The following is a 110,777-nucleotide window of genomic DNA, read 5'->3' as shown; positions in this document are numbered from 1 at the left end:
CGCGCACACGGCGAGAACGGCCTGCTTGACCAATCCTCCCGCCCCGCCACAAGCCCGGCCTGCACCCCCCGAGGACATCGCTGACCTGGTGGAGGCATTGCGGCGGCAGATCAAGCATGGGCCCGCGCGGCTCGCCGTCGACCTTCAGCGGCTGCACGGCGTCACGGTCGCGCCGGCGACTGTCCACCGCATCCTGGTGAGGAGAGGACTCAATCGGCTCCGTAACCTCGACCCGCCGACCGGCGAGCTGCTGCGCGAGGTCGTCCGCTACGAGCACGACCGGGTCGGCGACCTGGCCCACGTCGGCATCAAGAAGCTCGGACGCGTCCCGACCGGCGGCGGCTGTCGGATGCTCAGGCAATCGGGGTGTTCAGCCCGTCGATCCAGAACCGGCCCTGATAGGCGTGTGGGCGACCGCCCCGGGTCTCGTCGTAGCGGCCGTCGGCGGTGAGCTCCTGGTGCAGGAAGTCCTTCCGGTCGATCCAGACGCCGACCCGTGGGCTTTCGGTCAGGTCCGGTGCGGCCGGGATACCCGCCTCGGGGGCGGTGGTCCGGCCGGGGGCGGCGGTGCCCGCCCACAGGACGGGCCGGCCGGCCGCGACCAGTGCGCGGACCTGCTCCGGCCGGGACATGAGGGTGGCTACCGCGCTCGGCACATCGGCAGCGAGTTCGTCGGGCACCACCAGAAAGTCGGTGGTGTTACCCGGGGTCAGCGTCGCGACGTACTCCGAGCGGCGGCCGCGTCCGCCGACCAGCGCGACGGTGTCCACGACGGCGGGGACGACGGTCATGCCCGTGCAGTCGACGACGATGGCGTTGTCGTCCTCCGCAGCGGTGACGATGGCGGGGCCGACCCCCACGATCAGGGAACCGACGAACAGGATGTCGGCACTCACGGTCCCGATCAGCGGGAGCGCCGGTGCTGCTACGAGGAGATGCTCGGCAGTTGCAGCAGCTGCGTGACCATCAGGTTCGTCGCGCGGCGGAATCGGAACCAGGCCGCCGTATCCCCAGGTGCGCGGGCCCCCATGGTCGGCCCCGCTGGCCCGCAACGGGCACCAAGGGCGGCTCGGACAGGCTGCCGGTGCGGAGAATGACGAGTCGGAGCCCCCATCCAGTGGTGGTGATGTCGCAGCCACCAGCGGGAGGGATGTGGTCACGACCTCGCACGTTCCGGGTGGCCGCATCCGGGAGACTCGCCTATTTCGGCACCCTGATTTCGCTGCGCCGTTCCGCTCGCGACGGTGGGTGCGCCGCCCCCAGGAAGCCCGCACCTGGGGAGACGGCGGCCTGGTTGCCACCGGCCGCTGCGCCAACCATGGAGCCATGACCAGCAACGACACGCCCCGCGACCCTCACCCGTACGTCGGGATGTGGGTGACCGCGGACGGATTCATCCGCCAGGAACTGCTGCCGAACGGCCGCTACGACGAGGCCCGCGGAAACCGTCAGAGCGCCTATACCGGCCGCTACACCGTCACCGGCAACCACATCGACTACGTCGACGACACCGGCTTCACCGCCACCGGCGACATTCGCGATGGCGTTCTCTTCCACGAGCACCTGGTGCTCTACCGCGAGGGCGACGAGCGCGCCCGGCAGGGAGGCATCCTGCCGCGCGGCTGATAGGTCACGCGGAATTCGGGTCTGTCTAGACAACGGTGTATCTCGATCTTGAATGGTTCTATCGGGTGGTCGGGGTCAGGCGGCCCTCGAAGGTGATGGCGAAGGCGTTCAGGGCGGCTTTCCAGCGGGTGATCCAGCACCTGTGGCCCTTGCCCGTCGGGTCCAAGCTCATAATCGCCATGTAGACGCACTTGAGCGCGGCCTGCTCGTTCGGAAAGTGGCCGCGCGCCTTGACCGCCCGCCGGATGCGGGCGTTGACCGACTCGATGGCGTTGGTCGAGCAGATCACCCGGCGGATCTCGGTGTCGAAGTGGAGGAAGGGCACTGTAGCGGCGGCGCCCCGTCGCGGAGTCCCCACGTAAGGGAGTCGTCATGCGGTTGTTTTCGCCGGCGATCAGGTCGGGACGTGGAGCGCATGATCGTCAGTTTTCGTGTCGAGTTGGATGTGCTCGATGTCTTCGTCCAGGAAGGTGGTCAGGTCCTGGGCTTCGGCGTGGACGGCTTCTTGTTCCAGGGCGGTGAGGGGCCGGAGGGGGCTGATGTCGAGTTGATGGTTGCGCACGGTCCAGGTGGCGGTGACGCGTCCGTCGACGAGGACGGTGCGGTGGCCTGCGACGGACAGACCGAGGTGGGGGGCGTCGATGATGCGGCTGCGGTCGTGGTAGCCGAGGATGGCGTTGTCGAAGGCCGGGAGGAACCGGACGGGGGCGGGGGTGTCGGGGTGGGGGCGGGGTGCGTCGGGCAGATCGAGCAGTTCGCGGCCGCGTTCGTCACGGAAGACGACGAGTTCTTCCCGGGCGGCTTTGACAGCGGCGGGAAGGCCGGCGAGGCCGCACCAGGCGCGTAGGTCCACGCTGGCGGCGGGCCCGTAGGCGGCGAGGTAGCGGCGCAGCAGCTGCTGCCCGACGGGATCGCCGTCCCCGTCGGGCAGGGGGTCGATGTCCCGTCGCAGCCAGGTGGTCAACGGCAGGTTGCGTACACCGGCGCGCTGTTGCCACAGGCCGCGGGGCGGGAGTTGGGCCATGGGGATGAGGGCTGCGACGAGCAGCTCGCCTAGGACCCGGCGTGGTGGGCCGGGCCAGCGTTCTTCGACGGCTTGTACGAGCTCCCTCATGGTGCGGGGCTGTTGGTCGGCCATGACCGTGCGGCCCGCGGCGGCGACCTCGTCCAAGTCGATGCCGGCCAGTTCGCGTCGGTAGGTGCCCAGCACGCGCTGGCGCAGCATGGTGTCGTGGCGGGCTCGCCAGGCGAGCGCGTCGTCGGAGGTGACGAGGTGGACGGTGCGGCGCATCAGGTGGGTGCGCACCACGGTGCGATTGGTCAGCGCATCGTCCAGTTGTTGGGGCTTGAAGTCGGATAGACGTGACCACAGCCCGATGAACGGTTCCTGGGGCTCTTGCGCCTGCAGGCCGCACAGGTGGGCCACCGCCTCGGGCACGGATGTGTCGCTGCGCGTGAGCAGGTGCTGGCGGGCGAGGGTGGTGCGGTTGAGGGCGCGGCTGTCGAGGACGGTCATGGAGTTCTCAGGCTGCGGCTCGCTCGTGGGGCGGGCGTCGGCGCAGGTCGGTGAGGGCGACGGAGAGGGGATTGTAGGAGACGTCCAGAGGGCTGATGTCGGTGCCAGGCGGGACGACGGTGTCGATCTTGTCAAGGATGTCGTCGCCCAAGGAAAGGGTGGAGCCGGCGAGCAGGTCGTTGAGCTGGTCCATGGTGCGCGGGCCGATGATGGCGGCAGTGACGTCGGGGTGGCTGATGGCGAAAGCCATGGCCAGGTGCGTGAGAGGGTGGCCGGCTTCCTCGGCGATGGTCAGCAGTTGCTCGACGGCATCAAGCTTGCGCTCGTCGGTGAGGTGCTTCGGGACCCACCGCATGCGCGGGTTGTCGGGCTGCTGTGGAGTGTTCTTGCGGTAGCGGCCGGTGAGCAGTCCCATGGCCAGCGGGCTCCACACCAAGACGCCCAGGCCGTATCGGCGGCAGGTGGGCAGCACCTCGCGCTCGATGCCACGGTTGAGCATGGAGTAGGTGGGCTGCTCGGCGCGCAGGCGGTGCAGGCCGCGCTGCTGGGACACCCACTGGGCTTCGACGATCTCCGAGGCCGGCAGGTTGGAGGAGCCGATCGCGCGGACCTTCCCGGCATGTACAAGGTCTGTGAGCGCGGAGAGGGTCTCCTCGATGTCGGTGTGCGGGTCGGGGTGGTGGATCTGGTAGAGGTCGATGTAGTCGGTCTGCAGCCGCTTCAGCGAGCCCTCGACCGCCTGGATGATCCAGCGCCGGGAGCTGCCGCTGCGGTTGGGGCCGTCACCCATCGGCCCGTTGAACTTGGTGGCCAGCACGACCTCATCGCGGCGTCCTTTGAGTGCCTTTCCGACGATCTCCTCGGTCTCGCTGTAACCGTAAACGTCGGCAGTGTCGACGACATTGATGCCCGCATCCAGCGCACGGTGGATCATGTCCACGCAGTCGCCGTGGTCCGGATTGCCCATCTTGCCGAACACCATGGTGCCCAGGCAGTAGGCGCTGACTTCGATGCCGGTCTGTCCCAGCTTCCGCATCCGCATGGTGACCCACTTCTTTTCGCTGTTGTACGTGTTCGGTGCCTGCGCTGTCCGGGCCCCGTGTGGCTGCGGCGGCCCGGACGACACAGGCATGTCAGGCCGGTTGGTTTCAGCCGTTGTAGGGGGCGGTGACGTCCAGGACCCAGGTGACGCCGAAGCGGTCGGTGAGCATGCCGTACAGCGGCGCCCACTGCGCAGGCTCCAGCGGACGCACGATGGTCGAGCCCTCGGCGAGCTTGCCCCACAGGGCGCTGATGTCCTCGGCGTCGTCACCGCGTACGGAGACGAAGAACGGGTTTTCGCCCTGGTTCCAGGGCAGGTGCGAGGGCACGTCGTAGGCCATGACGTGGAAGCCGTTGTCGCCCGCCACCTCGCCCCACATCACCCAGTCCGCCTCACTCTCGTTCTGCACGGCGCCCGCGTCCTTGTAGGTGACCGCGACAGTACGTCCGCCGAAGACGGACTGGTAGAAGTCCAGCGCCTCACGTGCGGTGCCCCGGAAGTTCAGGTGAGTGGTGGTCGTAACAGACATGACGTGCTCCTTGCTTCGCGTGACGAATACGCCGCCGACCGGCCAAGCCCAAGTGGCGGTCGCCGTGACCAGGAGCGATGCCTCCCGAACGGCTCGTATGCCACCATGCCGGAGGTAAAGGACAGGTTGTGTCCTGTACTGCGAGAATTGGATGTCATGCAGAAAACGTCCTCCAGGCTGCTCGCGCTGCTCTCGCTGCTGGAAACGCAGCGTGCCTGGTCCGGCGAGGATCTCGCCGAGCGTCTGGGCATCACCTCGCGCACCGTGCGCCGTGACATCGACCGCCTGCGCGAACTCGGCTACCTGATCAGGACCGTCAAAGGACCAGCCGGCGGCTACCGTCTGGAGCCCGGCGCTCACATGCCACCCATGTTGTTCGACGACGACCAGTCCGTCGCCCTGCAGACTGCAGCCACCGGCACCACCGTCGCCGAAGACGCCACTCGCGCCCTGGCCACCCTGCGCCAGGTCATGCCGTCCCGCCTACGACACCGCATCGACCTGCTGCGCATCACCGCCGTCCAACCGCCCGCGGCCCGCGACACCTGTCAGGTCGACACTCAGGCCCTGGTGGACCTGAGCCGCGCCATCCACGCCCGCGAGGAACTGCGCTTCGACTACACCCCAGGCCCGAGCACCTCAGCCGGCAACGTCCGCCGCGTACAACCCCACCACCTGGTCACCTGGCGTAATCGCTGGTACCTCGTGGCCTGGGACGTCGACCGCGAGGACTGGCGCACCTTCCGCGTCGACCGCATCCGGCCCTGCACACCCACCGGCCCCCGCTTCACCCCGCGCGAACTCCCCGGCGGCGCGACACGGGCAACACCCGTAACGGCAGCCGGTCCAAGAGGTACTGACCGACGTCGGGCCGGTGGAGATCAGCGTGCCGCGGGATCGGGACGGCAGTTTCGAACCGAAGATCGTGCGCAAGCGGCAGCGGCGCCTGTCCCTTTCCAGGGCGGTGGCGGGCGTCGATCATGCGGCTTTCGTCATGTGGACCAGGTCCACCCCAGGCTTCAGCGTTTCGTGGCGCTCCTCGATGTAGCCCAGGCGTTGGTATAGGCGGATGTTGGCCGTGCTCAGGTGGCCGGTGAACAGCGTGAACCGCTCGACTCCGACCGGTGCCCGCCGCTCCAGCGCGCCGAGCAGCCGAGTGCCGATCCCTTGGCCCTGCGCGTCGGGCGCGACGGTGATCCGGCCGATGCGCCAGACGCGTCCTCGCGCCGGGCGCGGGCGGCGCCGATGATCCGGCCGTCGCGTACGGCCTTGACGGCGACCGAGTCGGCCAGCTCGGCTCGCAGCTCATCGTGGCTCTGGACCAGGGCTGGCAGGGAGAAGTTGCCGTAGAGCCGACCCTCGGTCACGTACGCGGCCCGCTGCAGGGTCAGGATCTCCCCGGAGTCCGCCGGCTCGACGGGGAGGATCGATATCTCCCGCATGAGGCGAAAGCGTAGTCGTAGCGGCCTTCACTCAGAGCATGATGAGACCATGATCATTCGAGGGGAGACGCCGGACGAGAGTCGCCGCAGTGGTTCGCGAGATCGATCTCAGTACGCTGAGGCCAGCGTCCCGTCCGGCGCTGATAGTGCGGGTGGTCCGGCCGACCGCCGCACAGCAGCGAGGGCCCGGCGCCATCTCCGTCAGGTGCCGGGCCCTCGCGTAGAGGGTCGAAGTCCTCGTCCGACCCAGGCGGCCAGACCGGATAACGAGGTGGGTGGTCGACAGCTCCAGCACATTTGAGGTGCTTGATCCTCCAGAGGCTCGCGCCAAGCTCACTCGCGCCGCGGCGCGGGCGGTGACGGAGGTCTGTCGGGAGGAGTGACAGAGCTCTATCGGGAGGATTCGAGCTGTACGGCGATCCTGATCAGGCTGGCCAGGGCTGGTGAGCGGCTATGCGTGGGCCAGGCGATGTGTGTGACGACGGGGGGCGCGTCGGTCAGAGGGATGGCGGCGTGCTCGGACCACAGCCAGGCGCGCGCGGATTCCGGCAGGACCGCGACGGTGCGGCCCAGGGCGACCAGTTGGGCCAACTGCGTCTGGTCGTGGATCTCGGGGCCTGGGCCGGGCGGGTAGATGCCGTGTCTGGGCCAGCGTGCTGGTGGGAGGTCGGGGAGGTCGCTGATGTCGGCCATGGACAAGGTTTCGCGCGCGGCGAGGGGGTGTCCGGCGGGCAGGACGGCGAGCTGACCCTCAGCCATGAGTTCCTCGCTGTCGAACCCGGCGAGGGAGTTGAACGGCACATGCATGAGCGCGACGTCGGCGCTGCCGTCGCGCAACCGTGCTTCCTGGTCGCACATGCTGCACTGCAGGACCTCGACCTCGGCGGCGTCGGGCTGGGCCGCGTAGGCGTCGAGGAGCGTCTGGAGCAGTTCGTGAACTGCGGCGGTCTTCACCGCCAGCACCAGACGGTTGCGCGCGCCGCCCGGGTTGTCGGCTCCGCCGGCGCGGCGGGTGCGGCGGGCGGCGGCGGTGGCCGCGTCGAGTGTCGCGCGGCCCTCGGACAGCAGCACCTGCCCGGCATCGGTCAGCGCGACGCCACGGCGGTTGCGTTCCAGGAGGCAGACGCCGAGGCGCCGTTCGAGCTGCTGGATCGCGCGCGATAGCGGCGGCTGGGCCATGCCGAGGCGTTCGGCGGCCCGGCCGAAGTGCAGCTCCTCGGCGACGGCCACGAAGTATCTCAGCTCGCGAGTCTCCAAGGTGTCCACGGCCACAGCGTACGCCAGCGATACCCACCGGGTATGACAGCGAACTCGATCAGTGTTGGCCGGCGCGCCCACCTGGGAGCGAGCCTGGACGGCATGAACGAAACGAAGATCGCTCTTGTCACTGGCGCGAACCAGGGAATCGGATACGCGATCGCCACCGGGCTCGGAGCCCTCGGATACCGCGTGGCCGTCGGAGCGCGGGACGCGGGTCGGCGCGAGACCGCCGTCGAGAAGCTGCGCGTCGCCGGGGTCGACGCGTTTGGCGTGCCGCTGGACGTGACCGGCGACCGGAGCGTCGCCGGCGCCGCGGAGCTGATCGAGCGGGAGGCCGGTCGGCTGGACGTGCTGGTCAATAACGCGGGCATCTCCGGACAGATGGGTCCGGGCTGGGTGCAGGACCCGACCACGCTCGACCTCGACCTGGTCCGCACGGTCGTGGAGACGAACGTCATCGGCGTGATCCGGGTGACGAACGCGATGCTCCCGCTGCTGCGGCGCTCGTCCTCGCCGCGCATCGTCAACATCTCCAGCAGCGTCGGCTCCGTGACCAGGCAGGCCGACCCGGACATCGAGATCGGTCCGGTCATGGCGGCCTACGCGCCGTCGAAGTCGTTTCTCAACGCCGTGACCGTCCAGTACGCCCGGCAGCTCGCCGATACGAACATCCTGATCAACGCCACCTGCCCGGGCCTGGTCGCGACCGCCTTCACCGGCTTCCACGGCCCCCGCACCCCCGAGCAGGGCGCGGCCACTGCGATTCGGCTCGCCACGCTGCCCAACGGCGGCCCGTCCGGCGCGTTCTACGAGGACGAAGGCGTCGTCCCCTGGTAAGGGATGATCCCTGACCGCAGGTCGGGGCGGACAGGTCGGCATCGATGTCGAGGGAGAAGCAGCAACACAGTCACCTGAACAGCGTCCAACGATGCTGACCCCCAGAACCGAACAGGGCGGCTCCCAATCCGGGACCGCCCTTCGCTATGCAGTGCACAGGACTTCGGAAATCAGTGCGATCATGAGCTTGGACCCGACGGGCAAGGGCCGCAAGCGCTGGATCACCCGCTGGAAAGCCGCCCTGAACGCCTTCGCCATCACCTTCGAGGGCCGTCTGACACCGACCACCCGATAACTAATCAAGATCGAGATACACCGTTATCTAGACAGACCCGGAACGGGATGCCGACGGCGCGAGTTGCAGTACGCCAGCCCGCAAAAACAGCTCAAGCCGCGTGTGCGCATTCGAACGTCCGGCGACGTCCGTGTGGCGACTACCGCTTCAGGCCATGGAACAACAGCTCGGCCATGACATGGCCATGGCTCGATGCTATAAGGGTCCGCGATCCGCGCACCGACGATCTGTGCAGCAAAGTCGCGACCGCGGCCGCATTCAGCGCGGCGGCGATCGCCCTTGCTATCGATCACCCCGCCACGTCGATGTCAGCGAGATCATCGTCCGTTCCACCGCCGGCCAGGCCCGAGCCGTTCGCCGTCCCCACTCCGAGCGATGGGCGGTGTCATCAGCTCGCGCAGGTAGCGGGGGGCGATTCTCCTTGGTGGTCGTGGGCCCATTTCGTATGCGCGTCAAATAGGAAGTCAGGTGTCGCTGAGAGCCCGGCCGGATTCTTCCTGCACCACCTGTGCGGATTCCCCTCGGTCGGCGCGGGATCGGAGTTCGGCGAAGGCAGCCGCGGTGGCACTCGCCGGCTCGGCCTGGTAGACGACCAGCTGCTGGTGCGGGGCATCGTTGACGGTGAAGGCCGAGAATTGGATCTTCAGAGCGCCGACCTCGGGGTGTGCGAGGTTCTTCGCCTGCTGGGTCTTGCCCTTCACCTCGTGCCTTGCCCACAGTTCGGCGAATTCGGGGCTCTTCGCGCACAGCGTGTCGACGACTTCGGTGATCCGCGGGAAATCGAGGTCGTATCCGTAGGCCGCGCGCAGTTCGGCCACGCACGAGTTCGCGGCTCCCTACAACGGCAAGCTGTGCTGCATGAGCCCAGCCTCGTCGGACCGGGGCCTGCACTGGACTCGCCTCAACGGCACCGCCTGGGATCCGCTCACCGTGGTCCCCGACATGCGACAGCGGGCCGGGCGGGAAGGTGGGCTGTGTCGTGGCAGGGTGCCACGGTTGGCCGCCTCGCACCCGCTGTGCACCAGGGCCCAGAGCACGTCATCGATCCAGTCGACGCCGAAGTCGGAGGCGAACACGCCCTCCGACTGCCCGCGCCTGATCAGATCGGTCATCGATCTGGGAGGTCGACCCAGGGGCGTCGGCGTCGGGCGACGTGTTGTCGAGCGCCTGGCAGCCGCCGTCTGCGCCTCCGGTGAACTCTTCCTGGATGCGGAAGTTGCGTCGTGCCGGCCGGAGGTCGATCGGCCGGCACGACGTTCAGCCGACGATGGTGTCCCAGGCTTGCTGGCGTACCTCGAGGTGTGGGGAATCACGCAGGTCGCGGATGATCTCCCGCCATGGGGGCGCCCAGTCGGTGTGTGCGCCGCCCCACTGGGTGAGCGTGATCGCGAACAAGGCGCCAGCCAGGTCGCCGCCGGCCGTCAGCCGCCGGATCGCGGGCAGTGTGGCGGCGGGCGGCATCTGCGGACGGCTCCGATAGCTGTCGTACAGCTCGGCGGCTACCCGCTTGGCAGTCTGAGCCGCCAGGATCGGCCGGTTCCCCAGAAGGCCGGCCAGCGTACACAAGGCATCACCCAATTCCGCGTCCGATGTGGGGAGCAGGGCTATCGCCAGCCGCACCGCCTCGGTCAGCAGGAGCGGCCGGGTAGCGAGCAGGTCCATCGCGTCCTGGGCGAGCCGCCGCTGCCATGGCCGCTCCTCGTCCAGCATCGTGGCCAGGCTTTGAGCGATGGCGGTCACGCGCGTTCGCGCCGGCGCCCGCAGGTCCTCGCCGGGTACGGCGGCGGCCAGCCGGGCGAGCACGTCGAGCATCCGGGACTGGATCGCCCCCGTCCGCAGCAGCGCGAGGAACACCTCCATGATCTGCCCGTCAACCCCCGGGTCGGCCACGGCCTCAAGGATCTCCTCGAAGCCGCCGCGGTACCAGTGCGCCCACAAACTGAACGCTTTCGACCCGCGGAAACGTACCCCGGGCAGGTCGGCGGACATGAGCAGCCGCCGTACGAGGTCCGCGTAGCCGGGGCGGGCGGCGGGAGCGTACTCCATCGGGTGGGCCTGGAAGAGCGTGCGCAGGATCACCTCGTCGGCGTACCTGCCGGGGGTCTCCATCAGGGCGGCCAGGGTGCGCGGGTCCTCGGGCATGCCGCGCAGCACCGCGGCCACGGTCGCGCGTACGTCCCGATGCAGGCCGGGGTCCGCCCATGCCCGCAGCAACACCTCCACCGCGCCCGGCGGGCGGTCGCGGCCGAGCCGGCGGGCGGCCAGCTTGCGCAGAGTGATCTTGCTTTCGGGGGCGGTCAGCGCCTGCTCAAGGAACGGGCCCAGCCGCGACGGGGCGCCGGACCGGCAGGCGCGCGCCAGGGCGATCACCGCGACACGGGAGGCCGGGCCGCCGGCGTGCCGCAGGAGCAGGGGCATCGCGTCGGCGCCCGCCATGGCCATGACGGCGGCCTCGGCCAGCACCGTGTTCTCGTGGTCCGCCCAGGTGGCGAGGAGGTCGAGCCTGCCGCCGACCCGTCCGAACGCCTGGACCGCCGTCGCCCGGACGGAGACGGGCAACCGCTCGTCGCCAACGGTGGCGGCGAGCTTGGCGCGTACGCGATCGCGCTGGTCAGGGGTCCATCGGCGGGCCTCACCCTCGACGACTGGCGGCACCCACGAGGGGTCGGCGAACCGGCCGCCACGGTCGTGCTCGAGCAGCGGCAGGAGGAGATCAGTACGGCGCCGCGCCACCGCACACCACACGGCGGGCAGCGTCACGGCGGACGGATCCTCCAGAACGAGCCCGACGATCCGCTCCATCCGCCCGTCACCCGCTCGCACCGGCCGCTCGGCCGCGCCGGGTTCCGGCGGTGGGGTCCTTCGGTGGCGGCCGGGTCGGTGGGACAGCCATAGGTCGGCGGCCTCGCGGGCGAGTGGCTCCGGTGCCTGGCGGATGGCGGCGCGCAGGTCGTCCTGCAGTTCGGCCAGCGCCCAGCCGCGTCGGCCGAGCGTGTGGGCGAGGGCCACGGCCACGGCGAAGTCCCCCCGCTCGCGCGCCGCCCGCAGGTGCGGCCGCAGCAGCGCGAGCAGGTCGTGCTCCTGCCCCATGCGCAGCACCCGGTCCAGCTGATGCTGATCCGTGGGCGTGCCGGGAAAGCCACGATCACGACGGCGGCGGGCGGGGGCGGGCCGACGTGTGTCAGGGTGGGGCACGAGCGCTGGGAGCCCCGCCGCGCCGTGCCGGGCCACCAGCGATGCGTATACGCCCATCCCCCACGAGACCAGCGCGGGCGCGAGGGCCGGGTCGTGGTGCCGCAGCACCCGGCCGGCCAGGCTGCGCAGCGCCTCCCGGGTGTCAGGGGAGGAGTCCGGCGCCTCGGCCGCGGCGGTGGCGATGCGGCCCAGCGTGGCGGCGAAGGAGTCGTCGAGCAGCGCGGGCGGCACCTCCAGCAGCGCGGTCAGCAGGTCCCGGCGGAGCGGGTCCCGTTCGTTCACGGTGCGCAGGGCCAGCTCGGCCAGGAGGTCATGGAGCAACGCCCGGTTCCGCGTGCGCGCCGTGCACCGTACCAGCAGCGTCCTGGCCAGTCCGCGGCGCCGTGGATCCCCTCCGACAGCCGCCTCGCGCAGCGGGCCGACCGCCTCCTCGTACGGCAGATGGCTGGTGAGCTCCAGCGGGATGTCCGGATTGTCCAGGTGGGAGCGGGCCGAGTGCCACACCGAGGCGTGCCAGTCGAGTATGCGCCTGGCCTCGGCCGCCGCCGGCTCGGGAGGCAGGCATCCGAGCAGCCGCATCGCCCATAGCCGGCCGGCTCTGCCCTGCGCCTGCGCGGCCGCCTCGAAGATCGTGGCCCGGCGGGCGGGCGGCAGCCGGCGCAGCACCGTGTCGAAGCGATGATCGACCGAGGCGAGCCGCAGCAGTTCGGCGTCCGACGCCGAGCTCAAGTGGCGGAGCAGCGCCTTCGGCGGTTCTTCCCAGAGAGGGGAGGCTTCGGCGATGAACAGCCTCCTGGCGCGTACGGCGTCCGCCCTGAACAGCGCGTTGGCGACCGCGCCGGGAAGCTGGGCGAGAACGTCACGCAGGTCGTACCGTTCCAGCAGTGCCAGCATCCGGTCCGGTTCGGAGAGCGCGGCAAGCTCCACGCCCGCGCCCCGGCGGCGCCACCAGGTCCACGGGCGCACGCCGGTGGCCAGTTCCTGCTCGGCCACCGCCATGATCGCGCCCGCATGCCGCTTGGCCATCGTCGTCCAGGACGTCACCGCGTGGGCCAGCTCCGGCAACCATCGCGGGACCGCCGCGGATCCGCAGGCCGGCAGCAGCGCGGCCGCCTCGCGGTCGCCCCATCGGGCGCGCACGTCGGGCAACAGCGCCTCTGCCAGCGCGTGCCGGCGGCCGTGCACCAGCGTGCGGTACAGCGCGCGCCGCAGGTCGGCGGGCGCGTCGTCGAGCGCGGCCCGCACCGCCGGATCCGGTACGGGCAGCGTGCGGACGGCACGCAGGGCCGAGCGCCGCAACCTCATGTCGGGTCCGGCGAGAACCTTCTCGATGAAGCCGAGGTCGCGGGCCGCCATGGCGAGATGCAGTGCCGTGTGCCGGGCGTACTCGTCCCGCGCCGACAGCTCGTCCAGGAGAACACGCAGATGGGGGGTGCCGGCCAGGCGGCGGGCGTGCAGCGCCAGCGCCCGCGCGCGCCGTGAGTGGGGAAGAGGTGCGAGACGCGCCAGCAGCGCGGTCGCGGGGAGATCGATCTCGAGGGCCGGCTCTTCGACCGGCTCCATGGGCCTCAACGGCCTGGGCGGAGAACGCCCTTTCCACTAGTCATGCCGACGATGGTGACCCAAGATCCCCATGCCGCGCAACTCCGCCCGAGCCTCCTGCCCGCCCGGCGGCGCGCATGAGTACCGCCTCGCGAAAGTCGCGCTGTTGCGCGGCCAGGGCGCCACTCCCCCGCGGCTACTGCCGCGACTCCCTGCTGTCCTGTGAACCGGGCGGCCCATGACCACGTCGTCCAGGACATGAAGCGAATCGTCGCGCTCCTGCTCCTCGTCGCCGGCTGCGGAACACCCCTGGCGGACGCCGCCGAGCCCACCTATACCTGCCATGACCGGCCGATTCCGCTGGACGTGATGAGCACCGGCCGCCCGGCGTCCCAGCTCGGCCCCGACGGGCGGGCCGCGCTCAAGGGGCACGAGGTCCGCCCGGTCAAAGACCTGGACAAGTGGCGCATCGTCGAGGAGACCGGTGAGCGCGTGGCCCTCATCAAGGAGTTCGACGAGCCGGAGGAGCGCGGGAGGGCGACGGTCACCCATGACTTCCTGGTGGTCGAGCGCTTCGGCCCGCCGGCCGCGGACGGCCGACCGAGCTGGCACATGCGCAGCTCGGGCGGCTGCAACCTGCAACGGGACTTGGGCGACCTGGGTGTCGCCGAGGTCGCCCTCGACCCGGCGAAGCCGGGCATCGGCAACAGCCTCCACCTGCTGGTGACCGAACAGGCCTGCGCCAGCGGGCAGTCGGCCGACGGGCGTATCCGGGTGGTCGGCCTGGAGGAGACGGACCGGGACGTACGCCTGGTCATCGGCGTCGAACGCGCCCCGGGCGACCTCCACAACTGCCTGGGCAACCCCGCCACGCCGTACACGGTCGAACTGAGCCGGCCGCTCGGCGACCGCGTCCCGCGCGACGCCGGCCTGCACCCCATGCGCGAGATCGTGAAACCCTAGGGCGGCGCGCCACGTTCGAAGACCGCGATGTCCCGCTTGTAGGTCACCGCCAGGCGCCCGCTCCTGTCGAGGGCGACTGCACGCCGCCGTCGAGCGGATGCACCCCGGCGACACCCCGGTCACCTACAAGCCCGACCGCGTCGCCCGCTCGGTCAAGGAACTGCTGGTCTTCCTCGATGAGGAGCCGGCCCCGCACGGCGTCAACCTGAAAATCCTGTCCGGCATCTGCGCCGGGCTGCACCGAACCAGCGGCAGTCCATCGTCGACCGGATGCTGTTCATACTCGCCGGTCTGGCCGCCGAGATGGAACGCGACCCGATCAGCGAGCGTGGGCCGCTCGACGCTGTACAGGGCGCTGGAGAACGACGAACCACCCACCGCCCGCCGGACGGTACCTACAGAGCTCGAAACCATTGGTCGAGGGCTGCGAAGTCTTCGTCGGCGAGTCCTCGGTATGACTCCACGCGGTGGAGGAAGGCTCGGCCGCCATGGTGCGCGGAGACCCACTCCTTGTCGGCGTCGGTGATCTCGTCGTCGACCCAGGCGAATGGGCGTCCGGCCGCCCAGTTCACCAGGGTCCGGGTCTTCCAGTGGAGTCCGAACCATTGGTCCTGGCGTTCGTCCTCGTCGGATGACTCCGGCCAGTTCACGACTGGCAATTGTGGCAGCCCGATCCGTGGTGCTATGTCGACATTCGCTTCATCTTCCCAGGTTGTGGCCCAGACGAGTTCGCACGGCAGTGCCGCCAGCCGACGCCCCACCTCGGACATGAGCCGCGCCAGGTGCGAGTCCGACGTGGTACCCCGCGCTTCGCGCTGCGGGTTCTCACCAAACGGTAGAAGCGGCCCGTCGACATCGAGGAAGAGCAGCGGGTGTTCGGTGTGGCCGGTCATGTTGCGTGATCTTGTCACGTTCGACGAGTAGGCCGCGTTCGAAGCGGGCTCCGGCACGCACCAGAGCGATCAGATGGGGCGCGTTGACCGAGCGCCGGCGCTGTTGGGCGGATTCGATGAGCTTGAACGTCATCGACCTTCAGGTGCACGCCGTCGGCCCGGACGGATACAGCAGCGGAAGCACCTCGAAGATCGTCGGGGTTTTGCGGGCCCACGGCGGCAAGATCGCCGATGAGAACCGCTTGCGTTCCCCGGTCTCGGCGTCTACCCGCTGGTCATTCACTGGCGGCGCCTTGACCTGCATCGGCCCGGCTGAGGTAGTCGTCGTCCGCTCGCCGTGGAACCCGTTGCGCACGACCAGACGACGGCCGTCGGCGTCGCGAGCGGCGGTCGGCGGGTGAGGTTCCTGAGCTTTCTCACTCGGCCGGGCCATGTCTCGGTGCTGCACGGACGTGCGCGCGTTCGCCTTGTTTGCCGATGAGACTCAGGAACTCGACGGGACCGGCGCTGGTGGCCCCGAACCAGTGCGGGGTGCGCGTGTCGAACTCCGCGGCCTCCCCCGGCTTGAGGGTGAGGTCGTGTTCTCCGAGCACAAGGCGGAGTGTTCCGTTGAGGACATAGGCCCAGTCGTAGCCCTCGTGGGTGCGCAGATCAGGTTCGGCGTCGTCGCTTCCGCTCGGGAGGACGAACTTGTATGCCTGGATTCCTCCGGGTCTACGGGTCAGCGGCAGGATGACCGAGCCGTCGCTGCATGGGATGGGACGCAGATTGATGCGGGGGTCGCCGGTCGGCGGCGCATCGACGAGCTCGTCGAGTGTGACCCCGTAGGCGCGAGCAAGCGGAAGCAGCTGCTCCAGCGTGGGACGTCGCAGGCCTGCCTCGAGCCTGGACAAGGTGCTGGTAGAGATGCCGGTCTCCGCCGCGAGGTCGGCGAGCGTGACGTCTCGTTGCAGCCGAAGGCGTTTCAACCTCGGTCCGACGGCGTCAAGAGTGTGATCAATGGCTTCATCCACCACTCCATTTTGCCATTCGGCAACAAGGTTTGCGCATCCGCCATCTCTGTCAGCACCATGAAGAACGCCGAGGGGGCGCACGCCGGCGGACCTGTCGGCATGTGGCCGCGACGAGGTCATCGCTAACGAGTGGGGACGACCTATGACGTACGAATTCGACAAGGACTTCTGGGAACGACACTGGCAACAGGGACGAGCTGGGGGCTCTGGATCCATGGGCGGCAACCCGCCCAATCCTTACCTCGCTCGTGAGACCAGTGGCCTGACCCCGGGCACGGCGCTGGATGCCGGGTGCGGCGGCGGTGCCGAGGCGATCTGGCTTGCCTCCCACGGCTGGCACGTCACCGCAGCCGACATCTCGCCCGAGGCCCTTGCTCGCGCCGCCGAGCGCGCCGCGACGAGCGGCGCCCCCGAGCGCTTGCGGTGGGTCGAGGCGGATCTGAGCGTCTGGAGCCCGGGCGCGCAGTTCGACCTGGTCATGACCCACTACGCCCACCCGGCGATGCCCCAGCTGGAGTTCTACGACCGCATCGCCGGATGGGTGGCCCCCGGCGGCACGCTGCTCATCGTGGGGCACCTGCACACCCCAGGCTCTACCGGCCACGGGCACCACCCTCCCGCCGAAGCGTCGGCCACCTCCGCGGCCATCACCACGCGCATGGACGACACGGAGTGGGAGATCGTCACCGCCGAAGAGCACCTCCGCACGCTCACCGGTCACGGGGGCCGAGCGATCCCCCTCCGCGACGTCGTCGTGCGCGCCACCCGACGCCGGTGATCACGCCATCCGACAGCGCCAGGGCCCGCCGCTCCGGCGCCGATCCCCCTTGTCTTCTTGAGAGGAATCCCATGAGTACGAACTCAGGAGCTTCGACCATCCAAGACCCACGACAACGACGAATGATCTTGGTCGGGGTCTGCGTCGCGCTCATGGCGGTCATCGCTTCGGTGTCCGGACTGAACGTCGCCCAGCCAGAGCTCACCGTCGCGTTCGACGCCTCGCAAACCGAGGTCTTGTGGTTCATCAACATCTACACCATCAGCCTGGCCGCGTTGCTCCTGCCGCTCGGCGCGATGGGCGACCGGTGGGGCCGCAGGCCGATGCTGCTCGCAGGCCTGCTCGTCTTCGGAACAGCGAGTGCGGCGGCCGGCCTCGCCACCTCGTCCGAGATCATGCTCGCCGCGCGTTTCCTGAGCGGCGTGGGCGCGGCGATGATCATGCCGGTCACCCTCGCCGTCATCACCTCGACCTTTCCGGACGAGGAGCGTTCCAAGGCGATCGGCGTGTGGACCGGTGTCGCCGGCGGTGGAGGCATCTTGGGGATGTACCTGTCGGCTGTCCTGGTCGACCTGGCGAGCTGGCGGTGGCTGTTCGTCCTGCCGGTCGCGCTTGTCGTCGTCGCCATCGTCGTGGCGCTGCGATCCATCCCGAACTCGCGAGAGGCGCCAGGGCACGGGTTCGACGCCGTCGGTTCGCTGTCGTCCGTGGTCGCGGTGGTCGGGCTCGTCTTCTTCCTCCACGAGGGCCCCGAACGAGGCTGGACCGCGTCCGCGACGCTCCTGAGTCTCCTCGTCGGCGTCATCGCCGCTGCTGGTTTCGTGGCATGGGAACTGCGCCGACAGGCTCCGCTCCTCGACGTCCGGCTGTTCCGCGAGCGAGGCCTTTCGAGCGGTTCCGTGTCGCTCGTGACGGTCTTCGGCGTGCAGGCAGGGATCTTCGTGGTCCTCTTCCCGTACTTTCAGGCGGTGCTCGGCTGGTCCGGCCTTCGCTCCACCCTGGCGCTCATGCCGATGGCGCTGCTGATGATGTTCGCCTCCGGCCTCGCCCCGCGGGTGGCCGCGCGCATCGGCAGTCGCTCGACGATGGCCTCAGGAATCTTCCTGGGTGGCGCGGGGCTGGTCCTCATGGCCACCTTCGTCTCCGTCGACGGCGGCTACCTATCCATTCTGCCCGGCATGCTCGCCATGGGACTCGGCATGGGTTTGACGATGACGCCCTCCACCGAGGCCATCACCACCGCCTTGCCGCGTGAGCGTCAAGGCGTCGCCTCCGCGCTCAACGACGTCACCCGGGAGTTCGGCACCGCGCTCGGTGTCGCGCTGCTCGGAGCGGTCCTGACCGCCGGCTACCGCAGCGCCATAGACTCCCGGCTCGACGGAGTGCCGGACGACGCCGCCCGCACCGCCCGCGAGGGTGTCGCCAACGCCCTCGCCACCGCCGACCGGGTCGGCCCCCAGGCACAGGCGCTGACCCGAGCCGCCCAAGAGTCCTTCGTCGACGGCTGGCAGCAGGCCATGTGGGCAGGCGCGGTAGTCATGGCGATCCTGTTCGTCTACGTGCTCGCACGAGGTCCACAACAACGGCCCGCGGGCCGTAGCGCGACGTGGATTCCGGCGATCACGACCCGCACTGGACCTCCTGAACGATCACTGCGCACACGGCATCTGGACGACGAGCTCGGTGGGGCCGCCCGGCGGGCTGTCGAGGCGGACCCTGCCGTCCAGGGCGGCGACCCGCCGGCAGATCCCGGCGATCCCGGTGCCGCGCGCCTCGTCGGCGCCGCCCCTTCCGTCGTCGGTGACCTCGATGGACAGCACGTCGTCAGCGCGCTCGATCCGGAGGGCCACCCGCGTGGCAGCGGCATGCTTGGTCACGTTCGTCAGCGCCTCGGCGATCACGTAGTAGGCCACCGCCTCCACGGTCGCCGGAAGCGCGCCCAGATCGGCGAGCTCGATGTGGACCGGCACGCTCGACCGCGCGGCCAGCGCCGTCAACGCCCCGTCGAGCCCGCGGTCGGCGAGAATCGGCGGGTAGATCGTCTGGAGCACCGCGCGGAGCTCGACCATCGCCTCCTCCGCCGTCTCGTGCGCCTGCGTGAGCAGCGCCGCGACCGTGTCCGGATCGTCGGCGAGCGACTCCTTGGCCATGCCCAACTGCATGGCGATGGCCACCAGGCGCGCCTGCGTCCCGTCGTGCAGATCGCGTTCGATCCGCTGGAGTTCCGCGCCATGGGCGTCGACCACGCCGACCCGGCTCCTGGTCAGCACGTCGACCCGCTCGGTGAGCCGCTCGCGGGCCGACGGCGCGAGCACCGCCAGGCACAGCCGCGCGTGGAGTCGCGCCAGCGTCGGGAGCACCCACCAGGCCGCCGCACCGAGGACGGCGATCTGAACAGAGCCCCCGACCAGCGCGGTCTCCCAATCGCCCACATGGACATCGAAGAACGGAAACAGGGTGGGACGCGTGTCGGCGGGAAACATCCACCACAATGGCAACGCCACCGCGGCGACCAGGAGGTTGCCCAGGCACATCAGGGCGGCCAGCCCGAGCGGGAACCCGACGGCGACGTGCGCGAGCGCCCAGACGAGATCCCTCCGTCCGCCCGGCCTCCCGTCGACCGCAACGCCGAGCAGCCTGCCGGCCCGCTGACGGTGCCAGTCCGCCCAGCGCCGAGCCGCCCGCGGCGCGAGCAGCACCGGCAACGCGAGCGCTGTGACCACGGCGGTGGCCAGCGTGCCCAGTAGGTAGAGCGAGCCGGAGAACGCACGGTCACGCATGCGCACCTCCTCACGACGCCGTACGGAGATCATTATCCTTCACCTGTCCCCGCCGGACACTACAGCGGGCTGTACCAACGCGTGTGCGGCCAGCTGTATCGTGCCGGATGTTCGGCCGAAATAGCGTCCCCGACCATGAAACCGACATATGCGCGGACCCGCAGACGCCTGGTCCCGGCCCTCGCCCTGATCGCCCTGTCCTTCGCCCTCGCGCCCCCGGCCAGGGCCGACGGCGGCCCGCCCCCACCGCTCGACTGGAAGCCCTGCGCCCAGGGCCCCGACGACGCCCTCGGCAGGGAGCTCGACCGGGCAGGCGCACGGTGCGCGGAACTCACCGTCCCGCTCGACCACTCCAGGCCCGGCGGCCGCACCATCAAACTCGCGCTGTCCCGCCTCCCCGCCACCGACCGCGCCCATCGCATCGGCACCATGGTCCTCAACCACGGCGGCCCCGGCGAGAGCACGCTGGGCATGCCCCTGCAGACGCGCGCGGCCATGAAGGACGTCGCCGCCCGTTACGACCTCGTCGGCCTGGACCCGCGCTTCGTCGGGCGCAGCACGCCGCTCGACTGCGGCTGGCCCATCGGACTGTGGCTCCGCTCGGCCGGTCCGACCCGCGCCCGGTTCGATCACCAGGTGGCGGTGCAGCACGACCTGGCCGAGCGCTGCGCCCGGCGCCACGCCGACGTGCTCCCGTACGCCAACACGCGCGACACGGCCCGCGACATCGACCTCGTGCGCCGCGTCCTCGGAGAGCGCCGGATCTCCTTCCTCGGCTACTCCTACGGCAGCTACCTGGGCGCGGTCTACACCCAGATGTTCCCCGGCCGCACCGACCGCGTGGTCCTGGACAGCGCGGGCGACCCGAACAAGTGGGGCCCCAGGGCGGCACAGGGCACCGAAGATGAGGCGGAACGCGCGCTGCGCGGCTGGGCGGCCTGGGTCGCCGAACGTCACGGCACCTATGGCCTCGGCGCCACCCGCGCCCGCGTGCTCGCCACCGTGAACGCGATCGTCGCCGCCGCGCAGGACCGCCCGCTGCGCGTCGGACCGTACGAGGTGGACGACCAGGCGGTCCCGTACATCCTCTCCGTCGGCTCCGGCGACGACCGCCCTGCGGCCCGCGCGGCATTCACCTCCACCGTTCGGACCCTGAACGAGGCCGCGCACGGTCGCCCGGCCGACCCCGGCCCCGAACTCGACGGATTCCTCGCGTTCGTCCTGACCAGCGCGGGCTCCCCGCTCGCCAGCCCGGCCGCCGCGATCATCTGCGGCGACCGCGCCGCGCCGCGCGACCCCGACGTCTACTGGAACGACGTCCAGCGCAGCCGTACGCGCCACCCCCTCTTCGGCCCCCTCAAGAACAACGTCTGGCCCTGCGCCTTCTGGCCGAACCAGCCGCGCGAGCGTCCCACGCACGTCGCCAACCCCACCCCCGCACTGATCGTGTCCGCCACCGGCGACACCGCCACCACCTACGAGGGCAGCAAGGCCATGCACCGGGCGCTGACCGGCTCCCGCCTGCTCACCCTGCGCGGCACCACCGCCCACGGGATCTACGGCGAATACGGCAACGCCTGCGTGGACGCCAAGGTCAACGCCTACCTGGCCACCGGCACCCTCCCCGCCGCCGATCCGAACTGTCATCCCTGACCTGCCTCCCGAGGCCGCGATACCCCCGTCGCGGCGGCCGGCCCGGCGCCGAGGCGCGCTGCCAGGCGTGCGGACGTACGGCGGGCGAAGTCGCCGAGCAGCGGACGGGATGCGACCGGGCCGCCGTGGTCGATGATCTGGCGATGGTGTGGCGGTGAATGCCTGGCGCCCGCCGCTCAACTGCGCAGTTGCGCATTGAGCCGCGCGGCCTGTCGCGTGAGGTGGTCGCGTTCGGGGAGGCTGGGCGCTGATCGGGCGGCTTCGGCGTAGAGCCGTGCCGCGGTCACTGGGTCACCGTCACGCTCGTGCAGGTACGCCGCGGCTGCGGTGTGGCGGGGCAGGGCTGGGTCGAGTTCCGCCAGGGCGGCCAGTCCGGCCCGTGGGCCGTCGGCCTCGCCGACCGCGACGGCCCGGTTGAGGCAAGCCACCGGGCTGTCGGTGAGGCGTACCAGTTCGTCGTACCACTCGACGATCTGCACCCAGTCGGTCTCCTCGGCCGTGCGGGCGTCGGCGTGCAGCGCGGCGATGGCGGCCTGGGCCTGGAACTCCCCCAAGCGGTCGCGGGCGAGGGCCGCCTGGAGCACGTCGACGCCCTCGGTGATCAGGCGGGTGTCCCACAGGCCGCGGTCCTGCTCGGCAAGGGGCACGAGCCTGCCGTCGGGGCCGGTCCGTGCCGGGCGCCGGGCGTGGTGCAGCAGCATGAGCGCGAGCAGGCCCGCGACCTCCTCGTGGTTGGTCCTGGCCGCCAGTTGGCGAGTGAGCCGGATCGCCTCGGCGGCGAGGTCGACGTCGCCGGAGTAGCCCTCGTTGAAGACCAGGTAGAGCACGCGCAGCACCGTGGCGACGTCCCCGGGCTGGTTGAACCGGACGTCCGAGACGGTCCGCTTGGCCCTGCTGATCCGCTGGGCCATGGTCGCCTCCGGCACGAGGTAGGCCCGCGCGATCTGACGCGTGGTCAGGCCGCCGACCGCGCGCAGCGTGAGCGCGACGGCCGAGGCCGGTGTCAGGGACGGGTGCGCGCACAGGAAGTACAGCCGGAGCGTGTCGTCCACCGCCTCGCAAGGGCCGGGCACGGGCTCGGTCTCGACGCGTACCTCGCGGTGCCGTCGGGAGGTATCGGCACGGGCGGCGTCGAGGAACTTACGCCAGGCCACGGTGACCAGCCAGCCCTTGGGGTCCCGCGGCGGGTCGTCCGGCCACACGCGCACGGCCTCGACCAGGGCGTCCTGCACGGCGTCCTCGGCCGCCGCGAAGTCGGCTCCGCGGCGGACGAGGACACCGATCACCGCGGGCACCAGCTCCCGCAGCAGCGACTCGTTCACTCGGTCACCGTGGGCGGCTCGGCCAGGAAGGGGCGCACCTCGAGCCACTCGTGGATCGGCTTCCCACCCGCACCCGGAGCCGCGGACAGTTCGCCGGCCAGCTCGAGCGCCCGCTCGTAGGTCTCGACGTCGATCACCATCCAGCCGGCGATCAGGTCCTTGGTCTCCGCGAACGGGCCGTCGGTGACCGGCGGCCGCCCCTCGCCGTCGTAGCGGACGAACGTGCCCTCCGGGGAGAGCGCCTGAGCGTCGACGAACTCGCCGGTGCCCTCGAGCCGAGCGGCGAAGTCACGCATGTACTGCACGTGGGCCGAGACCTCCTCCGGCGTCCACTGCTCCATCGGCACGTCGTTGACCGCTGCCGGCGCGCCACGGTAGTGCTTGAGCAGCAGGTACTTGGCCATCGTGTTTCTCCTTAGTGTGGTACAGGCCCATTGTGGCCGTGTTCACTCCGGGGACGGAGCCGCGCGCGGATTCTCGACATCCCTTCACGGCTTTTCCCGGCGGACTTCACAGACTCCGCGTACCGCGGTGGGGTTGAGGCGTGGGCGATCCACCCCATGCGAGCGGCCTCGCGCCGCTCAGCCGCCGTTGCTCGGGCGTCATCTCGTAGGTGCCGGTCGCCTGGAGATACTCGTCCGGGATGCCATCGACGAAGTCCAGCTCGGCCCGACCCCTGATGAGCAAGATCTTGGGCGGGTGCACCTCGGTGTCGATCGTCAGGGCGACCATCGGGTTCTCGCTCAAGGACTGAAGCTTCGGAGCGTTCTTCGACGTGCACATGACGATCTCCGAGCCGTTCCAGGCAAAGATGATCGGGACATTGCGAGGTGTGCCGTCCTTGGCGACGTAGGCCAAGCGGGTCACGTCGCGAGCCGACAGCTCCTGACTGATCGGTCGGTGCAGTACCTCGGAGATCTCCCTCGGTCGCACGGTTACTCCTCCCGTTGTCGTTCTCGGTCCATCCAGCGGATCGTTCTGGTTGGTCGCAGGTCGGCCGCGACGGGCCGTCAGCCGAGCTCCTCGGCCAGTGCGACGACGATGCCCTCGGGGCCGCGGATGTAGCAGAGCCGGTAGACGTCCTTGTACTGCACCACCTCGCCGACGAGTTCGGCGCCGTGGGTGCGCAGGCGGGCGATGACGTCGTCGATGTCGTCGACCGCGAACATGATGCGGCGAATGCCCAGCGTGTTCGCCGCGGCGTCCACCGGCACGCCGCTGATCGCCTTCGGCATGTGGTACTTCGCCAGCTCGATCCGCCCGTGGCCGTCCGGGCACCGCATCATCGCCACGTCGACTCGTTGGTCGTCGAGCCCGACGAGACGTGCCGCCCAACGCCCCTCGATGAGCGCCCTGCCCTCCAGCTCCATGCCGAGTTCCACGAAGAACGCGATTACAGCCTCGAGGTCGTCGACGACGATGCCGACGTTGTCCATCCGCCTAATCGTCATGGTGGTTCTCCTTCGTCGCGCGGCCCGTCGTGGCCACTGGTGTGCCTGGGACGGAGCCAACGCCACATTCTCGACACCCGGAAAGGTGCCGATTTCCAGGAACCTGCTTCTGGCCGTCGCGGCCCTGGGACGCTCACACCGCCGAACGAGTACCCGCACGCGCGCACGCCACTGCTCAGCCAGCCGGACAACCGCTGCCCGCAGCGCGCACGCCACGTCATCGGGCACGAATCCGAGCCACGGCGGCGTACAGGGCTGGACCATCCGGTTGGTCCGCGGAGCGCCGCCCACAACGTGGATCGACGAACGCCACGTCAGCCGCGTCGGCGTGAAGTACCGGATCAACTCATCTGCGCTGACCTCCCGGAACGAGCGCAGCTGCTCCAACTGTTCCTCGGAGAACATCTCCTCTGACAGCGCGTCACCCCACGTGCCGTGCCGGACGAAACCGGAACAAACGTAGCGGGAATGATCACCAACCCGCCGCAGACGGTCAAACGCCTACGTTTCCGCAGGTCAGAGGCTATTTCGTTGGCCGCCAGGCCGCCACGATCCGATCGGAGGCCACGCCGAAGATCTCCTCGCCCAGTCCGAGCGAGCGGACGGTGTTCAACGTGCCGATCTCGACCAGCGGCGTGTCCAACCCGAGCGGTCCTGCCTCGATCTCACAACACTTCAAGATCAAACTGAAGGCCGGATGCGAAGCCCCAGCTCCACCGTGATCGCTCCACGCCCATGTACGTGAAAGAGACTGATCACGTACATGACGCGCGATTGTCGACGACGGATCATGGGCTCAGGCACTCGGGCCTCCGCGCTCTCTCAGCCGGTGTGAAGGATCCGGAAGCGATCGGGTTCCGCCGGATCTCGATCAACGACTTGAACTGGCGGCCAAGCCCATTGCCAAACGCTGATGCCTGGCGTGCGGGAGAACTGGATCTTTCCGCGGGTGCCTTCGACCGCGACGCGCGGCCAGGATTCGGCGGTGCGCGCCCGGTCCGCGCCGTGCGAACGCAGCACATCGGCGAGGACGGTGACCGTGTCGTAGCCCTCGAAGGCGACGAAGGAGGGCGCTTCGGCCAGCCGCTCGCGCAGAGCCGTCTCGACTCGTGCACCGAGTGGGCTGAAGCGCTCGGGCAGGTAGCGCAAGAACGGGATCGCGGCGCTGTCGTCGCCCAGCAACGTCACCCATTCGGCGAACTCCGGTTGCCCGGCCGGAGCACCAATCAGGATCTCGGCGAGGCGCCGGTCGCCGCGGACAGACTTGACGATCGACACTGCCGGCTCCGGGTGGCCGACCAGAAGAAGGAGGGCTGTCGCGCGGTTGTCGACGAGTTCGTCGCACACGGCCGCGGGGGTGAGCGCGCGCATGTCGAGTTCGATGACGCTGCCGCCGCGTGGAGCGAGGTAGTCCCGCAGAATGCTGGCCCCAGACGCCCAGTAGACACTCGGCTGGGCTGCTACGGCGATTCGCCTGTGGCCCGCGCTGAGGAGGAAGTCTGCGTAGATCTGCCAGCCGTGGGACTGCGCCGGGGCGAGGCGCGCGACCCATTCCGTCGGCTGTTCGGTGAGCGCGTCGAGAACCGCTGACGAGCAGAGGAACGGCAGGCCGAGGGCGTCGGCCCTGGCGGCAGCGGCGCGAGCCACGACGCTGTGATACTCCCCCACCAAGGCAGCCACGCCCAGGCGAGCCAATTCGTCCACGGCCGCCGCGGCCCTCTGCGGATCAGCCGCGGTGTCTCGGACCACCAGCTCGAGTGGTCTTCCGACGATCCCGCCGGCGTCGTTGACATCCCGAACGGCAAGCTCGAGCCCGGCAAGCACGTGCCGGCCCGCCTCGACCCAGCCAGGCCGAGTCAGCGGAACGAGAGCGCCGATCTGGACCGGCGAACCGTCAGTCCGCTCCGCTTCCGGTGGCAATGGTGGCGTATTCATGCGTCAGCGTCTCCCGAGTGACGATTCGGTAGTGAATCTCAGTGGCGCCGAGAGTAGCCGAGCCGAGAATGGCCGGCTTCGCCGCCCCGTCCCGTGGCCGTCAGCCGATCCTCGCGCCGCCGATCGAGGCTGAAGGGCTTCGGGCAGCGCTGCCGTAACAGGCTGGGCACGACGTCCCAGCGGCGATCAGCTCCTCGGAGGTGAGCGGGTGCCTCGGGCGGCGGATGCGGATGGGCTTGGCCGGAGCGGCAGGCCTTGGTCCGCGGCGGCGTGCTCAGCTTCGGCGAGTGCCCTGTAGAGCGAGGCGACTCTTCCCCGTCTTGATGACCAGCTTCTTCGCGATCTCCTCTCAGAAGTGTCCAGCAGAACAGAGGGCTTTTGCGAACGGCGACCCGTGGAAACGTGATCACCCCCGGGCTCTCGCAGACCTCTCACACTGCGAACCACACGAGCTACATCCGGGTCCGTGCGTACGCTTGCAGTGCGTCGCGGACGAACGTCGCCCCTGCGGCGTCGTCGTACATGCCGGCGAAGCGGGGGTCGTCGACGTACATGTCCCCCAGGCCTTTCACCATCTCGATCGAGCGCTCCCGGTCGCCCTCGGCCGTGGGGGTACCCGGGATCCGGCTCAGCCACTGGACGTGCCGGGCAGCCAGTGACTGAGCGTGTTCCGATGTCGGAGAAACCCCGGCCTTCACTGCGGCGACCCATGCGGCGACGAGGTCTTCGGTGGCCTGCTTCCAGGCGCGCTGCTGGTCAAGGGTCTTGCCGTGCCACCAGTCGTTGCTCGCTTGGAACGCGCGCTCGCCCCAGCGTGAGATCACCTCGTCCTTGTAGTGGTCGTTGAAGCCCGCCAACATGACGTCCATCCGCGGTTCCGCCCCCGCCTGCAGGGCCTCGAGCGTGTGACGCACAGACCGGATCTGCCGTTCGACGCGGTCCCGTTCCTCTTCCAGTGCGGCGATGTGGGCACGGAGCCCGTCGCACGTGTCCACCTCGTCGGCCAGGACCTCGGCGATGGCCGGCAAGCCCATGCCGAGCTGGCGCATGAGCAGGATCCGCTGTAGCCGAGCGACCGCGGTGGGGTTGTAGTAGCGGTACCCGTTCGCGCCCACCCGGGACGGGGCCAGGAGCCCGACGCGGTCGTAGTGACGCAGGGTGCGGCTGGTGATGCCGGCCCTCGTCGCGAGCTCCTGGATCGTCCACTCCATCGTTCCAGTGTTACCCGTGGCGGAGCGTGGTCGCGATGATCTCCGAGCTTTCGGCGTGCAGGGCCTGCGCCGCCGTCTGCCCGGTCGCCGCCAGGTAGGTGTCGACCAGCCGATTGCCCGCGGCATAGCCGGCGCCCATCGGCAGTCCCACCGGGGTGAGGCCGAAGCGCTCGGCGCTGGGATCGCCGTGCACCCAGGCAGTGAAGTTCTGCATGCCTGTCACGTCGAGCCCGGTGAGTACCTTGCCGAAGATCTCGTCGTCGTGCAGGTGCGGCACGCCGATGCGGGTGGGGCCGAGCTCGTCGCCGTAGAGCTGTCGGGCGAAGGCGTCGGCCAGGCCCTCGGAGACGATGTGGTCGCCGACCGTGACGGTCATCGGGTCCCACACAACCCCGCCTGGGCCGAACCGCAGGTTGTGGTTGAGTTCGTGCACGGCGGTGGCCTCCAGCCGCTCCACGTTCTCGGGGAAGGGCCAGAGCGTGATCACGATGTGGCCCGAGATGCCGCCGAACCCGGTCACTCCTTGGCAGGGGCCCATGAAGTGCTCGTCACCCGGATCGCCGAGCACGAACAGCACGGTGATGTCCGGGGCCTCCAGCCGCGGCGTCGCCTCCAGCAGTACGGTGAGAGCCTCGTCGAGGGCGCGTTGCATCCGCTCCCAGGCCCCGGCGGCCGCCAGGGTTTCGAGCGCGTCGAGGCAACGCTCCTCGTCGCGGTCGATGGGGAAGCCTGACGCTCCGAGGTGCATGGCCACCAGGTCGACCTCGCCGGGGTGGTAGCGGTACATGCCCCTGATGGGCTCCAGCATCGAACGCAGCAGGTCAACGCGGTCCGCGACCGGGGCCAGCAGGATCCGCCTCATGGCGGAGTAGGTGTCAAGAACAGTGATCGACATGGGCCCGATGCTAGAAGTTGACGCAGCGTCAAGGTCAAACCCGCGGCGCTCTCCGTCGAGGTACTGCCGGCATGCCGACACCCGGTCCCGTCATGACCCGCCCAGCCGTGCATCGGCCGCGCCTGCTCGGGAGAGCCCGCTGCCTGCCCCCCGGTGGGCCGGCGATGGAATCCAGGACGCCGTACGGCGCATCGTGGTCGAGGACGCACGCGATCACCAGGTCGGGGGCCTCGACCGTCTCCCGCGGTGACGCGGCCCGCGCGGCCCCGCCCGCCCGCCTTCGACCCGGGCGGCCGAGCAGGTGACCGGTATCGGCCGCTCCGTCTCCAGGCTCTCCTGATCGGCATTCCTCACGGAGGCTTCGTCTCACGCTCACCTCCAGTACGTCCGGCCGCCTCGATGATCGCCGATTATCAAGACCCATGAGGAGATCGCGTGTGGGCACGGTTGCCACGATTGTCAGTGCCGCCGTCGTGGCGTTGCCGGGGGCGGCGCATGCGGGTGGGGTCAAGCACACCTTCGACCTGCAGGCCCACCGGGGTGGGCTGGGCCTGGTGGTGGAGGCCACGCTGCCCGCGTTCGCCAACGCGCTCGAGCTGGGGGTCAGCACGCTGGAACTCGACGTGCAGATCACCGAGGACGGCCAGGCGGTCGTCACGCACGACCGGCGGATCAGCAACAGGAAGTGCAGGGACACCGCGCCTGCCGTACCGGGAGATCCCGAGTTCCCCTACGTCGGCAAGTACATCAACACGCTCACGCTCGAGCAGGTCAGGACGATGGACTGCGGCTCCATGACGCTGCCGGAGTTCCCAGCTCAGCGGCCGGCGCCCGGCGCCAGAATGGCGACGCTGCGCGAGGTGTTCGAGCTGGTCGACCGCTACCGTGCGCGCCGCGTCATGCTCAACGTCGAGACCAAGGTCGAGGCGGGCGCGCCGCACGAGACGGCGCCCAGGGAGCAGTTCGTGCAGGTGACGCTGGCGGAGATCCGGCGGGCCGGGTTGCTGCGGCAGGTCACCGTCCAAAGTTTCGACTGGGGAGCGCTGATGCGGATGCGCCAGGTCGAGCCGAGGCTGCCGATCGTGGCCCTGACCAACCGCGACTTCCTGCAGACCGGGAAGCCGGGCGCTTCGCCGTGGCTCGGCGGCATCGACATCGACGACTTCGGCGGCGACCCGCTCAGGGCCGTCAAGTCGTTCGGCGCGGACGCCTTCTCGCCGGTGCACGGGTTCCCGCAGAACGGCAAGGTGACGGACCCCGGCTACCAGCCCTACGTCACCAAGGAGATGGTGGATCAGGCGCACGGCCTGGGCATCAAGGTGATCCCGTGGACCATCGACGACGAGCCCACCATGAGCAAGCTCATGGACGACGGCGTGGACGGGATCATCACCGACTACCCGGACCGGTTGCGGCAGCTCATGGCCGAGCGCGGCTTCAAACTGCCCAGGCAGTACCGCGTCAAGCAGTGACGGTCCCGGCGCCGGCAACCGCTTCGAGAAGGCCGGGCGCCACCTCGTCCCCGGGCCTGCCTGCCGGAAGTAGGACCCCCGCGTCACGCAGGGACTCCACGGCGCAGGGTTGCCCTGCCCAGCCAGTGGTTCGAAGGGCTGCTCGCCAGACGCATCAGCGACGGCTCGGCCGCATTCAGCGGTCAAGCCGTCGCCAGCGCCCTGCGGCTTCGCCGAAGCGATCAGGACCGACCCTTCGTCGCCGCTCTGTTTCCTTCGCTTCCCTTCAGCGGCTGGGCGATCAATGAGCGGTAGCAGGCCTCAGGGTCGCGCTCGACACAGAGCGGCGCTGTGGTCCCGCTGCTCGACAGCGCCGACACGATCGGCGTGAGATCGGCGGTGTCGAGCATCTCGGTGGTGTAGCCGCCTGCAGCCGGAGTGAGTTCGCCCAGGCGTCCTCGGGTCCACGGACACCACGGACACCACGGCGCCGGCGTACGTCCGCATGTCGCAGCCGTTGCAGGAAGGACTGGCCGCCGAAGCCATGGACGCCGATTGTCACCATTCTGAGCACCGCAAACCACTACTCGTGCCGCCTCCGGCAGCCCTGCCGGAGGCGGCGGGGTCGCTTCACGCGACGGCTGTCCCCTCGAGCTCCACCATCAGGTCGGGGATCGCCAGCCGTGTCACCCCGAGCATCGTGGTGGACGGCGCCACCCTGGCGGCGCCCAACCGCGCCGCCAGCACGCCATAGTGCTGGAAGAGCAGATCGACGTCGGTGGTGTAGACGTTGAGCCGGACGAGGTTCGCCAGAGACATGCCGGCCTCGCCGAGCACGGCCTCCAGGTTGTCGAGGCTCAGCGCCAACTGCGCCGCCATGTCATCGGCATGTTGGGGCTTGCCGTCGCCGCTCATCGCGGTCTGCCCGGAGACGTACAGGGTCCGGGTGTGCCCGGAGACGATCTCACCCTGGTTGTACCCCAGCTCCGTCGACCACGCCCACGGGTTGACCGCCGTTCGCTCCATTGCCACATCAGCTCCATTCGATTCGTCGACATGACGTACGCCACCGGCTTTGACGTCGTGTCGACAAGCCTCCCGGCAAATCACGACATCCTGTGTCGTGTATCCCGGTAGAGTTTTCGTGTGCGCGCCGACCGGTTGGTCTCGCTGGTGCTGCTGCTGCGACAGCACGGTCGGCTGTCCGCGGTCACGCTGGCCCGCGAGCTGGAGGTATCCACCCGCACCGTGCTGCGCGACATCGAGGCGCTGTCCGCAGCCGGCGTCCCGGTCTACGCCGAACGCGGCCGGCACGGCGGCTTCGCGTTGTTGCCCGGTTTCCGGACCGAGCTCACCGGACTGAACCACGACGAGGCCCTTGCCCTGCTGATCGCCGGATCGCGGCGCGGCGCGCAGGCATTCGGCCTCGGCTCGGCGCTCGCTTCGGCGATGCTCAAGGTGGTTGACGCGCTGCCCGAAAGCTATCGGGACACCGCGGCCGGCGCGTCCGAGCGATTGCTCATCGACCCGGAGACCGACCTCCTCTCGCGCCGGCTGGTCGCTGAGGAGGTGCCCGACACCGTGGTGGCCGAGGTCCGGCGCGCGGTGCTCGCCGGACACAAGCTGCGCATCCACTACGCGGCTGTGGACCAGACCCCGAAGTGGCGCACGGTGGACCCGATCGGCCTGGTCACCGTACGCGACCAGGGCTACTTGCTGGCCACGAGGTCTGGCGCGGACCGCACCTACCGGCTGTCCCGGGTCTTGGCCGCCAAAGAACTCGCCGAACCCGCACAGCGACCAGACCGGGTCGATCTGGACCGGGCCTGGCAGGAGCGCAGCACGCGGTTTCGGACCGGCGGCGACCAAGTCAGCGTGCTGGTCCGGGTGGACCCGGCGCGGCGGGAGGACCTGGTGGGCACCGCGCTGGCCGTCCGCACCGAAGAAGCCGACTCAGACGGCTGGCTGCGGCTGGAGGTGACCTTCCAAGACTCGAGACACGCCGAATGGGCGCTGTGGCAGCTCGCCACGGACGCGGAAGCCCTGGCCCCGCAGTGGTTGCGCACCTCCCTGCGCAACCGCGCCGCCGCGATCGCCACCCGTTACGGAGTGTCGTCCTGAGAGTTGTCGCCTTCCGCGGGCCGCCGCCGAGTCGCAGTGCTGGTCGCCCTGCCGGTTGTAGCGCACGGAGGCCTCAGTGACGGCCCGCTCCGCGGCCGGCGCGTCGATCACCGAGCCGCCCGTGTCAGCCACGCTGGGCGGCGCGGTGACATGCAGGCTGTGACCCTGTCCGCGGCGCCCGGTCCGGTCAGTGTCTGGGGCACGCCGGGGACGGACGCCACGGACGCGCCCTGGCCAGAGCTGGGCGAGGTGGCGTGGGCGCTGTCTCCGATGAGCACCACCGAGCCGTTGTGCCAGATCGGGGTCGAGGGCAGGTCGTTGGCGTTGCCGGGCCCGTACTGCAGGTCGCCGGCCTCGACAGGTGCGGCGACCGGCGACGACCCGCGTGAGCAGGGTGGCGAGGTCGGAGCGCTGGATGGTACGGGCGGCGGTGCCGTCGGGCAGTACACCGTTGGAGACCTTTGCGAGAAGGGGCCGAACTCGCCCGACCGGATGCCGAGGAGGTCAGCGCCGCCCTCGGCCCGGTCCGTCCGGAGCTCCCGTCAGATGGCGGTCGCGGAACCGTTCGCGGACGCGGTGGTGGGAGCGCTCGGTGGTTGCCAGCCGTGGGTGAGGATGTCGAAGCAGGTCTGGATGGCGGCTGTGAGGTCGCGTCGTCCGCGGACGAGGGCGGGGATGTCCAGGACGTAGCGGGCGAGGGTGGCACAGGCGAGGTCGTCGTGGTCGACGCCGAACTCCTCGGCGATGACCGCGGCGAGGGCGCTGGTGTGCCTGGTCCACATGCGTTCGGAGTAGGCCCGCAGCTCCGGGGTGGAGTCCACGAGGCGGGTGAACGCGGCCCGCTGGGGATGGGTCTCGATCGGCGGCAGGGTGTCCAGGGCGTGCTCGCGGAGGGCGTCCAGGATGCTCTGGCCCGCGGGACGTTGCCGTACCACGGTGATCAGTTCGGCTTCCTGGTCCTGGTCCTGGTCGAAGACGAGCGCCTCTTTGCCGGTGAAGTGCTTGAACACCGTGGTCTTCGACACGTCGGCGGCGTCGGCGATGTCGCTGATGCTCACCTGGTCGTAGCCGCGCTCCAGGAAGAGCTCCAGGGCGGCGTCGGCGATCGCTTGCCGGGTGGCCGCCTTCTTGCGTTCGCGGCGGCTGACAGGGGACACGGTCATGGGGCAAGCCTATACGATTGCAGCCTCAGCCAACTTGTGGCTTGAGTTCATTAGTTGACTCAGTTCACTTTACTACTTAGTCTTCGTTGCGAGGGGCGGCGAGCACCTCGCGCGGCACACCTCCCAGGCATGTCCGCCGCTTGGCCGGGCTGCCAGTCGCGCCCCCGCCATCACGGGCATGCGCGAGCGCCGAGGTCGACAGCGCCGCGCTCACCCCTTGAGCCCGTGTCCCGTTCTTCGAAAGGAATTTCCGCGATGACCTCTCCCGCACCCGCGAAGGCCCGTATCAGCGTCATCGGCGCCGGCCCCGGTGGCCTGGCCTGTGCCCGCATTCTGCAGAGACACGGCCTGGCGGTGACCGTCTATGACCGTGACGCGGACCGGAACGCCCGCGACCAGGGCGGCACGCTGGACCTGCACGCCGATGACGGCCAGATCGCGCTGCGCGAGGCCGGCCTGCTGAAGGAGTTCTTCGCGCTGGCGCGTCCGGAAGGGCAGGAGATGCGGCAGATGACCTCCGCCGGCGAGATGGTGATGCATCACGTGCCCGAGGAGGGAGAGCGCTTCAAGCCGGAGATCGACCGCGGCCAGCTCCGCGACCTGCTGCTGGACTCGCTGGAGCCGGGCACCGTGCGGTGGGGCCGCGCTCTCGACAGGGTCGGCGGGCCCGCCGACGGGCCGCGGCTGCTGCACTTCACCGACGGCACAGCCGTCGAGACCGACCTCGTCATCGGCGCTGACGGCGCCTTCTCCCAGGTCCGGCCGGCCGTCTCGCCCGCCGTCCCCGCATACACCGGGGTCAGCTTCCTGGAGGCGTGGTTCAACGACGTCGACGCCCGTCATCCCGAGATCGCCGACCTGGTCGGCCATGGCGGCGCGGCCGCGGGCGACGGCGACAGAGGCCTGTTCGCCCAGCGCAACAGCGGCGACCACACCCGCGTCTACATCATCCGGCGCGTCCCGATCGACTGGATCAGCCAGAGCGGCCTTACCGTCGCCGACACCGAAGGCATCCGCGTCAAGCTCCTGAAGGAATACGCCGACTGGTCTCCCCGCCTGCAGCGGCTGATCAGCGACAACGACGGCCCCTACGTCGACCGCCCCATCTTCGCCCTCCCGGTCCCGCACACCTGGGAGCACAACCCCACCGTCACCCTGATCGGTGACGCCGCCCACCTCATGCCCCCGCTCGGCGTCGGCGTCAACCACGCCCTGCTCGACGCCAGCGAACTCGCTCTCGCCCTGGCCGGCTCCGCCACCCTCGACGAGGCCATCCGCACCTACGAGGCGACCATGCTGCCCCGCTCGACTCAGACCGCCAAGCTGCTGGAAGGCGGCGCCGAGCAGTTGCTGTCTCCTGAGGTCCCCGACTTCAGTGACGACGAGCACTGAGGAGGACTCGACCGCGCGACATCACGCTGAGCGGGCCTGCCTGGCCACCGCCGGCCGGCGACCGTGCCGGAGATCCGTGGAGACGTGAGGCTTGGCGGGTGTTGCGCGGCTGGGCCATGCGATGTCGTCAACGGCGAGAAACGGCTCGCCGGCCACGGTCGCGGGGGTCGCCCCGGTGAACGCCACGACGTCCCGATGCAGGTGGGACTGGTCGGCGTAGCCGGCGTCGGCCGCGACTCGGGCCGCGCCTTCACCCGCGACCAGGCGGTGGGCGGCATGGTCGAAGCGGACCAGCTTCACGGCGCGCTTGGGCGGCAGGCCGAGCTGCGACCGGAACCGGGACCACAGCCGCTTGCGGCTCCACCCGACCTCGGCCGCGAGTCCGTCGACCCGGGCCAGGCCACGGCTGCCGACGATCCGGTGCCAGGCCCAGGCCACCTCCGGATCCACTGGCGGCCCCGCCTCATGCCGGCGGGCGAGCAGCGCGTCCATCAACGCGAAGCGATCCTGCCACGACGAGACCTCGCCCAGTTGCTCACGGATCCGGGACACCTTCCGGCCCCACAGATCCTCGAGGGCCACCACGGCGCCGTCCAACTCGGCCGGAGAAACGCCCAGAACCGCGCGTGCGATCACCGGGGACAGGCGCACCTGCACGCACTCGACGTTCTCACCCCACACCCGGACCGCGCCGCCGGACCCGAGCCCGGGCCCGGCGACCATGCTTCCCCGCTGCTGCCGCCCGGCGGCACAGTCAAGGACGGGCGAACCGGCGCCGAACTCCAGAAGCAGCGTCACGGCCGGGTGCGGGACCATCCGGAGCGCGTCCAGGTCACGGACACGGAACCCGGCCATGGTGACACCGGCCACCCGGCTGGGCCGCCGCGGGCACGCGACGCCCCACACAGCCGTATCGTGCACGAACGTCCGCACCGTCCCATGCTAGTGCCGCACCATCTTGGGTCTGCCTCGTTTCGTGGGGACACGACGATCAAGATCCCACCGTGGTCGGCGTGATCGCCTCAGACTCTGTTCGCGGCTGAGCGGGTTCGCGTACGCGAGATCGATGACGACGAGGGGAACCGGCTGCTGCGCATCGTACGGCGTGGCACTGGCTCGGTGGTGACCTGGCGGCGAGCGCAGATGGTGCTGCTGTCGGCCCAGGGCATGACCACCACGCAGATTGCCAAAGTGGCCTTCACCAGCGAAGACCGGGTCCGTGATGTGATCCACAACTTCAACACCGATGGATTCGACTCGCTCTACCCCAAGTACAAGGGCGGCCGGAAGCCGACGTTCACGCTCCCGCAGCGCGTGGAGATCAAGAAGATCGCCAAGTCTCGTCCTGCCGAGCACGGGTTGCCGTTCTCCCGGTGGAGCCTTGCCAAGCTGGCCGATTTCGTGGTCGCGGAGGGGGTGATCGAGGACATCAGCCATGAGGGCCTGCGCGAGCTTCTACGTGCTGAAAATGTCTCATTTCAAGCCATAAAGACCTGGAAGGGCTCCCGCGATCCCGACTACGCGACCACGAAGGCCCGCATCGAGCACCTGTACGCCATCGCCGGCGGCGAGGTCGTACCCGAGCCCGGCGAACCCGCCGTGATCTTCTGCATGGACGAGTTCGGGCCGCTCAACCTGCAGCCCCGCCCTGGCCGCCAGTGGACCGACGTCGGCGGCAAGGGCAAGGATCCCGATCGCGAACCTCGGCCCAGGATGCGCGCCACCTACACCCGCGCCCAGGGGATACGGCACCTGTTCGCCGCGCTAGACCTGGGCAAGGACAAGATGTACGGGCACGTCAAGAAGCGCAAGCGGCGCGGAGAGTTCCTGGAGTTCTGCCGCCACCTGCGCAGCCTCTACCCGCCCGAGGTGCGCATCGCGATCATCTGTGACAACTTCAGCCCGCATCTGACGACCAAGAAGGACAAGCGGGTGGGAGAGTGGGCGGAGGCGTGAGATCGCCTACACGCCCACCAACTCCTCGTGGCTGAACCGCATCGAGGCGCAGTTCACCGCGTTGCGCGAGTTCACCCTCAACGGCACCGACCACGCCAGCCACCGAGAGCAGGGCAGCATGATCCGCCGCTACATCGCCTGGCGAAACCGCAACACCGACAACCCTCGCCTACGCCGCATCGTGAAGAGGGCAAACGCGGCCTGACCCTCTGTGATGGGGCTTAGCTTAGCTGGTCAAGGTGGCGACCAGCCGTGCGACCAGCGTGCGCGTCTCCTCAAAAGAGGCGTCGCGCAGGGCGGGGCTGTCGAGGAGCGAGCGCATCACGCCCATGCCGAGCAGTAGCGCGCCCACCAACTCGGCCCGCAAGGCGGGATTTTCGCCGCCCATCCGCTGGGCGAAGTCAGGTAGGTAGCCCTCGCAGATCTGCGTACGCAACTGGTCGCGGATGGCCGGGCGTCCCGCGGAGCGCAGCATCACCAGAAGCGGGTGCTCGCCGTCGAACTGCTCCCAGTCGGCGAAGACGACATCGTGCAGCAATGTGTCGGTGATGTGGGTGAGCGGACGCGTCGGATCGTCCGTGAGGCCGGTCGGGATCTCCTTGCGCACGGCTTCCTCGTGGAGTTGGTCCTTGGAGCCGAAGTAGCGGAAGACCAGAGCTGGGTCGACACCTACATCAGCCGCGATGTCACGCACGCCTGTGCCGTCGAAGCCCTGTCGGGCGAAGCGCAGGCGTGCGGCGTCGAGCAGCGCGGCGCGGGTAGCAGCTTTGTCGCGGCGTTTTGGCTGGTTCATGAAGTCATCATAAGTCATCGAACGTTGACTTAGCTCACCCGCCAGCCCTAGCATTCTTGTCATCGGTCGATGACTAAGGGGGAGCTTAGGAATGCGCACATATGTGGTTACTGGCGGCACGGATGGCATGGGCAAGGGCCTGGGGCTGCATTTCCTGCAGCGTGGAGACAGGGTGATCGCTGTGGCCAGCGGGGAAGCCAAGGGACGTGCCTTCCTGGCCGAGGCGCACCGGCTCGGCGCCGAGGGCAGGGCCGTGTTCCTCCGGGCCGATCTGAGCACCGTCGCAGGAATGCGGCAGGTGGTCGAGGAGGTGATGGCGACCACTGAGGCCGTGGACGGGCTGGTATTCGGAGCCCAGCGCTTCCGCCCCAAGCGCGAAGAGACGGCGGACGGGCTGGAATTCACGTTCGCACTCGCTTACCTGAGCCGCTTCGTGATCGGCCACGGCCTGATGGGACACCTGGAACGCGCCGAGGCGCCCGTCGTGATGAACATCGCCGGACCCGGCGGCTTGCCGGGTCGCATCAACTGGGACGATCTCCAGTGGCGCGAAGGCTACACGGGGATGCGCGCGGCGATGCAGTCCTCTCGCTGCAACGACCTGCTGGGAGCTGCTTTCCCCGCCCGCTACCCGGCCGCCCGCACGCGCTATGTCCTCTACAACCCCGGCTTCGTGAACACGGGCATGGCCGATCCGCTGCCGCAGCCCAAGCGTGCCGTTACCAAGGCGCTCGCCCGGCTCTTCGCGATGCCGGTCGACAAGGCGATTGTGCCGATCGCCGCACTGCTGGATGCCGCGCCGGGACCCGCCGTCACCGCCTACATGCGCGGCACGCCATTGTCGCTGACCGGCAAGGATTTCGACCTGGCCACTGCAGCGCGTCTCGACCGCATGACGACGGACCTACTTGAACAGATCACCGCAACTCGGTAACGCACTGTGGCGATCCCATAGATAAGCGCGAGGAGCGAGTTCCCCGCACAGCTTTCCACGGCGGAGAGCTTACGCAAGCGGATGATCCTCAGCAGCCTGCGACCCTCATTGTCACTAATCCTACGGACCCGCACTCGTGCAGCCGTGCCCGCAGTGTGAGGCGATCACACAGTGCCCCAGCCGACCAGGGGCTGATGCGGCATGTCCCAACAAGGCAAACGTGACCTGTCACGGCACTAGCGAGCCGACGGAGGGGAACATTTGTCCAATCCGCCGGCGCGTACCGGCGGCGACAGTGGGCTCATGACTGTTTCTGACGGCGGACCGCACGTGAACGGCGGCGCCGAGGCCACCGAGAGTTCGACCCTGCCTATGGACGACGGCGACATCTACGTGTGCCAGGACGGCCCCCGCGACGCCCCCGCACTCCTGCTCCTCCACGGGTCCGCATCCTCGACCCGATCGTGGGACCCGATGGTTCCCCTGCTGACCGGATCTCACCGCGTCATCCGGATCGACCTGCTCGGGCACGGCCGCTCGGCCAAACCGGCCGACCGCAGCTACGCGCTCCCGGACCAGGCACGCAGGGTCGGCGCGGCCATGGACCGGCTCGGTGTCGAGCACGCCGTAGTCGTCGGCCATTCCAGCGGCGGCGCGGTCGCCACCGCCCTCGCCGAACAGCGCCACGACCTGGTGACCGCGCTCGCGTTCATCAACACCGGCCCCAGCCTGGACGCCTTCATCGCACCGGAGTCCGCCGCATTCGGACCGTCGCAGTGGCCGCCGACCGACGAGCAGCTCCGCCAGTTCGCGAGCACCGGTTTCAGCCGCGCGGGCTACCGGATCCCACAAGAGCTCCTGGACGAGGTGCGCGCCATGACCTACCACACGCTCACCACGACGATGCAGGCCACCCGCCACTACATGGAACAGCAGGCGCTCCCGGACCGGCTGACGGTCCTGGGCAAGCCGCTACTGGTGATCTTCGGCGAGGACGATCGCAGATGGCGATCCTCATCCGCCTCCGACTACCGCGCGGTTCCGGGCGCGCAGGTCGTGTTGCTGCCCGGTCTCGGGCACTCGCCCCTGCTCGAGGATCCGCCGCGGACCGCCACTCCCCTGCTGGCCTTCACCGCGAGCCACGCCGTACGGGTGGACTGAATGACAAGGAGGGACCCCGTGCGGATTCTCGTCTCCGGCGCCAGCATCGCCGGTCCGGTGCTGGCGTACTGGCTCACCAGGCACGGCTTCGCCGTCACCGTCGTCGAGCGCGCGCCGACTCTGCGCAAGACCGGCGGCCACGCGGTCGACCTGTTCCGGCCCGCGATGAACATCTCGGAGAAGATGGGCGTGCTCCCGCGCGTCGAGGAGCGGTCCACCGGCACCGACCGGATGACCGTCCATCAGGAGGACGCGCGGCGTCCCGTCCGGGTGGACCTCTCCAAGATCTTCAGCGCCACCTCCAACCGGCACGTCGAGATCATGCGCGACGACCTGAGCGAGATCTACTACGACGCCACGCGCGACGACGTCGAGTACATCTTCGGCGACTCGATCACCGCGATCTCGCCCGACGGCGAGGTACGGTTCGAGAACACCGCGCCGCGCCGTTTCGACCTCGTCGTCGGCGCGGACGGGCTGCACTCCAACGTGCGCCGCCTGGTCTTCGGCGACGAGTCCCGCTTCAGCGCCTTCACCGGCGCCTACCTCGGGGTGCTGACCCTGCCGAACGTCTCCGGGCTCGACGGCGAGCTCCTCATGCACGTCGGTGTCGGCCGCACCGCCGGCATGTACGGCGCGCGGCACCTCGACGACGCGCGGGCGTTGTTCCTGTTCCGGAGCGAGCGCGAGCTCGACTACCACCACCACGACGTGCCCCGGCAGAAGGAGCTGCTGCGCGGTGCGTTCGACGGCATGCATCCCGACGTGGACCGCTGGCTGGACGAGCTCGACCGCACCTCGGCGTTCTACTTCGACTCGATCACCCAGCTCCGCATGGACACGTGGTCACGAGGGAGGGTGACGCTCGTCGGCGACGCGGGCTACTGCCCCGGCCCGGCCGTCGGCGGCAGCACCAGCCTGGCCGTCGTCGGCGCATACGTCCTCGCCGGGGAGCTGGCGCGGGCGGGCAGTGACCACGAGCGTGCCTTCCCCGCCTACGAGCGCGCGATGGCGCAGCACGTGCGCGGCAGCCGCGCGGCCGCGCTCAGCGCGACGAAGACCCTGATCCCCGCCTCACGCCTCGGCGTGCGGGGACTGGCCCGGGGCGCCCGCCTGATCTCCGCCCTGCCCGCGGGGCTCAGCCGCGCCTTCCTTCGCCTCACCACCAAGAGCGCACGCCTCCACGACTCCATGACCGTCGACGACTACCCGCCGTCGCCCACCGCATCACGAGGCCTGGTCGGCCTCGCGGGCGACCCCGGAGGCGGCCTCGGGAGCGGGCTCGGGGTGGAGTGAGGAGTGCTCGCCCGCCTCCGCCGACTCGCCCTGCCGGACCGGCAAAGGCAAGCTGGCCGTCCAGTACCACACCGCCCGCTTCCGGCTCGTTCCCTCCCTCGCCAAGGCGCTCACCGTGGCGACCCCGCCCCTCCACAAGCCGGGCACGCTCTGGATCGAGCTGCCCCGTCCCGCCGCGGCCAGAGCCGGACCGGCAGGGCACATACGGGATCGGCCTCCACGGTCCGCCAGTCCCTGGACACCCAACTCGACGCGCTCAACGCCGCCCGCATCTTCTCCGAGAAGATCTCCACCCGCCCCGAACTCGACAAGGCCGACACCCCTCCCCGGCCACGGTCCTGCGCATGTTCCGCGACCATGACGAAGCCGCAACAACGGCCACCGCCTCGAGCATGACCAGGAGTCCGAGAGCTGCACAGAATGACGGACCTGGCCTCTATGGTCCCAACATGAAATCCGCTTCGCGAACATTTCGAGCTCGTGGCTGGAACAGCTGACCGGCGCCTTTGAGATCCTGCTCGGCCGTCCGCTGACGAGTTTCGACGCCGACGCCGTCTACGCGACGTTCTTCGGCGGCAACCTCATCAACGAGCTCGGCTTCGCGCAGGACACCGTCTGGGTGAACCCTGCTGCCCTCCGCGGTGCCGAGCCGGTCGTCTGGGACTGCCCGATCTTCGACCTGGAGGAGCCACTACTGGAGTTCGACGCGAGCCGGTCGGTCTTCGGGTTCGACAAAGCCGGGCTGCCGCCGGAGTTCGAGGCGGATCTCGCGGCGGGTGCTTCGCGGGCCGGCTCGTCCTGGGCGGCGACCTGGCTCCCCTGCTGGCGCGGTACGACCTCGCCGCGTCCGATCTGCGCGACACCTGGACCGTCTGCCACCCGCGGCTGGTCTCAGACGGCACTCTCTTCGACGCGATGCGGGTCGCCACCGCGCTCGGCACGAGCCCCGAAAGCCTCCTTCCCCTCGAGGCGGAGGCGACCGAGAAGTGGCAGGAGGCGCTGGCCGACCTCACGCCGCCTGAGCTGTTCGCCCACCTGAGTTTCTTCTGCACCGGAGGCGAGGAGGGGCTGATGTACCTGCGAACCGAGCGGTCGGGCGGCGACCTGCTCGCCGACGAGGGCTGTACGCTGATCGCCAACTGGGAGGAGGGGCAGAGCCAGGTCGAGTTCGCGGTCGTCCAGGTCGGCGAGCTCTTGGCAGGGCCGTGCCCGTCCTGAGAACACACGGCGGGCCGGGAGCGCCAGACCTGTCAGGGCTCGACGGCCGACGGAGCGAGGCCCCCTGCCGTCGCCGCAGCGGGCGTGATCGAGCTTGGCCGTCGCCCACGGCAGATCTGGAAGGGCCTCGCTGGCCGGGCTCGAACCGGCGTCCACCCGGTCCCGAGCCGGGCGCTCTACCTCTGAGCTACAACGAGGCCACCTCCAGGCACCGCCGACCGGGCTCGAACCGGCGACCACCTGGAAGAAGAGCCAGGCGTTCTACCACTGAACTACGGCGCGCCCAGCCCAGTCTGCTCGGTCCCTCCCCGGCAGTGCCACCGGTTATCGGCGGGCGTTTCCCGCCGCGAGGGCGACACCACTCCCCTACTCTGTGGGACGGCCTGTCGTGGGCAGCTCGCTTACCACGATCCCGGAGGCCAGCCCGTGGCCGGCGTCTGCGGCGAGTTCTGGCTTGACGTGCTTGCCGCTGAACACTCCCGCCCGCCGAAGCAGGGACGCCCAGACCGGATCGGCGATGCTCACGCCGTGCACCAGCTCGGGCGTCGGCCGGAACACGGCCACAACGCGCCGGGCGGCAGGCGCCGTCCAACCGGATCCCTCCGGGTCGAGCCCGGCCGTACGGCAGGCGGCCTCGACGTCGGCGCGGGTGCAGGCGCTGCTTCCGTCCAGGACCTCCCAGGGCGGCGGCAACGCGGCCCACACCGCGGTGTTGGGGTCGACGCCGTCCCCTGCGCTGTGGTGCCAGGCCGCCAGGTCGGCCGCCATCAGCCGCATGACCTTGCCGGGGCAGGCCACGTCCAGCAGGTCCAGCGCGTCCAGCGAGGCCAGGCAGGCCAGCCACCCCGCTCGGGCGGCGTTGTAGGCGACCGCCAGGTTGTTTCACGTAGTGGAGTCGTCGCCCGGCCGCACGATCATCGAGATGCGGTCGGTGCCGGGATTCCAGCGGTCGCGGAGCATGCCTGCGCTGTGCCGCATGACCGCCGACCACTGGCCGAGAAGGCGTCCCCGCTCCTCCTCGGTCAGGCGCTCCAGGACGTCAGGTGTCGCCCGCACCTGGGCGATCATCCACCAGTCGCTGGAGTCCGTGCACCGGTCGAGCAGGACGGAGGCGATCTCATCGAACGGGTTGTCCCGCCCCGACAGGGTGAACTCCCGGCGCAGCTTGCGCCGCGCGGTGTAGTAGGCGACGTAGCACGCGGCGTCGACGTCGGCCAGGAAACGCTCGCGCGGGATGTCGGCGCCGAACCCTGTCACGCCCAGCATGAGCAGCCGCCGCTTGTCCTGTTCGACGCCCAGGGTGTCCGCCTTGGCCGCGAGCCTGCGCAGCGTGCGAAAGCGGCGGTTGTACTGTCGCTTGGACAGCTCTATCCCGGCCGCGTCCCGGGACTCGCGGTTGAGCCGGTCGGCAAGGAAGTCGGTACGGTCCGGCGCCCACCGGATGGCGCTCCCTATGGTCGTCGCGAACTCCAGCAGCGACCTCGGGTCGTCGGGGTCGACCTCCACGGAGCGTTCAAACAGCCGGGTTGCTGCCGTGACTTGCCGCGCACCGCCGACCGGCCGGGCGTAGTCCGTGGACATCGAGGAGAACCATGCTGCGTTGCGCGAGGAGTGCCTGGCCGCGCGCTGGAGCATCACCCGCTCGCGCCTGGACAGGTTCCCCTCCAGCGCCTGCAGCACCAGATCGGCGACATCCTCGGGCCGATAGCGTCGATCCAGCGAGTCGTACAGCTCGAGCAGGATCTCGCGGCATGAGCGGTCTCGGTCCTTGCGGAACTTCATGGCGGCCATCATCGCCGCCGATCGCCAACGACCGCGATCGGATTTCTTCCGTTGCCGAGCCGTGCCCGTCGATCTCCGTACCGGTTCCTTCGCGTCGCTTCTGCCCGGCGAAGCAGCTCGGCGGGACGCCGCAGCACCGCTCCCCAGCCGATGCCGAGTGCCGCCGCCACGTGGCGACCTCACCGACAAAGAGCTGTCGGTGAGACCTGCGTCAAACGCCTCAGACGAGAGGCGTTCGACCTGCTCATCGCGTTGTCCGCGCCGAACCAAGGATGGCGTGCGCCGTAGCGGCACCGGCCGGTGATCGCGTGGCATGCGAAGCACCCGCCTCATATAAATAGGTTCGGCATTGGCGCGGGCCTGGGTTAGTCTGCGGCAATGCCACAGGGGGACATCGACAAGATCGCTAAGGAAACCGGCTTCTCCGGTGTGGTCTGGGTCGACCGGGCCGGCCAGGTCGAGTTCGCGAAGGCCTACGGGCTGGCCAACCGCACCTACCACGTTCCCAACACCCTGGACACCAGATTCGGCATCGCCAGCGGCAGCAAGGGGTTCACCGCCCTGGCCGTGCTCTCGCTGGTCCAGGACGGCGTGCTGGAGCTGAGCACCACCGCCCGATCCCTGCTCGGCAGGGATCTACCGCTGATCGCGGACGACGTGACCGTCGAACATCTGCTCACACACACCTCTGGCATCGGTGACTACCTGGACGAAGAGGCCGACACCGAGATCACCGACTACGTCATCGGCGCGGCGCACGAGCTGACTACCACCGAGGCTTTCCTGCCCCTGCTGGACGGGTATCCCACCAAGTTCCGGGCCGGTGAGCGGTTCGGCTACTGCAACGGCGGTTTCGTGGTCCTCGCCCTGCTGGCGGAGCGGGCGGGCGGCGTCGGCTACCACGACCTGGTCCGGGAACGGGTGCTCCGCCCGGCCGGCATGACCAGAACCGACTTCCTCCGCTCCGACGAGCTGCCCGCTGACGCGGCCGTGGGTTACCTGCCACTGAACGGGGCGGACCGCTCCAACATCTTCCACCTGCCGGTGCTGGCCACCGGCGATGGCGGCATCCACACCACCGCCGCCGACATCTCCACCTTCTGGCGCGCGTTCTTCGCCGGCGACATAGTGGATTCCGTCGACGAGATAGTACGGCCACGCTGCGACGTACCCGAAGAATCCATGCGCTACGGTCTCGGCTTCTGGCTGCACAAGAGCACCGACACGGCCATCCTGGTCGGGTACGACGCCGGCGCGTCGTTCAAGTCCACCCACGACCCACACACCGGCACCACCTGCACCGTGCTCTCCAACACCTCCCCGGGCGTCTGGCCCATCGCCCGCGTTCTCGCACTTTGAGGACCGACACGTCGTACCGGTGAATGGCATCGTCCTGGATCCCCTCCATCCGGGGACGCGGTCTTATCCCGAACGATGCCACAGCCGCCAACGAGCGGCCCCACCATGACGACGGCCCCGACTGGCGCGATCGATTCCGCCGACGCCCAGCTCGCCGCGCACCCGAGAGGCAGTGGGCAACCCCCGACGACGTCATGGACGTCGCCCCATCGCCCTAGCCAGCTGGCTGATGCGCGCGGCCGCGGAACCGCACTTCCGTGGCGTTCCCTCGCCACCCCCGTGCCCCCCATCCGTTCGCTATACCAGGGAAGGGCAAGGCTCGGCGGCTGACGAGCGTTGACCTGGGAGTCCCTATCGGGGAGGCTGATCCGTCCAGCCGGTGGTCACCCCGATGGATCTCAGGCCCCACGACACGCTTCCGTCGTCGCCGTAGAGATAGTTGGTACGAGTCACCCGAGCGGTCTCGGGATCGACGACCAGCTTGATCTCCGGCCCGCCGTCAGGATTGGGGAACCGCAGTCCCTGCCCATCCTCGACCGCGCCCGTGCTCTCGACACCCGGCGTCGCGGCGAGCGCCCGGAACGCCGCGGAACGGACCTCCGACGGCGTCGGCAGTTCCGAGATCAGCGCGACGAGGGAGAACAGCGGGTCGCCGCGCTGCTCAGACGCGGTCATGCCACCGTCACGCCCCTGCAGCCCGGCGATCCGCGCCGTCAACTCCGCCGGCTCCGTCGGCAGCCTTTCGAGATCCTCGATGCTCACCTCGGCACCCTTGAGCCGGAGCGGGGACGGGTCTGGCACGATGACGCCGGGAGGGTCGTCCGGCTCGCCCTTGGACCAACGCCGGCCGTCACGCGTGGTCCAGCTCTCCGTCCGAGGAATGTCCACGTCCCGGTACTCACGGGTGACGTGCCAGTACGTCCCGGAACCTTGGGGCGTGCGTTCGGCACTGGCGGCGGCCATGAGCAACACCTCCCTGCCCGAGACCGGTATGCCGTCGGGCGTGGTCCCGCCCGTGACGAGCACGGCGACGACCGCCGCAGCGGCGGTGGCCAGGGCGAGCGTGGGCATCAGCCACCCGATCCGCCGCCGCACGCGGCCTCGCATCCGGTCATGGAGTCGGCCTCTGCTGCGAGTGATCGCCTCGGTGGGCGGCTCGGGCTTGGTCAGCAGGGTGGCGAGCGCGTTCAGGTCGTCCATGGGCTGTCTCCTTGTCGATGAGGGCGTGGATCTTCGCGCGCGCTCGGCTGAGCCTGGAGCCCACCGTGCCGGCGGCGATGCCGAGCGCCTGGGCCACTTCGTCGTAGCTGAGCTGGCCCAGGGCCACGAGCAGCAGAACGTCGCGCTCGCCGCCGGACAACGCGGCCATCGCCTTGGCCAGGTGCGGCTGCATGCGTTGGGCGGCGACGGAGGCGACGACCCGGTTCTCGTGGCCTTCCAGGGCGGGTTCCGGACCAAGCCGGGCCAGGGCCCTGTAGTGGCGGGTCTCCTTGCGCCGGTGCCTGGCGATCAGGTTGGTGGCGAAGCCGAACAGCCAGGGCCGCAGTCCCCCGCGCTCCGGGTCGAATCGGTCGCGCTGGTCGAAGGCCAGCAGGAACGTCTCGGCCGTGATGTCTTCGGCGATCTGCGTGTCCAGTCGGCCGGCCACGTACAGGTAGATGTCGCGGAAGTAGCGGTCGTGCACGACGGTGAACAGGTCGGGGTCCCGCCGGTACCGGGCGACGAGTTCGGCGTCGGTCATCTGTTCGCCCGCTTCGGCGATCAAATTCTTGTCTCCGTCATCAGGCTGCCTTCATGTGTGGTGCACGGTCACTCATCCTTCGCCGCACGCCGGAATCGTCTTCCCGTGGGCCCCACCGCCCTTTGAGGAGGCCTCACCGTCCCTGCAAGGTCGTACGGGCCGGATCGCCCTGATGCGGGGTTGAGGAACGAGCGGACAGCCGTTGGCGCCTCGTCGTTCCCCTGCGTCGCGACTCGGACGGACCGCTGGTCAGGCTCCGTCGCAGTCACCCGCGGCGTCGCAGGATGACCCTCGTCATGTTCGCGCAGCATGCGCGGGACGGTGGCCAGAGAGGAGCGTCGGCCCGATACCGTGGCCTCGCGAACCCCGCAGCCTGGGCCACCACGCGGATCCCGCCATGGTTCATCACGCGGCACGTCGACGACTACGAGTGGCAGCCTCTCCTCCCGGAGCTTGACTTATCGGAGGGCGGACTGGGAATACTGCCGACGCCGCCCTCACGAGGCCGCGCAGCGGCTGCTTGAAGGGCTCGTGCAGCGAGGTCGCCACGTACACGGGGTTGTACAGCACGTACCTCGTGCGTTTCGAGACGTGGGCCGCCCCCAGCAGCTCGCTGGCCCTGGCTCCCTGCATGGTCGCGGCGAGCGACCGGGTACTTGTCCTGCAGTTGGAGGTCGTCCCAGTGGATTCGGCCGCCCCGCCCAGCGCTCGAAGCCCTCCTCGGTCCCCACTCGGGTCGGGTTGAACCGGAACGCGGCGAGGATCAGAGCGTCGATCGCCGGGTGCTCGGCGTTGAGCCGTTCCACCAGGTCGCGGGTCTGGTGGAGAGAGCTGAGGTCAGACCAACGGACGGCCTGCCCCTCCGCCCTCCCCCGCGGATATGCCGCCGGAACCCGAATCCGCTTGCGCCTTACGACGCCTTCCCCTGTCGAGATCATGTTGAAGTTCGCCGCCGAGTGTCCATGTTCGGCGCGCCTCCTGTCACATTGCCTGACCGGGATGGCGATCTTGGCCCACCGCACGCCGGTGATGGAATCCTCGATGCGGGTCCGAGCGAGCATGAACGCCAGGCGACAGCACCATCGGCGGCATGGTGAGCGCCTGCGGCTCATCACGGTTTGCGTACGGCCGTCCGCGGCGGCAACCGCGACTGGCTGTGATGGCGGCGCCAGACGTGTAGTCCTCCCCTGCGAACCCGATCGTCATCGCGATCCCGAGGGGGATGCTGAAGTAGTGGTGGCTGATGTCGGTGATCTTCGCGTTGATGACGTAATCGGGCTGCTCCGGGTCATAGAAGACATCCAGTGAGCTACCAACGGGACTGTCGCGCGCATCGACCGAATCCGACAGAGCGGCGCTGACCTCTTCTCCGCGGCTCGTCGTGAACTCCACGACCACACGATCTGGGGACTTTCGGTGATGCTGGGATTCGACGACGGTCGCCGTGGTCCGCACTCCGCGTGCGAGGACCTGCCGCGTCTGCCGCATCTCGTAGAACGAGAAAACGGTGACCACGACCATGGCGAGCGCGCACACGGCGAGCACCAGCGCCTGGAACGGCGCACGCTGCTCGCGGAGCTTGAAGGGGCGTGGCGACGCTCCCTTCGTGGCGAGCTGGTGGTGACGCCGCCGCCGCTGCCTGAGCCGTCGCTGACGCTGCTTCACTGGCCTCCGCTGATATGTCGCTTTTGTTGAAATACGGGCGATGATCAGCTGGAGTTCCACCCGAGTTCTGAATGGGGGTCGACGCAGAACCATCGGACGCGGTACACGACCTCGGGCCCGACGACGGCTTGGCCGGCAGGCACCGGCAAGCACTGAGCACGACCGAGACGAAGGTGCGGCCGCCGACGCGCCACCCGGACGAGCGAGCAACCCGTGCTCGAGGCGGCCGCGACACGCCTCACCGTGCATGCCGCAGGCATGGCCGACCTCGTGGGGAAGGGCGAGCTCGCCCGCCCTCTACTCCGCGCCTGGACAGGCGGGCGCGACTGGGCGCCGCTGGACGGTCACAGCGGATCGCAGGTGGGGTCGTGTGTCTCATAGAGCCGGGCGAGCAGACGGTTGAGCTGCCGTTGTTCGGCCGCGCTGAGCGGCGACAGGAACTCGGCCTCCGCCTTGGCCAGCCGATCGAGCGCCTCATCCACCACCGTCGTGCCGGCATCGGTCAGCCTGACCAGGTACTTCCTCCGATCAGCGAGGTCGCGTTCACGGTGCGCGTAGCCCAGCCGCTCCAGCTTGTCCACGACCGCCACCATGGTCGTCCGGTCCATGCCGGTGAGCCGGCCCAGTTCGCGCTGGGACAGCCCCTCACCGTGGGCGACGCTCAGGACGCGCAGGTCACGGCCGGTGAGAGACCAGCTGTCCAGCGCGTCACCGATCACTGCGCGGGCGGCGTCGCCGAGGCGCAGCATCATGTGGCTGGTCGCCGAGGTGACCAACTGCGCGGCCGAGGTCGGTTCTCCCATGAGGGCAACATACGCCATGGCGCCAATCATCAGTTACTATGATCGTCAGCACAGCTGATGAATTGGAGTGTGCCGTGAGCTCAGTGACCACTCGTGAGACCGCCCTTCGCGTCGCCCTCGTGGCGATGGGGCTGGTCACCACCCTCCCCGCCCTCGCACTGATCACCTCGTACGCGCTGGAATGGACCTACGGGGTGATCGACCCCGAACCGATGACGCTGGCGCTGCTTCAGCACCGGGGCATGCTCCAACTGCTGCTGGGCGCGGCCCTGGTCTGGGCGGCCTTCTTCCCGCCGGCGCGGCGGGCTGCCGCGATCGCCGCGGTGGCCGGCAAGTCGACCTTCCTCCTGCTGATCCTGCCGGACCCCGACCTGCGTGCCGACCTCGCGCCCCTTCAGCACGGTGGTCGATCTGACCTGCATCGTCGTGCTGTCGGCCCACATCGTCTGGAGCACCTCGGTCAGAGTCGAAGGCAGTCGACGCGCCTGACGAGACGGGCATCCACGCCCACAGGTCCTCCATGTGCTCGGAGTCGTCGCGCCGCGCGGCCCATTCAGCGCCTGCCGGACCAGCAGAACGCCGATGGGCCCTACGGTCGGTCAAGTGGCGTCCATCGAGTGATCAGCACCCCGCCGGTGAGGGCGACCAGGTGACGTCCCGCGCACGTAGGCGGAGGAGTGGACGCGGTAGCCGGTGCGCGGGTCGCGCCGGGGCACGATCGGCCCGGCCCGCCGTCCTCACCCGCAGGGCGAACCCGAGCCGGTGCGAGCGCGTACGCCGCAACGCGTTCATGTCTCGGGCTCGTTCCTCGCCGCGCGGTACGCACTCAGGCGGAGATCACCTCGTGCAGGCGCCGCGCCTCGTGGATCAGCAGGCTCGAGCCCTTGCGCGTGGCCAGCTCCGCCAGCCCAGGTATGTCGCCCCGCGCCCCCGCGCACACCGCCGTCCGCACGGCGACCTTGAGCAACTCGCCCAGCCCCGCCCTGGCCTTCTCACCCGGCCCCGGCAGCAGCAGCGGCAGCGCCTGCGCCAGGGCCGTCCACACCTCGGCGTGCGCCCCGGCCGCCGTGACCTCGTCGAGGATGCCGGTGATCCGGTTGAGCTTGACCTGCTCGTTGCGGACCATGTGGCCCACGGCGCGGCCGAGGTCGGCCGCGGGCAACTCCCCGTACGCGGCCAGCGTGATGATGGCGTCGGCGGCCAGGGCACGCTCGGCAGGGAGCTGATGCCCCATGCCGATGACGATCGTGCTTGCGGTCGCGATGCCCACAGGGCCGTCGCCGTGCGCCAGGGCGGCCACGACCTCCACCTGGCCGTCGGTGCTGTCCATGACCCACGGCAGGCACTCGAGTACGTGCGCGGCCACGACCTCCCGATGGGACGGCATGATGGGCGGCCACCACCCCATGTTCCGGGAGAAGGCGGGATAGCCGGTCTTGGGCGCCAGCGTCCAGAGCTCGGCGAGCCGCCCGGACACGCCCTCGGGCGGCGCGAGCCTGGCATGCGCCTCCCGCAGCGACTCGTGGTAGCTCTCCGGGCGGTCGAACGCCTCCAGCTCCCAGGTCACCACGGGGTCGGGCAGCCCGCCGTCACGCAGGCAGGCCGCCAGCCGCCGGCCCGCCTCCGACGGCAATCTCTCCGCCCGCACGACCAGCTCTGGATCGATCTGGCGCGGCAACCGCAGCAACGCCTGCAGGAAGTCGGACTCGAGCGGCTCGGTGTCGTTCAGCCACTCCATGCGCGCGAGGAGGGTGGCGGCGTCGACGTGCCCTGTGGGCGAGGTCGGCGTGGCCAGCAGTAGGGGGATCGTCTCGCCCCGTTCGAACAGGGACATGACCTCACGGAAACGCCGCTGGACGAAGCGCTGCGGGGCGGGCTCGGAGCTCGGCCAGCGGCTACTGTCGTCGTTCAACATCGCGGTCAGCTCGCGGCCGTCCGCGGGCGACACGATGGCCAGCGCGCAGCGCGACAGCAGGCAACCGATGTCCTCGTCGAAGCCGGCGACGCCGTACACGTAGGTTCTCGCCTCGAACGGGTGCTGCCAGTTCGTCCGCCACCAGGACTGCAACCCCGCCGCGACGGCGTCACGGTCCTGGTGGGTCAGCTCGACCAGGGCGGCGAGGATGCGCTCGAACCGCGCGGGATCCACCGGCCAGAGCGGCTTGTCCAGCTCGGCGGCCAGCTCCGCCACCGAGCCGATGGGCGGGGCCAAGGCCGGCAGTGGCGTCGCGGTCAGCGCGGGAGCCGCCACGGGCTCCGGCTGAACCTTGTCCACCGCGCCGAAGGCAGCGGCCACCCGCTCCCGCAGGTCCGCGGGCAGCCGCGTGGCCGCCGCACGGATCGCCTCCCTGTCGGGTTCGGCGGTGTGCGGGGCGAGCCTGACCGCGACCCGTACCGCACGTTCGCGCAGGCTGGGTGTGTCCACGTCGAACACGGGCGCCAACGCGGCCACCGCGATGCCGCCCTTGGACAGGGGCGCCTCGCCGATCCACTTCACCGCGGCCGCCATGTTCTTCTTCTCCGGCCGGTACGCCAGCGCCTGGACCGCCTCGGCGAACAACTCATCGTCGAGCACTCCCGCGGACTCCGCCCGATGCAGCTCATCCAGCGCGAGCTGCACGACGGGCGAGGACGCTGACGGCAGCAGCCGTACGAAGTCGACCACCGGGATCTCGGCCACCTCCGGCTTCAGCTCCCGCCACAACGCGACGAAGGGACCGGCCTCGGCCGCATCGCCTCCGGCCAGGAACCGGCTTGCGCAGCCGTCGAGCAGCGCCTGGCGCGGCACGCGGCCCGCCCCGGCCAGCGCGACCAGCTCCCCGATGATGGTGTGGCTGTCCGCCCAACCTCGGTTCCAGCCCAGCCCGTCCGCCACGCCCTCTGCCCGGAACAGGCGCGGCAGCATGTGATCGAGCAGCCGGTCATCGGCGAGCACGGGGACTCCTCCGTTCATCCGCTGCCGCTCGGCCGTCCGCAACACCCACCCGGACACGAACGCGTCGTTCTCCGGCGGCTCGGCGTCCGTCTCGATCGCCAGCGCCGCTGCCAGGTCCCAGTTCGCCAGCGCCTGCACGCGCCGCCACGTCGAACCGGTGGTCGGCCGCAGCCGCCGCACCAGGCGGACGGCCAGGTCGCGACGCCACTTCTCCGGCCGGTTCCCGAGCACGGACATGACCCGTGCGGCGTCGACTTCCGGCTCCACCCAGCGCAGCTCCCGCCGGTTGAGCCAGGTCGCCACCTGCTCCGCCCCGCTCAAGCAGGCCGCCCCGGCCAGACGGTAGAGGGGCGCCAGCTCCCGGACCCGCCGTTCGGCCTCGAACCCGGCGCGCCCGCGTTCGCTCAGGTGAGCGGGCAAGTGCCGGGCCACCGCGCGCTTGTCGTCGTCGCCGAGGCCGTCAAGGAACGACACAAGGCTCGCGACGGAGCCGGCCTCGATGCGGTCGAGCACCTCCTGCACGGGGTTCATACGGGTGCCTCGATTCGGGCCGGGCATACCCTGTTCTCGATCACGGGCCGCAGCCTATTGATCCGCACCGACAATCGGAGAGGCGCGTTTCCGGAGGAGCTGGGCCGCCGGCGTCAGCACCGCGAGGCGAGGGTGGCCACGACCCGGGACGCAGCAGGGCGAGCTGTGGGCCGGCGCGATCATCGCAATGACGACCGCCAGGCTGATTGCCAAAAGGGATCGCGGCGCGGGCAGCTGTGGGCGGCCTGCGAAGCGGTGGGGGTGGAACGCCTGTTCCCGCAACCCCTGGTCACGGCGTCGTTTGCGCCAGTCCTTCAAGCTGCTGGACGACCTTGTCGATCGGCGCAGAAGCGTCAATCTCGACAGTGGAGGTGGCCCTGAGCAGTGGCTCCACGTTGGCCAGGTCGCGCAGGACGGCAGCACGTTCCTCAGGGCGCTTGCCGAAGGGGTTGTTGGTTCGCGTCGCGATGCGGGCAAGCATGATCTCAGCGGGAGCGCTGAGCAGTACGACGTGGTCGAATTGCGGGTAGAACCGACCCTGATTGGACTTGCAACCGGCCACGAAGAGGGCGCCCTCACTGTGGTTGGCGAGCAGGTCGCTGATGGCCGACTCCCGCCACACCCAATCAGTGGATCCGTCGGGCAGGGTCACCCAGTGGCTCCACTGGTCGGTGTCGGTGTCGACGGCGCGATGACCCCGGGCCGCCAGCATCGCTGACGCCGTGGACTTGCCGGTGCCCGACATCCCTGTGACCAAGATCTTCGCCATCGGCCGAGACTACCGGACCGCCCGCCCCTGAGGCTGGCTTGACCTTGTCACCAGCGTCAACGTTTACCGTCGCAACATGAGCAGCTTCGATCGGGTCACCCTCCTCAAGCACGACCAGAGCTTCTTCGACGCCCTCGTGGCAAGCGATCTCGCCGTTCTGGAGGAACTGCTGGCGGACGACTTCGTCCTGGTCGGGGTCGAAGACGGGGCCGTCGCCGACAGGGGGATCCTGCTCGACCTGATGGCCTCCGGATCCCTCCGGTTTCCGCGGATCCACTCGTTCCCGGACGAGGCGATCGTCCGGGTCATCGGCACGGTAGGCATCGTCGTCGGGCGTACCGGCATGAACTTCACCAACCCCGACGGCACCACGTTCAGCGCCGGAAGCCGCTACACCCACGTCTACGCCGCCGACGCCCACGATACCTGGCGCCTCGTCTCCGCCCAGGGCACCGCGATCAGGGCTTGATCCCCCACTCGGGTGTGGAGGATGGGTTCGGGGGGTCTTGCCGGATAGCGGTCAGAGGGAAGCGGCCCGCGCGGGTAGCCGTTCCACTGCGCGGGACGCCACGGACGTCGCCTTCCTGCTGTGCATGACAGAGGGATCAGAACAGGCAGGCACGGCGGAAGGGCGACCTCGATGTCACCATCCACTCGGGGCATGTTGTTCTGGGCAGCCGCGATGCGGCCGATGGCACACGGTCTCTGTCCACACGCGTCGATCGTCTCCGCGGCTGTCGCCGCTGGGCGAGTTCACCCGGCAGGTCGCCGGTGGCCTCGCCGATTCCGGGTGTCCGCCGGAGTTCATTGGTGGCTCCGCGAGCGCCGATCGCGTGGACGCGGAGCTGGTCACTGCCAGTGGAGACGTCGACTGGGCCGTGCCGGTGAGGGGGCTGGAGTTCAGATTCAAGATGACCGAGGCCGCGCTGAGGCGCCGACCGAGACGGTCGAGGACGTCATTCATCCTCGGTGCCCGGCGGCTACAAGACTTTGGTGATGCTGCTGCACGAGTTGAAGGCCGCGGGATCTTCGTACCGGCAGCACAAGCAGCGCGTGTTCAGCGCCTGCTACACCAACCACCACCGCACGGGCTTGATTCAGATCATCGAGGCGCTGGAGTCCGGGTCGACCCACACCGTGCATGCGCCGATGATGCAGGCGCTGGCGCTGATCAAGGGCTAAAGGCCGGGTCGACGGGTGTTACTTCTCGGCCGTGCCGGGTTTCCCGCTGATGGACTCCTGATAGATGTCCGCGTAGGTGCGCGAGTCCTTGATCAGGTCGTCGGCGAAGGCAGCGACATCGTTGCCGATGAGTGCCAGGACTCCCCTGTTGGCCGCGACGCCCTCCTCGAAGAAATCGAGGATCCCTGAGAGCAGGGGCCCGTCAAGCAAGTCGATCGGTCCAACCTTGAAGAGGTACCTCTGAATCTCCTTGTAGACGATCTGATAGTCCGGCGGGAGCGCCTTGACCCGCGCCACGTGCGCCCGCCACTGCTTCTTGCCCTCGATGATGTCCTGGATGCCCACGTCAGCCTCCTAGCCGGCCCAATTTCCTTGCGACGTTCCTGTTCAACTGCTCGCGCCACCGGTCGCGATAGGTCCGGGCCCCTTCTCCGCCGGCCAGCGCCGCGCAGAAGCCCTCGATGTCGTCACCCAGCACGTCGTGAATGCTCTGCCCATCGGCCGCTGTCTCCTCGAGCAGCCCCAGAGCACCGTCGAGAATCGGCATCAGGTTCCGGCCTGTGAAGTCTGCGTAGGGAGAAAGATGACCCTTGATCTCTTCCCACGCCGCCCGGTAGTCGGCCGGCAATGCCGCGGCTCGGGCTTCGAACACCTTCCATTCCCTGGTGAGATCGCTGCCTGTCATGGTCTCCCAGAAGTTCATCTCCCGCCCTCCTTGAGCTTGTCGATTCGTGATGAGACGTACTCCCATTTCGCCCAGAACGTCGCGAGTTCTTTGCGCCCCGCGTCGTTGAGTGCATAGAACTTGCGCGGCGGGCCCAGCCCGGACGGTCGTTTCGTCACCTGGACGAGCCCGTTCTTCTCCAGCCGCAGCAGGATGGTGTACACCGTCCCCTCGACGACGTCGGCGAAGCCGAGTTCGTTCAGCCGACGCGTGATGGCGTACCCGTAGGTCTCCTCGCTGCCGATGATTTCAAGCACGCAGCCCTCAAGCGTGCCCTTCAGCATCTCCGTCAGGTCGTCCATCGTGGGTCCTTTTCGGTCCTCCTGGTACCTTGTAGTACCGAGTACCACTACACAGTACCACAGAGTAGTGAACGAATGCGAAGCGAGCGGCGAGCGCAGACCGGCGGAAGCGATTCGAATCATCGACCCGCGACTGGATGCTCGACATCACCACCTGGCCCGGCGACGTCGACTCCTTCGTTGACGCCACGATCTGGCTGGTCGGCCGCATGCCGGCCGACCCTGAGCACTTCTGCCGCAGTTACACCAGCGCCGAACTGGACAGGATCACGACCGCACGCCCGCGCAGCTCCTCGGGCGTGGGCGCCCGCGAGATGGGTTACCGAGTCCGCTACACACTCGCCACCGAGCTCGTGAACGAGCTCGTCGAGGCCGCCGACGGGAAGGTCCTCGCCAGGCCTGCTTGTTGGGCAGGTCCAGGTCCTCAAGGTCAGCGCGAGCACGGCGCTGGCACGGGAGGCGGATTCGTAGAGCATCCGCCACAGTGTCTTCTCCTGCAGCGGCACGTCCCGCCGCCGTTCCGTCGCGGCCGGCGGGGCGGGGGGCCGGGCCAGCGCTGTTTGTAGCAACTGTTGCAGTCGCACAACAGCCGGGCGGGCACGGCCTTGAGATGGTTCTACGAGCGATACAGACTTCTCAACCAAGACCCCTTCTGGGTTCTCATCTCCCCAGGTCCGGAGCCTAGGTCGTAGGCTGAAACGGCTTTCCAGGACGGGCGTCGCCGGCTTCATCGGTTGCATGGAGCCGGCGACGCTGGCCTCAGCTCCGCGGCGGGCGACCCATGAAGTGGGCGAACTCGGTATCGCTCATTCCTGGTACCGGGGCTGGCGACAGTGAATCCCGCACCGGGCGAATCCGGCCTTTCGGCATCCGCTGGAAAGCTGGCGCCCGCGATTCGTTCCATCAGGGTGACGCAGGCGTACTCGTGCCGGGTCGACCAAAGCGCCCTGCCCCTCCGAGGGGGCAGGGCGCCTTGGCGTGTCCGGGGTCAGCCGCGGATGAAGCCGTTCACGAGCATCGGCAGGGACGCGTCCAACCCGGCGATGTTGAGCACGCCCTCGTCGGCCGGGTCGCCGATCGTGTGTCCGGTCGCGGTCATCGACGCCACCACGAGGCGGGTGGCCAGGGAGACGGCGCGCCGGTAGGAGTCGAGCGCCTGCGAGGCGTGCGAGCGGCCGGCCCACGTCTCGTTGTCGGTGAAGACGACGACCCCGTCGAACGCCAGCTGCTCGTGCTCGGCCCACGTGAACGGCAGGCTCAGGTCGGTGCCGCCGCCCGAGGGGTGCCACGAGGCGATCTCTCGCAGGTTCGTGCGGGGGGTCACCCTCGACGCGTGCACGCTCGTGTCGACGTCGATGACGTGGACGTTGCCCTTCTCGATGCGGGCCAGCATGACGGCCATCGCGCAGCCCACCTCATAGGCGGTGCCGAGCGGCGACCCGCCCGAGGTGATCCGGGACCAGCTCATCGACCCGGAGGAGTCGACCGCGACGAGCAGCCGCTTTCCGGTCGGCTCGACCGTGCCGAACGACAGCTCGTACGTCTCCTCCAGCGCGTCAAGGATCGCCGGAACCGGCGCCCACTGCTGGACGCTGGCGCGCGGATTCGGCTGGGAACGGCCGGAGGCGTAGACGCGCATGGCCAGCCAGGCGTCCATCGGGTGGATGCGTGCCTTGAGCAGCTGGTCGCGGTCAGCCAGGCGCGCGGCCGCGCGCTTGGTCGCCGAGCCCATCGGCTTGAGCGTGCCGATGCGCGTCATCCGCGCGAGGTTCCGCAGCAGCGCGGTCACGCCGACCGTGTCCACCAGGGCGTCCCACACCTCCGGCTCGCGCAGCATCGCGTCGGGCAGGAACTCCCACGGCACGCGTGCCTCGGTGACCACCCGGACCGCCTGCGCCGTGGTGGTGACGGCCTTGGCGGTCAGGAACCGGTCGACCGACTCCAGCACGTCGCGCGCCTCGTCGTCGGAGACGTTGCCCGCGATCCAACCGAGCAACACCGCCCGCTCCGGGCTGTCCGTCTTCGGGTGGGCGATGCGCAGGACGTCGCGCAGGTCGAACGCCTCGCCCTGCGGCGTCTTGCGCTGCCGGGCCTTGACCGCGCGGAACGCGACGTCGTCCGGGGCGCCGGCGAGGAACCACGAGCCGAGCGCCGTGCGCAGGCTGCGGCCGACGCGCGGCGCGGTGCCACGGGCGGTCGGCTTCCCGCCGAGGTTTTTGTAGTAGCCGAAGAACTGCGCGAGGTGGTCCGTGGTGCGCGCCACCTTGGGCAAGGCGAGCTTCGCGGCCTGCCGGGTGTCGGCGTCGCCGCGGGCGTACGCCGCCGCGAGCGCGAACAGCGCGGGCCGCTGCTTGGGGGCGCGCGGCGGCCGCACGGTGGAGATCGCGGTGAGCAGCTCGACGACGCGCGCGCCGTCCTCGGCGATGGCCTGGAACAGTACGCCGGCGTTGTCGGCGGTCAGCTTGTCCTCGCCGACGTAGTAGGTGCCGCCCGTGGTGCCCAGGATGAGGAAGTCCTCGAGCCGGGCCCACAGGTCCTTGGTGAAGACGTAGCCGCCCGCGTTGTTGCGCACCTGGTCGGTACGGCCGGGCAGCCGCTGAGTCTGCGGGGTCGCGATGGTGGAAATGCCGGCGAGGGGGTCGCGGGACATGGGGCACCTCCTGGAGAGGGAGTCGACCCGCCCGGGCGGGCGGATGTGAGGGATAAGGAGGGCGGACGAGGGCGATGAAAGGCACGAATGTGTTGCGCCCGCCGGGCTTCCGGGAAGTCAGCCCGGATCAGGATTCGAACCTGTGGTGACCAGATAACCGGCGAGACTTCGACTCGTGCCTTCACCGCCCTCCCCGAGATCGTCAGCCCTGCCGATGGCACGGATGTGAGGCTCCTGCCGGGTGCCCAGCCGACCTGGGCCCGACGGTTCCGCCAGGAGCCGTCGCAGGACTCGAACCTGTACCTGGTTGCGGTAACCGGCGTGGATTCGACCCGTGCCCACCGGCACGGCTGACGAGTTGATGGTGAGGTCTGGTGAGGGCACGGATGTGGGATGTCCACCGGCGTTTAGGTGCTCTCCCAACTGAGCTACCGGAGCCGCAGCCCCGGGCAGGACTCGAACCTGCGACCACCCCGTTAATAGCGGATAACCGACGAACTTCGACCCGTACCTTCACCACACCCCACCGGGCTGTTCGCGGAGCCGGGGGCAGGAGCGGATGTGTGAAGCGACACCGGAGTGATCTTATTTGGAGTAAGAGATAACCGACGTCATTCGACCCGCGCCCACTCCGAGCCCGACGAACAGTCGAACGGAGCGATCTACGTGAAACGTTACATGTGGTCATGTCGCGGATGCATCCGAGTTTCGAGTGGAGGCGGACCGCTCACGTCCGACGAGGAGAAGAACCTCTCCTTGGCCGACGACTCGGGTGGCATGGGTGCGGGTGCTGGGATGGTGGCGGGGGATCCGGCCGGACGCCGATCACTTCGACGAGGTCGGCAAGATCGACTTAGCGTTCAACCTGGGCGGTGTCGAAGCAGTCCGCGACCCAGAACCTGTTCTTGCCGACCAAATGGTCGATGCGGGACTGACGGCGGCCGTCAAGAACGACGGCCACGATCTCGAGCGTGGTAGCCCTGCAGCTCGCCGGTGAGGAGCTCCAGGCCGTCGTCGGCGGCACGGAGCTGCTCGGCGAGCTCGGCCAGGTCCGAACCGCGGCCGAGGCGCTTGTGCACGTGGACCAGAGGTCCCCGCAGTACTCGGGAAGGGTCGGGCGGATTGACGAGCACCGAACTCGGTAGCAGAGGATGCCTGGTGGTCTCGCGGCGTGACCCCACTTGACCTTGACACGGTGGCAAGGCCTTCACTGTCGCCGAGGAGGTGGTCCCGATGGCCATGCCGAAACAGGACGTGGTGGCGGTGCCCGCGGCCCGCTTGGACGAGCGGTTCTTCTCGCTGGGCACCCCGTTTCCCGGGCGAGCTCATGCAGAAGTTCGTGCTGAAGCTTGCGGTCGTCGGCGACATCCCCTCATGTCTGGCGGCCGGTTCTGCTCCACGCGCTCGTCGGCGAGTCGAACAGGTCCGACCATGTGTGGTTTGGTTCCAGATCTCGATGCGCTCGACGCGCGGCTGGCGGTACAGGTGTCATGACCATGATCTACAAGTCCGAGGCCGGTGGACGCGAGCTCCTCGACCGCTACCGGCAGGTGCTGGACGCCTGGCCGGTTCCCGCCGAGCACGTGCGGGTGCCGACTCGCGAGGGCGAGACCTTCGTCCTCGTCTCCGGCCCGCAGGACGCGCCGCCCCTGGTGCTGCTGCACGGCTCGGGGGCGAACGCGTCGATGTGGCGAGGAGATATCGCCACCTGGTCTCAGCCCTTCCGCACATACGCCGTGGACCTCGTCGGCGAGCCGGGCCTGAGCGCGCCCTCGCGTCCCGCCCTCGGCTCCGACGCCGTATCACTCTGGCTGGACGACGTACTGGAAGGGCTCGGGATCACCAACGCCGCGTTCGTCGCCACGTCCCTCGGCGGCTGGACGGCCCTGGACTACGCCATCCGCCGTCCAGAACGAGTGACGCGCCTGGCCCTGATGTGCCCCGGCGGCGTGGGACGGCAGAAGGTCGGCTGGATCTTCAAGGCCCTGCTGACCCGCCCGTTCCGACGCGGCGGACTACGCGAGTCGGCGATGTCCGTTGCAGGACTGGACGCGGAGAAGGACCGGCAGGCGCTCGACGCCGTCGTCCTGACGTTCACGCACTTCAACCCGCGCAGGGAGAAGCTCCCAGTGTTCTCCGACGACGCGTTGCGCGGCCTCACCATGCCCGTACTCGTCATCGTCGGTGACCGTGACGTCATGTTCGACTCCCACCAGACCGCGCGGCGCGTCCGTGAGTGCATCTCGCACTCGACGGTGAACCTGCTCTCCGGGGTCGGTCACGCCGTCTTCGGCCAGGCCGAGCCAATCGCCGAGTTCCTCCGGGCCTGAGGTAGTCGTCGTCGGTCAAGGCGATGGCGATCACCCTGCGGCCGGCATCTGGATGTCGGGGAAGGCCTGTCCTGTTGCCAGCCGTTCGATGAGGGTTCGTACGGCCTCTTTCCCGCCGCTCGTTCCCGCCCAACGACTCACCTGACAGGCGGCTTTGGCGTACAACCGGGCATCCGCTGACGCCGCTCGCAGCCAGTCGTCCAGTGTGGCCGGCAGGGGCTGGCGGGAGTCGAGCAGGCAGCGGTCGCCGGTCGGGGCGAGATATCGGGGGTCGTCGCTCACCAGGACGGCCAGGCCCTCGTCGAACCACTGCGGGACGTCGGCCCCCTTGAGACGGGCGTGAAGTTCCACGTGGGACAGTTCGTGCGAGGCGATCACGGGATCGACGCCGCGCGGGGACAGCATCACCGACCGGTCGAGCACGGCGATGCCGCGTTCGCGACCGCCGCCGATCCTGCGGTAGCAGTCGTCGGACAGGCACACGAGGATGTCCGGAGCGCTTTTCCTTCCTCCGAAGAAGTCACCTACCCGCTTGTTCGCCTGCTCGATGACCTCAGTCACGTGCCGGCGTCGGTCCGATGGCAGGCCGGGTTCGGTGTACACGCCGGGCTGGAGGCGCACCAGGCCGTAACAGCCGGGGCAGGTGGTGGCCGCGGCGGACCGGAAAGGCGATCGCTGTCAGCGCCACGGCGGCGGTGAGAAGGACCGCGGCGACGGCGCCCGCGATCCACCAGCGTCCGGAGCGCCGCCGGCGTCGCGGCCGGACCGGATGGCCCGTCTCCCAGGGTCGCGCCGAGCGTCCAGTCAATGTGGACCCCAGCCATTACCAGCGCTACCCGCGTCGGGGCGAACCGCTCGGGACCGATGCATGAGACATACTCTGGCGGCTGAGCCGCGCAGTTGCACCTCGAAGCAGGCGCCACCTGCCCGAGATCACAGGTCCCAGATGCTCCACGTCATCCGTAGCCGGTCACGCGATCAGTGGCGGTGCGGTTGTTGATGATCACCGGACGAGGCGCCGAGGTCGTCGTCGCGTCCGGCCCGGATCCGCGACCACTGGGCGGTCGGGCGGCCGTCCAGCCGGAACTGGCCACCCTTGGAACCCCAACGCTGCGGCCAGCCCTCCGGCGAGTCCTCCCAGAACTCCTGCCGGCCGTAGACGGTCAGATCCAGCAGTCCGTACGACGGTGCCATCGGTTCGTTGCCGCGGCCGGTGGTCCAGTAGGTCTCGTAAACCTTGTCATCGTCACGGAGATATGCCACCAGGATGCCGAAGTGCCGGTTTGCGACCAACCGGCCCACGGCGTCCTGCGGCACCGAGTACCAGGGAACCGTCCAGCCCATGAAGTCGCGATAGCGCGAGCTCTCCTCGTACGGTCCCTGACAGAAGGTTGCGTAGCTGACGTCCCGCGAGTGCAGGTAGGACAACTCGTTGATGTGGGTCGTGGAGAAGGTGCAGCCCTCGCACTGCTCCGCGGCGGGCCTGCCGGTGTGCCACATGTGGAAGTAGGCGATCAGCTGGGACCGCCCGTCGAAGATGTCGATCAACGGCACCGGACCGTCGGCTCCGATCAGCGGAGTCTGCGGATCGACTTCGACCATCGGCAGCCGACGTCGTTCGGCGGCCAGCGCGTCCCCGACCCTGGTGTGGGCCTTCTCCTTGACCCGGAGTTCGTCGATCTTCGCTTGCCAGGTCTGCCGATCGACGATCTGCGGAAGTGGGTGCTCAGCTGCTGGCGTCTCTGTCATGCGACCTGTCTAGCCAGTTGGAGAGCGCGACACAACACCTTCGACTGGTCACGATCAGATACTGATCTTGGAAGCGCAGGAGGCCCGGCGCCGAGCGGCCTCGCCGACGCGACATCAATCTGCAGATCCTGTCCGGCAGTGCCTGACTTGGGACACGTCGCGGGTTCCGTCCTGTGGTCAGCTCGTTGAGCTGCGTGGTTTCGTCGTCGTGGGCTGGAGTTCGCGCACTGATCCGAGGTTGCCGTTGGCCGGTGGCGTACGTGCGCATCGTGAAGACCGGCCGGGCCGAGCCACGTCGTGAGGGCGGTCCGGAGAGCGTCCAGGTCCGGCCGCTCTCCGGCGCGGGTGACCCAGGCGACATGTCCGTCGGGACGAACATCGGGGTGACGCGTTCGGCGATCGCCACCGGACGTGTCACCAGCCGCGCCACACCCTCGCCAGCCCGCGCCCGGGCCGGCTCCGTCCCGCCGCATCCGCAGCGGCAAAGACGTGGGGCGCCGGCCCCGACCCGCTTGTGACAGACATGCGCGATTGCTACTTCGCTGCGGCGCCGACTCCTACTACCGGCCGATCTGACGCGGAACCGCCACCGCGAGAAGCTTGTCCGGGTTGCGAATGGCGTAGAAGTTGGTGATCTTCCCATCGGCGATCTCGATCAGGAAGACGCCTTCCAGGCGCTCGCCACTGAGTACCAGCGCGGGCGTGTTGTTGCAGTTGACCATCTCGGTCCGCAGGTCCCCCAGCCGCTCCAGGCGGAACATGCTCATGAGGACCGCGGCCACCTTCTCCGCGCCCACCACCGGCCGGCGCGCCGCGGTGGCCTTGCCGCCGCTGTCGGCGGTCCAGGTGACGTCCGGCGCGAGCAGCGAGAGCAGCCCTTCCAGGTCACCGGTGGCCGCCGCGGTCATGAACTGCTCGGTGATCCGCGTGGTCGTCGCGGCGTCGACGGGCTCGAAGCGCTTACGCCGCGCCTGTATGTGCTCGCGGGCGCGGTGCGCCACCTGGCGCACCGTCTCCACGGATTTGCCCACCGCTGTGGCGATGCCGCGGTAGTCGAAGCCGAACACCTCGCGCAGCACGAACACCGCACGCTCATCGGGGGTCAGCGTTTCGAGCAGCACGAGCATCGCCATCGACACCGACTCGGCGAGCAGTACATCGGCCGAGGCGTCGTTCGCGTCGAGCAGCAGCGGCTCGGGCAGCCACGAGCCGATGTAGTCCTCGCGACGGCGCGCGCTCGCCCGCAAGGCGTTGAGCGCCTGGCGGGTCACCAGCTGTGCCAGATACGACTTGGTGTCCCGCACCGTCGCGAGGTCCACGTCGGCCCACCGCAGAAAGCTGTCCTGCAGCACGTCGTCGGACTCGGTTACCGAGCCGAGTATCTCGTAGACGATCGTGAACAGCAGCGGCCGCAACAGAGTGAATCGCTCGGCATGCTCGTCGGTGGTCACGGGGAGGTGACCACCCGCGCAGCGGAGGCCGACTGCCCCGGACGCGGGCCGCCCTTGGGCCAGCCCATGGAACCCGGCTCGCGGGCCTCACGGCGGATCCTCTTCGCCACCACGAACTTGCAGGTCACCTCCTTGATCGCCGCGCCCATGCGGCCGCCGATGTAGAGGTTCACCGCGGTGTCGTCCCTGCGGGCGACCTGTCGTATACCGGCGCGCCGGCCGAGGCTGACGCACGCCCCCGTGAAGGCCAGGGTGATCACCGCCGGTTCGGTCCCCGCGATGCGGCTCAGCACGGTGTCGGCCGCCTGTGCCCCGAGCGGCCCTGCGGCGTAGCCGCTCATCCGCAGCGGCCGGCCCGACGGTGCGGCGGCGTCGCCCGCCGCGACGCTGCGGTCGTCGTCGACGCTGGTCAGCGTCTCGTCGGTGAGCAGCCGGCCGAGCGTGTCGGTGCGCAGCCCGCTCGCGGCCGCCAGCTCCGGCACGCCGAAACCGGCCGTCCAGATGGTCAGCGCGCTCGGACGCACCGCAGCGTCGGCAGAGCCGTCGACAAGGACGACCGCATCCGGCCGGACCTCGGTCACCAGGCCGGCCTCGAGCACGGCGACACCGTGCCGGATCAGCCACTTGGCGACGTATCGGCGCCCCGGCGCACTCAGATACGGTGCCAGGGTCCGGCCGCATGCCAGCGTGACCGCGCGTCCTTGTTCGGCCAGTTCGGCGGCCGTCTCGATGCCGGTCAATCCGCCGCCGACCACGGTGACCGGAGCATCGAGGGGCAACTCGTCCAGTCTTGCGCGCAGCCGCCGCGCGGACTCGAACTCGGCGATGTCGAACGCGAATTCGGCCGCGCCAGGCACCGATGACGGTGTCGCTGCGGTGCTGCCGACCGCGTAGATGACGTAGTCGTAGTCAAGGGCGCGGCCCGACGCCAGCTGCACGACGCCGGCGGCGGTGTCGATGCGCGTGGCGCTGTCGACGACGAGCCGGATGCCCTCGCCGAGCAGCGTGCCGTAGTCAATCGTGGCGTCGCCGGTACGGGCCACGAACTGGTGCAGCCGGATGCGTTCGACGAACTCCGGGCGCGGATTGACCAGAGTGATGTCGACGTCGGCGCGCATCCGCAGACGGTTGGCCGCGAGCGTTCCGGCGTAACCGCCACCGATGACCACGACCTGGTGGGGTGTGTTGTGTTCGGTCATGCCCTCAGGACACCGCGGATCGCTGAGACGTGACATGACGCGACGTGACACGCGTCACTCCGCTCAAGAGCGCGGGAACATCGCGGCCGAAGCCTTCGGCCCATCCCCAGCTGTGACACAGAACCGGGATTAGCTGTCGCGCTGCCGGCCCTGCGGACGCCCAGCTCGCCGCTCGGCCAGGTCATGTGTCACATCGACCGAAAGAGGCCGTCGTCGTGGCGTCCTCTCCCCTCCCCCAGGCTCAGCCCGCGGCTGGAAGCGCGAACCGCACGGCGGTCAGCCGTTCCGACAACTCCCACAGCCGGCGTCCGGTCCCGGCGTCGGTGGCGGCCGAGGCCAGTCGCACCCGTTTCGGCGCGCCACGCAACTCCCCCATGCCGTCCGGCCCGAAGAACTGCCCGCCGTCCGCATCGGGAGCGGTCGCCGCGTACAGCTGGGGCAGCGCACCCCGGTCCGGGGACTGGGCGAGAGGGGCGAGGATGCGGCCGTACAGCATCTTCACCATGCCGACCGGCGCACTTGTCTGCAGGTCGGTGGCGGCGTAGCCGGGGTGGGCGAGCATGCTGCGCACGGGACTGCCGGCTGCGGTCAGCCGTCGGTGGAGTTCCCAGCCGAAGACGGCGTTGGCGAACTTCGACTGGTTGTAGAACCGCATGGGCGCGTACGCGCGTTCTCCGGACAGGTCGTCGAAGAACAGGCGCCCCTGCCGGTGGTTGGTCGAGCTGATGGTGACCACGCGGGGGTCGTCGCCGTCGGCCAGGAGGTCGAGCAGCAGGCCGGTGAGGGCGAAGTGGGCGAGGTGGTTGACGGCGAACTGCAGCTCGTGGCCCTGCGCGCTGAGCGTCCGGGGCGGGGCCATCACGCCGGCGTTGTTGATGAGCACGTCGAGCCGCGCGTGGTCGGAACGAAACCCGTCGACGAAGGCGCGGACGGAGTCCAGGTCGGCCAGATCGAGGCGGCGCACCTCCAGGTGGGCCCCCGGCTGCTCGGCGGTGACCTGCTCGACCGCCCGGCGGGCCTTGTGCTTGTCGCGTACGGCGAGGACGACGTGCCCGCCCCTGCGGGCGAGCGCTCGAGTGGTCGCCAAACCGAGGCCACTGGTGGCTCCGGTGACGACGAACGTCCGTTCCGTCTGATCCGGAATGTGCTCGGCGGTCCAGTGTTTGGGCATGCGGCACACATTGCCGTCTATGGCATTGAGTGTCAAGGAGGACCCTAAGTGCCTCCAGTGGCATGGCATGTAGGCTGGGCCGGTGACCATCCGCCCTGAAGTGAGCCTGACCCAACGCAAACGTCAGCTCGTCTCGGACGAGCTGACGCAGGCGGCGCTGAATCTGCTGACCCGGAAAGGGTTCGACGCGGTCACGGTTGACGAGATCGTGGCCGCGGCGGGCGTCTCCAGGCGGACCTTCTTCCGATATTTCGCCTCAAAGGAGGACGTGGTCGTTCAGTTCCTGGCCGAGATGGGCGCGGGCATGCGCGCGGAGCTTGCGGCCCGCCCCTCCGAGGAGCCACCCTCGGCGGCGCTGCGACACACCGTCCGGGTCTCCGTCAACGCCTGCGCCGGCCATGCCGACCGGGCGCTGCGCGTGGTGCAGCTCATCCTGGGCACACCGACCCTGCTCGCCCGGTTCCTGGAGCGCCAGACGCAGTGGCGCGAGGAGCTGACGGTGGAGTTGGCCCGGCGGCTGGAGCTCGACCCCGCGACCGACATGTACCCGCAACTGGCGGCCGGGATGGCGTTGAACGCCTTCGACACCGTGTTGCAGCGGTGGAGCGACAGCGGCGGTTCCGAGGACCCCACCATCCTGATCGACCGGGCCTTCGCCGTGATCGCGCCGGCACTGGACACCGCGACGGGCCGCCGGTGACCAACTACGTCAACAGGCCGGCCGAGACCGAGATCGATCGGCCTCCGGCCTCCTGAGGTTCCCGGCCCAGCCGCCTGACCGGCTTGATCAACAGCAGCGCCGCAACCACGCCGACCGCCACCAGGGCCGACCCCAGCAGGAAGGCGCGCGGTTCGACCAGCGCGGTGACCGGACCGGCCAGCGCCTGCCCGACTGCCATGCCCGCGACCGACCCGGCCACCTGGTAGGCGTTGACCCGGTTCAGCACGTCCGGCGCGACCTGCGTCTGCACGCTGGTCGACCACATCACTGACCAGAACGCCCACGCGCACCCCCCGAGCAGGTGCCCGGCCATCAGCAGCGGCAACGGCAGCGCGAGCGCGACCGTCAGCGGCACCGCCACGTACCCGCTCAGCGCCACCGCCCCGGCCGCCAGCGGCCTGCGCGGCCTGAGCCTGATCGCCACCAGCCCACCCAGCACAGTGCCGAGGCCGAGCGCCGCCATCACCCAGCCGTAGTCGGCCCCGATGACCTGCGACGACAGCGGCACGTACGGCCCGACCACCAGAACGCCCCAGAACACCCAGACCAGGATGACCGACCACATCCAGCTCCTGGCCTTGAACTCCTCCCAGCCCCTGCGCAGGTCGCTCAGCACGTCGGAGGGCTCCGGCCTGGGTACGGTGACCCGGACCAGCAGCAGGCACACCCCGCTGACCAGGAAGGTCGCGGCGTCCACCGTGTAGACGACGACCGGCCCGGCGACGACGATGAGGACTCCGGCCAGCGCGGGACCCGCCAGTTGGGTGACCGCCTCGGCGATCTTCAGCGTCGCGTTGGCCCGCTGCGGATCCTTGGCGACCAGGGGGACCATGCCGTTGACTCCCGGTTCGAACATCCCGGCGGCCGTGCCCGACAAGAACGCCATCACCAGCAACAGGGCGTACGGCGGAGCACCATCCAGGAAGGCGACAGCCACGACCCCCTGGGTGACGACCCTGACCACGTCCGCGCCGATCATCAAGCGCCGGGCGCCGATCCGGTCGGCGACAACCCCGCCGAACAGCATGACCAGCACAGCCGACGCGGTCCAGAGCGCGAGCACGTAGCCGACGCCTGCGATCCCGTAGACTCTCCCGATCGCCAGCGCCGAGGCGACGGGCATCATCGCGTCACCGAGCAGCGAGATCGTGCGGGCCCCGAAGTAGAGGGTGAAACTCCTCGTCCACATGAGCCCCAATTCTGGATTTTTCCAGATCAGAGCACCGGTGTCCCAAATGACATCATTGGGTACATTTGCGCCATGCCCCTGGATTGCCCTGAAACGCCGCCGACGCCCCCCAACCCGCATCGCGTGGTCGCCTTGGTCGCACCAAACCAGGAGCTCTACCCGGTCACCTCCGCCTCAGCCGTCTTCGGCTACCACGGCCCCGACATCCCCCAGCACTACAGCTTCAGCCTGTGCGCCGAACACCCCGGCTCCCTCCCCACCACCCTCGGCGTCCCCATCCAGGTGGACAGCGGCCTCGAAGCCCTCGACGACGCCGACACCGTGGTCATCGCGGGCTGGACCGTCATCCCCTCGCCCGCCGTACTCCATGCGGTGTCCCAAGCCCATACCCGAGGCGCCCGCATCGTCGCCGTCTGCGCCGGAATCTTCATCCCCGCCGCTCTGGGCCTCCTGGACGGCCGCCGCGCCTCCGTCCACTGGGAACTCTCCGCCGAACTCGCCGCCCTCCACCCCCGCGTCATCCCCGACGACACCGTCATCTACGTCGATCACGGCGACGTCGCCACGGCCGGAGCCTCGGCCGCCACCCTCGACCTCTGCCTTCACCAGGTCCTCCAGGAGTACGGCGCGGCCCACGCCATGCGCATCGGCCGCCAGCTCGCCGCCGGACCGCACCGCGGGGGCTGCCAGCGCCAGTACCCTCCCCTCCCCACCACCGGCCCCATGCCAGACTCCCTGGCCCCCCTGCTCGAATGGCTCCTCTCGCGCCTGCCCGACCAGATCACCGTCGAGGACATGGCCGCCTACTCGGGCGTCTCCCCCCGCACCCTCACCCGCCAGTTTGCCGACCAGCTCGGCGTCCCGCCCGCCCGCTGGCTGCTGGAACGCCGGCTGGCCGCGACCCGCGCCCTGCTGGAGGAGACCGACCTGCCCGTCGAGACCATCGCCACCCGCGTCGGCCTCTCCTCGGCGGTCAACCTCCGCCGCCGCTTCCACACCGCCCTGCGTACCACCCCGGCCGCCTACCGCCGCTCCTTCCGCTGAAAGTCCCGGGCGGTTCGCCGCGACCACGAGCAATGGACGGGACCCGACCGCTGCGTCATCAAACCTGTCCGCCGACAAACCCGCCGTGTCCGCTGAGACCTACCGGATGGTCAAGAGCGGCGGAAGGCCTGCCACGCCTCGATCCACCCTGCCGGCCCCTGCGGTCCCGGCCGTCCTGCAATTTCCCAGCCCGTTGCCACAGGGACGCACACCATGGTGATGCCTCAGCAGCCCACACGAAAGGCGGAAAACTATAGCCACCACGACATCTTGGATCGTTCCATGGCGCCGGGAGAGCCTGGGGGACGTTTGTTTCCGTCACTCAACGAGGCCAGCGGGAGTACGACTTCAACGAGATCCTGCCCGGCGGGAAGAAGACGCTCACGCTGGCCGGCGTGCTCGACGAGCTGGCCAAGCCCGACTGGACGGGCAACGCGCCCTGCATGAACTACGTGGGCGGCCAGGTCCAGGACTTCCTCGCTGAGCTGGCCGCCCGCCCGAAGCAGTAGCGAGACGGCTCCACCCGCGACCGGTTCCGGACCCGCTCCCCCGCGGGCTGGAACCGGTCGCCTGCCCCGGCCGCTCAGCCGCCGTCCCGCTCCCGCAGGCTCTCGGTGGCCCGATCAGCTCGGTGACTCCATGACGGTGTTGATCAGGTTGTCGATCGCTTCACGCTGCGGCATGCCGGCGCCCCGGCGGTAGGCCCTGGCATAGCCGGTGCGGCCGAGCCGGCCCACCAGGGCGTCCACGAGCGAGCTCAGCTCCAGATCACCGCGGTCGAAGGCGCCGCGGATGACCTCGCTCATACCGAGCGCGGTGGCCGCACCCGCCGGATCGCCCTCGAGGGAGAGCAGCCGGGCCAGGAGCTGGGCGGCCAGCGGAAGGTCCATGTTCACCTGTGCCGCCTGGACGGCGCCGGGCAACATCTCGCGCGCCCGTGTGGCGTCACCGGCAGTGAGGAGGTTCGCCGTCCTGGCAGGCAGCAGCAGGCTGTGGCTCGTCTCGGCGGGAAGGGACGACTCGCGGGCGACCCTCTCCAGCCGGTCGAGTTCGCGATCGGCTCGGTCGATCTCGCCGCGGCGGCGGTACAGCTCTGCCGAGCAGGCATGGACCTGGATCTCCAGCATGGGCTGACCGCGGTCCCAGGCCGCCTGTCGCGCGGTTTCGAGGTCGTGCCCGGCGCCCTTCAGGTCGCCTGCGCGCATGCGCTCCGTGGCGAGCCCGAGCCGGGATGAGATCTCCTCCTGCCAGGCGAGGCCGGTGCTGATCGAGATGCTGCGCTCGTAGTCGGCGACCGCTTCGTCGTGCCGGCCCTCGATGGCATGGATCTGCGCCGTGCCGTTCAGCGTCATCGCGGTCCACCACCGGTCGCCCACCTCCTCGAACGCGCGCAACGCCCTCGCCGCCGCGGTCGCGCCGCCCGTCCAGTCTCCACGGGTACGGCTGCGCAGCGCCTCGACCAGGTGGGTGTGAGCGATGGCCCAGCCGTCCGAGCCGTCCCGGACCCGGGTGATCTCCCGATCGACCAGGTCGTCCAGGCCGGCCATGATGGCCGCCGTCAGCGTCATGGTCAGCAGCATCGGATAGCGCAGCAGCGCGCCCGTCCGAGCACAGTCCTCGACCACCGCCCGCAACTGCTCGGCGTCTGCTCCACCGGCCAGCAGGTGGATCGTGGTGAACGCGGCCCTGGCCGCCGGAGGCAGCGCGTCGCCGTACGTCAGCACCCTCGCCACGTAGCCATCGGCCCGGCCGTCATAACGCAGCGTGTCCCAGTACCAGTACAGCGGGCCGAGGATCCGGGCCGCCGCCTCGGCGTCGCCGTCGTCGATGGCCGTCTGGAGGGCGTGCACGAGGTTGTCATACTCGAACTCCAACACCCGCAGCGACGTCACCTGCTGGTGCGAGCGCAGCAGCGGCTCGTGTCGCTCGGCCAGGCCGGCGTAGTGGCGCGTGAGCTTGTGCCGTACGGCTTCGCGCTCCTCGGCGCAGCGGAGTTCGCCGGCCGCGTAGGCCCGGATGGTCTCCAGCATCCGGTAGCCGTCACCGGCCCGCTCCACGATGGACTTGTCGACCAGGCAATCCAGCAGATAGGCGACATCCGCCACGGAGTCATCCGAACACACCGCCTCGATCGGGCCGAGACCGGCCTTGGCCGGAAACATCGACATCCGGCAGGCGAGTGTCCGCTCTTGATCGGTGAGGAGGTCCCAGCTCCAGTCGATGACCGCTCGTAGGGTCTGCTGCCGCGGCTGGGCCGTCCTGTTGCCGGTGCCGAGCAGCCGGAAGCGATCATCCAGCCGCCGGGAGAGCTCGCCCGCGTTCATCGTGCGCAGCCGCGCCGCGGCCAGTTCCAGGGCGAGCGGCAGGCCGTCCAGCCGGCGCACGATGTCCACCACCGGGCCCGCCGTCGATTCGTCCAGCGCGAAGCCGGGCCGTACAGCGACCGCCCGATCGAGGAACAGCCGTACCGCGCTCGCCTGCGCGGCACGAACGGGATCGGCGTGTGCCGGGGGCAGGCCGAGCGGAGCCAGCCGGCACAGCGCTTCACCCATGACCTCCAGCGGCTCCCTGCTGGTGGCCAGGATGGTCAGGTTCGGCAGCCGCTCGAGCAACTGCCAGGCGAACTCGGCCACCGCTTCCGAGATCTGTTCGCAGTTGTCCAGCACCAGCACGCCCTCGCCACCGGAGAGCAGGGTGACCGATCGATCAAGCGGCGTCCCCCGCGGCAGGGCCTCTGCCGCGGTGATCGTGCCCAGCACCGCCTCGGGCACCCCGGCCGGCGTGTCCACCCCGGCCAGAGGGATGAGCCAGACGCGGCCGCGCCGATGGGCCCGATGCCGGCTCGCCGCCTCCACAGCCAACCGGGTCTTGCCCACTCCTCCGGAACCCACCACCGTGACCAGCCGCGAGCTCTCCAACAGGCCGGCGAGCAGGTACAGCTCCTCCTGCCGGCCGACGAAGCCGGTCAGCGGGGCCGGCAGCCGGCCTGGGGCCGCCCGGGAGCGCTCCGGCAGCTCGCTCTCGCCGCGCAACACCGCCAGGTGCGTCCTGCGCAGCTCCTCGGAGGGGTCGACGCCCAGCTCCTCGGAGAGCGTGCGGCGCACCTTCTCGAACAGGGCCAGCGCCTCGAACTGACGGCCGGCCGCGTGCAACGCCCGCATCGTCAGTACGGCCAGCCGCTCGCGCAGCGGATGCGCCGCGGTCGCCGCCTGTAGATCTGCCAGGATCTCGACGTGGCTGCCCAGCAGCAGCTTCGCCTCGAACCAGTCCTCGGTGGCCGCAGCGCGCAGCTCCTGCAGGCGGGCGGCAGCCGTACCGGCGAAAGGAACGTCGAGCACATCGGCCAGTGCGTCGCCCCGCCACAGCGCCAGCGCCTCACCCAGCAGCTCGGCGGCCTTCCGACCTGCACCGGCGGCCAGTTCGCCGCGGCCCTGCTTGGCCAGTTCCTCAAAGCGGTAGGCGTCGACGTTCTCGGCGCGTACGTGCAGGCGGTATCCGCCGGAGGCCAGCTCGACGACCTCGCCCTCGCCCAACGCGCGCCGCAGCCGGTACACCAGCGCGTGAAGCGCTCTGACGCTCTCCCGCGGCGGGCGATCGCCCCACAACCCGTCGATGAGCGAATCGACCGGCACCACCTCGCCGCCCGCCAGCGTCAGCCTGGCCAGCAGCCCACGAACCCTGATCCCGCCGACGTCGATCGACGCCCCGCCCTCGCCGTAGGCCCGGACCGGCCCCAGCACCTCAATCCGCATGGCCACCAGGCTATGAGGACCCGCTTACAGGGACCGCGCCGCCTGTCGTAGCGCTGTAAGAGCGCTGTCATCGCCGATGGGCATCGTCGAGACCGTCAACGAAGGCTCTGCGAAAGGCATGACATGACAGGCAAGGGGCACGACAAGACGCAGCGGCTGCTGGAGTGGGCGGTGGCCGAGCTCGAGATCCCCGGCATCGTCGCCGAGGTCAAGGACGCGGACGGCACCTGGTTCGGCACCGCCGGAGTGGCCGACCTCACCACCGGGGCCCGGCGCGGGCCGGGGGAATCCCTGCCCGTCGGCAGCGCAGGCAAGGCCTTCACCGCCGCCGCGATACTCACCCTGGAGGCCGAAGGCCGGCTGGACATCGAGGACCCGGTGAACAGGTGGCTGCCCGGTGTGCTGGACGCGGGCGGCTACGACGGCGACAGGATCACCATCAGGCACCTGCTCAGCAACACCGGCGGCCTGTTCGCCACGGGCCTCGCGCCGGAACTGGTGGCCGGCTACGCCAACCGATCCCGTTTCGCCGAGCACCGCTTCGACGTCTGGACTCTCGAGGACCTGCTGCAGCTGACGGTGTCCCAGCCGCCGGTGGGTCAGCCCGGCGAGCGCTTCGTCTACGCCAACGGCGGTTTCTCCATCGCCCATGCGATCATCGAGAAGGTCACCGGCAACACCTATGCCGGCGAGGTCGAGCGCACGGTCATCCGGCCGCTCGGCCTGACGGCCACCTACGTGCGTCCCGGAGGGGACACGGGATACCGCGGTCCGTACCCCCGCGCGTACTCGACCCAGTTCTACAAGGACGGCGTCGACCCGGCAGCCGTCACCCCGGAGAACTGGGAGTCGATGATGGAGGAACCCGGGCTCGAACCACTCGACGTCACCGAGTTCGACACCTCCTGGGAGCCAGGGAACATCGTCTCGACCACCGGCGACATGATCCGATTCATCGACGCCGTGGCCGGCGGCGGCCTGCTGCCACCCGCGCAGCACCGCAAGATGTGGACCACGGTCTCCACCGAGGGCGGCGGCTGGCTGCCGCACACCCGCTACGGCCTCGGCCTGTTCGAGCTCGACAAGGCGATGACGGGCGGGCGTACCGCGCGCGGTGTGGCCGGCAGCTACTGGGGACACATGTTCTGCGCGCTGGGCACCCCCGACGGCGAGCACACCGTCGCCTTCCACACCAACACCGAGGTGAAGAGCTGGGACCTCCTCTTCAAGATCGCTGAAGCGGAGCTCGGCGTCACGATCGGCGCGTAAGCACGAGGCTCGGGCAGCAGGGCATATGCCCGCCCGGCTGCCCCTCCAGGTGCGGCAACGCTCTCAGGCAGGCCGGCCGGCGCGCTCAGCCGTCGGCCGGCGCCCGACAGACGCCGCGTTGGCCGGCCTGCTTCGACCTGGCACGAAACCCCGTGCCACCGGCTACATCGGTTCCGCCGTCGTGCGGCGACTGGAAGAGGACGGCCATGACGTCGTCGCGCTCGTCAAGGGCGGCACCGAGGTGCCGCCGGGCACTCCGACGCGGGTGGGTGATCTGACGGACCCGGACTCGCTGCGCGCCGCGGTGACCGACGAGATCGACGCGGTGCTGAACATCGCCACCCCTACCGGCGACTCGCCCCCGCATCGAGGAGCGGGTGCTGGCCGCCGCGGCCGTAGGCGAATCCTGTTCATCCGTCCTGACGTGGCCGCCGTCAACGTGCACCAGCGACCGATGGACCTCAAGGGCAACGTCCTCACCGATCTGCCCGAGGGCCGGCCGTTCTACGTCCTGGCCAAGGACGACGGCGACTGGAAGATCGCCGCTGCCCAGAACACCCAGGTCATGAAGGCCTGACAGTTCAGCCGTCCAGGTCACGGGCCCGCGCTCGGCGTCGGCCGGCGTCCTTCACCCCTTCAGACCGGTGTGGGCCAGGCCCTCGACGAACTGCTTCTGGGCCAGGACGAAGACCACCAGCACCGGCAGCGCCGTCATGGAGGCCGCCGCGAGCTGGACGTTCCACATGGGACCGCCGTAGGCGTCGACGAACTGCGTCAGCGCCTGGGGCAAGGTGAACTTCTCCGGGCTGGAGAGGAACACGATCGGTTCCAGGTAGAGGTTCCAGCTGTGCAGGAAGGTGAAGATGGCCACGGCCCCGAGGGCGGGGCGGGCCAGCGGGAGGCCGATGCGCCGGAACGTGGCGAACCGCCCCAGGCCGTCGACGGCCGCGGCCTCTTCGAGCTCGTGGGGCAGCACGAGGAAGAACTGCCGCATGATGAAGGTGGCGAGCACGCTCGGCGCGCCCAGTACCGGCACCAGGATGAGCGGCCAGTGCGTGTCGGTCAGCCCCCAGCCGTGGAAGAGCTGGAACAGCGGCACGATCGTGACCTCGCTCGGGATCAGCAGGCCGGTCAGCACGATCACGAACAGCACGTTCGAGCCGCGGAAGCGGATCCGCGCGAAGGCGTAGCCGGCCAGCGCGGAGACCGCCAGCGTGCCGACGGTGACGACGGCGGCGATGTGGAGGCTGTTCCAGTACTGCTGCGCGAACGGCTGCAACTCGAAGACCTGTCGGTAGGCCTCCAGAGTCGGCCGCTCGGGCCACGGCGAGGGCGGGAAGGCGAAGATCTCGCTCACCGGCTTCAGCGAGGAGGTGGCCATCCACCAGGTCGGGAAGACGAACGGCACGCAGAGCACGCACAGCAGGCCGTACAGCAGCGTCTTACGCCTCATGGAACACCCACCTCCTGCGCATGCGCCACTGCAGCAGGGTGAGGGCGAGCACGATCACGAACAGCAGCACCGACAGTGTGGCCCCGTAGCCGAAGTGGTGGAACTGGAAGGCCTGCTGGTACAGGTAGTAGACGAGCACGGTGGTCGAGGTGCCTGGACCGCCCTGGGTGAGCACCGCGATCTGGGCGAATACCTGCAATGACCCGGCCACCGTGATGATCGAGGTGAGCAGCACGGTCGGGCTGATCATCGGCAGTGTGATCCGCCGGAACCGGGTCCACGCCGAAGCGCCGTCCAGCCGGGCCGCCTCGAACAGTTCCTTCGGCACGCCCTGCAGCGCCGCCAGGAAGAGCACCATGTTGAGCCCGACGTTCTTGAAGACCTGGACCACGATCACCGAGACCATCGCCCACGAGCCGGTGCGCAACCAGTTGGGCCCCTCGATGCCGACGACCTGCAGGATCGCGTTGATCCCGCCGTTCTTCTGCAGGAGGAACCCCCACACGATCGTCCACGCCACGAGCGAGACGACCACCGGGGAGAAGAACAACGTCCTGAACACCGTGGTGCCGCGCAGCCGCTGGTTCAGCAGGACGGCCAGCAGCAGCGCCAGTGACAGGTTGAAGACGACCAGCCCCACGGAGAAGAGCCCCGTGGCCGTCAGCACCGACGGCACGTTGGGGTCGCTCAGCAGCCGCTGGTAGTTGTCGGCGCCGACGAAGCTGAAGGTGTCGGCCAGGACGTTCCACTCGTTGAGGCTGTAGGAGAAGACCAGCGCCAGCGGCAGGAAGACGAAGAGCAGGCTGCCCACCAGCTGCGGCCCGATGAAGAGGTACCCGAGCAGGTGGTCGCGCCGCCGGGTGGTCCACCAGCCCGCACGGCTGGTGGTCTGCACCCTGCGAGCCAGAGACAGCGCCATCACTTGGCCAGCATCGGCTGGATGGCGGTGCAGACGCCGTTCATCACCGTCGCGACGTCGGCGTTCGGCTGCCACAGCTGGTCCAGCCCTGCGCGCACGGCCTGGCTGAGCTCCGCCTGCCCGGCGTGGCTGGGCTTGACGCGACCGGCGGCGATGCCGTCGACCACGACCTCCTGGAGCTGCTCCGGCTTGAGCAGGGGGTTGCTCTTGGCCAGCGAGTCGGCGGTCAGCAGCGGCTGCCGGGGCGGCGGGAAGAACTGGGCGAGCTTGGCGGAGTTGTCGGGGTTGGTGAAGAAGGACAGGAAGTCCGCGGCGGCCTGGGCGTTCTTGGACTTCTTGATCACTCCGACGCCCGCTTGGCCGATCACGCTGTACTGGCCCTTCGGGCCGGTGGGCAGCGTCACCAGGTCCCAGCCGAAGGCGCCGTCCTTGAGCAGCGAGGCGCGGGAGATCTGGGTGATCGTCATGCCGGCCTCACCGGCGAAGAAGTCGGCGGTGGTGCCGGGGGCAGGCATGGCCTTGTCGGTGAAGATCGCCTTGTGCAGGAAGCGCATCGCGTCGATCATCTCGGGCTTGTTGAAGCCGCAGGCCCTGCCGTCCTCGCTCCAGGCCTCGGCTCCCCAACCGCCCCAGACGGAGGCCAGGTTGTCCCAGCCCTTGTAGTCGAAGTCGCGCACGACCAGGCCGGCCTTGCCGGTCTTCTCCTGTACGGCTGACGCGATCTTGACGGCCTCCTCCCACGTCCACCCCTTCGCCGGCACGCTCTGCCCGGCCTGTTTGAGCAGGTCGGCGTTGACGAAGACACCGAAAGGCGAGGTGGAGAAGGGATAGGCGTGAAGCGTGCCGTCCTTCTGCCACAGCCTGGTGGTGCTGGGCGCGAACTCCTCGGGCTTGACCAGGTTGTCCAGGGGGGCCAGCGCGCCGGAGCTGACGAAGTCGGGGGCCGAACTCTCGAAGACCCACGCCAGGTCCGGCGCGTTCCCGCCGGCGATCTGGGTGGTCAGCGTGGTCGTGTAGGTCTCCACCGGAAGGGTGTCGTACTTCACCGAGACGTTCGGATGGGTCTTCTTGTACTCGGTCGCGATGTCGTTGAACAGCTTGAGGTGGGCCTCGTTGCCGGTCCAGATCGTCATTCGCAGCGAGACGGGGCCGTCCTGCGGCTCCGCGGAAGTTCCGCAGGCCGCGAGGGCCAGCGCACCCGCCAGCCCGAGCGCGGTCACCTTGATGCGCATGTCGCTACTCCTAGGGGGTTAATATCCGGAGATCTCCGGCCAGCGGAGCTCGATTCCCTGCGCTTCCAGACGATCCTGGAAGCAAGCCAGAAGGTCTGGATCGTTCCGGACGGCGCGCGGGAGCACCGACCGGTCCAGACAGAAGGCGGCCAGCGCGCCCGCGGCCTCGCCGATGTTCCACTCGACGGGGTGCAGCCGGTAGCAGCCGTTGGTGATGTGCGTGGTGCCGAGGTTCTTGCCGGCGGGCAGGAGGTTGTCCACCCGCCGCGGGATGAGCGCGCCCAGCGGGATCTCGAAAGGAGCGCTCGGCACGTCGATGTAGTTGTCACCGCCGGTCGAGGGGTGCAGGTCGATGCGGTACATGCCGATGCCGACCGAATCGCCGTAGCGGGCCCCCTTGACCACGTCCTGCTCGATGACGGTGTGCTCAGCCAGGATGCGGCGTGACTCGCGGATGTAGGGCGCCTGGGCCAGGCCGTCGGCCGAGCCGGTCACGTCACCGCGGAGCCTGAGTCCCGGCCAGCCGGTGCCGCCGTCGGGCCGCGGGGCCTCGGTCTGCAGCCAGTACAGGACGGACCGGGACAGCTCGCGCGCGGCGGCCACGTGCTCGGCGGCGTCGGGCACGTCGAAGGCCGGGCCGAGCACGTAGTCGATCATCGGCCAGTTGACGAGGCAGATGTCGCTGGCGTAGGCGCCCGGAGTGAACAGGCGGCGGGCGGCGATCCGGCGGAAGGTCCACAGGTTACCGTCGCCGGGGTTGCGCCGCTGGTCGGCGCGGACCAGCAGCGGGTCGTCGTCCGGGTTGGGAGTGAAGCCGCGCTCGCCGATCTCCAGCGTGCGCGGGTTCGGGCTGCGCCAGCCCAGCAGCTTGCCGCCCCAGAAGGGCAGCTCGAAGTCGCGCCAGAAGTCGTACGACGCCGGCTTGTCGATGGTGTGGTCGCCGTCGACGTGGTCGATCGCGAAGCAGACCGAGACCGCCTGCATGTTGAGCGGTTGCGCCTCGGCGGGAGCGCTCGGCTCGCCGGTGTCGGTCTGCGACTCGAAGCCGGTGACGTACTCCGTGCCGGTGAGCGGCAGCAGCTCACCCGTCTCGGTGGCGTCCAGGATGTAGGGCGCGGTGACCACGACCTCGTCCGAGCCGTGGCGCAGCCGTACCGAAAGAACACGGTCCCCGTCGGTTTCGGCGGCCACCGGCTTGTACGGCTGCAGCACGGACAGCCGCCCGCTCCCGCGATAGGGAGCCAGCATGGACTCGATGACCGCCAGCGCCACCCGGGGCTCGTGGCAGATCGGGCTCACCCAGCCGGCCCCGGGGTTGAGCTCGCGCCATCCCCGCGCGGCCTCGGTGAGGGGGAGGTGCCGGCGGTAGTAGTCGCGGATGCCGTCGCGCAGCGCGCGGTAGCTCACCGTGACGCCGAACTGCTCGACCCAGGTGTGCTCGTCCGGCGGCACCCCCTGGCTGGTCAGCTGCCCGCCCAGCCAGTCGTACTCTTCGGTCAGAACCACTTGTCTTCCGGCTCTGAGCGCCGCGAGCGCCGCTGCCACTCCCCCGAGGCCGCCTCCGACGACCAGCACCTCGGTGCTCAGCTCACGCAACGTCATTCCTTCCCAGGGTCGAGCCCTTGACGAGTTCGCACGGGAGCAGCCGCTGGACCGGGCCGCTGCCCTCGATGAGTTCGGTGAGGACTTCCACCGCCTGCCGCCCCATCTCTGCACGGGGGATGCGGAAGCCGGTGAAGTCGATATCGGTCGGAGCGGGCCTGGTGGGATCGCCGAGCGTGACGATCGACAGGTCTCCCGGTACGGCCAGGCCGCGCCTCTTGGCTGCCTGGAGGATGACCGCGCCGTCGGCGTACTCCTCCACGAAGATCGCGGTGGCGCCGGTGAGCAGCACGCCTTCGGCATCGGCCGGGGGAAGGGTGACGGCCTGCAGCCCCGCCGTCCCCTCCCTGAATCCGCGATGGCGGTCGGCGAACGACTCGGGGCCGGCGCCGTGCCCGACATACGCGAATTTTTCGTGACCTAGGCTGCGGGCCTGCTCCACCAGCTCACGCACCGCGCTGCCGTAGTCGGCGCCGACGTAGGAGATCGGGCCCCCGGCGTCATCGCGGCGGCCCACCGAGACGAAGGGATAGCCCTCGGCGACCAGCCGGGCCAGCTCCTCGCGGTCGAGCTCCCGGCCCAGCAGGACGCAGCCGTCGGCCAGGCGCAGGCGGTGGTCCTGGTGATAGATGCGCTTGCGGCCGTCCACCAGCGGGGCGCTGGTCAGCAACAGCAGATCGCAGCCCACCTGCTCGGCGGACTCCTCGATGCCGACGAGGAACGGGTGGTAGAAGTCCCCCGTCGCACTCGGGAAGACCGGCTCGTAGGTGAAAACGCCGAGGATCCGGTTCCTGCCTGCCGCCAGCCGCCGCGCCAGCGGATCGGCCACGTAACCCGTCTCCCTGATGACGCGCAGCACCCGATCCCTGGTCTCCGCGGGGATCCTCGTCTCGGCTCCTGGACGGTTGTTCAGCACCAGCGAGACCGTGGTCTGGCTGACGCCGGCGAGCCGGGCGATGTCGCGCTGCGTGATGCGTCCCATCTCACCTTCCCTGAGGTAATGCGCATTAGCGGTGGAAGAGAGTGTTAAGCATGCGTTTCGTCACCGTCAATAGGCGGTGCGGGAGTAATACGAATTAGCACATGCTCAGAAGTCGAACGTGATCGTGACCTCGATGGCGCCTTCGTGCGGCACCCGAAGCACGTGCAGGCGCCGCTCGCCGTCCCTGAGGTAGGACACCGAGGTGACGGCGAAGGTGGCCGGCCGTGCCGTACCCCAGCTGAAGCGGACCACTCCCCCGGCACGGCGCAGCTCGAGCCCGTCCGCGGTCGCGGTCACCGAGCCGCCGTACGGCGCGGCCGTACCGTCGGCGAACGTGACCCGATCGGTGGGGTGCACGACGATCGGTATCTGTTCGGTGGCCGCCGAGACCGCCTGGACCGAGCGGCGGATCTGGCCGCCGGTGATCCGGACGTCGGTGACCACCGAGGAGTCCGGCGTGTGGAAGCGCAGCCGGTAGGGGTCGCCGCCCAGGAACTCCACGGGCATGGGGCCGTTGGCGTCCGGCCGCTGGCCGGGGAAGACCGTCGCCCAGCAGGCGTGGTTGTTGTCGTTCAGTGACTGGATGAGCGTCCCGGCGACCGGATGCCACAGGAAGCTCAGCCCGGTGCGGGAGAGAGTGGAGGCCCGCCTGGTGCCGAAATAGCCGCCCAGGTAAAGGTTGGGTCGCCGGATGAAGAAGAACTCCTGCCCGTCGTCGCTGCGGATCTCCTCGAACCGATGGGAGCGAAGGTACGGCAGGCCGGCGATGGCCGCGTCCTTGCCCGCGCGAAGCGGGTAGCGCTCGCCGTAGATGGCGTGCGTGAGGATGCGCGGCGAGGTGTCCTGCTTGGCCAGCACGGGAACCGGTGAGGGATCCGCGGCCCAGGCGGCGCGGGCGGCGGTCAGGTCCTCCCGGGCGGACAGGAAAGCGGCCAGCGCGGGCACCTCCGGCACGAACTGGTTGGCGAGCGCGGTCCGCTCCGGGTCGGGCCGGACATCGTCGTAGAAGCGGGAACTGGTCCGCGAGGACGACGCGATGTTGGTCAACCAGCCGGACCCGTCGGGCTCGCGAAGCAGGTTGTAGCCGAGCCAATCGGCGTACCTGGCGGCCATCTGCACCATGTGCGGATCGCCCGACTGGCGCCAGGCATCGGCCATCTCCGGGAGCATGACCTCGAAGTTGTAGTTCTGGTCCGGCCCCGACTTCTCGTAGAAGAAGCCGGCAGGGCTCTGGCCGGTCTGGGCCATGCGGGCGAAGGCGTCGGCGAGCTGCCGCTGCAGCGGCGGATCGGGGTCCAGGCGCAGGGTCAGGGCCGCACCCGCGACTCCGGCCATGGTCTGGTTGGCGAAGGCCAACCTGCTCTGCCAGGCTGACTGGTTCGCCCCGTCGAGCAGCCAGGAAGCCGCCTTGTTGAGGGCCGCGCTCAACTGGGCCTGGCGGCTGGGCAGGATGTTGGCTCGGCGCAGCAGGGCGAGGGTCTTGCTGAGATACCCCAGCGCGAAGCCGGTGGGTGCGAGGCCGTGCTCGCCCCTGGAGTACTCGGGGAACGAGCCGTCGGCGTGTTGCAGGCTCAGGTAGTGGCCGAGTCCCGCGTCGAGGGCGGTCTGCAGCGCCGGTTCTCCCGAGTACGGGTTCCAGGCCCGCTGCTGGGTGAGGAACCAGGCCAGCGTGTAGACGTGCTCCTGCACGCGGGCGTTGTACGGCGCTGCCGGGTTGCGCCACCAGCCGCCGGCGAGGAATCCGGAGGCGTCCATGTCGTGGACCATCGGGGCGAGGGTGGTCAGGTAGGTCGCGAAGCGCTGCTCGGCGGGTGCGAAGAGGCGGCGGTCGGGGGCTCCGGGAGGCAGCGTCGCGAGCGCGAGGGCCTCGGCGCGGCCGGTCGGCAGGGCGGCGAACAAGGCGGCCGCCCCGGCGCCGGTCAGGAGGGTTCGGCGATTGAGCATGGCGCTCACGGTCACTCAACGGGGTTGTGCGTGTCAATAAGCTAATACGAATTAGCGGCCTGGCTCGCGGGAGCCGGTCGACCGGTACGGCCGGGCCGCTCAGCAGTGCGTGCGCGCCGTGGCGGCCCCGGGCCGCCGGACCGATCAGCAGCGCGGCCGGGGAGCGCCCACCATCACATCGACCAGGGCGGCCGCTGTCCGGGCGGACGGGCAGAGGGCGCAGAAGATCGCCGGATAACAGCCATTCCACCCCGACGCCCCACCACTACCGAGGCGAATGATCAACTTGTGATCGGAGGTCGGGGCTCATCGCACCGACCCGAGCGGAGGGCCCGCAGGTGGCAGCCTCACGATCCTGAGCACAGGGCTACCGGTGGCAGACCACTTCCAGCATGACGCCGTCGGGGTCCTCCCAGAACGTGGCGTAGTAGGCGGGGCCGTACTGCGGGAACTCCTGAGGCGCGTGCAGTACGGTCGCGCCCTGGGCAGCCGCCCACTCGTGTAGGCGGTCTACCTCCTGGCGTGTCTTCACCATGAAGGCCAGATGCTGCAGGCCGGGACGGTGACGTGAATAACCGCCGTCCTCCGCTGCGGGGTAGAAGAACAGATAGGTGCCCGCTTTGCCGTCCGCCGGGCGGTAGGAGAACTCGTCGGCGGCGGCGAAGAAGCTCTCGAAGCCGACCTGGGGCAGGAACTCGTCGTAGTACGCCTTGGCGCGGACGAGATCGCTGACGTTCATGCCGATATGACCGAGGGGCATCTACCGATCATAGGAGGCCTTTGAGTCGGGTGGTGCTCTCAGAATCCTTCGCTCTGCTCGTCGTAGGAGCAGGAGGTCAGGCCGGCGTCCCGCGCTCAAGACCCCGATCAGGCGAGTGCCTGCCGGAAGACGTCGGCCCGGATGACCAGCCGGTTCCGTCCCTCCGAAAGCCCAGCGCAGACCCACCTTGGCGGCTGGCGCGTTTCTTGACGCCACCCCGCCCCGCTGTTGTGATCACTTTCTTGATCGGACGTCGGTGCCCCGCCGTATGGTGTCGTGGCATGACGATCAAGCCGGAACCCCCAGACCTGACCGCCCAACGTCGCCTGCTGGCCTCCGCCTCCCCCACCCGCGCGTGGAAAGCCGTCCGCACGCTCGTGCTCGACGGCCGGGACGAGGCCCTCGCGCTGGCCGTCGAGTTCGCCGAGATCGCCGAACCGTCCATGGACATGCTGCTCGCACTCTGGTTCCAGGCGCCGTCCCCGGACGGCTTCGCCGAGCGCATCCTCGCCCCCGCCCTCGCCGCCGAAGGCCGTACCGCATTACAGCTGCGCAAGCGCGACTCCATCACCGGCCTGCGCCACCTGACCATGCTGCGGTCCCTGCACCTGGACCACTGCAAGAACCTGGCCGACCTTTCCGAACTCGCCGCGCTCACCGGACTGACCAACCTCGACCTGGACGGCTGCGCGGCCATCACCGACCTCACACCGCTGGCCGGACTCACCGCGCTGAAGAACCTCAGCCTCACGAGCTGCCGCGGGGTATCCGACCTCTCCCCTCTGCTCGGCCTGTCCGGCCTGCGCCGACTCGATCTGCGCAGCAGCGGCGTGAAAAGCGTCGAAGGAGTCGGCGACGCCTTCCCGGAGTTGGAATACCTCAGTCTCGACAACTGCCGGTTCATCGAGGACGTGCAGCCTCTGTCCGGACTACGCCGCCTGACCGAACTGGAGCTGTCCCGCACCAAGATCCGAACCATCGCCGGACTGCGCGACCTCGGCTCCCTGACCGAGCTGGCCATGCACTGTCCCCGCCTGACCAGCCTCGACGGCATCGCCGCCATGCCCGCCCTGCGCAGGCTGTGGCTCAGCGGGTGCACCAACCTGAAGAGCCTGGACGGCCTCGGTCACCATCCCCACCTCACGAGCCTCGGCCTGCCGAGCGCGCCGCTCCCTGACCTGCGCCCGCTCTCGCGCCTGCCCGCCCTGAGCAAAGTCGCCATCGACAAATTCCAGAAGCTCGCCTCACTCGACGGGCTCGAGGGGCACCCCTCGATCACGGAGGTCGAGCTGTGCTACGCGGACGACCTGCGAGACTTCTCCGCCCTCGCCCACATGCCCGCCCTGCGTGAACTGACCCTTCAAGGCCTGAACCAGCTCAGCGACCTCACACCGTTCTCCGGACTCTGGCAGTTGGAGCGCCTCGATGTGGTTTTCACCGACCTGCGCACCCTCGGCGAACCCATGAACCTGCCTGCCCTGCGCACGCTGGACCTCTACGGCTGCCCCGCGCTGACCGACCTGGGAACCCTCGTCGACCTGCCCTCCCTCAAGGAGGTCATCGTGCAGGATTGTCCCGCGCTGTCGCCCACCCTCATCTCGGACCTGCGAGCCCGCAACCTCCTTGTCAGCTGAGCCCCTCAAGACCTCCTGGGAAGGTTCAGAATTCCCACGGCGCGGCATGAGCCACGATCGGCACCGGCGCGATCGGACTCACCGAGGCTTTCCGGCCGACCGTCGGCTCGATGACGGGCATGGGCGGCCGTGGTGTCCGGCTGTCGCCGCCCTGCACACGCCCGAGGACGAGAACCATCGTCGAGAGGTCACGACTCCAAGCGCGGCGTCCGCTCACAACATCCCGTGGGGAACCTGCGCCGCTTCCGGCACCGGCTGGACGACATCCCAGTGCTCGACGATCTGCCCGTCGACCAGCCGCCAGATGTCGACGACGGCGATGCCGCGCGGGTCGTCGGCCGTGGCCATGCGGTAATGCATCACCACGTGATCGTCGTCGGCGATGACCCGCTTGAGATCGAGCCGGGCGCGAGCCACCGGAGCCTCGGCGATGAACGCGATGAACGCCTCCCGCCCGGAGGGGTTTCCCGGGCTGTGCTCGATGAAGTCCTCGTGCAGGAGGGTGCGGAGCACATCGATGTTGCCCGCCGCGAACTCGGTGAAGCCATGAAGGGCGAGTTGCTTGTTGCGCGCGGCCTTGCTGCTTTCGCTCATGCAGCGACCGTCCCAGCCGCCGCCCGGCCCTGTCGATTACATGGCATGTAATCGTGGTGATCGACGAGGCGGGGCCATAATCGCCGCATGATGCAGGACCGGCCGGTCGGTGAGCTGCTGCGCGAGTGGCGGCACCGCAGAGGACTCACCCAGCTCGATCTCGCGATCCAGGCGGAGGTGTCCGCCCGGCACGTCAGCTTCGTGGAAACGGGACGGACCATTCCCAGCAGCGCGATGGTGTTACGGCTGGCCGAGCATCTGGGCGTGCCGTTGCGGGAACGCAACCGCCTGCTGGTCGCGGCCGGGCACGCGCCCGTCGTGCGGGAGCGGCCGCTCGACGATCCGCAGTTGGCCTCGGCGCGAGAGGTCCTGGAACAGATCCTGCGGGGGCACCAGCCGTATCCGGCGCTGGTCGTAGACCGTCGCTGGAACCTGCTGTTGGCCAACACGGCGATCGACGTCTTCCTGGAGGACGTCGATGCGTCGTTGCTGCGGCCCCCGGTCAACATGATGCGGCTCGGCCTGCATCCCGGTGGGTTCGCATCACGGCTGTGCAACCTCGGGCAGGTCCGTGCCTACCTGCTGCCCCGGCTCGCCCGCCAGGTGGCGCACACCGGTGATGCGGAGCTGAGCGCACTGTATGAGGAACTGCTGTCCTACGGCCCCGAAGGTGATCCGGCACCGCCCGATCCCGCCGACATCGCGCTGCCCATCCGCATCCGCCATCGCGGAGCGGAGCTGTGTTTCATCAACACCGTCACGACGTTCGGCGCCGCCTTCGACGTCACGCTGGAAGAGATCGCCGTCGAGGCGTACTTTCCCGCCGATGACGACACCACCCGCTTCTTTCGAACAGGAGCCGGAAGGCCCTCGGGATGAGGGCTGCGCACGATACCGTCCGGCTTCAGCAGCCCGGCCCGGTGCCCGTACGTGACGCTGGCCGGCAGCATCACACCGAATGGGGCTCTGGTGGTGCACGGCCTCGACCACCGGCGTGTGCAACTCCAGGACCAGCAGTGTCATGGCGATGGCGAACACACCGTCGCTCAGCCCTGCGAGCCTTCCGATGCTGCTACCGGAGAAAGTGGGAGTAGAGGGCGGACATCAGTTGGGCTGGCCGGTCGGGCGCACGACGACTGTGTTCACGTCCACGCCCGCGGGCTGGGCCAGCGCCCAGGCGATGGCGTCGGCGATGTTGTCCGCGGTGAGCAGCGGCCCGGCGGGGCGGCCGTCCGGCCAGAACGAGGTGTCCACGCGGCCGGGCGCGATCAGCGTCACGCCGACGCCGTCGCCGGTCACGAGCATGCGGGTGTTCTCGGCGAGCGCGGTCACCGCCCACTTCGTCACCGAGTACATGTTGCCCGGCGAGTGGATGAATCCGGCGACGCTGCCGACCAGCACGATCCGCCCGCGGGTCTCGCGCAGCGCGGGCAACGCGGCCTTCACGAGCAGGGCGGGGCCGAGCACGTTGGTGAGGACCATGTCGCGCAGCCGGTCCGGGTCGGTCTCGGTGAGCGGGCCGTGGGTGGAGAAGCCGGCGTTGGCGACGACGTGGTCGAGTCTGCCGTACTCCTTGACGGTCGCAGCCACGGCGTCCTGTACGGCGTCGTAGTCGGTGGCGTCCCCCGGCAGGCGCAACACGCCGGGCACCCCAGCGAGCCTGGCCTCGTCCCGGCCGGTGACGGCGACCGCCTGCCCGTCCGCGACCAGCCGCTTGGCGAGGGCTAACCCGATGCCGCTCGCTCCCCCTGTGATCAACGTTGACTTCACGCGCCACACAGTAGGGGGCACAGCACACGAGCGGCCAATAAATCGGCTTATGGCAGATCCCTCGGAAACCGATCAGTCATGGCGAACCCAAGTCTCCAGCATGCCCACGAGCGCCGAAGGCTCATGGGTTCCCTCCAGCAGGTTGCGGCCGAGGCGATCGACCTCCTGGACGGTCGGCATGTCCCGGGGCTTGAGCAGCAACCGAACGGCCGGTGGCGTCAGCCCGGGGTGAGGACGCAGAACTCGTTGCCCTCCGGGTCGGCGAGGCACATCCATGACACATCGCCCTGGCCGACGTCGGCGTCGGTGGCGCCCAGAGCCCGCAGCCGGGCCACCTCCGCCGCTTGATCGTCACCGCGGTACGGCATCAGGTCGAGATGGACACGGTTCCACACGGTCTTCACGCCGGGCGTGCGAAGGAGCTCCAGATATGGCCCGACGCCCTTGGCCGAACGTAGCACCGCATGATCGTCGGTCACCTCGTGCACGGTCCAGTCCATCGCCTCGCCCCAGAACCGGGCCATGGCTCGCGGATCAGCGCAGTCGACCACCACACGGGCGATCGGCCCGGTGTCCCGGTAGATCGATCGGGGCTCCAGCACGCAGAACACGTTGCCCTCCGGGTCGGCCAGGACCGTCCACGGGACGTCGCCCTGGCCCACATCGGCGGACGTCGCACCGAGCTCCTTCAGGCGCGCGACCAACTCCGCCTGATGGGCCGCCGAGGTGGTGGCGAGATCGATGTGCACGCGGTACTTCACCGTTTCGGGGTCCGGGACGGTGACGACATCGACGCAGACGGCGACGGGGTCCGGCCAGACGAAGCCCACGGGTTCGACGTTGGTCACACCGGGTCCCTCGCTGGAAACACCCCAGCCGAGCGCCTGCGCCCAGAACCGGCCGAGCGCCGAGTCATCCCGAGCCTTGAAGTTCACCTGAACAAGTCGCAGCGCCATGCCGCCCAACCCTATGTCCAGGCAGATGAGTGTGATGAATCAGGATCAGCACGCTGACCCAGCTGGTGGCGCGCGAACGGGAACGGGCCACGCGGGAGCCGCATGACACCTTGGTCGCGCTGCTCAGGGCGCAGCAGCCCCCGGCCCCCGCACACCGCCGGGAACGTCACTCCAGCCGGGCCGCGGCCTCCAGCGGCGCGGACGAACGGAGGAAGCGCAGGTCCTCCATGACCAGGGCGACATCGGTGGCGCCGCCACGGCGGAGGGCCGGGGCCAGCGCGTCCAGGTCGGACCAGCGGGACGGGCGGAGGTGGACGCGGTAGCCGTCTCCGGCGGGCTCCAGGGTGAGGGCTTCGCCGATGGCGAGCCTGCTCTCCGGGAGGTGGGCCGCGGTCGCTCCGGCGGCTCGTTCCAGGGCGGCGACCGAGGTGACACCGGCGGCGATGGGCAGGGTCGTGTCCGGGCTGGTGACGTGTTCGCGCAGGTCACGCAGGCGAGCGGCGGCGGTCGTACGGGCGGGGCGGTCCTTGGGCAGGCGGTCGGCCAGGAGCCTCACAGCGCGGGCGATGTGACCCAGCGGCGGCACGGACGGACGCTCGCCGAGCAGGGCGATCAGCGCCTCCAGGGCGTCCTCGGCACCGGAGGCGAGGGTGACCCACTGCTCCGTGCTGAGCGGGGTGAGCCTCGGGTGGCGTTCCGTCCAGTACGCGACCGCCCGGTCCAGGTCGGGGCCCGTACGCCAGAGGTCTGCGGGGTCGTCGGGCATGAGCAGCTCGACGACTTCGACGGCCTCGTCGGTGGTGGTGAGCGCCTCCAGGGAGAGCGCGGCGATGCGCAGCTCGATCTCGGTCAGGTCGAGTTCGCGGGCGCGGGCGGCGTCGCCCTTGCGGAAGGCGGCGACGCGGCCGCGCGCCCAGCCGTCCGGCCAGGAGAGCGTGCGGGCCGAGGTGGACAGCAGGATCAGGCACTGGGCCGGTGACAGGCCGGTGGCCTCGGCGAACGCCCGTACGGTCGCCTCCCGGTCCACGGGCGGCGGACCGTTCTCGGCGATCAGGTCGAGCGCCCGCCGGAGCCGGTCCTGGTCGCCCCAGCCGCGGCAGGTCCGCAGCTCGACGGCGCGGTTGCGGGTGAACAGGAGTGGGTTGGGGCCGTCCGGGGTGTAGAGGAGCGCCGTGACGGCGTACCCGTGCCCCACCCGCTCGTAGTCGGCGACGGCGGCGATCATGATGGGGCCGCTGCCCGAGCGGATCTGCCCGAGGTCGTACTCCGGGCGCAGCCGGGCGACGTGCCAGGTGCCGTCGGTACGGAGGAGCTCGGGGACGGCGGCCAACTCCAGAAGTTGCGGGCGCCCGCCGCCGTTGCCCCACGCGGCCTCCAGGACGGCGGCGCCGAGGCGGCCCAGCGTGTTCTCGACCCCCTTGACGGCGGGGGCGTTGAATATCGCGATCTTCTTGTCGTACGGCACATCGACGGCGGCACGGGTGAAGTGGACGATCCTCTCGTACGCGGACTCAGGCCCCGGATCGTCCGGCTCGGGGGACTTCTCGGACCGGACGGTGGGGGCCGCGGAGGCGGGCGCCGGGCGCAGGTGGGGCGGAGGGGCTTGCGCCAGGCGTTCCAGCAGGGCGAACGCGCGCTCGCGGCATTCGACGGCCGTCCACACCAGGAACGTGACGCCCTTCCAGAGCGACTCGTCGGTGATCTCCGGCAGGAGCGGGTGGAGCCGTCCCGCCAGCTCGTCGCGGGCGGCGTCCTTCTCCTGGTACCCGCTCTCGGGGTCCAGCACCCGCATGAGGTCGGCGCCGAGCGCGGCGTCCGCGACGTCGATCAGGGCCTGCGCCTTCTTCTCGTCGACGGCGCGCAGCGCCCTGGATCCTTGGGGGTCGCGCGGCCGCATCGCCGACCACCGGCCGGGAGGCGCGACCAGGCGGGTCCCGGATGCGTAGCGGTGGTGCTCGACCGTGCTGATGTTCTCGGCACCGTCGTGCTCGGGCACCCTGCCCCAGCCGCGGACGTAGCGGCCGATGGTCCGCCCGGCCGGGTCCCGCAGCTCGATGATCCGGCCCTGGCCGCGCCACACGGTGGCCTCGGCGCCACCGGGAAAGGCGACCCGTTCGCCGTCGGCCGGTACGACACGGCGGGCGGCGGGGTGCGCGCTGCCGTGCGGGCAGTGCGGGCCGCCGTGGTTCAGTACGGTCACCCGGCCGTTCACCGCGATCAGGCAGCGGTCGTAGAGGTCGCGCGCCTCGGTCCGTTCGTGGGACCGGCTGGAGATGTGCTCGTACGTGCCGAAGCCGTGGGACGGGCCGACTGCATCCGGTGTGACGACGGAGGCGCGGAACTTGTGCTCCCAGAGCCGGCCGGACTCGATCAGGAGCAGGTCGGTGCCGCTCTCTTCCAGGTAGTCGGTGATGGTGTTGACGTGGCCGGGGACGAAGGCGGGCAACTCCAGTTCGTCGAGGACGCCGCCGCCCAGCGTGGTGGCGAGGGCGCGGGCCGGGTCCGTCCCTGTCGCGATCGTCCGGACGCTGTCCAGGAGGAAGCCGGGGACTCCGGCGATGGTGAACCGTTCGGCGTCGCACAGGGCGGCGTGCGCGTCCGGAAGCCCTTGACCTGGGACCCGCTCGGCATGCTCGGCCAGGATGGCGGCGACAATCTGCGCCGTTCCCTGTGTCGCGGTCAGGGCCCGTACGGTCTCGGGGGCGGTCTGCTTCGGGACGGCGGGCTCGGTGACGTTGAGCTGGTTGGTCACGTTGCCCACGATCGCGTCGCGCAGCAGCGGAGCCCAGTCCGGGTCGGCGGCAACGGCGGCCAGGTCGGTGCCCGCTCCGGAGGCGAGCCGGTCGTACAGCTTGAACGTGTGCAGCAGCCGGGGCCGCGCGAGCGGGACGCCGCGGTCCAGGAGGAGATCGAGGAGCGGGAGGTCGGCGGCGGTCTCCTCCCAGCGGTTGACCTCGTCCTCGTCCACTCCCAGTACCGCCTCATGGTCGTCGCAGGTGAGGCCCTCCGCGCGCAGCCGCGTACCGGCGTCGTGCAGGAGGTCGCCGAGACCGGCGACGGGGAGTGCGAGCCCCGCGTACAGCTTCAGGAAGCGGCCGAGCCAGTCCTTCGCCGCCGCTCCTGCCAGCCCGGGGGACGTGGTGAACGGGGCGGTCAGGCCCGCGCCCGCGAGGTTGGCGAGGAGGACCGACACTGCCGCGCTCTTCGCCTCGGGGATGTCCTTGGCGGGCAGCGGCAGGATGCCGAGGAGCGCGCGGCCGATGCCCGCGTCCGCCCGTGCCATCGGGCCGAGCAATGGAAGGACGAACTTCCAGAGGGCCTGCGGTGCCGAGTCCATGCAGCCGCTCTCCAGCACTGCCCGTACGGCGCGTTCGTCCTCGAGCCCGCCGAGCGCGTGCCCGGCGGCCTTCGCCAGCGCCGCCCAGCCGTCGGCCAGTGCCAGCGCGCCGTCCGCGCCGTCCGGGACTTCCTCGCACCACTCGGTGAGCAGGCTGCGGTGCCAGCGGTACGCGCCGGGGGCGGGATGGCGGGCGGCGAGCCGCTTGCCGTGCTTCTTGAGCGTGGCCGTTCCTGCGGCGTCCGGTCCCGCGGCGAGGTGCGCCGCGACGAGCGCGGCCTCGTCGACCGGCAGCGCGTGCGCGTCCTCGGCGGCGCGGGCCTTCTCGAAGAAGGCTGCGGCGAAGCGGGCGCTGCCCGCGGCGGCCAGGATCCGCGCGCACTCCTCGTAGAACGGCGGCAGCAGCTCGGGCGCGTGCGTCTCCAGGTCGTCGCCGGTACGGGTGAGCGCGGTGCGCGCGAGGCCGGGCTTGCGGGCGGCCAGGCCGCGGGCCGCCCGCAGGTCGGTGTGCGCGGCCAGGATGCGGGCGCGGTGCGCCGGGTACCGGTGCAGGGCGGACGCGAGGAAGCCGAGTGGGCCCGCGTGCACGGTGCCGACGCCGGTCTCCGCCACCGGGTCCAGGTCGTACAGCGACTTCTCGGCCTTGTCGCCGTCGACGGCCGCGCGCCGGACGAGTTCGACGACCGGCTCGTCCAGGACGGAGTGCTCGTAGCGGACGGCGACGCACATGTCCTCGTCGGAGCCGGCGGGCGCGCCCGGCAGCACCGCCCCGGCGCGCAGCAGCACGTCGCGCGTCGGGCCGGTGATGCCGGAGGGCACCACGGTGCCGGGCTCACCTTGGTGGGCGTCGCAGTAGTGGGAGTACGCCTCGGCCGCCTCCACCACCGGCTCCGTCTCGTCCACGGTGCGGTCCGCGTACAGAGCCATGAGAATGCGCACGCCCTCGGACCAGGCGATGTCGCCGATCTCCCGGCCGCCCGCGGCGAAGCTCAGCCACGCCATGGAGGCCGGGCTCATCGGCCCGCTCCAGTCCAGGTCGATCTCGATGCCGAGCGGCTCGGGCGCGTGCACGGTGAACCGCGCCCTGTCTCCCTTGATGCGCCCGCCCAGCTCGTGCACGCGGCGCTCGAACGCGGCGCCGCTCTCGTACCGGGCGTCCATGTATCCGAAGGTGTCGACCACGCCGAACGTACGGTCCATGCTCGCGGGACGCGTCCACACCTCGCGGCGTACCTGCTCAACGACCTGCGCGAGGTTCCGTCCCCGCCAGGGGGGCAGCTCGTCGCCGAGCGTCAGCGGGTGCGGGATCGCGAAGGCGTCCGCGCCCGTCCACGCGCCCTCGCGCAGGAGCGCGCAGCGGCCGAGGTCCGGCGCGCCGTCGACGATCGGGGCGATGACCAGGTCGGTGAGCGTCTCGCGCCACACCGGATCGTCCCACACGGCCGCGAACACCGCGGCCGGGACGGGCAGCGACCGCACCATCCAGGACTCGACCCGGTCGTGCACCGCCCGCGCGTGCTCGCCGAGCCGGTCGCAGAGGGCGGCGAGCCGTACCGCGGTCGGATCCTTCCTGACGTTGGCGGGCACCTTGGCCAGCACGCGGCCCGCGGCCGTCCGGCAGGCGAGCACCGGCCGCCGCGTCCCCTCGACGGTCAGCTCGTGGCCCGTCGCGATTGCGATCCATCTCATGGCACGCCATTCTTGATCACCCCTAGGACATTCGGCGGGAAACGGATGATTTACCCGCAGTGACAGGGGCGTCGAGGTCAGCGGCCCCTGAGGTGCCCAGGAGGTAGCCCTTGGAGAGGACCGGGCGCTGGTAGGGCAGGTGGGGCTCGTCGCCGACGAGCGTGATCGGCCCGTCGTAGCCGTGCTCGAGGCGCAGGGCCTGGGCGGCCTTCGTGCCGGCGAGGCTCGCTCCGATGATGACGATCCCCGGATCGGCAGGCATGGCAGATGGCTCCTAGATGATCTCGAGGTTGGCCATCATGGCCATGTCCTCGTGTTCGGCGTTGTGACAGTGGAAGAGGTAACGGCCGCGGTAGCCGTCGAAACGGGTGATGATCTCCACTGCTTCGCCCGGCCGTAGGGAGACGGTGTCCTTGAGTCCCGCGTCGTGTGGCAGCGGCGGGCGACCGCTGCGCGACAGCACCCGGAACCCGACCAGGTGCAAGTGGACGGGATGGTGGACGTCGGCGACCAGGCGCCACACTTCGACATCGCCGAGTCGGGCGGTGACATCGGTGCGGGCGGGGTCGAACGGCAGCCCGCCGATCAGCCATCCGTGATCGCCACGCATCTGCCCGGCGCGGAAGGAGAAGTCGCGCACCTGGACGGCGTCCGACCGCCGCCAGGTCGGCAGATCGGTGGAGAGCGTGCGGGGGATGCGGCTGTCGTCGGTGGCGTGGCGTGCGATGCGGAAGGCCATCACGTCGCGGGTACGGCCCGAGCCGAGCCGATTGATGAGTCTGACGCGGCTGCCGACCGGGACACCGGAGAAGTCGACGATCACGTCGTAGCGTTCGGCGGATGCGATCGGCAGCAGCCGATGGGTGACCGGCGTCGCGAGCAGTCCCTGATCGGCGCCGATCTGGACGAGGTCCAGCCGGCGGCCGTCGTCGGTGACCGCTTCCAGTTCGTAGTGGCGGGCGTTGGAGGCGTTGAGGATGCGTAGCCGGTAGCGGGCCGTGTCGACCTCGTGTACGGGCCACGGGGCGCCGTTGACCAGGATCACGTCGCCCAGGACGCCGGCGAGGTACGACTCGTGCACGCCCGGCCGCTCCCGCAGGGTGGGGTCGAGTGCGGGATAGTCGAGGCTGCCGTCGGCGGCGAACGCGCGGTCGGCGATCATGAGAGGCAGTTCGCGGAGCCCCTCGGGCAGGCCGAGATTGTCTTCTGCGTCGTCGCGGACGATGTGCAGCCCGGCCAGGCCCCGCCAGATGGCGGGGGCGGTGAAGTCCATCCGGTGGTCGTGGTACCACAGCAGCGTCGCCCGCTGGTCCAGCGGGAAGGTGTAGTCCCTCGTCAGCTTGCTCACCACGGCCCGCGGATCGTGCATACCGTGCGAACCATGCTCGGAGCCATGCCCGGTGGGCATGGCGGCGTCGTGCCAGCCTTCGGGCAGGACGAGGTCGGTCGGGTATCCGTCGGAGGCTGCCGGGGTGTGTCCGCCGTGCAGGTGCACGACGGTCGGCACGGGCAGTTCGTTGCGGTGCGTCACGGTGATGGGCCGGCCGCGGCGCGACTCGATCGTCGGCCCTGGGAAGGTGCCCTCGTACGTCCACAGCGGCGTCTTGACGCCGGGCAGGATCTCCGCACTCGCTTCGCGCTGGGTGATCTCGTAACGGTCGGTGCCACCCGCTGTGCTGACCGGCGCCAGCACAGCGGGAAGCGGCAACGGTACCTGGAAGGCGGGCGGCAACGGCACAGCGCTGCGCAGCTCGGCACCGGTGATCGACGGGCGGCGGGCCAGCGCGGCCGAGGTCGACAGCCCGGTGGCCGCCATCAGCCCGAGCGCCCCGCCGATGCCCAGCACCCGGCGCCTGGTCAGGCCACGGGCACGGACGGACCGGCCCTCATCGTGCTCACGCATCGAGGCCCTCCCCCTGCGCACGCGTACTCCGCTGGAGCGGCCGGCGCCAGACCGCGATGAACTGCACGACGAGCGCGGCGACGGTCATCACGCCCAGCGGGATGTGCAGCCACAGCGCGCCGTCCAAGCCGGCGAAGTACTGCACCGTCTCGGCCTCCACCACCGCCATCGTGGCCAGGAACGGCCAGGCCTGACGCAGCCGGACCCAGACGATGATCGCCACGATCGCCTGCAGGTAGCCGATGGAGGTGACCACGTCGGCGCCGACCGCGTGCCGGCGCAGGCTGTCGAAGTCACCGGTCAGATACACCCCGGCGAACACCGGCTGGCCGACGATCGCCACCACGTGCGCGCTGACAACGGCCCGGAAAGCCCACCCGGTCGGCCTCGTCCGATGCGCGGCAGCGGATCCCAGGCTGCTGGTGACCATGAAGGGTCCTCCTCACTCTGATCTCCGTACGCGAACCCATCCGAAGCTATGACCCATGAGCTATCTTGTCTAAGATCAATATTGCTATGGCGTTATGTGTGTGGAGGCATGATGGAGCTGAACACGCTCAAGCAGTTCCTGGTGGTGGCGCGGCTGGAGCACCTCAGCCGGGCAGCCGACGAGCTTCACATCGCCCAGCCGTCGCTGAGCCGTACCATCGCCCGGTTGGAGAGCGAGCTGGGCGTACCGCTGTTCGAGCGCAGCGGCCGGCTCCGGCTGAACGACACGGGCAAACTCTTCCGCGACCACGTCGAACGCTCCCTCGGCGAACTCGATGCGGGACGACGCGCCGTCGCCGAGGCCACCAGCCAAGGCTTGGGCACCGTGAGACTGGCGTCAGAAACCTTCCTCACGCTCACCGGGCCGCTGGCGGCCTACAAGCGCGCCCATCCCTCCGTCGAGATCGAGCTCCACTGGTCGTCGGCCGAGGACATGGCCCGCCGCCTGCGGGCCCAAGACGTTGATCTGTGTGTCGCCTCGCAGCCGATCCATGCCGAGGGCCTGGAGGCCACGCAGCTGTTCGATGAGGCGGTGGGGGTGGCCGTGCCACTCGATCACCCGCTGGCGGGCCGCGCTTCCGTACGCATCGACGAACTCGCCGGCCAGCCTTTCATCACCGCCCGCAAAGGGCACTGGCTACGCCGGCTGCTCGATCGGCTCTTCGCAGCACGAGACCTCACACCGAAGATCGTCTGCGAAGGTGACGAGCCCGCCGCCATCGCGGACCTGATCAGCGCAGGACTCGGCATCGGTCTCGTCCCCGCCTTCGCCCGCCGCAGCGCCACGCGGGCCCCCGCCGCCTGGATCGCCGTCGACAGTCCCGACTGCCGTCGCGCGGTCACCCTCTATTGGGGCGTCGACAGCCACCTGTCGACCGCCGCCCGCCTGATGCGCACCACGATCACCAGCTGGAACTGGATCGCCGGCGAACCTCAAGACAATCGCCGGTGATCGCGCTCAGGACCGGCGAGCAAACCATCCAGGAATCTCAGGCGAGACATGAAGGAGACCGATGAGCGACCTGGAGGCCATCGCCGACCGGATCGAGATCGAGACGCTGCTCGGCGAGTTCACCGATGCCGTGATGATGCGACTTCGACGGCCGTGCGTCTCCGTTCGCACCCGACGACGTGTTGGCGGGCTCAGGTTCGTCGCTCGACGCGGCAGGAGCGTCCTGACCGTAAATGCCGTGAGCCTGACATCCCCGGGTGCTGTGTCGTCGTACCTGTGAGAAGCCAAGATTCCACACCGCATGGAAGGGACGGGCAGCGATGCCTACTCAACGCGAGATAGATGAAGCCAAGATTCGGCAGCAGGTCGACAAGATGATCGAAGGGCTCCGAGCCAAGGATCTCGAGGGCCTGAAGCAGCTTTACGCAACGGATGTCGTGTCCTTCGACGTCGAGCCGCCGCTGCAGCATGTAGGGATAGCGGCGAAATTGAAGAACTGGGCGAACGTGTTCACGTTCTTCCATGATGTGACTTACGAGGTCCGCGACCTGACGCTCACCGTGGGCGATGATGTGGCATTCGGGCACTGCTTCGGCCGGCTGAGCGGCACGCTGAAGAACGGGACGGCGACGAGCGGTATGTGGGTCCGGGTCACTTTCTGCTTCCGGAAGATCGACGGCAGTTGGTTGATCACGCACGACCAGGTTTCTGTGCCGCTCGATATTCCGAGCGGCAAAGGAGTGACCGACCTCGAGCCCTGACGGGCGGTTCTGCCCGTTGAGCCACTGACCTGGTTTCGCAGGCCGGGGGCGCGGCGGTGCTACTGCCGATGGTTCGTGCTGCCCGGGCATTACCGGCCGAGCAGGTCCGCGCAGATGCGGCTGACGATCGTCGTCAGCCAGGCGCTGGGAGCTCGACGGCGTCCTGCTGTTGCCGGCACAAGCCGCGGGCGTAGGTCTCGTGGACGAGTTCCTCAGCGTCGACCAGCGAGTTGGAGGAGCCGCACCCCCGGGCTGTCCCGTCATGCCGCGACAACCTGACCGATCGAGGCCCGGACGGCGCCGCCTACGACATCGACCGCGCCGGCAGGCGCCAGCCAGGGCTGGGTTTCAAGGACTTCCCCGGACGGCCGTGGATGATGACGCGGGGAGACGCGGAATCGGCCAGGGACAGCACGCCAAATATTGATGAGAAGTCCTTAGATGTCGCTTGAGGGAGTCCGGGGGAGGAAACGAGACGCCCAGGAAAAGAGGGCGAAACAAGCACAGCGCGCGATCTGATGAGAGCGGTCAGCGAGTCCGTGAGCGAGGACGACACAGTCCTCGACTCCGCCGCAAGCTTCGGAACGTCCACGTGGAGGCGCTTCCGGTGGTCCGGAGGGACGGTCAGCTTGAGGCGATCCCTGCCTACCGTGACGCGGCTCGGTACGAGCTCATCGACCGCGGGGGCCGATCTGCTCGCCGACCGCGACCACCAGGTGCTCGTCGGCGCCTGGGGCTAGCCCTGCCGGGATGCGGGCGCGAATAACCGGGGCCGCCTGGTGGATCCACTTCCCGACCTAAAGAGAGACACCACATGGACCTCAAACTCGAATTCATCGTACTGCCCGTCTCCGACGTCGATCGGGCCAGGAGCTTCTACGAGGCTGCGGGATTCCGGTTGGACGTCGACCAGACATTCAGTGAGGACTACCGGCTCGTGCACCTCACGCCACCCGGCTCAGAGTGCTCGATCATGTTCGGCAAGGGCCTCACCTCCGCCGCCCCCGGCTCCGCCCAGGGCCTGTATCTCGTCGTCGACGACATCGAAAAGGCCCGCGCGGAGCTCGTCGGCCGGGGCGTCGAGGTGAGCGAGATCTTTCACGACGGCGGAGGGCTCCTTCACCACGGTCACGACGCCGACGGGGTCGTCCACCGTGGCCAGGGCCAGGAGCGGCTGGCCGGCCCGCACCCCGACCGTGCCTCCTACGCCTCCTATGTCACCTTCCGTGACCCGGACGGCAACGGCTGGGGACTGCAGGAGGTGAAGCAGCGGGCCCCCGGACGGTGACAGCACGTTGATCGCACCTCCACTCAGACACTCAGCTACTCAGCTACTCAGGAGAGCGACCGATGGTTGCCGGCAACCTTGTTCTCATCGCTGGCGCCGGTGGCACGGGCCGTACGGTGCTCGACCAATTGCGCGCGCAGGACGTGCCGGTGCGCGCGATGGTCCGCCGTGATGACGAGCGTGCGGCCGAGTTGCGCGCCCTCGGCGCGGAGGTCGTCGTCGGCGATCTGACCCGACCCGAGAACGTCGCGGCCGCGCTGGAGGGTGTCGGGCGGATGTACTTCGCGATGCCCGTGTCGCCTGACCATCTGCTGGCGGCGACCGTGGTGGCCACCGTGGCGCGGGAACGCGGGGAGCTGGAGGCTCTGGTGGGCATGTCACAGATGGCGGTGTCGGAGATGGCCGCCACCGGCACCGGCACCGCGGAGTCGCACCAGCACCGGCTGCACTGGCTGGCGGAGCAGGTACTCGACTGGTCGGGCCTGCCAGTGGTCCACATCCGGCCGACGGTCTTCCTGGAAAATCCGCTGTTCACCACGCTGGCGGCCCGGTCGATCCGGGAGAACGGCACGATCGCGCTGCCGTTCGGCACCGGGCGCACGGCGCCGGTCGCCGTGGACGACGTTGCCCGGGTGGTCGCCACCGTGCTCCGCGACCCGGCTCCGCACATCGGGCACGCCTACGAGCCGGCCGGGCCACGCATGCTCGACATGACCGAGATGGCCGAGGAGTTCTCACGGGCATTGGAGCGCCCGGTGTCCTATGTGGACGTGCCGCTGGACCGGTGGCGGGCCGAGGTGCTCGCCAAGGCGGGTCTGCCGCCGCACGTTGAACAGCACCTCGCCACCATCTTGGTCCGACTGCACCAAGAGAACCGTTACGACGCCGCGTCCGACGACGTCGAACGCGTGACGGGCGTACCCGTCCAAACGATCGAGGCGTTCGTGGCCGCTCGCAGGGACTTCTACCTGGGCTGAGCCGGGTGTGAGACGCCTCGGCCGCGCACTGGCCGCGGCGATCGCTTGTGCTCTCACCCCGGCCACGGGCGTCTCATGGCCGGCTGCTCTGCTCAGCGGCGGAGCGGCGGCGCCTGCCACCGGGTGTCGAGCCGGCCGTGCCGCATTCGGCCTACCAAGCGGACGTGCAGCGTCTCCGGCGTGCTGTCGCCCCCGTCCCTGCTGATCGCCAGCGTGCTGTGCCGCACCGACAGCTCGTTGGCGTCCACCACCATGCCCGGCGCGAGGACCAACTCCACGGTGCCGCCGTTCACCCGCAGCTCGATGACCAGCTCGGGCGCGCTTTGCACCGCGCTGGTCAGGTCCAGCACCACCTCGCACCACGCGGTGCGCAGCGCCAGCCGGTGTGGCAGCGTCCACCGGCCCTCACGACGCACCGAGCCGTGACGCTCCTTGATCGTGAGCCGTTCGGCGGCCGGCGTCCCAGCGTGCGGAAGCGTGAGTGCGACGTCGCCGCCTGGCACCGCGACCAGATCGGTGATGAGCGGGGCCAGCGCGTCGATGGTGCGGGCGGTCAGCGCCGCGTCCAGCCGCTCGTCGAACTCGACGGGGTCGAGCCGGCCGTCGGCGACGGCGATGCGCAGCAGTTCGGTGACGCGGTCGCGGTCCGCATCGGACGCGCGCAGCGCGGGTGAGCTGGACTTCTCCAGACCCTGCGCGTGGGTCGCCTGTCTCGTCATCGGGTTCTCCCTTCGTTAGCCCGTGGCGGTGTCACTCGCGGGACACCCGCACCTCGGTGCCGGACTCGTCGACGTCGACGATGGCCTCGCCAAGCTCCTCGATGTGCTGTGCTGACGCCTACCGGCGCCTCCTGGACGCTGATCTCCCCCGCCGCAGGCGGTCGACGACGCCGACGCCGGGGATGGCGTGCCGGTCTGCCGGCTCCCGCAGGGTCTCCTGGGGGTCCGTCACGCGAGGGCTGTCGTCATCCGAGGCAGGACCGGACGGCCCTGGCCAGGTTCGACGCCCGCGGGTCGTCGGGCCGGAAGTTCCAGAGGTTCGTGACGTAGCCGAAGCCGACACCGGCATCGGGGTCGGCGAAGCCGATCGATCCGCCGGAGCCCGGGTGGCCGAACGACCCCGACCCGGCCATCGGCAGCGGCGGGCAGGCCCGCCAGAACCCGAGCGACATGTAGAAGGAGCGGTCAGCCGGGATGTTCAGCCCCGGCGGCAGCCCGTGCATCGGCGTCTTGTCCGTCTGGACGGCTGTCATCTTCTCGACTGTCGAGGGATCGAGCAACCGCACCCCGTCGACGTCGCTGACCGTGGCGGCATACATCCGCGCCAACGATCGCGCGTCCGCGAGCATGTTCGCGGCTGGGAACTCAGCCGCGCGCCAGGCACGCGTGGTGTGATAGTCGGACGTGTTGTCCAGGGCGCCGCCGAGCTCGCCGGCGCGGGCCTGGACCGAGCCCGGACCCCACACGGCCTTCACCCATGCGGTGACCGTGTCCGCATCGAGCCCGGTGGTCGCGATCAGCCCGGCCGTCAGCTCCTCCACGCTGAACGGAGCGGCGTAGTGGATCCGGGCCACCCGTTTCTCCTGCTTCTCAGGCAGCCCGATCCAGGCGCTCAGTCCGAGCGGGGCGGCCACCTCCTCGGCGAAGAACCTGCCCAGTGACTGGCCGGAGATCCGGCGCACGACCTCCCCGACCAGGAACCCGAACGTGACGCTGTGGTAGACGTGCTCGGTGCCCGGCTGCCAGAGCGGCTTCTGCGCCTCGAGCGCGCGGATGACCGGGTGCCATGCGCACGCCTGCTCGAACGTCAGCGGCCCGTCGACAATCGGCAGACCTGCCTGGTGTGACAGCAACCAGCGCACCGGGATCTGCTCCTTGCCGGCAGCGCCGAACTCCGGCCAGTACTGGGCCACCGGGGCGTCCAGATCCAGTTCACCGCGCTGTGCCAGCATGTGGGCGCAGATCGCGGTGGCGCCTTTCGTCGTGGATGCGACCTGGACGATGGTGTTCTTGCGCCATGGGCGGCTCGCCTCGCGATCGGCGAGGCCGCCCCACAGGTTGACGACGGGGCGGCCGCCCACGTAGACGCTGCACGCCGCGCCGACCTCACCGGGGTGTCTGAAGTTCGCGCGGAACACGTCGGCGACCTTCCCCCAGCCGTGCTCGACACCGTGCTCGGCATCGTCACCGCCACCGCGTACGGAGGCGTTGCCGCGGCCGGTGAGGGCGGCGTGTGCGCCGGCGAGCGCGCCGGCACCCACCACGCCCTTCAACACGGTTCTGCGCCCGACATGTCCCTGTTCGGGTGTCCCGCTTGTCGTATCTTCCATACCGTATTCCTTTCTCAAGACCTGAAATGTAGGAATTTGCACTTCGATCGACCGGGACGGTCCGTGTCACTGGATCGGTGCGTTGCGGCGTGCCAGGAGTGCGAGCAGCCTTCGTCGAAGGCGCACACGGGCGGCCGCCGGTTCCATGCCGTCGTGTCGCTCCGGCTCGCCCTTGGTGGTCCTGCCGCGGAACGCGAGCCGCCCCCGTCAGGGGGCGACCGGAATACGGGCACAAACGGGCCGCGGACGCGATCGCCGCAGGCGAGCAGCCACAGCGGCCGTGGGCGACCTCACCGGTCACCGGCTCGCGATCACGCGTCCCAGGTGACCGGGAGGCTCTTCACCCCGTAGATGTCGGCGGCCTCCGGGCGCAGGGCGACCTCTTCGGCCGGTACGGCCAGGCGCAGCGTGGGGAAGCGGTTGAGGAGTGCGGGGAAGGCGACGCGCATCTCGACGCGGGCGAGTTGCTGGCCCAGGCACTGGTGGACGCCGTGGCCGAAGGACATGTGGCCGCCGTCCTGCCGGTGGAGGTCGAGCGTGTGAGGGTCGGAGAAGCGCTCGGGGTCGCGGTTGGCGGTGTTGAGGGACAGGATGACGGTCGTGCCGGCCTTGATGGTGTGGCCGCCCAGCTCGATGTCCTCCAGCGCCACCCGGTAGAACTGCTTGGCGACGCTCAGGTACCGCAGCAGCTCCTCCACCGCCTGGTCGGTGAGCGTGGGGTCGGCGCGTAGCGCGGCGAGCTGCGCGGGGTTCCGCAGCAGGGCGAAGGTGCCCAGGGCCAGCATGTTCGCGGTGGTGTCGAACCCGGCCGCCAGCAGGATCAGGGCCATGCCCTTCAGTTCCTCGTCGGTCAGGTCGCTGTCGGTGAGTTCGCTGAGTATGTCGTCGGTGGGGTTGGCGCGCTTGGCGGCCACCAGTTCGGCGAGGTACTGCTGCACCGAGGTGTAGGCCGCGATCAGGTCCTCGTCGTCGGTCTCCCCGTTCATGAACTTGTCGATGTTCTCCTGGAAGGAGCCCCGGTCCTCGTACGGCACGCCCAGCAGCTCACAGATCATGATGGCGGGGATGGGCTTGGCGAACGCGGTCACCAGGTCCACCGTCGGCCCGGCCTGCTCCATGGCGTCCAGATGCTCGGCGGTGATCTGCTCGACGCGCTCGGTGAGCAGCCGCATCCGCCGTACGGTGAACTTGCCCACCAGCGGCTTGCGGTAGCGGCTGTGCTGTGGCTCGTCCATGAGGAGGAACTCCCCGGGCGGCGCCGGAGGGACCTCGATGTCGCCGTAGTCGATCAGCGGGTGGTGGCTCATGAGCTCCTTGCGCGAGCTGAACCGCGAGTCGGCCAGCACCGACCGGACCAGGTTGTAGCCGGTGACCAGCCACCCCTCGTGCCCGTCGGGGAAGGGGAAGCGGCTGATCGGGCTGTGCTCACGGGCCTCAATCAGCTCCTTGGGCGGGTCGAAGGGACAGCCGGACTGACGCGCCGTCGGCATCGTCGTGACGGTGTGGAGGGATTCAGTCATGATCTTCCTTGTCTCGCGATAGGACGTGTTGTGTGAAGCTCGAAGGGTGCGTTGCAAGGGATATGCCGATCCGCGTCGGCGGCGGCGTGCGTCGCCCCGGTCCACCACGACATCGGGGTGACATCAGTACCTGGTGGGGGGATCGGCCCACCCACGATGGAGGCCGTTCGTCACTCGCACCGGCAAGGGTCAGCGGCTGCCGCATGCGCTCTGGGTGGTCCGCTCACAGCCCGGTGCTCATCCCGCGCCAACTCCTGGAAGCCTCCGCCCGGCAGCGGAGACAAGCCGAGGAGGGGCTGGGCTTGTTCAGGGCAACCGCGCCGCGATCCGCCTGTCCGCCACGCTCATCGAGATCAAGCCGAGCCCGGCGATACGGCCTAGGAGATCTTGCGCCGGTAGGTGTTCATGGCGAAGACGTACGCGACGATGAGGATGCCGACACACCAGGCCAGGGCGATCCAGATGTCGGTGCCGACCGGCTGCTGGGTGAACAGGTCGCGAAGGGCGTTGACGATAGAGGTCACCGGCTGGTGCTCGGCGAAGAAGCGCACCGGGCCGGGCATGGTGTCGGTGGGCACGAACGCCGAGCTGAGGAACGGCAGGAAGATGAGCGGGTAGGAGAACGCGCTCGCGCCGTCCACGGACTTCGCGGTGAGACCGGGGATGACGGCGATCCAGGTCAACGCCAGGGTGAACAGGATCAGGATGCCGGCGACCGAGAGCCACGCCAGCACTCCCGCCCCCGAGCGGAAGCCCATGAGCAGGGCGACGAGCACGACCACCACGAGCGAGATCAGATTGGCGACCAGCGAGGTCAGCACGTGCGCCCACAGCACCGACGACCGCGCGATCGGCATGGACTGAAAGCGCTCGAAGATGCCGCCCTTCATGTCCATGAACAGCCGGAACGCGGTGTAGGCGATGCCCGAGGCGACCGTGATCAACAGAATGCCGGGCAGGAGGTAGTTCACATACGAAACCGACCCTGTGTTGATGGCGCCGCCGAACACGTAGACGAACATCAGCATCATGGCGATCGGCATGAGCGCGGTCGTGACGATGGTGTCCACGCTGCGCGTGATGTGGCGCAGGGAGCGTCCCAGCAGGACGGCGGTGTCGCCGAAGAAATGCTTGCTCATCGTTGCTCCTTACTTGCGTACCGAGATGCGGTGTTCGCCGGTGTCGCCGTCCTTGCCGTCGGCGCCGACGAGCGCGAGGAAGACGTCCTCAAGCGTCGGCTGCTTCTCGACGTACTCGACCTTCGCGGGCGGGAGCAGCTGCTTGAGCTCGGACAGGGTGCCGTTCACGATGATCCGGCCCTCGTGGAGGATCGCGATCCGGTCGGCGAGTTGTTCGGCCTCGTCCAGGTACTGCGTCGTGAGCAGCACCGTCGTGCCCTGGGCGGCGAGTTCCTTGACCGCCTGCCACACCTCGATGCGCGCCTGGGGATCGAGCCCGGTCGTCGGCTCGTCGAGGAAGACGACCGGCGGGTTCCCGATGAGGCTCATCGCGATGTCGAGGCGGCGGCGCATGCCACCCGAGTACGTCGACACCTTCCGCGTGCCGGCGTCGGTCAGCGAGAAACGCTCGAGCAGGTCATCGGCGATCTTGCCGGGATTCTTGAGATGCCGTAACCGGGCGACCAGCACGAGGTTCTCCCGCCCGCTGAGGATCTCGTCGACGGCGGCGAACTGTCCGGTGAGGCTGATGGACTCCCGCACGTCCGCAGCCTGCGTGGCCACGTCGAAACCGTTGATGCGGGCCGTGCCCGCATCGGCCTTGAGCAGCGTGGACAGGATCTTCACGGCCGTGGTCTTGCCCGCCCCGTTCGAGCCGAGCAGGGCGAAGATGCTGCCCCGCGCCACGGAGAAGTCCACGCCGCGCAGCACCCGCAGTTCCTTGTACGACTTCTCCAGGCCTTGCACCTGTATCGCCTGGGCTTGCTGTGTCGTCATCACTCTGTCCTGTCTTGTCGTGTGGTGTCTTCGCCGGCGGCGCGTTCGATGGCGCTGGTGAAGCGGTTCCGCTCCCGGCTTCTCCACTGTCCGGCCGGATAGTTGGCCACGAACGCCTCGACGAACTCCACGGGGTCTTCGCCGAAGATGTCGCGGATCGGGGTTCCGTCCGCCGCGCTCTGTTCGAACAGATCGACGAGGTCCTCGTACATCGCCATCGCGCCGGCGCCGTCCGCCGGTCCGAGGAGCATCAGGTAGCGCTCCAGCGCCTCGGCCGCCGTGCGGTAGTTCTGGGGAAGCTGCTTGATGCGCGCTTTGTACTGCCGGTAGCGCCGCTTGTCCTCCAGCGGCCCGGTGACCATCTCCAGGTACTGCAAATAGCGGCTCTTCGGCTCGTTCGACTGTGCGGCCATGTCTACTTCCCTCCTGTGCGGAGCTGTTCGAGCCTCTCGGCCAGGAAGCTCCAGGTCCTCCAGAACTCTTCGAGGTACTCCCGTCCCTGAGCGTTCAGGGAGTACACCTTGCGCGGGGGCCCCTTCTCGGACGGGACCTTCTCCACGTCGACCAGTCCGCGCTGCTCGATCCTGACCAGCAGCGCGTAGATGGTGCCCTCGGCGATATCGGAGAAGCCCTGATCGCGCAGCCACGCCGTGATCTCGTAGCCGTACGCGGGCCGGCCGGACAGGATCGCCAGGACGATGCCCTCCAGCGTTCCCTTGAGCATCTCGGTCACGAGCTTGCCCATGGACCACCTCCTTTCAGCTACCTCGTACCGCTAACTACCGGTATAAAGTAACACTGACTACTGGTACTTAGCAACGCCGAATAGCTGAGGCGCAAGCCGAGACTGCAGGCGTGTGGATGGAGGCGACCTGATCGTTGCTCGTGAGCGAGCCCGCCACCGCCCCCCTTAGGGGAAGACGTACTGCGTCAACGCACCGGAGAGTTCGATCCTCGGCTTCGCCGTCGCGGACGCGGCGGGAGCGCCTGCGGCGACGGGTGCGGCCGCGAGCGCCGCAATCGCTGACCTGTTCATGGCATCCACCATCGCCGGCCACGCTGATACCGGGCCGCCACCGTGCTGACACGGCCGCTGACACGACACCGAGGCAGACCTGATCGCCGCCGGGACCTTGGCCGGCCTTGCGTGCCTCCCGATGCGGCAGCGCGCAGCACCTGCAGCGTCTTGTCTGACTTCTCCGGGCCCCTGCACGTGAATCGCGGACCCGTCGTCACGGCTCGTCACCCGTGACGCGATCGATGGTGGTGGTCAGCCGTTCACGCTTGCGGCTGATCCGCTGACCTTCGGGGTGGTTCGGCGAACTTCGCAGGGGCCTCCCCGACGACTTCGCGGATCGGGGTTCCGTTCGCCGCGCCCTGCTACGGCAGGTGCGGCCTCGGGAGGGTGTTCCAGCACCCCCTCGGGGGTCCGCTCCACTGGACGACGCTTACTCGCAGAAGACACGCAGGTGGCCATCGGGCTGCTCGAGCTCCACGATCGTCTCGTCGAGGTGCTCTACGAGCGCCTCGAGGTGCTCGGGCTTGAGCTGCGTCAGGTCGAACGGCACACCCGACTTGCTCAGCTCGGCGTTGGCCCGATCCAGTGCCTGCGGCGGGATCAGGGCCGCCAGCTGTACGCCGGCCCGCAGCAGTTGCAGCGGTATCCGCACGTTGAGCCGCCCCGACTCGCCGTCATCGAGGAACTCCATCACCACCCGCAGGTACTTCGCCTTGCCTTTCGGCCGGGCGGCCGGACCGGCCGCCGTCGGCGGCTGGTCCCGTTCGAGCGCGGTGATGAGCCGCTCCGCCTCCTCTGCGGTGATCTTGCCTTCGGCCAGCATGTCGAGGATGTCCTTGCGATGTTCGTTCATCGAAGACCCTTCCTATCGGATGGCTACGAGCACGGCCGTACGGCTGTACTCCATGTCGACCCGGGTGCCGGGCAACGCGCAGACCACGCGCCAACCGGTGCCGAACGCCCGCACCACGCTGACGCCGAACATGAGGCAGGCCACGACGGCCCCCAGGACAGCCAGGACCACGACCGGTGTAAGTACGAGCACCGCGGGAAGTACCGGCACCCAGATCCGGATGGCACGATGGTCCGGGCGTTTGACCCGTACGGTCAGCAACTGCGGCATCACGTGCGCCCCTCCAGTTCGGACAATGCCTGCTGGGCGGTGATCTCGCCGCGGCGCAACCGATCGAGGACCTCGGTCGGCGGCGGTGCCGGATCGGTTTCGACGAAGTCGAGCATCTGCGTGATCCGGTTCAGTCGAGCTTTGATCGTCGGGTAGCTCACCCCGAAGATCCGTTCCATCTGCTTGATGGAACCGTGGCACTGCACGAACGCCGTGACGAAGACCTGATCCTCGACATTGAGCTGAGCCAGTTGCGGAAGCTCGAACTCGCCCTCGATCGCGACGCCGTTGTCTGCCAGGCGCACCCGCTCGACGACGAACGGCCGGCCCCGGGTCAGGTTCGTGAGTTCCTGCCAGTCCATCGCCTGATCTGTCATACCTTAAGTTATACCCGGCGAGATATTAATTTTGAAGAGATCCGCCTTAATTTTCTTAATCATCTGCGCCTTCTTCGGGTTCCATGCTGGTCCGCCGCCCTGCGTGGCGGAGTGTCAGCCTCGCCGCAACTGCCGACGCCTTCCTCGCCACCCCGCGCACGGCCAACCCCAACACCCATCCGCGCCTGCGCCTCGGCCATCGACCGCACCATCGACCGCCTCGGACGCGACCGGCCGTCGGCCGAGGTCACAGACGCGGCGCCCCCCTGGGGACGCGTGGGCCCGGGATGCTGATCGAACCAGCCTGGCGGGTCGTTGAGGAGCATCAGCAGCCGCACGCGGATGGGGATCAGCCTGTCGATGAGTTCCACGTACAGCTGCTGGGTCTCCGGCTCCGGAGCGCCCGCCCTCGGAGAGACTCCAGATCATGAACATGATCGGCTCGTGGCCGCTTCTGGCCGGATCTCGGCCGGACCCGGAGGAGGCCACGAAGACGGCTCGGCGGCAGGACCTCGGCGGCGAGGGATATGCGCGACGCTGGAACGGTTGGGACCGATCTCAGCCTTCCGCCAACCCATGCCGGTAGGCGTAGCGCGTCGCGTCGCTGCGGCTACGAGCTCCAATCTTGGCGAAGGCGTTGTTGATGTGCGTCTTGACCGTCGACTCGCCGATGAACAGCGACGTGGCGATCTGCTGGTTGGTCATGCCTTGCGCGATGAGCTTCAGAATCTCGATCTCCCGGGGGGTGAGCCCGCCGGGGTTGCCCCAGCGATCCGGCGGGACGGGGTGGAGCGGGCCCAGCCGTAGCATGGCCGCCACAAGGCGCCGGGAGACGGCGGTGTCGAAGGTGGACTGACCGGACGCGGTGGCACGGAGAGCCGCTGCGATCTCGGCTCGGCCGGCGTCCTTGGTCAGATAGCCGCGGGCGCCTGAACGAAGGGCCGCCGCGATCGAGTCATCGTCGGCGTACGTGGTCAGGACCAAGACCGCGACCTGTGAATGCTGCCGGGTGATGCGCTGTGTGGCTTCCACCCCGTCCATCACCGGCATCCGCAGGTCCATCAGCACGACGTCGGCAGAGGTTTCCGCCAGCAGCCGAAGCGCGCCCTCGCCATCGCCCGCCGCACCGACGACCTCGACGTCGTCCAGCAGCCCGAGCAGTGCCACCAGGCCCTCCCGGACGATCTGCTGGTCATCGACAACGATCACGCGGATCACCGTGGTGTCACTCATGCCGGTACCTCCGCGACCACCTGCCAGCCACCCCGCTTTTCCGCAGCGGTGAGTCGACCGCCCACGAGGGCGAGTCGTTCGCGCATGCCGGTCAATCCGTACCCCACAGGGCCCGCGCTGCGGTGGCCCTCAGCCGGGTCGGGAACGGACTCGTTACGGACCACGAGGTTCACGGTGTCGACGCGGTACTCGAGCCGAACCGTGATCGCGGCGTGCGGGGCGTGCTTGGCGGCATTGGTGAGCGCCTCCCGCGCGGTGCGCACCCGATTTCAGTGAGCATGCCCGAACGGGCCGTCAGCGGGGCGGCCACCATCATGATCGTGCCGACCAGTCGCTCAACCCGCCATCCCGGTGACAGGTAGACCCGCCAGGACGGCCGTTTCGCCTGGCGCGGCGTGTCGATCATGTGGCCGACGTCCCCGCTCAGACCATGGCCAGGTAGCCGGCGAGCTCGCTGGATGAGTCGGTGGCGATCCCGATATATCCGTCCGGCCGGATGAGGGTGTGACGCAGGTCGCCGTACGGCTCGGCGGTGGCGTACGCCCGCACCTGCGGGCCGTTCGGCACCCTGGGCGCGGGTTCCGGCGAGAGCAGCGTGAAGTGCGGGCCCCGCAGCAGGTCGAACATGCGCGCCCGACTGCCGTCGGCCAGGCGCAGCGGCCCGTCGGGCACCCGATCCCCGCCCTTGCGGGCCAGCGAAGCGCCCCGGTAGCCGACCTGCAACTGGTAGGTCTCCTCGTCGCGCTTGTAGGTCTTCTTGTCGTGCAGGTCGGTGCTGAGGCCCAGCACCCGAGCCGCGATCGGGCGGCGTTCCTCCTCGTAGGTGTCCAGCAGCGACCGCGGCGCTCCGGCGAGCACACGCGCGAGTTTCCAGCCCAGGTTGTAGGCGTCCTGCACACCGGTGTTGAGGCCCTGCCCGCCTGCGGGCGAGTGCACGTGGACGGCGTCTCCGGCCAGGAAGACACGACCGTCCCGATACCTGTCGGCCAGCCGGATGTTGACCCGGTAGAGGGAGGACCACAGCAACTCGGTGATGCGCACCCCGCGCAGCATCGACCGCTCGGCAAAGACCCTCTGAAAGCCGGACAGCGTCAGATCCGGCGTCATGCCCGGCTTGAGCGGCGCGAGCACCTGAAAGGTGTCGGTGCCGGCCATCGGATACAGCGCCACCATGCCCCTGCCCGGCCGGACCCAGACGTGGATATGGTCACGGTCGAGCCCCTCGACACGTACGTCGCCAAGCGCCATCCGCTCCTCCTCGCGGGTCTCGCCGACGAAGCCGACACCGAGCGCCTTGCGCACGAAGCTCCTGCCGCCATCGGCCGCGACCAGGTAGTCGGCCAGCACCGTCACCCCTGTGCCCAGCCTGGCCGTCACACCTTGCGCGTCCTGCTCGAAGCCGGTCAGCTCCGCGCCGTACTCCACCTTCCCCCCCAGCTCTGCCAGCCGTTCACGCAGGACCTCCTCCGTGCGCCACTGTGGATGCATCACCACCATCGGGTACGGCACGGCGTCCGTCGCCGCGGCAGGCTTGTGCATGCGCCCCTGATACACCGCCACCCTGCCGATCCTCACCCGCAACGGCGGATAGACCGTCGCGGACGCCAGCACGCGGTCGATCACTCCGAGGTCGTCGAAGATCTCCTGCGTGCGGGGCTGCAACCCCTTGCCCTTCGAACCCAGTGACGGCTCCGGCGCCCGTTCCACGATGCGATGGTCGATCCCGCGCCTGGCCAGTTCTGCCGCGAGCGTGAGCCCCGTGGGCCCGCTACCGACGATGAGCACGTTCGTCTTCTCAGCCATGGCCCGACCGTGCCAGGCCGCGCTGCCATATCTCTGTCACCGCTCTGCCGGAACCGTCACGGGCGAACGTCGGCACGCCCTGAGGGTTGGTGAAGGCGTTGTCGTTCCACACCTCGCCCCCCGTGTACAGGTTGACCAGCGCGGCGCCGGTGGTCTTGCCACGGCCTCGTGCGGTCGGTCGAGACCTGATGCCTAC

General features: G+C 69.5%; 105 protein-coding genes, 2 tRNA genes and 9 pseudogenes (1 of these 116 cut by a window edge). 38 read left to right on the top strand and 78 right to left on the bottom strand.

What is annotated here, in order from left to right; all coding sequences use genetic code 11:
- Positions 1-84, top strand: a pseudogene (locus ACFSKW_RS45095) (helix-turn-helix domain-containing protein); its annotated part reaches 126 nt to the left of the window's first position; the annotation flags it as partial.
- Between the two features lie 269 nt (positions 85-353).
- On the opposite strand, the gene ACFSKW_RS45090 reads toward ACFSKW_RS45095, so the two are convergent.
- Complete coding sequence (locus tag ACFSKW_RS45090; RefSeq protein ID WP_379580752.1) at positions 354-896, bottom strand: Atu4866 domain-containing protein; 543 nt, start codon at positions 894-896, stop codon at positions 354-356.
- Positions 897-1,326: 430 nt separating this feature from the next.
- Here ACFSKW_RS45090 and ACFSKW_RS45085 point away from each other — a divergent pair, with 430 nt between their 5' ends.
- On the top strand, positions 1,327-1,626 hold the full coding sequence (locus tag ACFSKW_RS45085) for an Atu4866 domain-containing protein (protein WP_379580751.1): 300 nt from the start codon (positions 1,327-1,329) through the stop codon (positions 1,624-1,626).
- Between the two features lie 58 nt (positions 1,627-1,684).
- On the opposite strand, the pseudogene ACFSKW_RS45080 reads toward ACFSKW_RS45085, so the two are convergent.
- The 4 genes and pseudogenes from ACFSKW_RS45080 to ACFSKW_RS45065 all read right to left on the bottom strand — a co-directional run.
- Positions 1,685-1,960, bottom strand: a pseudogene (locus ACFSKW_RS45080) (transposase); the annotation flags it as partial.
- A 60-nt stretch (positions 1,961-2,020) separates the two neighbouring features.
- On the bottom strand, positions 2,021-3,142 hold the full coding sequence (locus tag ACFSKW_RS45075; RefSeq protein ID WP_379580750.1) for a winged helix DNA-binding domain-containing protein: 1,122 nt from the start codon (positions 3,140-3,142) through the stop codon (positions 2,021-2,023).
- Between the two features lie 7 nt (positions 3,143-3,149).
- The gene (locus ACFSKW_RS45070) at positions 3,150-4,184 is read right to left on the bottom strand and encodes an aldo/keto reductase (protein ID WP_379580749.1); all 1,035 of its coding nucleotides are present in this window, start codon (positions 4,182-4,184) and stop codon (positions 3,150-3,152) included.
- Positions 4,185-4,290: 106 nt separating this feature from the next.
- Complete coding sequence (locus ACFSKW_RS45065; RefSeq protein ID WP_379580748.1) at positions 4,291-4,713, bottom strand: VOC family protein; 423 nt, start codon at positions 4,711-4,713, stop codon at positions 4,291-4,293.
- Positions 4,714-4,818: 105 nt separating this feature from the next.
- Here ACFSKW_RS45065 and ACFSKW_RS45060 point away from each other — a divergent pair.
- Together ACFSKW_RS45060 and ACFSKW_RS45055 are read left to right on the top strand one after the other, a co-directional pair.
- Positions 4,819-5,469 (top strand): annotated as a pseudogene (locus ACFSKW_RS45060) (helix-turn-helix transcriptional regulator); the annotation flags it as partial.
- 65 nt (positions 5,470-5,534) lie between these two features.
- Positions 5,535-5,662 (top strand): annotated as a pseudogene (locus ACFSKW_RS45055) (transposase); the annotation flags it as partial.
- A gap of 29 nt (positions 5,663-5,691) precedes the next feature.
- Here the strand turns inward: ACFSKW_RS45055 and ACFSKW_RS45050 are convergent.
- Both ACFSKW_RS45050 and ACFSKW_RS45045 read right to left on the bottom strand, forming a co-directional pair.
- Positions 5,692-5,910 carry a GNAT family N-acetyltransferase gene (locus tag ACFSKW_RS45050; RefSeq protein ID WP_379580791.1) on the bottom strand — a complete coding sequence of 73 codons (219 nt, stop codon included), beginning with the start codon at positions 5,908-5,910 and terminating at the stop codon, positions 5,692-5,694.
- 635 nt (positions 5,911-6,545) lie between these two features.
- The gene (locus ACFSKW_RS45045) at positions 6,546-7,421 is read right to left on the bottom strand and encodes a LysR family transcriptional regulator (protein WP_379580747.1); all 876 of its coding nucleotides are present in this window, start codon (positions 7,419-7,421) and stop codon (positions 6,546-6,548) included.
- 93 nt (positions 7,422-7,514) lie between these two features.
- Between ACFSKW_RS45045 and ACFSKW_RS45040 the strand changes: the two genes are divergently transcribed.
- On the top strand, positions 7,515-8,252 hold the full coding sequence (locus tag ACFSKW_RS45040; RefSeq protein ID WP_379580746.1) for an SDR family oxidoreductase: 738 nt from the start codon (positions 7,515-7,517) through the stop codon (positions 8,250-8,252).
- A 759-nt stretch (positions 8,253-9,011) separates the two neighbouring features.
- Here ACFSKW_RS45040 and ACFSKW_RS45035 read toward each other — a convergent pair.
- Positions 9,012-9,368 (bottom strand): annotated as a pseudogene (locus ACFSKW_RS45035) (MmyB family transcriptional regulator); the annotation flags it as partial.
- A gap of 436 nt (positions 9,369-9,804) precedes the next feature.
- Positions 9,805-13,305, bottom strand: a complete 3,501-nt coding sequence (locus ACFSKW_RS45030; RefSeq protein ID WP_379580745.1) for a hypothetical protein — start codon at positions 13,303-13,305, stop codon at positions 9,805-9,807.
- A 237-nt stretch (positions 13,306-13,542) separates the two neighbouring features.
- Here ACFSKW_RS45030 and ACFSKW_RS45025 point away from each other — a divergent pair, with 237 nt between their 5' ends.
- The gene (locus ACFSKW_RS45025) at positions 13,543-14,247 is read left to right on the top strand and encodes a hypothetical protein (RefSeq protein ID WP_379580744.1); all 705 of its coding nucleotides are present in this window, start codon (positions 13,543-13,545) and stop codon (positions 14,245-14,247) included.
- 43 nt (positions 14,248-14,290) lie between these two features.
- Here ACFSKW_RS45025 and ACFSKW_RS45020 read toward each other — a convergent pair whose 3' ends face one another.
- From ACFSKW_RS45020 to ACFSKW_RS45005, 4 genes and pseudogenes are all read right to left on the bottom strand, one after another.
- Positions 14,291-14,443 (bottom strand): hypothetical protein, encoded by a 153-nt coding sequence (locus ACFSKW_RS45020; protein WP_379580743.1) that lies wholly within the window; start codon positions 14,441-14,443, stop codon positions 14,291-14,293.
- A 199-nt stretch (positions 14,444-14,642) separates the two neighbouring features.
- Complete coding sequence (locus ACFSKW_RS45015) at positions 14,643-15,140, bottom strand: HAD domain-containing protein (protein ID WP_379580742.1); 498 nt, start codon at positions 15,138-15,140, stop codon at positions 14,643-14,645.
- A 157-nt stretch (positions 15,141-15,297) separates the two neighbouring features.
- Positions 15,298-15,519: pseudogene (locus tag ACFSKW_RS45010) on the bottom strand (IS256 family transposase); the annotation flags it as partial.
- A 37-nt stretch (positions 15,520-15,556) separates the two neighbouring features.
- Positions 15,557-16,153 (bottom strand): helix-turn-helix domain-containing protein, encoded by a 597-nt coding sequence (locus ACFSKW_RS45005; RefSeq protein WP_379580741.1) that lies wholly within the window; start codon positions 16,151-16,153, stop codon positions 15,557-15,559.
- Positions 16,154-16,295: 142 nt separating this feature from the next.
- On the opposite strand from ACFSKW_RS45005, the gene ACFSKW_RS45000 reads away from it, so the two are divergent.
- Together ACFSKW_RS45000 and ACFSKW_RS44995 are read left to right on the top strand one after the other, a co-directional pair.
- Positions 16,296-16,931: a class I SAM-dependent methyltransferase gene (locus tag ACFSKW_RS45000; RefSeq protein ID WP_379580740.1), complete on the top strand. Its 636-nt coding sequence runs from the start codon at positions 16,296-16,298 to the stop codon at positions 16,929-16,931.
- 71 nt (positions 16,932-17,002) lie between these two features.
- Positions 17,003-18,187 (top strand): annotated as a pseudogene (locus ACFSKW_RS44995) (MFS transporter); the annotation flags it as partial.
- Between the two features lie 393 nt (positions 18,188-18,580).
- Here ACFSKW_RS44995 and ACFSKW_RS44990 read toward each other — a convergent pair.
- Complete coding sequence (locus ACFSKW_RS44990; protein ID WP_379580739.1) at positions 18,581-19,711, bottom strand: sensor histidine kinase; 1,131 nt, start codon at positions 19,709-19,711, stop codon at positions 18,581-18,583.
- Positions 19,712-19,846: 135 nt separating this feature from the next.
- Between ACFSKW_RS44990 and ACFSKW_RS44985 the strand changes: the two genes are divergently transcribed.
- Positions 19,847-21,364 (top strand): alpha/beta hydrolase, encoded by a 1,518-nt coding sequence (locus ACFSKW_RS44985; RefSeq protein WP_379580738.1) that lies wholly within the window; start codon positions 19,847-19,849, stop codon positions 21,362-21,364.
- A gap of 176 nt (positions 21,365-21,540) precedes the next feature.
- Here ACFSKW_RS44985 and ACFSKW_RS44980 read toward each other — a convergent pair whose 3' ends face one another.
- The 8 genes from ACFSKW_RS44980 to ACFSKW_RS44945 form a co-directional block, all read right to left on the bottom strand.
- Positions 21,541-22,686: an RNA polymerase sigma factor gene (locus ACFSKW_RS44980; RefSeq protein WP_379580737.1), complete on the bottom strand. Its 1,146-nt coding sequence runs from the start codon at positions 22,684-22,686 to the stop codon at positions 21,541-21,543.
- Positions 22,683-23,090, bottom strand: coding sequence for a YciI family protein (locus tag ACFSKW_RS44975; protein WP_379580736.1), 408 nt, complete (start codon positions 23,088-23,090; stop codon positions 22,683-22,685). The genes ACFSKW_RS44980 and ACFSKW_RS44975 overlap by 4 nt, the downstream gene beginning before the upstream one ends.
- Before the next feature lie 106 nt (positions 23,091-23,196).
- Positions 23,197-23,619, bottom strand: coding sequence for a pyridoxamine 5'-phosphate oxidase family protein (locus ACFSKW_RS44970; protein WP_379580735.1), 423 nt, complete (start codon positions 23,617-23,619; stop codon positions 23,197-23,199).
- Positions 23,620-23,696: 77 nt separating this feature from the next.
- Positions 23,697-24,122: a VOC family protein gene (locus ACFSKW_RS44965; RefSeq protein ID WP_435191243.1), complete on the bottom strand. Its 426-nt coding sequence runs from the start codon at positions 24,120-24,122 to the stop codon at positions 23,697-23,699.
- Positions 24,123-24,660: 538 nt separating this feature from the next.
- A complete protein-coding gene (locus ACFSKW_RS44960; RefSeq protein WP_379580733.1) occupies positions 24,661-24,816 on the bottom strand; it encodes a hypothetical protein in 156 nt (51 codons plus the stop codon).
- A 143-nt stretch (positions 24,817-24,959) separates the two neighbouring features.
- Positions 24,960-26,072: an ABC transporter substrate-binding protein gene (locus ACFSKW_RS44955; RefSeq protein ID WP_379580732.1), complete on the bottom strand. Its 1,113-nt coding sequence runs from the start codon at positions 26,070-26,072 to the stop codon at positions 24,960-24,962.
- Positions 26,073-26,524: 452 nt separating this feature from the next.
- A complete protein-coding gene (locus ACFSKW_RS44950) occupies positions 26,525-27,283 on the bottom strand; it encodes a MerR family transcriptional regulator (RefSeq protein ID WP_379580731.1) in 759 nt (252 codons plus the stop codon).
- A 10-nt stretch (positions 27,284-27,293) separates the two neighbouring features.
- Positions 27,294-28,178 (bottom strand): DUF2268 domain-containing putative Zn-dependent protease, encoded by an 885-nt coding sequence (locus ACFSKW_RS44945; protein WP_379580730.1) that lies wholly within the window; start codon positions 28,176-28,178, stop codon positions 27,294-27,296.
- 437 nt (positions 28,179-28,615) lie between these two features.
- On the opposite strand from ACFSKW_RS44945, the gene ACFSKW_RS44940 reads away from it, so the two are divergent.
- Complete coding sequence (locus ACFSKW_RS44940) at positions 28,616-29,650, top strand: glycerophosphodiester phosphodiesterase (protein WP_379580729.1); 1,035 nt, start codon at positions 28,616-28,618, stop codon at positions 29,648-29,650.
- A 221-nt stretch (positions 29,651-29,871) separates the two neighbouring features.
- Here ACFSKW_RS44940 and ACFSKW_RS44935 read toward each other — a convergent pair whose 3' ends face one another.
- Positions 29,872-30,039: a DUF488 family protein gene (locus ACFSKW_RS44935; RefSeq protein ID WP_379580728.1), complete on the bottom strand. Its 168-nt coding sequence runs from the start codon at positions 30,037-30,039 to the stop codon at positions 29,872-29,874.
- Between the two features lie 220 nt (positions 30,040-30,259).
- Complete coding sequence (locus tag ACFSKW_RS44930) at positions 30,260-30,655, bottom strand: RidA family protein (protein ID WP_379580790.1); 396 nt, start codon at positions 30,653-30,655, stop codon at positions 30,260-30,262.
- A gap of 120 nt (positions 30,656-30,775) precedes the next feature.
- Here ACFSKW_RS44930 and ACFSKW_RS44925 point away from each other — a divergent pair, with 120 nt between their 5' ends.
- The gene (locus ACFSKW_RS44925; protein ID WP_379580727.1) at positions 30,776-31,750 is read left to right on the top strand and encodes a helix-turn-helix transcriptional regulator; all 975 of its coding nucleotides are present in this window, start codon (positions 30,776-30,778) and stop codon (positions 31,748-31,750) included.
- Between the two features lie 542 nt (positions 31,751-32,292).
- On the opposite strand, the gene ACFSKW_RS44920 is transcribed toward ACFSKW_RS44925, so the two are convergent.
- The gene (locus tag ACFSKW_RS44920; RefSeq protein ID WP_379580726.1) at positions 32,293-32,913 is read right to left on the bottom strand and encodes a TetR/AcrR family transcriptional regulator; all 621 of its coding nucleotides are present in this window, start codon (positions 32,911-32,913) and stop codon (positions 32,293-32,295) included.
- A 255-nt stretch (positions 32,914-33,168) separates the two neighbouring features.
- On the opposite strand from ACFSKW_RS44920, the gene ACFSKW_RS44915 reads away from it, so the two are divergent.
- On the top strand, positions 33,169-34,305 hold the full coding sequence (locus tag ACFSKW_RS44915; RefSeq protein ID WP_379580725.1) for an FAD-dependent oxidoreductase: 1,137 nt from the start codon (positions 33,169-33,171) through the stop codon (positions 34,303-34,305).
- A gap of 21 nt (positions 34,306-34,326) precedes the next feature.
- Here the strand turns inward: ACFSKW_RS44915 and ACFSKW_RS44910 are convergent, their stop codons facing one another.
- On the bottom strand, positions 34,327-35,238 hold the full coding sequence (locus ACFSKW_RS44910) for an AraC family transcriptional regulator (protein ID WP_379580724.1): 912 nt from the start codon (positions 35,236-35,238) through the stop codon (positions 34,327-34,329).
- Positions 35,239-35,427: 189 nt separating this feature from the next.
- On the opposite strand from ACFSKW_RS44910, the gene ACFSKW_RS44905 reads away from it, so the two are divergent.
- Positions 35,428-36,261 (top strand): IS630 family transposase, encoded by an 834-nt coding sequence (locus tag ACFSKW_RS44905; protein WP_379580723.1) that lies wholly within the window; start codon positions 35,428-35,430, stop codon positions 36,259-36,261.
- A gap of 61 nt (positions 36,262-36,322) precedes the next feature.
- Positions 36,323-36,466, top strand: coding sequence for a hypothetical protein (locus ACFSKW_RS44900; RefSeq protein WP_379580722.1), 144 nt, complete (start codon positions 36,323-36,325; stop codon positions 36,464-36,466).
- A gap of 21 nt (positions 36,467-36,487) precedes the next feature.
- Here ACFSKW_RS44900 and ACFSKW_RS44895 read toward each other — a convergent pair whose 3' ends face one another.
- Positions 36,488-37,072: a TetR/AcrR family transcriptional regulator gene (locus ACFSKW_RS44895; protein WP_379580721.1), complete on the bottom strand. Its 585-nt coding sequence runs from the start codon at positions 37,070-37,072 to the stop codon at positions 36,488-36,490.
- Between the two features lie 73 nt (positions 37,073-37,145).
- Here ACFSKW_RS44895 and ACFSKW_RS44890 point away from each other — a divergent pair, with 73 nt between their 5' ends.
- The 5 genes and pseudogenes from ACFSKW_RS44890 (at position 37,146) to ACFSKW_RS44875 (ending at position 41,663) form a co-directional block, all read left to right on the top strand.
- Entirely contained in the window at positions 37,146-37,988 is an 843-nt protein-coding gene (locus ACFSKW_RS44890) for an SDR family NAD(P)-dependent oxidoreductase (protein ID WP_379580720.1), read from the top strand.
- 303 nt (positions 37,989-38,291) lie between these two features.
- Positions 38,292-39,149: an alpha/beta fold hydrolase gene (locus ACFSKW_RS44885; protein WP_379580719.1), complete on the top strand. Its 858-nt coding sequence runs from the start codon at positions 38,292-38,294 to the stop codon at positions 39,147-39,149.
- An 18-nt stretch (positions 39,150-39,167) separates the two neighbouring features.
- On the top strand, positions 39,168-40,445 hold the full coding sequence (locus ACFSKW_RS44880; protein WP_379580718.1) for an FAD-dependent monooxygenase: 1,278 nt from the start codon (positions 39,168-39,170) through the stop codon (positions 40,443-40,445).
- 25 nt (positions 40,446-40,470) lie between these two features.
- Positions 40,471-40,806, top strand: a pseudogene (locus ACFSKW_RS55040) (zinc finger domain-containing protein); the annotation flags it as partial.
- A gap of 554 nt (positions 40,807-41,360) precedes the next feature.
- Entirely contained in the window at positions 41,361-41,663 is a 303-nt protein-coding gene (locus ACFSKW_RS44875; RefSeq protein ID WP_379580717.1) for a hypothetical protein, read from the top strand.
- 125 nt (positions 41,664-41,788) lie between these two features.
- On the opposite strand, the gene ACFSKW_RS44870 is transcribed toward ACFSKW_RS44875, so the two are convergent.
- The 4 genes from ACFSKW_RS44870 to ACFSKW_RS44855 all read right to left on the bottom strand — a co-directional run bounded on the left by ACFSKW_RS44870 (position 41,789) and on the right by ACFSKW_RS44855 (position 43,445).
- Positions 41,789-41,860 (bottom strand) — tRNA-Pro (locus tag ACFSKW_RS44870).
- A gap of 12 nt (positions 41,861-41,872) precedes the next feature.
- A tRNA-OTHER gene (locus ACFSKW_RS44865) sits at positions 41,873-41,946 on the bottom strand.
- A gap of 83 nt (positions 41,947-42,029) precedes the next feature.
- Complete coding sequence (locus ACFSKW_RS44860) at positions 42,030-42,440, bottom strand: hypothetical protein (protein ID WP_379580716.1); 411 nt, start codon at positions 42,438-42,440, stop codon at positions 42,030-42,032.
- A 105-nt stretch (positions 42,441-42,545) separates the two neighbouring features.
- The gene (locus ACFSKW_RS44855) at positions 42,546-43,445 is read right to left on the bottom strand and encodes a hypothetical protein (protein ID WP_379580715.1); all 900 of its coding nucleotides are present in this window, start codon (positions 43,443-43,445) and stop codon (positions 42,546-42,548) included.
- A gap of 378 nt (positions 43,446-43,823) precedes the next feature.
- Here ACFSKW_RS44855 and ACFSKW_RS44850 point away from each other — a divergent pair, with 378 nt between their 5' ends.
- Entirely contained in the window at positions 43,824-44,804 is a 981-nt protein-coding gene (locus ACFSKW_RS44850) for a serine hydrolase domain-containing protein (RefSeq protein WP_379580714.1), read from the top strand.
- Between the two features lie 351 nt (positions 44,805-45,155).
- On the opposite strand, the gene ACFSKW_RS44845 is transcribed toward ACFSKW_RS44850, so the two are convergent.
- The 4 genes from ACFSKW_RS44845 to ACFSKW_RS44830 form a co-directional block, all read right to left on the bottom strand.
- On the bottom strand, positions 45,156-46,004 hold the full coding sequence (locus tag ACFSKW_RS44845; protein WP_379580713.1) for a CU044_5270 family protein: 849 nt from the start codon (positions 46,002-46,004) through the stop codon (positions 45,156-45,158).
- On the bottom strand, positions 45,916-46,569 hold the full coding sequence (locus ACFSKW_RS44840; protein WP_379580712.1) for an RNA polymerase sigma factor: 654 nt from the start codon (positions 46,567-46,569) through the stop codon (positions 45,916-45,918). The genes ACFSKW_RS44845 and ACFSKW_RS44840 overlap by 89 nt, the downstream gene beginning before the upstream one ends.
- Positions 46,570-47,526: 957 nt before the next feature.
- Positions 47,527-48,270, bottom strand: coding sequence for a DUF3592 domain-containing protein (locus tag ACFSKW_RS44835; protein ID WP_379580711.1), 744 nt, complete (start codon positions 48,268-48,270; stop codon positions 47,527-47,529).
- Between the two features lie 284 nt (positions 48,271-48,554).
- Complete coding sequence (locus ACFSKW_RS44830) at positions 48,555-49,013, bottom strand: MarR family winged helix-turn-helix transcriptional regulator (RefSeq protein WP_379580710.1); 459 nt, start codon at positions 49,011-49,013, stop codon at positions 48,555-48,557.
- A 74-nt stretch (positions 49,014-49,087) separates the two neighbouring features.
- Between ACFSKW_RS44830 and ACFSKW_RS44825 the strand changes: the two genes are divergently transcribed.
- Positions 49,088-49,666, top strand: coding sequence for a hypothetical protein (locus ACFSKW_RS44825; RefSeq protein ID WP_379580709.1), 579 nt, complete (start codon positions 49,088-49,090; stop codon positions 49,664-49,666).
- A 173-nt stretch (positions 49,667-49,839) separates the two neighbouring features.
- On the opposite strand, the gene ACFSKW_RS44820 is transcribed toward ACFSKW_RS44825, so the two are convergent.
- Both ACFSKW_RS44820 and ACFSKW_RS44815 read right to left on the bottom strand, forming a co-directional pair.
- Positions 49,840-52,479 (bottom strand): hypothetical protein, encoded by a 2,640-nt coding sequence (locus ACFSKW_RS44820; protein WP_379580708.1) that lies wholly within the window; start codon positions 52,477-52,479, stop codon positions 49,840-49,842.
- 289 nt (positions 52,480-52,768) lie between these two features.
- Complete coding sequence (locus tag ACFSKW_RS44815; protein WP_379580707.1) at positions 52,769-53,248, bottom strand: AAA family ATPase; 480 nt, start codon at positions 53,246-53,248, stop codon at positions 52,769-52,771.
- Between the two features lie 76 nt (positions 53,249-53,324).
- Here ACFSKW_RS44815 and ACFSKW_RS44810 point away from each other — a divergent pair, with 76 nt between their 5' ends.
- Both ACFSKW_RS44810 and ACFSKW_RS44805 read left to right on the top strand, forming a co-directional pair.
- Positions 53,325-53,717, top strand: coding sequence for a nuclear transport factor 2 family protein (locus tag ACFSKW_RS44810; protein WP_379580706.1), 393 nt, complete (start codon positions 53,325-53,327; stop codon positions 53,715-53,717).
- 527 nt (positions 53,718-54,244) lie between these two features.
- Positions 54,245-54,430 (top strand): hypothetical protein, encoded by a 186-nt coding sequence (locus ACFSKW_RS44805; RefSeq protein WP_379580705.1) that lies wholly within the window; start codon positions 54,245-54,247, stop codon positions 54,428-54,430.
- An 18-nt stretch (positions 54,431-54,448) separates the two neighbouring features.
- On the opposite strand, the gene ACFSKW_RS44800 is transcribed toward ACFSKW_RS44805, so the two are convergent.
- From ACFSKW_RS44800 to ACFSKW_RS44790, 3 genes are read right to left on the bottom strand one after another with little or no spacing between them, the layout of a single operon-like run.
- Positions 54,449-54,775, bottom strand: a complete 327-nt coding sequence (locus ACFSKW_RS44800) for a DUF1048 domain-containing protein (RefSeq protein WP_379580704.1) — start codon at positions 54,773-54,775, stop codon at positions 54,449-54,451.
- A gap of 1 nt (position 54,776) precedes the next feature.
- Complete coding sequence (locus ACFSKW_RS44795; RefSeq protein WP_379580703.1) at positions 54,777-55,133, bottom strand: DUF1048 domain-containing protein; 357 nt, start codon at positions 55,131-55,133, stop codon at positions 54,777-54,779.
- Entirely contained in the window at positions 55,130-55,456 is a 327-nt protein-coding gene (locus ACFSKW_RS44790; RefSeq protein WP_379580702.1) for a PadR family transcriptional regulator, read from the bottom strand. Before ACFSKW_RS44790 ends, ACFSKW_RS44795 begins: the two co-directional genes overlap by 4 nt.
- A 137-nt stretch (positions 55,457-55,593) precedes the next feature.
- Between ACFSKW_RS44790 and ACFSKW_RS44785 the strand changes: the two genes are divergently transcribed.
- Positions 55,594-56,022, top strand: coding sequence for a hypothetical protein (locus ACFSKW_RS44785; RefSeq protein WP_379580701.1), 429 nt, complete (start codon positions 55,594-55,596; stop codon positions 56,020-56,022).
- Between the two features lie 422 nt (positions 56,023-56,444).
- Here ACFSKW_RS44785 and ACFSKW_RS44780 read toward each other — a convergent pair whose 3' ends face one another.
- The gene (locus tag ACFSKW_RS44780; RefSeq protein WP_379580700.1) at positions 56,445-58,106 is read right to left on the bottom strand and encodes a TROVE domain-containing protein; all 1,662 of its coding nucleotides are present in this window, start codon (positions 58,104-58,106) and stop codon (positions 56,445-56,447) included.
- 781 nt (positions 58,107-58,887) lie between these two features.
- Here ACFSKW_RS44780 and ACFSKW_RS44775 point away from each other — a divergent pair.
- The 3 genes from ACFSKW_RS44775 (at position 58,888) to ACFSKW_RS44765 (ending at position 60,436) form a co-directional block, all read left to right on the top strand.
- Positions 58,888-59,103, top strand: coding sequence for a hypothetical protein (locus tag ACFSKW_RS44775; protein WP_379580699.1), 216 nt, complete (start codon positions 58,888-58,890; stop codon positions 59,101-59,103).
- The gene (locus ACFSKW_RS44770; RefSeq protein ID WP_379580698.1) at positions 59,078-59,251 is read left to right on the top strand and encodes a hypothetical protein; all 174 of its coding nucleotides are present in this window, start codon (positions 59,078-59,080) and stop codon (positions 59,249-59,251) included. The genes ACFSKW_RS44775 and ACFSKW_RS44770 overlap by 26 nt, the downstream gene beginning before the upstream one ends.
- A gap of 345 nt (positions 59,252-59,596) precedes the next feature.
- Positions 59,597-60,436, top strand: coding sequence for an alpha/beta fold hydrolase (locus tag ACFSKW_RS44765; RefSeq protein ID WP_379580697.1), 840 nt, complete (start codon positions 59,597-59,599; stop codon positions 60,434-60,436).
- Between the two features lie 30 nt (positions 60,437-60,466).
- On the opposite strand, the gene ACFSKW_RS44760 is transcribed toward ACFSKW_RS44765, so the two are convergent.
- The 6 genes from ACFSKW_RS44760 to ACFSKW_RS44735 all read right to left on the bottom strand — a co-directional run bounded on the left by ACFSKW_RS44760 (position 60,467) and on the right by ACFSKW_RS44735 (position 66,006).
- The gene (locus ACFSKW_RS44760; protein WP_379580696.1) at positions 60,467-60,997 is read right to left on the bottom strand and encodes a hypothetical protein; all 531 of its coding nucleotides are present in this window, start codon (positions 60,995-60,997) and stop codon (positions 60,467-60,469) included.
- A gap of 417 nt (positions 60,998-61,414) precedes the next feature.
- Positions 61,415-62,185, bottom strand: a complete 771-nt coding sequence (locus ACFSKW_RS44755; RefSeq protein ID WP_379580695.1) for a DUF899 family protein — start codon at positions 62,183-62,185, stop codon at positions 61,415-61,417.
- Positions 62,182-62,658, bottom strand: coding sequence for an aromatic-ring hydroxylase C-terminal domain-containing protein (locus ACFSKW_RS44750; protein WP_379580694.1), 477 nt, complete (start codon positions 62,656-62,658; stop codon positions 62,182-62,184). The genes ACFSKW_RS44755 and ACFSKW_RS44750 overlap by 4 nt, the downstream gene beginning before the upstream one ends.
- A gap of 87 nt (positions 62,659-62,745) precedes the next feature.
- Positions 62,746-63,636 carry an RNA polymerase sigma factor SigJ gene (gene sigJ, locus ACFSKW_RS44745; protein ID WP_379580693.1) on the bottom strand — a complete coding sequence of 297 codons (891 nt, stop codon included), beginning with the start codon at positions 63,634-63,636 and terminating at the stop codon, positions 62,746-62,748.
- Positions 63,633-64,835: an NAD(P)/FAD-dependent oxidoreductase gene (locus ACFSKW_RS44740; protein WP_379580692.1), complete on the bottom strand. Its 1,203-nt coding sequence runs from the start codon at positions 64,833-64,835 to the stop codon at positions 63,633-63,635. The genes sigJ and ACFSKW_RS44740 overlap by 4 nt, the downstream gene beginning before the upstream one ends.
- A 241-nt stretch (positions 64,836-65,076) precedes the next feature.
- Entirely contained in the window at positions 65,077-66,006 is a 930-nt protein-coding gene (locus tag ACFSKW_RS44735) for an oxidoreductase (RefSeq protein ID WP_379580691.1), read from the bottom strand.
- A gap of 82 nt (positions 66,007-66,088) precedes the next feature.
- On the opposite strand from ACFSKW_RS44735, the gene ACFSKW_RS44730 reads away from it, so the two are divergent.
- Positions 66,089-66,706, top strand: coding sequence for a TetR family transcriptional regulator (locus ACFSKW_RS44730; protein WP_379580690.1), 618 nt, complete (start codon positions 66,089-66,091; stop codon positions 66,704-66,706).
- Between the two features lie 4 nt (positions 66,707-66,710).
- On the opposite strand, the gene ACFSKW_RS44725 is transcribed toward ACFSKW_RS44730, so the two are convergent.
- Entirely contained in the window at positions 66,711-67,916 is a 1,206-nt protein-coding gene (locus ACFSKW_RS44725) for an MFS transporter (protein ID WP_379580689.1), read from the bottom strand.
- A 123-nt stretch (positions 67,917-68,039) separates the two neighbouring features.
- Between ACFSKW_RS44725 and ACFSKW_RS44720 the strand changes: the two genes are divergently transcribed.
- A complete protein-coding gene (locus ACFSKW_RS44720) occupies positions 68,040-68,960 on the top strand; it encodes a GlxA family transcriptional regulator (protein WP_379580688.1) in 921 nt (306 codons plus the stop codon).
- Between the two features lie 623 nt (positions 68,961-69,583).
- On the opposite strand, the gene ACFSKW_RS44715 is transcribed toward ACFSKW_RS44720, so the two are convergent.
- A complete protein-coding gene (locus ACFSKW_RS44715; RefSeq protein WP_379580687.1) occupies positions 69,584-72,712 on the bottom strand; it encodes an AfsR/SARP family transcriptional regulator in 3,129 nt (1,042 codons plus the stop codon).
- Between the two features lie 123 nt (positions 72,713-72,835).
- Here ACFSKW_RS44715 and ACFSKW_RS44710 point away from each other — a divergent pair, with 123 nt between their 5' ends.
- On the top strand, positions 72,836-73,981 hold the full coding sequence (locus tag ACFSKW_RS44710) for a serine hydrolase domain-containing protein (protein WP_379580686.1): 1,146 nt from the start codon (positions 72,836-72,838) through the stop codon (positions 73,979-73,981).
- A gap of 25 nt (positions 73,982-74,006) precedes the next feature.
- Positions 74,007-74,558 carry an SDR family oxidoreductase gene (locus ACFSKW_RS44705; RefSeq protein ID WP_379580685.1) on the top strand — a complete coding sequence of 184 codons (552 nt, stop codon included), beginning with the start codon at positions 74,007-74,009 and terminating at the stop codon, positions 74,556-74,558.
- Positions 74,559-74,609: 51 nt separating this feature from the next.
- Here ACFSKW_RS44705 and ACFSKW_RS44700 read toward each other — a convergent pair whose 3' ends face one another.
- From ACFSKW_RS44700 to ACFSKW_RS44670, 7 genes are all read right to left on the bottom strand, one after another.
- Positions 74,610-75,434, bottom strand: coding sequence for a carbohydrate ABC transporter permease (locus ACFSKW_RS44700; protein WP_379580684.1), 825 nt, complete (start codon positions 75,432-75,434; stop codon positions 74,610-74,612).
- Positions 75,424-76,353, bottom strand: coding sequence for a carbohydrate ABC transporter permease (locus ACFSKW_RS44695; RefSeq protein ID WP_379580789.1), 930 nt, complete (start codon positions 76,351-76,353; stop codon positions 75,424-75,426). Before ACFSKW_RS44695 ends, ACFSKW_RS44700 begins: the two co-directional genes overlap by 11 nt.
- Positions 76,353-77,585: an ABC transporter substrate-binding protein gene (locus ACFSKW_RS44690; protein WP_379580683.1), complete on the bottom strand. Its 1,233-nt coding sequence runs from the start codon at positions 77,583-77,585 to the stop codon at positions 76,353-76,355. Before ACFSKW_RS44690 ends, ACFSKW_RS44695 begins: the two co-directional genes overlap by 1 nt.
- An 18-nt stretch (positions 77,586-77,603) precedes the next feature.
- On the bottom strand, positions 77,604-79,187 hold the full coding sequence (locus ACFSKW_RS44685) for an FAD-dependent oxidoreductase (protein WP_379580682.1): 1,584 nt from the start codon (positions 79,185-79,187) through the stop codon (positions 77,604-77,606).
- Positions 79,174-80,169, bottom strand: a complete 996-nt coding sequence (locus ACFSKW_RS44680; RefSeq protein WP_379580681.1) for a LacI family DNA-binding transcriptional regulator — start codon at positions 80,167-80,169, stop codon at positions 79,174-79,176. The genes ACFSKW_RS44685 and ACFSKW_RS44680 overlap by 14 nt, the downstream gene beginning before the upstream one ends.
- 105 nt (positions 80,170-80,274) lie before the next feature.
- The gene (locus ACFSKW_RS44675; protein ID WP_379580680.1) at positions 80,275-82,113 is read right to left on the bottom strand and encodes a prenyltransferase/squalene oxidase repeat-containing protein; all 1,839 of its coding nucleotides are present in this window, start codon (positions 82,111-82,113) and stop codon (positions 80,275-80,277) included.
- A gap of 367 nt (positions 82,114-82,480) precedes the next feature.
- On the bottom strand, positions 82,481-82,873 hold the full coding sequence (locus tag ACFSKW_RS44670) for a VOC family protein (protein ID WP_379580679.1): 393 nt from the start codon (positions 82,871-82,873) through the stop codon (positions 82,481-82,483).
- A gap of 281 nt (positions 82,874-83,154) precedes the next feature.
- On the opposite strand from ACFSKW_RS44670, the gene ACFSKW_RS44665 reads away from it, so the two are divergent.
- The gene (locus ACFSKW_RS44665) at positions 83,155-84,507 is read left to right on the top strand and encodes a leucine-rich repeat domain-containing protein (RefSeq protein WP_379580678.1); all 1,353 of its coding nucleotides are present in this window, start codon (positions 83,155-83,157) and stop codon (positions 84,505-84,507) included.
- A gap of 213 nt (positions 84,508-84,720) precedes the next feature.
- Here the strand turns inward: ACFSKW_RS44665 and ACFSKW_RS44660 are convergent, their stop codons facing one another.
- Positions 84,721-85,101 carry a nuclear transport factor 2 family protein gene (locus tag ACFSKW_RS44660; protein ID WP_379580677.1) on the bottom strand — a complete coding sequence of 127 codons (381 nt, stop codon included), beginning with the start codon at positions 85,099-85,101 and terminating at the stop codon, positions 84,721-84,723.
- Positions 85,102-85,188: 87 nt separating this feature from the next.
- On the opposite strand from ACFSKW_RS44660, the gene ACFSKW_RS44655 reads away from it, so the two are divergent.
- Positions 85,189-85,980: a helix-turn-helix domain-containing protein gene (locus ACFSKW_RS44655; RefSeq protein WP_379580676.1), complete on the top strand. Its 792-nt coding sequence runs from the start codon at positions 85,189-85,191 to the stop codon at positions 85,978-85,980.
- 114 nt (positions 85,981-86,094) lie between these two features.
- Here ACFSKW_RS44655 and ACFSKW_RS44650 read toward each other — a convergent pair.
- From ACFSKW_RS44650 to ACFSKW_RS44620, 7 genes and pseudogenes are all read right to left on the bottom strand, one after another.
- Positions 86,095-86,151 (bottom strand): annotated as a pseudogene (locus tag ACFSKW_RS44650) (TMEM175 family protein); the annotation flags it as partial.
- A 54-nt stretch (positions 86,152-86,205) separates the two neighbouring features.
- The gene (locus ACFSKW_RS44645; RefSeq protein ID WP_379580675.1) at positions 86,206-86,871 is read right to left on the bottom strand and encodes an SDR family oxidoreductase; all 666 of its coding nucleotides are present in this window, start codon (positions 86,869-86,871) and stop codon (positions 86,206-86,208) included.
- Between the two features lie 218 nt (positions 86,872-87,089).
- Positions 87,090-87,827 carry a VOC family protein gene (locus ACFSKW_RS44640; RefSeq protein WP_379580674.1) on the bottom strand — a complete coding sequence of 246 codons (738 nt, stop codon included), beginning with the start codon at positions 87,825-87,827 and terminating at the stop codon, positions 87,090-87,092.
- Positions 87,828-87,993: 166 nt separating this feature from the next.
- Complete coding sequence (locus ACFSKW_RS44635) at positions 87,994-92,853, bottom strand: DUF4132 domain-containing protein (protein WP_379580673.1); 4,860 nt, start codon at positions 92,851-92,853, stop codon at positions 87,994-87,996.
- 22 nt (positions 92,854-92,875) lie between these two features.
- A complete protein-coding gene (locus ACFSKW_RS44630) occupies positions 92,876-93,115 on the bottom strand; it encodes an FAD-dependent oxidoreductase (RefSeq protein ID WP_379580672.1) in 240 nt (79 codons plus the stop codon).
- A 12-nt stretch (positions 93,116-93,127) separates the two neighbouring features.
- Entirely contained in the window at positions 93,128-94,756 is a 1,629-nt protein-coding gene (locus tag ACFSKW_RS44625) for a multicopper oxidase family protein (RefSeq protein ID WP_379580671.1), read from the bottom strand.
- Complete coding sequence (locus ACFSKW_RS44620; RefSeq protein WP_379580670.1) at positions 94,749-95,099, bottom strand: hypothetical protein; 351 nt, start codon at positions 95,097-95,099, stop codon at positions 94,749-94,751. Before ACFSKW_RS44620 ends, ACFSKW_RS44625 begins: the two co-directional genes overlap by 8 nt.
- A gap of 195 nt (positions 95,100-95,294) precedes the next feature.
- Here ACFSKW_RS44620 and ACFSKW_RS44615 point away from each other — a divergent pair, with 195 nt between their 5' ends.
- The 5 genes from ACFSKW_RS44615 to ACFSKW_RS44595 all read left to right on the top strand — a co-directional run bounded on the left by ACFSKW_RS44615 (position 95,295) and on the right by ACFSKW_RS44595 (position 99,223).
- Positions 95,295-96,197 (top strand): LysR family transcriptional regulator, encoded by a 903-nt coding sequence (locus tag ACFSKW_RS44615; protein ID WP_379580669.1) that lies wholly within the window; start codon positions 95,295-95,297, stop codon positions 96,195-96,197.
- 61 nt (positions 96,198-96,258) lie between these two features.
- Positions 96,259-96,477 carry a hypothetical protein gene (locus tag ACFSKW_RS44610; RefSeq protein ID WP_379580668.1) on the top strand — a complete coding sequence of 73 codons (219 nt, stop codon included), beginning with the start codon at positions 96,259-96,261 and terminating at the stop codon, positions 96,475-96,477.
- A gap of 40 nt (positions 96,478-96,517) precedes the next feature.
- A complete protein-coding gene (locus ACFSKW_RS44605) occupies positions 96,518-96,958 on the top strand; it encodes a YybH family protein (RefSeq protein ID WP_379580667.1) in 441 nt (146 codons plus the stop codon).
- A gap of 814 nt (positions 96,959-97,772) precedes the next feature.
- Entirely contained in the window at positions 97,773-98,246 is a 474-nt protein-coding gene (locus ACFSKW_RS44600) for a VOC family protein (RefSeq protein ID WP_379580666.1), read from the top strand.
- A 62-nt stretch (positions 98,247-98,308) separates the two neighbouring features.
- On the top strand, positions 98,309-99,223 hold the full coding sequence (locus tag ACFSKW_RS44595; RefSeq protein WP_379580665.1) for an NAD(P)H-binding protein: 915 nt from the start codon (positions 98,309-98,311) through the stop codon (positions 99,221-99,223).
- A 92-nt stretch (positions 99,224-99,315) separates the two neighbouring features.
- On the opposite strand, the gene ACFSKW_RS44590 is transcribed toward ACFSKW_RS44595, so the two are convergent.
- The 14 genes from ACFSKW_RS44590 to ACFSKW_RS44525 all read right to left on the bottom strand — a co-directional run bounded on the left by ACFSKW_RS44590 (position 99,316) and on the right by ACFSKW_RS44525 (position 110,581).
- The gene (locus ACFSKW_RS44590) at positions 99,316-99,942 is read right to left on the bottom strand and encodes a DUF1707 SHOCT-like domain-containing protein (RefSeq protein ID WP_379580664.1); all 627 of its coding nucleotides are present in this window, start codon (positions 99,940-99,942) and stop codon (positions 99,316-99,318) included.
- A 245-nt stretch (positions 99,943-100,187) separates the two neighbouring features.
- The gene (locus ACFSKW_RS44585; RefSeq protein WP_379580663.1) at positions 100,188-101,552 is read right to left on the bottom strand and encodes a serine hydrolase domain-containing protein; all 1,365 of its coding nucleotides are present in this window, start codon (positions 101,550-101,552) and stop codon (positions 100,188-100,190) included.
- A gap of 311 nt (positions 101,553-101,863) precedes the next feature.
- Positions 101,864-103,072, bottom strand: coding sequence for a cytochrome P450 (locus ACFSKW_RS44580; RefSeq protein WP_379580662.1), 1,209 nt, complete (start codon positions 103,070-103,072; stop codon positions 101,864-101,866).
- A gap of 377 nt (positions 103,073-103,449) precedes the next feature.
- Entirely contained in the window at positions 103,450-104,211 is a 762-nt protein-coding gene (locus ACFSKW_RS44575; protein WP_379580661.1) for an ABC transporter permease, read from the bottom strand.
- 9 nt (positions 104,212-104,220) lie between these two features.
- Positions 104,221-105,027 carry an ABC transporter ATP-binding protein gene (locus ACFSKW_RS44570; protein ID WP_379580660.1) on the bottom strand — a complete coding sequence of 269 codons (807 nt, stop codon included), beginning with the start codon at positions 105,025-105,027 and terminating at the stop codon, positions 104,221-104,223.
- On the bottom strand, positions 105,027-105,440 hold the full coding sequence (locus tag ACFSKW_RS44565) for a DUF1048 domain-containing protein (RefSeq protein ID WP_379580659.1): 414 nt from the start codon (positions 105,438-105,440) through the stop codon (positions 105,027-105,029). Before ACFSKW_RS44565 ends, ACFSKW_RS44570 begins: the two co-directional genes overlap by 1 nt.
- A 2-nt stretch (positions 105,441-105,442) precedes the next feature.
- Positions 105,443-105,772, bottom strand: a complete 330-nt coding sequence (locus tag ACFSKW_RS44560) for a PadR family transcriptional regulator (RefSeq protein WP_379580658.1) — start codon at positions 105,770-105,772, stop codon at positions 105,443-105,445.
- A 165-nt stretch (positions 105,773-105,937) separates the two neighbouring features.
- On the bottom strand, positions 105,938-106,063 hold the full coding sequence (locus ACFSKW_RS44555) for a hypothetical protein (protein WP_379580657.1): 126 nt from the start codon (positions 106,061-106,063) through the stop codon (positions 105,938-105,940).
- Between the two features lie 412 nt (positions 106,064-106,475).
- A complete protein-coding gene (locus ACFSKW_RS44550) occupies positions 106,476-106,898 on the bottom strand; it encodes an SHOCT-like domain-containing protein (protein WP_379580656.1) in 423 nt (140 codons plus the stop codon).
- A 12-nt stretch (positions 106,899-106,910) separates the two neighbouring features.
- A complete protein-coding gene (locus tag ACFSKW_RS44545; protein WP_379580655.1) occupies positions 106,911-107,168 on the bottom strand; it encodes a hypothetical protein in 258 nt (85 codons plus the stop codon).
- On the bottom strand, positions 107,168-107,545 hold the full coding sequence (locus tag ACFSKW_RS44540; RefSeq protein WP_379580654.1) for a DUF2089 domain-containing protein: 378 nt from the start codon (positions 107,543-107,545) through the stop codon (positions 107,168-107,170). Before ACFSKW_RS44540 ends, ACFSKW_RS44545 begins: the two co-directional genes overlap by 1 nt.
- A 558-nt stretch (positions 107,546-108,103) precedes the next feature.
- Positions 108,104-108,778, bottom strand: coding sequence for a response regulator (locus ACFSKW_RS44535; RefSeq protein WP_379580653.1), 675 nt, complete (start codon positions 108,776-108,778; stop codon positions 108,104-108,106).
- On the bottom strand, positions 108,775-109,041 hold the full coding sequence (locus ACFSKW_RS44530; protein WP_379580652.1) for an ATP-binding protein: 267 nt from the start codon (positions 109,039-109,041) through the stop codon (positions 108,775-108,777). The genes ACFSKW_RS44535 and ACFSKW_RS44530 overlap by 4 nt, the downstream gene beginning before the upstream one ends.
- 160 nt (positions 109,042-109,201) lie before the next feature.
- Complete coding sequence (locus ACFSKW_RS44525; RefSeq protein ID WP_379580651.1) at positions 109,202-110,581, bottom strand: FAD-dependent monooxygenase; 1,380 nt, start codon at positions 110,579-110,581, stop codon at positions 109,202-109,204.
- Between the last annotated feature and the right edge of the window lie 196 nt (positions 110,582-110,777).

It is taken from the genome of Nonomuraea mangrovi (assembly GCF_042681425.1).
Lineage (GTDB): Bacteria > Actinomycetota > Actinomycetes > Streptosporangiales > Streptosporangiaceae > Nonomuraea > Nonomuraea mangrovi.
This window is presented reverse-complemented; position numbering and strand designations above follow the sequence as displayed.

Bases quoted from the DNA above. Each gene is read 5' to 3' on its own strand.
- ACFSKW_RS45085 (WP_379580751.1), top strand. From the start codon at position 1,327: ATGACCAGCAACGACACGCCCCGCGACCCTCACCCGTACGTCGGGATG.
- ACFSKW_RS45075 (WP_379580750.1), bottom strand. From the start codon at position 3,142: ATGACCGTCCTCGACAGCCGCGCCCTCAACCGCACCACCCTCGCCCGC.
- ACFSKW_RS45070 (WP_379580749.1), bottom strand. From the start codon at position 4,184: ATGCGGATGCGGAAGCTGGGACAGACCGGCATCGAAGTCAGCGCCTAC.
- ACFSKW_RS45065 (WP_379580748.1), bottom strand. From the start codon at position 4,713: ATGTCTGTTACGACCACCACTCACCTGAACTTCCGGGGCACCGCACGT.
- ACFSKW_RS45040 (WP_379580746.1), top strand. From the start codon at position 7,515: ATGAACGAAACGAAGATCGCTCTTGTCACTGGCGCGAACCAGGGAATC.
- ACFSKW_RS45030 (WP_379580745.1), bottom strand. From the start codon at position 13,305: ATGGAGCCGGTCGAAGAGCCGGCCCTCGAGATCGATCTCCCCGCGACC.
- ACFSKW_RS45025 (WP_379580744.1), top strand. From the start codon at position 13,543: ATGAAGCGAATCGTCGCGCTCCTGCTCCTCGTCGCCGGCTGCGGAACA.
- ACFSKW_RS45015 (WP_379580742.1), bottom strand. From the start codon at position 15,140: ATGACCGGCCACACCGAACACCCGCTGCTCTTCCTCGATGTCGACGGG.
- ACFSKW_RS45000 (WP_379580740.1), top strand. From the start codon at position 16,296: ATGACGTACGAATTCGACAAGGACTTCTGGGAACGACACTGGCAACAG.
- ACFSKW_RS44990 (WP_379580739.1), bottom strand. From the start codon at position 19,711: ATGCGTGACCGTGCGTTCTCCGGCTCGCTCTACCTACTGGGCACGCTG.
- ACFSKW_RS44985 (WP_379580738.1), top strand. From the start codon at position 19,847: ATGAAACCGACATATGCGCGGACCCGCAGACGCCTGGTCCCGGCCCTC.
- ACFSKW_RS44975 (WP_379580736.1), bottom strand. From the start codon at position 23,090: ATGGCCAAGTACCTGCTGCTCAAGCACTACCGTGGCGCGCCGGCAGCG.
- ACFSKW_RS44965 (WP_435191243.1), bottom strand. From the start codon at position 24,122: ATGGACAACGTCGGCATCGTCGTCGACGACCTCGAGGCTGTAATCGCG.
- ACFSKW_RS44955 (WP_379580732.1), bottom strand. From the start codon at position 26,072: ATGAATACGCCACCATTGCCACCGGAAGCGGAGCGGACTGACGGTTCG.
- ACFSKW_RS44950 (WP_379580731.1), bottom strand. From the start codon at position 27,283: ATGGAGTGGACGATCCAGGAGCTCGCGACGAGGGCCGGCATCACCAGC.
- ACFSKW_RS44945 (WP_379580730.1), bottom strand. From the start codon at position 28,178: ATGTCGATCACTGTTCTTGACACCTACTCCGCCATGAGGCGGATCCTG.
- ACFSKW_RS44935 (WP_379580728.1), bottom strand. From the start codon at position 30,039: ATGCTCGACACCGCCGATCTCACGCCGATCGTGTCGGCGCTGTCGAGC.
- ACFSKW_RS44930 (WP_379580790.1), bottom strand. From the start codon at position 30,655: ATGGAGCGAACGGCGGTCAACCCGTGGGCGTGGTCGACGGAGCTGGGG.
- ACFSKW_RS44920 (WP_379580726.1), bottom strand. From the start codon at position 32,913: ATGACCGTGTCCCCTGTCAGCCGCCGCGAACGCAAGAAGGCGGCCACC.
- ACFSKW_RS44915 (WP_379580725.1), top strand. From the start codon at position 33,169: ATGACCTCTCCCGCACCCGCGAAGGCCCGTATCAGCGTCATCGGCGCC.
- ACFSKW_RS44895 (WP_379580721.1), bottom strand. From the start codon at position 37,072: ATGACTTATGATGACTTCATGAACCAGCCAAAACGCCGCGACAAAGCT.
- ACFSKW_RS44890 (WP_379580720.1), top strand. From the start codon at position 37,146: ATGCGCACATATGTGGTTACTGGCGGCACGGATGGCATGGGCAAGGGC.
- ACFSKW_RS44885 (WP_379580719.1), top strand. From the start codon at position 38,292: ATGACTGTTTCTGACGGCGGACCGCACGTGAACGGCGGCGCCGAGGCC.
- ACFSKW_RS44875 (WP_379580717.1), top strand. From the start codon at position 41,361: ATGCGGGTCGCCACCGCGCTCGGCACGAGCCCCGAAAGCCTCCTTCCC.
- ACFSKW_RS44860 (WP_379580716.1), bottom strand. From the start codon at position 42,440: ATGCGGCTGATGGCGGCCGACCTGGCGGCCTGGCACCACAGCGCAGGG.
- ACFSKW_RS44855 (WP_379580715.1), bottom strand. From the start codon at position 43,445: ATGAAGTTCCGCAAGGACCGAGACCGCTCATGCCGCGAGATCCTGCTC.
- ACFSKW_RS44850 (WP_379580714.1), top strand. From the start codon at position 43,824: ATGCCACAGGGGGACATCGACAAGATCGCTAAGGAAACCGGCTTCTCC.
- ACFSKW_RS44845 (WP_379580713.1), bottom strand. From the start codon at position 46,004: ATGGACGACCTGAACGCGCTCGCCACCCTGCTGACCAAGCCCGAGCCG.
- ACFSKW_RS44830 (WP_379580710.1), bottom strand. From the start codon at position 49,013: ATGGGAGAACCGACCTCGGCCGCGCAGTTGGTCACCTCGGCGACCAGC.
- ACFSKW_RS44820 (WP_379580708.1), bottom strand. From the start codon at position 52,479: ATGAACCCCGTGCAGGAGGTGCTCGACCGCATCGAGGCCGGCTCCGTC.
- ACFSKW_RS44815 (WP_379580707.1), bottom strand. From the start codon at position 53,248: ATGGCGAAGATCTTGGTCACAGGGATGTCGGGCACCGGCAAGTCCACG.
- ACFSKW_RS44810 (WP_379580706.1), top strand. From the start codon at position 53,325: ATGAGCAGCTTCGATCGGGTCACCCTCCTCAAGCACGACCAGAGCTTC.
- ACFSKW_RS44805 (WP_379580705.1), top strand. From the start codon at position 54,245: ATGCTGCTGCACGAGTTGAAGGCCGCGGGATCTTCGTACCGGCAGCAC.
- ACFSKW_RS44795 (WP_379580703.1), bottom strand. From the start codon at position 55,133: ATGAACTTCTGGGAGACCATGACAGGCAGCGATCTCACCAGGGAATGG.
- ACFSKW_RS44790 (WP_379580702.1), bottom strand. From the start codon at position 55,456: ATGGACGACCTGACGGAGATGCTGAAGGGCACGCTTGAGGGCTGCGTG.
- ACFSKW_RS44785 (WP_379580701.1), top strand. From the start codon at position 55,594: ATGCTCGACATCACCACCTGGCCCGGCGACGTCGACTCCTTCGTTGAC.
- ACFSKW_RS44780 (WP_379580700.1), bottom strand. From the start codon at position 58,106: ATGTCCCGCGACCCCCTCGCCGGCATTTCCACCATCGCGACCCCGCAG.
- ACFSKW_RS44765 (WP_379580697.1), top strand. From the start codon at position 59,597: ATGACCATGATCTACAAGTCCGAGGCCGGTGGACGCGAGCTCCTCGAC.
- ACFSKW_RS44755 (WP_379580695.1), bottom strand. From the start codon at position 62,185: ATGACAGAGACGCCAGCAGCTGAGCACCCACTTCCGCAGATCGTCGAT.
- ACFSKW_RS44750 (WP_379580694.1), bottom strand. From the start codon at position 62,658: ATGCGGCGGGACGGAGCCGGCCCGGGCGCGGGCTGGCGAGGGTGTGGC.
- ACFSKW_RS44740 (WP_379580692.1), bottom strand. From the start codon at position 64,835: ATGACCGAACACAACACACCCCACCAGGTCGTGGTCATCGGTGGCGGT.
- ACFSKW_RS44735 (WP_379580691.1), bottom strand. From the start codon at position 66,006: ATGCCCAAACACTGGACCGCCGAGCACATTCCGGATCAGACGGAACGG.
- ACFSKW_RS44725 (WP_379580689.1), bottom strand. From the start codon at position 67,916: ATGTGGACGAGGAGTTTCACCCTCTACTTCGGGGCCCGCACGATCTCG.
- ACFSKW_RS44715 (WP_379580687.1), bottom strand. From the start codon at position 72,712: ATGCGGATTGAGGTGCTGGGGCCGGTCCGGGCCTACGGCGAGGGCGGG.
- ACFSKW_RS44710 (WP_379580686.1), top strand. From the start codon at position 72,836: ATGACAGGCAAGGGGCACGACAAGACGCAGCGGCTGCTGGAGTGGGCG.
- ACFSKW_RS44705 (WP_379580685.1), top strand. From the start codon at position 74,007: ATGCCCGCCCGGCTGCCCCTCCAGGTGCGGCAACGCTCTCAGGCAGGC.
- ACFSKW_RS44700 (WP_379580684.1), bottom strand. From the start codon at position 75,434: ATGAGGCGTAAGACGCTGCTGTACGGCCTGCTGTGCGTGCTCTGCGTG.
- ACFSKW_RS44695 (WP_379580789.1), bottom strand. From the start codon at position 76,353: ATGGCGCTGTCTCTGGCTCGCAGGGTGCAGACCACCAGCCGTGCGGGC.
- ACFSKW_RS44690 (WP_379580683.1), bottom strand. From the start codon at position 77,585: ATGCGCATCAAGGTGACCGCGCTCGGGCTGGCGGGTGCGCTGGCCCTC.
- ACFSKW_RS44685 (WP_379580682.1), bottom strand. From the start codon at position 79,187: ATGACGTTGCGTGAGCTGAGCACCGAGGTGCTGGTCGTCGGAGGCGGC.
- ACFSKW_RS44680 (WP_379580681.1), bottom strand. From the start codon at position 80,169: ATGGGACGCATCACGCAGCGCGACATCGCCCGGCTCGCCGGCGTCAGC.
- ACFSKW_RS44675 (WP_379580680.1), bottom strand. From the start codon at position 82,113: ATGCTCAATCGCCGAACCCTCCTGACCGGCGCCGGGGCGGCCGCCTTG.
- ACFSKW_RS44670 (WP_379580679.1), bottom strand. From the start codon at position 82,873: ATGCCCCTCGGTCATATCGGCATGAACGTCAGCGATCTCGTCCGCGCC.
- ACFSKW_RS44665 (WP_379580678.1), top strand. From the start codon at position 83,155: ATGACGATCAAGCCGGAACCCCCAGACCTGACCGCCCAACGTCGCCTG.
- ACFSKW_RS44660 (WP_379580677.1), bottom strand. From the start codon at position 85,101: ATGAGCGAAAGCAGCAAGGCCGCGCGCAACAAGCAACTCGCCCTTCAT.
- ACFSKW_RS44655 (WP_379580676.1), top strand. From the start codon at position 85,189: ATGATGCAGGACCGGCCGGTCGGTGAGCTGCTGCGCGAGTGGCGGCAC.
- ACFSKW_RS44640 (WP_379580674.1), bottom strand. From the start codon at position 87,827: ATGGCGCTGCGACTTGTTCAGGTGAACTTCAAGGCTCGGGATGACTCG.
- ACFSKW_RS44635 (WP_379580673.1), bottom strand. From the start codon at position 92,853: ATGAGATGGATCGCAATCGCGACGGGCCACGAGCTGACCGTCGAGGGG.
- ACFSKW_RS44630 (WP_379580672.1), bottom strand. From the start codon at position 93,115: ATGCCTGCCGATCCGGGGATCGTCATCATCGGAGCGAGCCTCGCCGGC.
- ACFSKW_RS44625 (WP_379580671.1), bottom strand. From the start codon at position 94,756: ATGCGTGAGCACGATGAGGGCCGGTCCGTCCGTGCCCGTGGCCTGACC.
- ACFSKW_RS44615 (WP_379580669.1), top strand. From the start codon at position 95,295: ATGATGGAGCTGAACACGCTCAAGCAGTTCCTGGTGGTGGCGCGGCTG.
- ACFSKW_RS44610 (WP_379580668.1), top strand. From the start codon at position 96,259: ATGAGCGACCTGGAGGCCATCGCCGACCGGATCGAGATCGAGACGCTG.
- ACFSKW_RS44605 (WP_379580667.1), top strand. From the start codon at position 96,518: ATGCCTACTCAACGCGAGATAGATGAAGCCAAGATTCGGCAGCAGGTC.
- ACFSKW_RS44600 (WP_379580666.1), top strand. From the start codon at position 97,773: ATGGACCTCAAACTCGAATTCATCGTACTGCCCGTCTCCGACGTCGAT.
- ACFSKW_RS44595 (WP_379580665.1), top strand. From the start codon at position 98,309: ATGGTTGCCGGCAACCTTGTTCTCATCGCTGGCGCCGGTGGCACGGGC.
- ACFSKW_RS44590 (WP_379580664.1), bottom strand. From the start codon at position 99,942: ATGACGAGACAGGCGACCCACGCGCAGGGTCTGGAGAAGTCCAGCTCA.
- ACFSKW_RS44585 (WP_379580663.1), bottom strand. From the start codon at position 101,552: ATGGAAGATACGACAAGCGGGACACCCGAACAGGGACATGTCGGGCGC.
- ACFSKW_RS44580 (WP_379580662.1), bottom strand. From the start codon at position 103,072: ATGACTGAATCCCTCCACACCGTCACGACGATGCCGACGGCGCGTCAG.
- ACFSKW_RS44575 (WP_379580661.1), bottom strand. From the start codon at position 104,211: ATGAGCAAGCATTTCTTCGGCGACACCGCCGTCCTGCTGGGACGCTCC.
- ACFSKW_RS44570 (WP_379580660.1), bottom strand. From the start codon at position 105,027: ATGACGACACAGCAAGCCCAGGCGATACAGGTGCAAGGCCTGGAGAAG.
- ACFSKW_RS44565 (WP_379580659.1), bottom strand. From the start codon at position 105,440: ATGGCCGCACAGTCGAACGAGCCGAAGAGCCGCTATTTGCAGTACCTG.
- ACFSKW_RS44560 (WP_379580658.1), bottom strand. From the start codon at position 105,772: ATGGGCAAGCTCGTGACCGAGATGCTCAAGGGAACGCTGGAGGGCATC.
- ACFSKW_RS44555 (WP_379580657.1), bottom strand. From the start codon at position 106,063: ATGAACAGGTCAGCGATTGCGGCGCTCGCGGCCGCACCCGTCGCCGCA.
- ACFSKW_RS44550 (WP_379580656.1), bottom strand. From the start codon at position 106,898: ATGAACGAACATCGCAAGGACATCCTCGACATGCTGGCCGAAGGCAAG.
- ACFSKW_RS44545 (WP_379580655.1), bottom strand. From the start codon at position 107,168: ATGCCGCAGTTGCTGACCGTACGGGTCAAACGCCCGGACCATCGTGCC.
- ACFSKW_RS44540 (WP_379580654.1), bottom strand. From the start codon at position 107,545: ATGACAGATCAGGCGATGGACTGGCAGGAACTCACGAACCTGACCCGG.
- ACFSKW_RS44535 (WP_379580653.1), bottom strand. From the start codon at position 108,778: ATGAGTGACACCACGGTGATCCGCGTGATCGTTGTCGATGACCAGCAG.
- ACFSKW_RS44525 (WP_379580651.1), bottom strand. From the start codon at position 110,581: ATGGCTGAGAAGACGAACGTGCTCATCGTCGGTAGCGGGCCCACGGGG.